Origin of the sequence: Sphingomonas eleionomae (assembly GCF_049889035.1) — a bacterium.
Classification (GTDB): Bacteria; Pseudomonadota; Alphaproteobacteria; order Sphingomonadales; family Sphingomonadaceae; genus Sphingomonas.
Window position 1 is genome coordinate 224,373 of sequence record NZ_JBLTWP010000002.1, and the last position, 114,345, is coordinate 338,717.

At 65.8% G+C, this 114,345-nt stretch carries 102 protein-coding genes (2 of these 102 running past the window's edge); 43 read left to right on the forward strand and 59 right to left on the reverse strand.

Annotation, left to right across the window (positions count from 1 at the left end; genetic code table 11):
• Window positions 1-429, reverse strand: partial view of a HEPN domain-containing protein gene (locus tag ACNI3Q_RS05255; RefSeq protein WP_426274599.1) — the 5' end (the start) only. The gene continues 495 nt to the left of window position 1, outside the view; 429 of the gene's 924 nt are visible here — the first part of the coding sequence; it begins with the start codon at window positions 427-429; its stop codon lies beyond the left edge, outside the window.
• Window positions 430-820: 391 nt separating this feature from the next.
• On the opposite strand from ACNI3Q_RS05255, the gene rfbC reads away from it, so the two are divergent.
• The 5 genes from rfbC to ACNI3Q_RS05280 are packed head-to-tail and all read left to right on the forward strand — an operon-like array spanning window position 821 to window position 5,743.
• Entirely contained in the window at window positions 821-1,390 is a 570-nt protein-coding gene (gene rfbC / locus ACNI3Q_RS05260) for a dTDP-4-dehydrorhamnose 3,5-epimerase (protein WP_426274601.1), read from the forward strand.
• A gap of 11 nt (window positions 1,391-1,401) precedes the next feature.
• A complete protein-coding gene (rfbB, locus tag ACNI3Q_RS05265) occupies window positions 1,402-2,454 on the forward strand; it encodes a dTDP-glucose 4,6-dehydratase (RefSeq protein WP_426274603.1) in 1,053 nt (350 codons plus the stop codon).
• Window positions 2,454-3,341 (forward strand): dTDP-4-dehydrorhamnose reductase, encoded by an 888-nt coding sequence (gene rfbD, locus ACNI3Q_RS05270; protein WP_426274605.1) that lies wholly within the window; start codon window positions 2,454-2,456, stop codon window positions 3,339-3,341. Before rfbB ends, rfbD begins: the two co-directional genes overlap by 1 nt.
• Window positions 3,338-4,225 carry a glucose-1-phosphate thymidylyltransferase RfbA gene (gene rfbA / locus ACNI3Q_RS05275; RefSeq protein ID WP_426274607.1) on the forward strand — a complete coding sequence of 296 codons (888 nt, stop codon included), beginning with the start codon at window positions 3,338-3,340 and terminating at the stop codon, window positions 4,223-4,225. Before rfbD ends, rfbA begins: the two co-directional genes overlap by 4 nt.
• A gap of 57 nt (window positions 4,226-4,282) precedes the next feature.
• Window positions 4,283-5,743, forward strand: coding sequence for a lipopolysaccharide biosynthesis protein (locus ACNI3Q_RS05280; protein WP_426274609.1), 1,461 nt, complete (start codon window positions 4,283-4,285; stop codon window positions 5,741-5,743).
• On the opposite strand, the gene ACNI3Q_RS05285 is transcribed toward ACNI3Q_RS05280, so the two are convergent.
• Window positions 5,712-7,604: a polysaccharide biosynthesis protein gene (locus ACNI3Q_RS05285; RefSeq protein WP_426274611.1), complete on the reverse strand. Its 1,893-nt coding sequence runs from the start codon at window positions 7,602-7,604 to the stop codon at window positions 5,712-5,714. The genes ACNI3Q_RS05280 and ACNI3Q_RS05285 overlap by 32 nt on opposite strands.
• 253 nt (window positions 7,605-7,857) lie before the next feature.
• Between ACNI3Q_RS05285 and ACNI3Q_RS05290 the strand changes: the two genes are divergently transcribed.
• Window positions 7,858-8,439, forward strand: a complete 582-nt coding sequence (locus tag ACNI3Q_RS05290) for a sugar transferase (protein ID WP_426274613.1) — start codon at window positions 7,858-7,860, stop codon at window positions 8,437-8,439.
• 4 nt (window positions 8,440-8,443) lie between these two features.
• Here the strand turns inward: ACNI3Q_RS05290 and ACNI3Q_RS05295 are convergent, their stop codons facing one another.
• Window positions 8,444-9,259 (reverse strand): NAD-dependent epimerase/dehydratase family protein, encoded by an 816-nt coding sequence (locus ACNI3Q_RS05295; protein WP_426274615.1) that lies wholly within the window; start codon window positions 9,257-9,259, stop codon window positions 8,444-8,446.
• A 137-nt stretch (window positions 9,260-9,396) separates the two neighbouring features.
• Between ACNI3Q_RS05295 and ACNI3Q_RS05300 the strand changes: the two genes are divergently transcribed.
• Window positions 9,397-10,260: a glycosyltransferase gene (locus ACNI3Q_RS05300; protein ID WP_426274617.1), complete on the forward strand. Its 864-nt coding sequence runs from the start codon at window positions 9,397-9,399 to the stop codon at window positions 10,258-10,260.
• Here ACNI3Q_RS05300 and ACNI3Q_RS05305 read toward each other — a convergent pair.
• The 13 genes from ACNI3Q_RS05305 to ACNI3Q_RS05365 form a co-directional block, all read right to left on the reverse strand.
• Complete coding sequence (locus tag ACNI3Q_RS05305) at window positions 10,257-10,979, reverse strand: glycosyltransferase (protein ID WP_426274619.1); 723 nt, start codon at window positions 10,977-10,979, stop codon at window positions 10,257-10,259. The genes ACNI3Q_RS05300 and ACNI3Q_RS05305 overlap by 4 nt on opposite strands.
• Entirely contained in the window at window positions 10,976-12,151 is a 1,176-nt protein-coding gene (locus ACNI3Q_RS05310; protein WP_426274621.1) for a hypothetical protein, read from the reverse strand. The genes ACNI3Q_RS05305 and ACNI3Q_RS05310 overlap by 4 nt, the downstream gene beginning before the upstream one ends.
• Window positions 12,148-13,011, reverse strand: a complete 864-nt coding sequence (locus ACNI3Q_RS05315) for a glycosyltransferase family protein (RefSeq protein WP_426274623.1) — start codon at window positions 13,009-13,011, stop codon at window positions 12,148-12,150. The genes ACNI3Q_RS05310 and ACNI3Q_RS05315 overlap by 4 nt, the downstream gene beginning before the upstream one ends.
• Window positions 13,008-14,030 carry a WaaS/CpsH family glycosyltransferase gene (locus ACNI3Q_RS05320; RefSeq protein WP_426274625.1) on the reverse strand — a complete coding sequence of 341 codons (1,023 nt, stop codon included), beginning with the start codon at window positions 14,028-14,030 and terminating at the stop codon, window positions 13,008-13,010. Before ACNI3Q_RS05320 ends, ACNI3Q_RS05315 begins: the two co-directional genes overlap by 4 nt.
• 217 nt (window positions 14,031-14,247) lie before the next feature.
• Window positions 14,248-15,708, reverse strand: a complete 1,461-nt coding sequence (locus ACNI3Q_RS05325) for a glycosyl hydrolase family 28-related protein (protein WP_426274627.1) — start codon at window positions 15,706-15,708, stop codon at window positions 14,248-14,250.
• A 16-nt stretch (window positions 15,709-15,724) separates the two neighbouring features.
• Window positions 15,725-16,048: a hypothetical protein gene (locus ACNI3Q_RS05330; protein ID WP_426274629.1), complete on the reverse strand. Its 324-nt coding sequence runs from the start codon at window positions 16,046-16,048 to the stop codon at window positions 15,725-15,727.
• Window positions 16,045-17,292, reverse strand: a complete 1,248-nt coding sequence (locus ACNI3Q_RS05335; RefSeq protein ID WP_426274631.1) for a tetratricopeptide repeat protein — start codon at window positions 17,290-17,292, stop codon at window positions 16,045-16,047. The genes ACNI3Q_RS05330 and ACNI3Q_RS05335 overlap by 4 nt, the downstream gene beginning before the upstream one ends.
• A gap of 10 nt (window positions 17,293-17,302) precedes the next feature.
• The gene (locus ACNI3Q_RS05340) at window positions 17,303-19,492 is read right to left on the reverse strand and encodes a GumC family protein (protein WP_426274633.1); all 2,190 of its coding nucleotides are present in this window, start codon (window positions 19,490-19,492) and stop codon (window positions 17,303-17,305) included.
• 10 nt (window positions 19,493-19,502) lie between these two features.
• Window positions 19,503-20,177 carry a polysaccharide biosynthesis/export family protein gene (locus ACNI3Q_RS05345; RefSeq protein WP_426274635.1) on the reverse strand — a complete coding sequence of 225 codons (675 nt, stop codon included), beginning with the start codon at window positions 20,175-20,177 and terminating at the stop codon, window positions 19,503-19,505.
• 92 nt (window positions 20,178-20,269) lie between these two features.
• Window positions 20,270-21,421 (reverse strand): O-antigen ligase family protein, encoded by a 1,152-nt coding sequence (locus tag ACNI3Q_RS05350; protein WP_426274637.1) that lies wholly within the window; start codon window positions 21,419-21,421, stop codon window positions 20,270-20,272.
• A 924-nt stretch (window positions 21,422-22,345) separates the two neighbouring features.
• Window positions 22,346-23,935, reverse strand: coding sequence for a sensor histidine kinase (locus ACNI3Q_RS05355; protein WP_426274639.1), 1,590 nt, complete (start codon window positions 23,933-23,935; stop codon window positions 22,346-22,348).
• The gene (locus tag ACNI3Q_RS05360; protein WP_426274641.1) at window positions 23,932-24,636 is read right to left on the reverse strand and encodes a response regulator transcription factor; all 705 of its coding nucleotides are present in this window, start codon (window positions 24,634-24,636) and stop codon (window positions 23,932-23,934) included. The genes ACNI3Q_RS05355 and ACNI3Q_RS05360 overlap by 4 nt, the downstream gene beginning before the upstream one ends.
• An 11-nt stretch (window positions 24,637-24,647) precedes the next feature.
• Window positions 24,648-26,276, reverse strand: a complete 1,629-nt coding sequence (locus ACNI3Q_RS05365; RefSeq protein ID WP_426274643.1) for a DUF4153 domain-containing protein — start codon at window positions 26,274-26,276, stop codon at window positions 24,648-24,650.
• A gap of 250 nt (window positions 26,277-26,526) precedes the next feature.
• On the opposite strand from ACNI3Q_RS05365, the gene ACNI3Q_RS05370 reads away from it, so the two are divergent.
• Complete coding sequence (locus ACNI3Q_RS05370) at window positions 26,527-27,537, forward strand: sugar kinase (protein ID WP_426275621.1); 1,011 nt, start codon at window positions 26,527-26,529, stop codon at window positions 27,535-27,537.
• A gap of 26 nt (window positions 27,538-27,563) precedes the next feature.
• Here the strand turns inward: ACNI3Q_RS05370 and ACNI3Q_RS05375 are convergent, their stop codons facing one another.
• From ACNI3Q_RS05375 to nadB, 4 genes are all read right to left on the reverse strand, one after another.
• Window positions 27,564-29,066 (reverse strand): lipopolysaccharide biosynthesis protein, encoded by a 1,503-nt coding sequence (locus ACNI3Q_RS05375; protein ID WP_426274645.1) that lies wholly within the window; start codon window positions 29,064-29,066, stop codon window positions 27,564-27,566.
• A 10-nt stretch (window positions 29,067-29,076) separates the two neighbouring features.
• Window positions 29,077-31,878 (reverse strand): DNA polymerase I, encoded by a 2,802-nt coding sequence (gene polA, locus ACNI3Q_RS05380; protein WP_426274647.1) that lies wholly within the window; start codon window positions 31,876-31,878, stop codon window positions 29,077-29,079.
• A 47-nt stretch (window positions 31,879-31,925) separates the two neighbouring features.
• Window positions 31,926-33,095 carry a serine hydrolase gene (locus tag ACNI3Q_RS05385; RefSeq protein ID WP_426274649.1) on the reverse strand — a complete coding sequence of 390 codons (1,170 nt, stop codon included), beginning with the start codon at window positions 33,093-33,095 and terminating at the stop codon, window positions 31,926-31,928.
• A 108-nt stretch (window positions 33,096-33,203) separates the two neighbouring features.
• Entirely contained in the window at window positions 33,204-34,793 is a 1,590-nt protein-coding gene (gene nadB / locus ACNI3Q_RS05390; protein WP_426274651.1) for an L-aspartate oxidase, read from the reverse strand.
• Between the two features lie 86 nt (window positions 34,794-34,879).
• Between nadB and ACNI3Q_RS05395 the strand changes: the two genes are divergently transcribed.
• Window positions 34,880-35,776, forward strand: a complete 897-nt coding sequence (locus ACNI3Q_RS05395; protein WP_426274653.1) for a CE1 family esterase — start codon at window positions 34,880-34,882, stop codon at window positions 35,774-35,776.
• Between the two features lie 19 nt (window positions 35,777-35,795).
• Here the strand turns inward: ACNI3Q_RS05395 and ACNI3Q_RS05400 are convergent, their stop codons facing one another.
• Window positions 35,796-36,713 carry an ABC transporter ATP-binding protein gene (locus ACNI3Q_RS05400; protein ID WP_426274655.1) on the reverse strand — a complete coding sequence of 306 codons (918 nt, stop codon included), beginning with the start codon at window positions 36,711-36,713 and terminating at the stop codon, window positions 35,796-35,798.
• Window positions 36,714-36,835: 122 nt separating this feature from the next.
• Between ACNI3Q_RS05400 and ACNI3Q_RS05405 the strand changes: the two genes are divergently transcribed.
• From ACNI3Q_RS05405 to ACNI3Q_RS05430, 6 genes are all read left to right on the forward strand, one after another.
• The gene (locus ACNI3Q_RS05405; protein WP_426274657.1) at window positions 36,836-37,144 is read left to right on the forward strand and encodes a hypothetical protein; all 309 of its coding nucleotides are present in this window, start codon (window positions 36,836-36,838) and stop codon (window positions 37,142-37,144) included.
• A gap of 58 nt (window positions 37,145-37,202) precedes the next feature.
• A complete protein-coding gene (locus ACNI3Q_RS05410; protein WP_426274659.1) occupies window positions 37,203-37,433 on the forward strand; it encodes a zinc-finger domain-containing protein in 231 nt (76 codons plus the stop codon).
• 19 nt (window positions 37,434-37,452) lie between these two features.
• Window positions 37,453-38,883: a metalloprotease TldD gene (gene tldD, locus ACNI3Q_RS05415; RefSeq protein ID WP_426274661.1), complete on the forward strand. Its 1,431-nt coding sequence runs from the start codon at window positions 37,453-37,455 to the stop codon at window positions 38,881-38,883.
• On the forward strand, window positions 38,883-39,086 hold the full coding sequence (locus ACNI3Q_RS05420) for a putative signal transducing protein (RefSeq protein ID WP_426274663.1): 204 nt from the start codon (window positions 38,883-38,885) through the stop codon (window positions 39,084-39,086). The genes tldD and ACNI3Q_RS05420 overlap by 1 nt, the downstream gene beginning before the upstream one ends.
• A gap of 157 nt (window positions 39,087-39,243) precedes the next feature.
• Complete coding sequence (locus tag ACNI3Q_RS05425) at window positions 39,244-39,582, forward strand: P-II family nitrogen regulator (protein WP_260020700.1); 339 nt, start codon at window positions 39,244-39,246, stop codon at window positions 39,580-39,582.
• Window positions 39,583-39,596: 14 nt separating this feature from the next.
• Window positions 39,597-41,000, forward strand: coding sequence for an ammonium transporter (locus ACNI3Q_RS05430; protein WP_426274665.1), 1,404 nt, complete (start codon window positions 39,597-39,599; stop codon window positions 40,998-41,000).
• Between the two features lie 453 nt (window positions 41,001-41,453).
• Here ACNI3Q_RS05430 and ACNI3Q_RS05435 read toward each other — a convergent pair whose 3' ends face one another.
• The 7 genes from ACNI3Q_RS05435 to ACNI3Q_RS05465 form a co-directional block, all read right to left on the reverse strand.
• Window positions 41,454-44,540 (reverse strand): autotransporter outer membrane beta-barrel domain-containing protein, encoded by a 3,087-nt coding sequence (locus tag ACNI3Q_RS05435; RefSeq protein WP_426274667.1) that lies wholly within the window; start codon window positions 44,538-44,540, stop codon window positions 41,454-41,456.
• A 226-nt stretch (window positions 44,541-44,766) separates the two neighbouring features.
• Window positions 44,767-46,362 (reverse strand): GMC family oxidoreductase, encoded by a 1,596-nt coding sequence (locus ACNI3Q_RS05440; protein ID WP_426274669.1) that lies wholly within the window; start codon window positions 46,360-46,362, stop codon window positions 44,767-44,769.
• Window positions 46,296-47,276 (reverse strand): sterol desaturase family protein, encoded by a 981-nt coding sequence (locus tag ACNI3Q_RS05445; protein WP_426274671.1) that lies wholly within the window; start codon window positions 47,274-47,276, stop codon window positions 46,296-46,298. Before ACNI3Q_RS05445 ends, ACNI3Q_RS05440 begins: the two co-directional genes overlap by 67 nt.
• Before the next feature lie 31 nt (window positions 47,277-47,307).
• On the reverse strand, window positions 47,308-47,673 hold the full coding sequence (locus tag ACNI3Q_RS05450) for a hypothetical protein (protein WP_426274673.1): 366 nt from the start codon (window positions 47,671-47,673) through the stop codon (window positions 47,308-47,310).
• The gene (locus ACNI3Q_RS05455) at window positions 47,670-48,104 is read right to left on the reverse strand and encodes a protein tyrosine phosphatase family protein (protein WP_426274675.1); all 435 of its coding nucleotides are present in this window, start codon (window positions 48,102-48,104) and stop codon (window positions 47,670-47,672) included. Before ACNI3Q_RS05455 ends, ACNI3Q_RS05450 begins: the two co-directional genes overlap by 4 nt.
• Window positions 48,105-48,116: 12 nt before the next feature.
• Entirely contained in the window at window positions 48,117-49,895 is a 1,779-nt protein-coding gene (gene recQ / locus ACNI3Q_RS05460; RefSeq protein ID WP_426274677.1) for a DNA helicase RecQ, read from the reverse strand.
• A gap of 61 nt (window positions 49,896-49,956) precedes the next feature.
• Complete coding sequence (locus tag ACNI3Q_RS05465) at window positions 49,957-50,502, reverse strand: hypothetical protein (protein WP_426274679.1); 546 nt, start codon at window positions 50,500-50,502, stop codon at window positions 49,957-49,959.
• A 207-nt stretch (window positions 50,503-50,709) separates the two neighbouring features.
• Here ACNI3Q_RS05465 and crtY point away from each other — a divergent pair, with 207 nt between their 5' ends.
• The 4 genes from crtY to ACNI3Q_RS05485 all read left to right on the forward strand — a co-directional run bounded on the left by crtY (window position 50,710) and on the right by ACNI3Q_RS05485 (window position 54,986).
• On the forward strand, window positions 50,710-51,897 hold the full coding sequence (crtY, locus tag ACNI3Q_RS05470) for a lycopene beta-cyclase CrtY (protein ID WP_426274681.1): 1,188 nt from the start codon (window positions 50,710-50,712) through the stop codon (window positions 51,895-51,897).
• 5 nt (window positions 51,898-51,902) lie between these two features.
• On the forward strand, window positions 51,903-53,381 hold the full coding sequence (locus tag ACNI3Q_RS05475; RefSeq protein WP_426274682.1) for a phytoene desaturase: 1,479 nt from the start codon (window positions 51,903-51,905) through the stop codon (window positions 53,379-53,381).
• Window positions 53,382-53,454: 73 nt separating this feature from the next.
• Window positions 53,455-54,036 (forward strand): LOG family protein, encoded by a 582-nt coding sequence (locus ACNI3Q_RS05480; RefSeq protein WP_426275623.1) that lies wholly within the window; start codon window positions 53,455-53,457, stop codon window positions 54,034-54,036.
• A 2-nt stretch (window positions 54,037-54,038) separates the two neighbouring features.
• On the forward strand, window positions 54,039-54,986 hold the full coding sequence (locus ACNI3Q_RS05485; RefSeq protein ID WP_426275625.1) for a phytoene/squalene synthase family protein: 948 nt from the start codon (window positions 54,039-54,041) through the stop codon (window positions 54,984-54,986).
• A 10-nt stretch (window positions 54,987-54,996) separates the two neighbouring features.
• Here ACNI3Q_RS05485 and ACNI3Q_RS05490 read toward each other — a convergent pair whose 3' ends face one another.
• Window positions 54,997-55,383 (reverse strand): hypothetical protein, encoded by a 387-nt coding sequence (locus tag ACNI3Q_RS05490; RefSeq protein WP_426274684.1) that lies wholly within the window; start codon window positions 55,381-55,383, stop codon window positions 54,997-54,999.
• A gap of 60 nt (window positions 55,384-55,443) precedes the next feature.
• Window positions 55,444-55,680, reverse strand: a complete 237-nt coding sequence (locus tag ACNI3Q_RS05495; RefSeq protein WP_260020712.1) for a hypothetical protein — start codon at window positions 55,678-55,680, stop codon at window positions 55,444-55,446.
• A gap of 97 nt (window positions 55,681-55,777) precedes the next feature.
• On the opposite strand from ACNI3Q_RS05495, the gene ACNI3Q_RS05500 reads away from it, so the two are divergent.
• Window positions 55,778-57,592, forward strand: coding sequence for an ABCB family ABC transporter ATP-binding protein/permease (locus tag ACNI3Q_RS05500; RefSeq protein WP_426274686.1), 1,815 nt, complete (start codon window positions 55,778-55,780; stop codon window positions 57,590-57,592).
• An 18-nt stretch (window positions 57,593-57,610) separates the two neighbouring features.
• On the opposite strand, the gene purH is transcribed toward ACNI3Q_RS05500, so the two are convergent.
• From purH to htpX, 5 genes are all read right to left on the reverse strand, one after another.
• Entirely contained in the window at window positions 57,611-59,200 is a 1,590-nt protein-coding gene (gene purH, locus ACNI3Q_RS05505) for a bifunctional phosphoribosylaminoimidazolecarboxamide formyltransferase/IMP cyclohydrolase (RefSeq protein ID WP_426274688.1), read from the reverse strand.
• 44 nt (window positions 59,201-59,244) lie between these two features.
• On the reverse strand, window positions 59,245-60,978 hold the full coding sequence (locus ACNI3Q_RS05510) for a heparinase II/III family protein (protein ID WP_426274690.1): 1,734 nt from the start codon (window positions 60,976-60,978) through the stop codon (window positions 59,245-59,247).
• Window positions 60,975-61,637, reverse strand: coding sequence for a ribulose-phosphate 3-epimerase (rpe, locus tag ACNI3Q_RS05515; RefSeq protein WP_426274692.1), 663 nt, complete (start codon window positions 61,635-61,637; stop codon window positions 60,975-60,977). Before rpe ends, ACNI3Q_RS05510 begins: the two co-directional genes overlap by 4 nt.
• Before the next feature lie 95 nt (window positions 61,638-61,732).
• Window positions 61,733-63,019: an RsmB/NOP family class I SAM-dependent RNA methyltransferase gene (locus ACNI3Q_RS05520; RefSeq protein WP_426274694.1), complete on the reverse strand. Its 1,287-nt coding sequence runs from the start codon at window positions 63,017-63,019 to the stop codon at window positions 61,733-61,735.
• A gap of 6 nt (window positions 63,020-63,025) precedes the next feature.
• Complete coding sequence (htpX, locus tag ACNI3Q_RS05525) at window positions 63,026-63,925, reverse strand: zinc metalloprotease HtpX (protein WP_426274696.1); 900 nt, start codon at window positions 63,923-63,925, stop codon at window positions 63,026-63,028.
• Window positions 63,926-63,995: 70 nt separating this feature from the next.
• On the opposite strand from htpX, the gene ACNI3Q_RS05530 reads away from it, so the two are divergent.
• Window positions 63,996-64,157 (forward strand): DUF1674 domain-containing protein, encoded by a 162-nt coding sequence (locus ACNI3Q_RS05530; RefSeq protein ID WP_260020719.1) that lies wholly within the window; start codon window positions 63,996-63,998, stop codon window positions 64,155-64,157.
• Between the two features lie 24 nt (window positions 64,158-64,181).
• Here the strand turns inward: ACNI3Q_RS05530 and ACNI3Q_RS05535 are convergent, their stop codons facing one another.
• Both ACNI3Q_RS05535 and ACNI3Q_RS05540 read right to left on the reverse strand, forming a co-directional pair.
• Entirely contained in the window at window positions 64,182-64,877 is a 696-nt protein-coding gene (locus ACNI3Q_RS05535) for a hypothetical protein (protein ID WP_426274698.1), read from the reverse strand.
• Window positions 64,874-66,073 carry a toxic anion resistance protein gene (locus tag ACNI3Q_RS05540; RefSeq protein WP_426274700.1) on the reverse strand — a complete coding sequence of 400 codons (1,200 nt, stop codon included), beginning with the start codon at window positions 66,071-66,073 and terminating at the stop codon, window positions 64,874-64,876. The genes ACNI3Q_RS05535 and ACNI3Q_RS05540 overlap by 4 nt, the downstream gene beginning before the upstream one ends.
• A gap of 164 nt (window positions 66,074-66,237) precedes the next feature.
• Between ACNI3Q_RS05540 and typA the strand changes: the two genes are divergently transcribed.
• Window positions 66,238-68,058, forward strand: coding sequence for a translational GTPase TypA (gene typA, locus ACNI3Q_RS05545; protein ID WP_426274702.1), 1,821 nt, complete (start codon window positions 66,238-66,240; stop codon window positions 68,056-68,058).
• A gap of 163 nt (window positions 68,059-68,221) precedes the next feature.
• Window positions 68,222-69,169 (forward strand): OmpA family protein, encoded by a 948-nt coding sequence (locus ACNI3Q_RS05550; protein WP_426274704.1) that lies wholly within the window; start codon window positions 68,222-68,224, stop codon window positions 69,167-69,169.
• A gap of 138 nt (window positions 69,170-69,307) precedes the next feature.
• Here the strand turns inward: ACNI3Q_RS05550 and ACNI3Q_RS05555 are convergent, their stop codons facing one another.
• From ACNI3Q_RS05555 to ACNI3Q_RS05570, 4 genes are all read right to left on the reverse strand, one after another.
• Window positions 69,308-69,544, reverse strand: a complete 237-nt coding sequence (locus ACNI3Q_RS05555; protein WP_426274706.1) for a helix-turn-helix domain-containing protein — start codon at window positions 69,542-69,544, stop codon at window positions 69,308-69,310.
• Window positions 69,544-70,092 carry a DUF2975 domain-containing protein gene (locus tag ACNI3Q_RS05560; RefSeq protein ID WP_426274707.1) on the reverse strand — a complete coding sequence of 183 codons (549 nt, stop codon included), beginning with the start codon at window positions 70,090-70,092 and terminating at the stop codon, window positions 69,544-69,546. The genes ACNI3Q_RS05555 and ACNI3Q_RS05560 overlap by 1 nt, the downstream gene beginning before the upstream one ends.
• Before the next feature lie 212 nt (window positions 70,093-70,304).
• Entirely contained in the window at window positions 70,305-71,309 is a 1,005-nt protein-coding gene (locus ACNI3Q_RS05565; protein ID WP_426274709.1) for a glycoside hydrolase family 5 protein, read from the reverse strand.
• Window positions 71,310-71,356: 47 nt separating this feature from the next.
• Window positions 71,357-71,755 (reverse strand): EVE domain-containing protein, encoded by a 399-nt coding sequence (locus ACNI3Q_RS05570; protein WP_426274711.1) that lies wholly within the window; start codon window positions 71,753-71,755, stop codon window positions 71,357-71,359.
• A 143-nt stretch (window positions 71,756-71,898) separates the two neighbouring features.
• Between ACNI3Q_RS05570 and ACNI3Q_RS05575 the strand changes: the two genes are divergently transcribed.
• The 3 genes from ACNI3Q_RS05575 (at window position 71,899) to ACNI3Q_RS05585 (ending at window position 74,404) form a co-directional block, all read left to right on the forward strand.
• Window positions 71,899-72,297 carry a hypothetical protein gene (locus ACNI3Q_RS05575; protein WP_426274713.1) on the forward strand — a complete coding sequence of 133 codons (399 nt, stop codon included), beginning with the start codon at window positions 71,899-71,901 and terminating at the stop codon, window positions 72,295-72,297.
• 106 nt (window positions 72,298-72,403) lie between these two features.
• Entirely contained in the window at window positions 72,404-74,050 is a 1,647-nt protein-coding gene (locus tag ACNI3Q_RS05580) for an FAD-dependent oxidoreductase (RefSeq protein WP_426274715.1), read from the forward strand.
• Window positions 74,051-74,110: 60 nt separating this feature from the next.
• Window positions 74,111-74,404, forward strand: coding sequence for a DUF3297 family protein (locus ACNI3Q_RS05585; RefSeq protein ID WP_426274717.1), 294 nt, complete (start codon window positions 74,111-74,113; stop codon window positions 74,402-74,404).
• 83 nt (window positions 74,405-74,487) lie between these two features.
• On the opposite strand, the gene ACNI3Q_RS05590 is transcribed toward ACNI3Q_RS05585, so the two are convergent.
• From ACNI3Q_RS05590 to ACNI3Q_RS05610, 5 genes are all read right to left on the reverse strand, one after another.
• Window positions 74,488-75,288 carry a LytR/AlgR family response regulator transcription factor gene (locus tag ACNI3Q_RS05590; RefSeq protein ID WP_426274719.1) on the reverse strand — a complete coding sequence of 267 codons (801 nt, stop codon included), beginning with the start codon at window positions 75,286-75,288 and terminating at the stop codon, window positions 74,488-74,490.
• Complete coding sequence (locus ACNI3Q_RS05595) at window positions 75,285-76,379, reverse strand: sensor histidine kinase (RefSeq protein ID WP_260020732.1); 1,095 nt, start codon at window positions 76,377-76,379, stop codon at window positions 75,285-75,287. Before ACNI3Q_RS05595 ends, ACNI3Q_RS05590 begins: the two co-directional genes overlap by 4 nt.
• 114 nt (window positions 76,380-76,493) lie before the next feature.
• Window positions 76,494-79,913, reverse strand: a complete 3,420-nt coding sequence (locus tag ACNI3Q_RS05600) for a TonB-dependent receptor (RefSeq protein WP_426274722.1) — start codon at window positions 79,911-79,913, stop codon at window positions 76,494-76,496.
• A 140-nt stretch (window positions 79,914-80,053) separates the two neighbouring features.
• Window positions 80,054-82,186, reverse strand: a complete 2,133-nt coding sequence (gene ligA / locus ACNI3Q_RS05605) for an NAD-dependent DNA ligase LigA (protein WP_426274724.1) — start codon at window positions 82,184-82,186, stop codon at window positions 80,054-80,056.
• Window positions 82,187-82,257: 71 nt separating this feature from the next.
• Complete coding sequence (locus ACNI3Q_RS05610; RefSeq protein WP_426274726.1) at window positions 82,258-84,324, reverse strand: putative bifunctional diguanylate cyclase/phosphodiesterase; 2,067 nt, start codon at window positions 84,322-84,324, stop codon at window positions 82,258-82,260.
• 134 nt (window positions 84,325-84,458) lie between these two features.
• Between ACNI3Q_RS05610 and ACNI3Q_RS05615 the strand changes: the two genes are divergently transcribed.
• Together ACNI3Q_RS05615 and ACNI3Q_RS05620 are read left to right on the forward strand one after the other, a co-directional pair.
• A complete protein-coding gene (locus ACNI3Q_RS05615) occupies window positions 84,459-85,982 on the forward strand; it encodes a fumarate hydratase (protein ID WP_426274728.1) in 1,524 nt (507 codons plus the stop codon).
• Window positions 85,979-87,148 (forward strand): MBL fold metallo-hydrolase, encoded by a 1,170-nt coding sequence (locus ACNI3Q_RS05620; RefSeq protein ID WP_426274730.1) that lies wholly within the window; start codon window positions 85,979-85,981, stop codon window positions 87,146-87,148. Before ACNI3Q_RS05615 ends, ACNI3Q_RS05620 begins: the two co-directional genes overlap by 4 nt.
• Here the strand turns inward: ACNI3Q_RS05620 and ACNI3Q_RS05625 are convergent.
• Window positions 87,145-87,534 carry a VOC family protein gene (locus tag ACNI3Q_RS05625; protein WP_260020740.1) on the reverse strand — a complete coding sequence of 130 codons (390 nt, stop codon included), beginning with the start codon at window positions 87,532-87,534 and terminating at the stop codon, window positions 87,145-87,147. The genes ACNI3Q_RS05620 and ACNI3Q_RS05625 overlap by 4 nt on opposite strands.
• A 56-nt stretch (window positions 87,535-87,590) precedes the next feature.
• Here ACNI3Q_RS05625 and uvrB point away from each other — a divergent pair, with 56 nt between their 5' ends.
• A complete protein-coding gene (gene uvrB / locus ACNI3Q_RS05630; protein ID WP_426274733.1) occupies window positions 87,591-89,789 on the forward strand; it encodes an excinuclease ABC subunit UvrB in 2,199 nt (732 codons plus the stop codon).
• Between the two features lie 73 nt (window positions 89,790-89,862).
• Window positions 89,863-90,387: a hypothetical protein gene (locus tag ACNI3Q_RS05635; RefSeq protein ID WP_426274735.1), complete on the forward strand. Its 525-nt coding sequence runs from the start codon at window positions 89,863-89,865 to the stop codon at window positions 90,385-90,387.
• 21 nt (window positions 90,388-90,408) lie between these two features.
• On the opposite strand, the gene ACNI3Q_RS05640 is transcribed toward ACNI3Q_RS05635, so the two are convergent.
• On the reverse strand, window positions 90,409-90,690 hold the full coding sequence (locus tag ACNI3Q_RS05640; RefSeq protein WP_426274737.1) for a chorismate mutase: 282 nt from the start codon (window positions 90,688-90,690) through the stop codon (window positions 90,409-90,411).
• Between the two features lie 113 nt (window positions 90,691-90,803).
• Here ACNI3Q_RS05640 and ACNI3Q_RS05645 point away from each other — a divergent pair, with 113 nt between their 5' ends.
• Complete coding sequence (locus ACNI3Q_RS05645) at window positions 90,804-91,817, forward strand: polyprenyl synthetase family protein (protein WP_426274739.1); 1,014 nt, start codon at window positions 90,804-90,806, stop codon at window positions 91,815-91,817.
• Window positions 91,818-91,831: 14 nt separating this feature from the next.
• Complete coding sequence (locus ACNI3Q_RS05650; RefSeq protein ID WP_426274741.1) at window positions 91,832-92,692, forward strand: pirin family protein; 861 nt, start codon at window positions 91,832-91,834, stop codon at window positions 92,690-92,692.
• Window positions 92,693-92,699: 7 nt separating this feature from the next.
• Here the strand turns inward: ACNI3Q_RS05650 and ssb are convergent, their stop codons facing one another.
• From ssb to ACNI3Q_RS05675, 5 genes are read right to left on the reverse strand one after another with little or no spacing between them, the layout of a single operon-like run.
• Complete coding sequence (gene ssb, locus ACNI3Q_RS05655; protein WP_426274743.1) at window positions 92,700-93,248, reverse strand: single-stranded DNA-binding protein; 549 nt, start codon at window positions 93,246-93,248, stop codon at window positions 92,700-92,702.
• A gap of 9 nt (window positions 93,249-93,257) precedes the next feature.
• Complete coding sequence (gene feoB / locus ACNI3Q_RS05660) at window positions 93,258-95,105, reverse strand: ferrous iron transporter B (protein WP_426274745.1); 1,848 nt, start codon at window positions 95,103-95,105, stop codon at window positions 93,258-93,260.
• Window positions 95,102-95,350 (reverse strand): FeoA family protein, encoded by a 249-nt coding sequence (locus ACNI3Q_RS05665; protein WP_426275627.1) that lies wholly within the window; start codon window positions 95,348-95,350, stop codon window positions 95,102-95,104. The genes feoB and ACNI3Q_RS05665 overlap by 4 nt, the downstream gene beginning before the upstream one ends.
• A gap of 38 nt (window positions 95,351-95,388) precedes the next feature.
• Window positions 95,389-96,048: a COQ9 family protein gene (locus tag ACNI3Q_RS05670; protein ID WP_426274747.1), complete on the reverse strand. Its 660-nt coding sequence runs from the start codon at window positions 96,046-96,048 to the stop codon at window positions 95,389-95,391.
• A gap of 36 nt (window positions 96,049-96,084) precedes the next feature.
• Window positions 96,085-97,011: a DMT family transporter gene (locus ACNI3Q_RS05675; protein ID WP_426274748.1), complete on the reverse strand. Its 927-nt coding sequence runs from the start codon at window positions 97,009-97,011 to the stop codon at window positions 96,085-96,087.
• Window positions 97,012-97,067: 56 nt separating this feature from the next.
• On the opposite strand from ACNI3Q_RS05675, the gene ACNI3Q_RS05680 reads away from it, so the two are divergent.
• Window positions 97,068-98,180, forward strand: coding sequence for an alkene reductase (locus ACNI3Q_RS05680; protein WP_426274750.1), 1,113 nt, complete (start codon window positions 97,068-97,070; stop codon window positions 98,178-98,180).
• 56 nt (window positions 98,181-98,236) lie between these two features.
• Entirely contained in the window at window positions 98,237-99,598 is a 1,362-nt protein-coding gene (locus tag ACNI3Q_RS05685; protein ID WP_426274752.1) for an MATE family efflux transporter, read from the forward strand.
• Here ACNI3Q_RS05685 and ACNI3Q_RS05690 read toward each other — a convergent pair.
• Window positions 99,582-100,301, reverse strand: a complete 720-nt coding sequence (locus ACNI3Q_RS05690; protein ID WP_426274754.1) for an MJ0042-type zinc finger domain-containing protein — start codon at window positions 100,299-100,301, stop codon at window positions 99,582-99,584. The two genes, ACNI3Q_RS05685 and ACNI3Q_RS05690, sit on opposite strands and share 17 nt — an antisense overlap.
• A 169-nt stretch (window positions 100,302-100,470) precedes the next feature.
• On the opposite strand from ACNI3Q_RS05690, the gene ftsE reads away from it, so the two are divergent.
• The 4 genes from ftsE to ACNI3Q_RS05710 are packed head-to-tail and all read left to right on the forward strand — an operon-like array spanning window position 100,471 to window position 103,327.
• A complete protein-coding gene (gene ftsE, locus ACNI3Q_RS05695; protein WP_260020760.1) occupies window positions 100,471-101,175 on the forward strand; it encodes a cell division ATP-binding protein FtsE in 705 nt (234 codons plus the stop codon).
• Complete coding sequence (locus ACNI3Q_RS05700; protein WP_426274757.1) at window positions 101,172-102,071, forward strand: cell division protein FtsX; 900 nt, start codon at window positions 101,172-101,174, stop codon at window positions 102,069-102,071. Before ftsE ends, ACNI3Q_RS05700 begins: the two co-directional genes overlap by 4 nt.
• Window positions 102,068-102,619: a YdcF family protein gene (locus tag ACNI3Q_RS05705; protein WP_426274759.1), complete on the forward strand. Its 552-nt coding sequence runs from the start codon at window positions 102,068-102,070 to the stop codon at window positions 102,617-102,619. The genes ACNI3Q_RS05700 and ACNI3Q_RS05705 overlap by 4 nt, the downstream gene beginning before the upstream one ends.
• Before the next feature lie 3 nt (window positions 102,620-102,622).
• Window positions 102,623-103,327, forward strand: coding sequence for a lysophospholipid acyltransferase family protein (locus ACNI3Q_RS05710; protein WP_426274760.1), 705 nt, complete (start codon window positions 102,623-102,625; stop codon window positions 103,325-103,327).
• On the opposite strand, the gene ACNI3Q_RS05715 is transcribed toward ACNI3Q_RS05710, so the two are convergent.
• The gene (locus tag ACNI3Q_RS05715; RefSeq protein WP_426274762.1) at window positions 103,324-104,229 is read right to left on the reverse strand and encodes a prephenate/arogenate dehydrogenase family protein; all 906 of its coding nucleotides are present in this window, start codon (window positions 104,227-104,229) and stop codon (window positions 103,324-103,326) included. The two genes, ACNI3Q_RS05710 and ACNI3Q_RS05715, sit on opposite strands and share 4 nt — an antisense overlap.
• Window positions 104,226-105,323, reverse strand: coding sequence for a histidinol-phosphate transaminase (hisC, locus tag ACNI3Q_RS05720; RefSeq protein WP_260020770.1), 1,098 nt, complete (start codon window positions 105,321-105,323; stop codon window positions 104,226-104,228). The genes ACNI3Q_RS05715 and hisC overlap by 4 nt, the downstream gene beginning before the upstream one ends.
• A gap of 89 nt (window positions 105,324-105,412) precedes the next feature.
• Here hisC and metX point away from each other — a divergent pair, with 89 nt between their 5' ends.
• Window positions 105,413-106,531: a homoserine O-acetyltransferase MetX gene (metX, locus tag ACNI3Q_RS05725; protein WP_426274764.1), complete on the forward strand. Its 1,119-nt coding sequence runs from the start codon at window positions 105,413-105,415 to the stop codon at window positions 106,529-106,531.
• On the forward strand, window positions 106,528-107,118 hold the full coding sequence (metW, locus tag ACNI3Q_RS05730; RefSeq protein WP_426274766.1) for a methionine biosynthesis protein MetW: 591 nt from the start codon (window positions 106,528-106,530) through the stop codon (window positions 107,116-107,118). Before metX ends, metW begins: the two co-directional genes overlap by 4 nt.
• Here the strand turns inward: metW and nudC are convergent.
• From nudC to mutY, 3 genes are read right to left on the reverse strand one after another with little or no spacing between them, the layout of a single operon-like run.
• Window positions 107,115-107,987, reverse strand: coding sequence for an NAD(+) diphosphatase (gene nudC, locus ACNI3Q_RS05735; RefSeq protein ID WP_426275629.1), 873 nt, complete (start codon window positions 107,985-107,987; stop codon window positions 107,115-107,117). The genes metW and nudC overlap by 4 nt on opposite strands.
• The gene (locus ACNI3Q_RS05740; RefSeq protein WP_426274768.1) at window positions 107,987-109,297 is read right to left on the reverse strand and encodes a serine hydrolase domain-containing protein; all 1,311 of its coding nucleotides are present in this window, start codon (window positions 109,295-109,297) and stop codon (window positions 107,987-107,989) included. The genes nudC and ACNI3Q_RS05740 overlap by 1 nt, the downstream gene beginning before the upstream one ends.
• Window positions 109,297-110,346, reverse strand: a complete 1,050-nt coding sequence (gene mutY / locus ACNI3Q_RS05745) for an A/G-specific adenine glycosylase (protein WP_426274770.1) — start codon at window positions 110,344-110,346, stop codon at window positions 109,297-109,299. The genes ACNI3Q_RS05740 and mutY overlap by 1 nt, the downstream gene beginning before the upstream one ends.
• A 26-nt stretch (window positions 110,347-110,372) precedes the next feature.
• Between mutY and ACNI3Q_RS05750 the strand changes: the two genes are divergently transcribed.
• The 3 genes in view from ACNI3Q_RS05750 to ACNI3Q_RS05760 are tightly spaced (at most 60 nt apart) and all read left to right on the forward strand, a layout consistent with a single transcriptional unit that may run on beyond the window.
• The gene (locus ACNI3Q_RS05750) at window positions 110,373-110,906 is read left to right on the forward strand and encodes a DUF721 domain-containing protein (protein ID WP_426274772.1); all 534 of its coding nucleotides are present in this window, start codon (window positions 110,373-110,375) and stop codon (window positions 110,904-110,906) included.
• Window positions 110,907-110,966: 60 nt separating this feature from the next.
• On the forward strand, window positions 110,967-111,689 hold the full coding sequence (locus ACNI3Q_RS05755; protein ID WP_426274774.1) for a thioredoxin domain-containing protein: 723 nt from the start codon (window positions 110,967-110,969) through the stop codon (window positions 111,687-111,689).
• 42 nt (window positions 111,690-111,731) lie between these two features.
• On the forward strand, window positions 111,732-114,345 hold the 5' portion of the coding sequence (locus ACNI3Q_RS05760) for a chromosome segregation SMC family protein (RefSeq protein ID WP_426274776.1). Its footprint extends 791 nt past the window's final position; only the first 2,614 of its 3,405 coding nucleotides appear in the window; the start codon lies at window positions 111,732-111,734; its stop codon lies beyond the right edge, outside the window.

Here is a 114,345-nt window from a genome sequence, read left to right on the forward strand (position 1 = left end):
GTAGAGCGCGATGCCGTCGCGGGCGATGTCCATGAAGAAGTAGCGGCCATGGGCAAGGCCGTCATTTACCTCCTGCAGGGTATGGACGATGAAGTTGACCGGGGTGCTCAGCGTCCTGGTGATGCCCAGCTCGCGGTTCAGCCGGTCTTCCAGCTTCAGCCAGTAGCTGACGCGGTCGGTGAGGCGCTTGTCGTTGACGATGACCAGCAGGTCGAAGTCCGACTTGTAGCCCTTGGCGGTATGCGGCTCATCGACCCATCCGCCCCTGGCATAGCTGCCATAGAGGATGACCTTGAGGATGCGCCCCTTCTTTTTCCACTCATGCTTGGCCAGCGCCAGCGCGTCGTCGAACTCCTCGAACAGGATCTGCAGCACCCGCTCCAGCTCGCGCTGCTTGGCCGGGGGGAGATGATCGATATCGCTGCGCATGGTCTCCTCACCCTGTAGGGCTTGATCATGGATGGCAAGTCATTGGCCAGGCTCACCATGGCCAGAGATGCCGCCAGAATGGATCAGGTTCGGGCCTTGTCTCGATGAGCCGCTTGAGCCCCTTCGACCAGCGCGGCCTCCACTCTGCCAACGCTGATCCCGAACATCATCTCCAGCGCCTCGTTGCTGAGCGAAGGGGATTGTCCCTGGGCCCCCGCTGCACATTGTCGAACCGGTCCTGACGGCGATCAAGTTCGGAGTGGAAGGCGATGATCTGCGCATTAATCGACACGCCGTTGGGGCTGCCCGCGTTTCCGCTTCGCGGGGCAGACAAGGGAAAGTTGTACGACGGCAAGTTGCAGGTCGTACCCGATCCGGTTAGGCACCCGCCATGACTGACACTCCGCCCGTTCAGCTTATCCGACCCAAGCGCTTCGGCGATACCCGTGGCTGGTTCACCGAAGTCTATTCGGTGCCCGCCTTCGCCGCGCTGGGTATTCCCTGCATGTTCGTGCAGGACAATCACTCGCTTTCAGTCCCGGCCTTCACCCTGCGCGGTCTGCATTTCCAGACACCGGACCGGGGGCAGGACAAGCTTGTCCGCTGTGTCCGCGGGCGGATTTTCGACGTCGCGGTCGATGTGCGGCGCGGTTCGCCCACCTATGGCCAGTGGGTCGGCGCCGAACTTTCCGCCGAGAATGGGCATCAGCTCTTCATCCCGATTGGTTTCGCGCACGGCTTCCTGACGCTCGAGCCCGATTGCGAAGTCACCTACAAATGCTCCGACACCTATGCCCCGGCGAACGACGGCGGCATCCGGTGGGACAGCGTCGGCATCGACTGGCCGATGCCCGGGGGGACCACCCCCGAACTAAGCCCGAAGGACAAGGTGCAGCCGACGCTTGCCGAGTTCGACAGCCCCTTTGCCTATGACGGCCGCCCGCTGGCGCCGCTCGCCTGAAGGACATACCCATGCGCATTTTCGTCACCGGCGGCGCCGGCTTCATCGGTTCGGCGCTGGTCCGCCACCTGATCGAGAACACCACTCACGAAGTTCTGAACTTCGACAAGCTGACCTATGCGGGCACGCTGTCAACGGTCGAGCGGGTGGCAAATTCGAATCGCTATCGCTTCGTTCAGGGCGACATCTGCGATGCAGAGGCCGTTCGCGCTGCGATCGCCGGGTTCAAGCCCGACGTCGTGACCCATCTGGCGGCGGAGAGCCATGTCGACCGCTCCATCGACGGGCCAGGCGCGTTCATCCAGACCAACGTCGTCGGCACCTATACGATGCTGGCCGAGGCGCGCGCCTATTGGCTGGGCCTCGACCCTGAGGCGAAGGCGGCGTTCCGTTTCCACCACATCTCGACCGACGAGGTGTACGGAACGCTGGGCGACACCGGCCTTTTCACCGAAGAAACCTCCTATGACCCGCGCTCGCCCTATTCGGCGTCGAAGGCGGGGTCGGACCATCTGGTCAGTGCGTGGGGGCACACGTTCGGCCTGCCGGTGCTGATCACCAACTGTTCGAACAATTACGGGCCGTATCACTTCCCCGAAAAGCTGATCCCGCTGATGATCGCAAAGGCGCTGGATGGCGAGCCGCTGCCCATTTACGGCAAGGGCGATCAGGTCCGCGATTGGCTGTATGTCGAGGATCACGTGCGCGCGCTGCAGGCGGTGTTCGAGCGCGGCACGCCGGGCCGCACCTATAATGTCGGTGGGCATAACGAGCGGCAGAATATCGAGGTGGTGAAGACGCTTTGCAGCATCCTCGACGAACTGCGCCCCCGCGCCGACGGCCGCCCCTATGCCGAGCAGATGACAGAGGTCGCCGACCGCCCCGGCCACGACAAGCGCTATGCGATCGATGCGAGCCGCATCGGCGAAGAATTGGGCTGGACGCCGGCGGAGACGTTCGAGACGGGCATCCGCAAGACGGTCGAATGGTATCTCGCCAACGAGGATTGGTGGCGCCCGCTGGTCGCGGCCAAGGCGGCCGAACGCCGCGGCGTTGCCGCCTGATGCGCGACATCCTCGTCACCGGCGCGGGCGGGCAGCTCGGCACCGAGCTTCGCCGCGCGGCGCTGCCCGCGGGCTATGCGATCCATGCGGTCGATGTGGACACGCTCGACCTGACCGACACCGCCGCGATCGTTGCCAAGGTAGCCGAGCGTCCCTGGGCCGCAGTCATCAACGGCGCGGCCTATACCGCGGTCGACAAGGCCGAGAGTGATCAGGTGGCGGCCTGGGCGGTCAATGCGATGGCGCCGGCCGCGTTTGCGCAAGGCTGCGCCGCCGCTGGAATCCCGATCGTGCAGGTTTCGACCGATTATGTCTTTGCCGGGGACAAGGCCGGCGCGTGGCACGTGGACGATCCCGTCGCCCCGCTGGGCGTCTATGGCGCGTCAAAGCTTGGCGGCGAACTGGCGGTGCGGACTTCGGGCGCGCGCCATGCAATCGTGCGGACGGCGTGGGTCGTGTCCGCGCATGGCAATAACTTCGTCAAGACGATGCTGCGCGTGGGCGCCACCCGCGACGAACTGGGCGTCGTCGATGACCAGCGCGGCAGCCCGACCAGCGCCGCCGACCTTGCCGCCGCGCTCCTTACCATCGCGATCCGCCTGATTGAGGACGAGGGCGCACCCACCGGCACCTTCCACTTCAGCAATGCGGGCGCGGTCAGCTGGGCCGGCTTTGCGAGCGAAATCTTCGCGCAGAGCGGCGCGCGCGGCGGCGCGGTCGCCGCGGTCAAGCCGATCGCCACCGCCGATTATCCGACGCCGGCCCGCCGGCCCGCCAATTCGCTGCTCAGCCACGACGCAATCCGCGCCGCATACGGCATCGAGCCGCGACCGTGGCAGGCGGCGCTTGGCGACATCCTCGACGAACTCATCGGAGTACCGCAATGAAGGGCATCATCCTCGCCGGCGGATCGGGCACCCGGCTGCATCCCGCGACGCTCGCGGTCAACAAACAGCTGCTGCCGGTCTATGACAAGCCGATGATCTATTACCCGCTGAGCGTGCTGATGCTGGCTGGGATCCGCGAGATCCTGATCATCTCCAGCCCCGAATATCTCGATAATTATCAGCGGCTGTTTCAGGACGGCTCCGCCTTTGGCCTCGACATCCAATATGCGGAGCAGCCGAGCCCCGACGGGCTGGCACAGGCGTTCACGATCGGCGCGGACTTTATCGGCGACGACCATGTGGCGCTGGTGCTGGGCGACAATATCTTCTTCGGCGCGCACCTCACAGACCTGCTGGCGAGTGCGGTTACGCGGCCCAAGGGCGCGACGGTATTCAGCTACCGCGTCGAGGACCCGGAGCGGTACGGCGTCGTTGAGTTCGGCGAAGGCGGCAAGGCGATCAGCCTAGAGGAAAAGCCCGAGCGGCCGAAATCGAACCATGCGGTCACGGGCCTTTATTTCTACGACAACCGCGTCGTCGAGATGGCCCGAAACCTGAAACCCTCCGCGCGCGGCGAGCTTGAGATCACCGACCTCAACCGCCTGTATCTGGAGGCTGGCGACCTGTTCGTCGAACAGATGGGCCGGGGCTATGCCTGGCTCGACACGGGCACGCACGACAGCCTGCTAGAAGCGGGCGAGTTCGTCCGCACGCTCCAGCACCGCCAGGGCATCCAGATCGCCTGCCTCGAGGAAATCGCCTTCGAAATGGGCTTCATCGACGCCGACAAGGCCCGCGCCGCCGGCGAACGGTTCAAGAAGACCGCCTATGGCCGCGCGATCCTGAAGGCGGTAGATGAGCATCAAGAGCAGGCTCGCGTCTGAACCGCAGGCGCGCCGGACGAGGCGTCCGCGCACCGATCGAACGATAGGGGATTACCTGTGGCGAGTGGCAGGGCGGTCAAGGCCGGCATCTGGAGCACAGTTGACCTTGTTGTTCGGCTCGTGGTTTCGTTCGTCACGTCGATCATTCTTGCCCGTATTCTAACACCGGCAGATTTCGGCATCTTCGCGCTGGTCATGTTCTTCGTGATGGTGTCGCAGGTCCTCGTCGACCGCGGTCTCGCGACCGCGTTGATCCAGGGGCAGGCAGAATCTGCCGACCAGAAGAATGCGCTGTTCTGGACGACGCTCACGATAGCAGCAGTCATGGCAGTTGCCATTGGACTAATGGCACCGTCATTTGCCGCTTATTTTCGCTATCCGGTACTTCAACCACTGCTCTATGTTTGCGCTGGTATCGTCGTCGTCAGCGCACTCGCCTCGGTTCCCACTGCAATCCTCCAGCGTGAACTCCGGTTCGAAGCAATCGCCAAGACCGGTCTTGTCTCCTCCAGCGTCAGCGCCGTAGCGGCGGTCGTCGCCGCCCTTTACGGTGCAGGGGTATGGAGCTTCGCGATCCAGGCGGGTGCCTATTCGGTCATCAACAGCGCCCTGATCTGGATTCGGTGCGACTGGCGCCCGGGCCCGTGGCCGCGCTTCGGGGAGGCAGCACTGATGCTGCGCTTCGGCAGTTTCGTGACGCTCTCGAGCCTGATGGACGTGGTCTACATGAACGCCGCGTCGTTGATTATCGGCCGGCTCCACGGCGCGGCGGATCTCGGCTTCTTCAACCGGGCGCAGAACCTGCAGAACCTGCCGGGCAATATCCTCGCGGCGATCGTCACGCGCGTTGCGCTACCGCTGTTTTCCGCGCAGCAGCACGACCACGACGCGCTGCGCCGCGGGGTGCGGCTGGTGCAGGGCGCGATCATGCTCGTTAACTTGCCACTGATGGTGGCGATGGTGGTAATGCCCGACCTGATCGTCGGGTTTCTCTATGGGGCGAAATGGCTGTCGACGGCCCCGCTTCTAGCGATCATGGCGTTCGGCGGCGTGCTGTTCCCGCTTCAGATCGTCAATATGCAGCTCGTCCTGTCGCAGGGCCGGTCGGGCCTGAGCTTCAAGGTCGAGGCGATCAAGAAATTGATCGGGCTGATCGCGATCTTCGCCGGCAGTGCCTTTGGGCTGACAGGGGTTGCCATCGGCCTCGCTGCTTCGATCTATCTCGGCTATGCGATCAATGCGGGCGTGGCGGGACGCATGATCGGCTATCGCCCGTTGGCTCAGCTTCGTGACCTCGTCGGGGTTCTCGCCGCTTCGCTCGTCATGGGCGTAGCCATAGCCGCGCTTCGATGGATGCTAAGTCCCGGGACCGCTGCTGAATTATTCATCCTGACCGGCTGGGGAATGCTAGTCTATGCCAGCGTCGTCCTGCTGGCGCGGGTGGGCGTGACCGATGAGCTCGTCGCGCTCACGCCTGTATCCCGGTTTATCGACCGAATCCCACGCCTTCGCCGTTGACCATCGCTGCTGCTTTGTGCGGATGCTCGATCTTGGCTGCGGGCGGCACGTCATGCGAGCCTGCCAATGCCGGATCAGTCGTTACGGACCGCTGCTGACGCTCGATAAAGATATGGTCGACCAGGCTCGATGACGGCGCATATTCGGACACCGTCTCCTGGAGGATGCGCCGAACCGCCGCGGCGTCCCGCTGGCGGATGGCCTGTTCCAGCTCGGTAAGCCCCATACGGAGCGTTGCCGCAGGCAGGAAGTTCTCCATCGCCTTGCGGATACGCGGATGCGCTGTCCCCAGTGGGGCATCGCCAATCAACAGCTCCTCGTACAGCTTCTCGCCCGGCCGAAGCCCGATGAACTTGAGCTCGATGTCGCCGAACGGATTTTGTGCGTCGCGGACCGTCAAGCCCGACAGTTCGATCATGTTGCGCGCCAGATCGACGATGCGGACGGGCTCGCCCATGTCGAGCACAAACACCTCCCCGCCGGACGCCATTGCACCGGCTTGGATCACCAGCTGGGCCGCCTCGGGGATGGTCATGAAGAAACGAGTGATCCGTTCGTCGGTGATCGTCACCGGGCCGCCGGCCATGATTTGCTTGCGAAAGACCGGAACGACCGAGCCCGACGAGCCGAGGACGTTTCCGAACCGGACCATCGACAGGCAGGTTTCGGGCTTCTCATCCGCCAGGGCCTGAAGTGACATTTCAGCGAGCCGCTTCGTCGCACCCATGACGTTTGTCGGGCGGACTGCCTTGTCGGTGCTGACGAGGACGAAGTGGCGAACCTTATACTGGATAGCAATTCGTGCGACGTTCAGCGTGCCAAACACATTATTGACCACGCCCTGGATCGGATTGTGCTCGACCAAGGGCACATGCTTGTAGGCAGCAGCGTGATAAACGTGACTAGGTCGCCAGCAGTCGATGATTTCCGAGACGCGCTGTTCGTTCTGGACTGAGCCTAGAAGCGGGATGATCTGGGTTTTCGCACGATCCTTGGCTTGCGCGTCGAGAGACAGCTCCAGCTCGCGATGGATTTCGTAGAGTGCGAATTCGCTGTTATCGAGCAGGAGCAGCGTTGCGGGCTGGGCAGCGATAATCTGTCGACACAGCTCGGAGCCGATCGATCCGCCGGCCCCCGTCACCAGAATAACATGTCCGGCCAAATGCGCGGTGATGACAGCGGTTGCAGGAGCGACAACATCTCGACCGAGAAGGTCGTTAATATCTAGATTGGTGATGCTCCCATCGGGAACGTTACCTAAAGCCAAATCGACAATATCGGGAAGCGTCTGGATGCGCAGTTGCAGAGCACGCAGCATACTGAGAATTTCGTTACGCCGCGCCTGAGATGCCGATGGAACCGCCAGCAGCACTTCGTCCACGTTGTATTTACGCACGGTTTCGAGCACTCGGTCCGGCGAGAACACACGGATGCCACTGACAGTCGCACCGTGCAGTCCCTTGTTGTCGTCGACGAACCCGACGACGCGCATGTCCGGGCGATTCGCAATCGCCGCGGCCAACTGTCGCCCCGACTGGCCGGCGCCGTAGATCAGGACGCGCTGGCGCACCGCCGCGCCCTCGCCGCGGCCCAGCAGCGTGTTCAGAAGGCTACGAGCGCCCCAGCGTGCGAGCACCATGAAAACGAACAGCAGCACGGGCTGGATGATGCCGACCGTTCGCGGTACCCCCGGTAGGCTCCAAGCTGTGAAGATCGCGAAATAGGCAAGCGCGTAGACGAGCGAGGCCACCAAAACCTGATTTGACGTCGAAATCTCCGCGTGCCGGAACACCGGCCGATAAACGCCGAACATCCCAAAGATCGGCAAGGCCAGCGCAAGCGACCCGAGCACTGCCCACATGGGCGGGCCGTGAAGCGGGACCCAAGCGCTGAGTCTAAGAAAGTACGCGACCCAGACCGCCAAAATGCAAAGGCTGGCATCGACCGTGACTATTAGCATCCGCTTGCTCCACCGGGGCATTCGGATCGCTTGTTGAGCTACGCTAACCAATCGCATAGGGAGCGACACTTTCTTCCAACTCTCGAGCTGTGCGCTCTTACGCCGAACACCGTCGCTTGACCAGACGATGCAATTTTTCCTATCGGCCGAACCTATGCAACAGCGTCTACCGGGTATCGCCGAAAAACGTGCCTTTGATCTCGTGCTCGTTCTGATCCTGGCCGTTCCAGCGGTGGTGGCCTGCCTAATTGCAGCGGTAATTATCTGGTTCGACGATCGAGCAAACCCGTTCTTTGTCCAGACCCGACTTGGCCGCGGTGGCAGCCTGTTCCGATTGGTCAAGTTGCGCACGATGCGCGTAGGGACGGGGGACCGACCCTCTCACGAAGCCGGCCGGCAGCATATCACGCGCATCGGCGGGCTGATGCGCCGTACGAAACTGGACGAGCTGCCGCAGCTTTGGAACGTGCTTCGTGGCGAGATGAGCTTCGTCGGTCCGCGCCCCGGCTTGCCCAGCCAGGTTGAGCTGGCCAATTGCCGCCGTCGCTACGGCGTCGATCGGCTACTGCCTGGCATCACCGGTGTCGCGCAGGTTGCGGGGCTCGACATGTCAACTCCCGCGCAACTCGCTGAAAAGGATGCGACCTATATCGGGCCATGGTCGCTTCGCCGCGACCTGGTGTTGCTGCTTCAGACCGGGCTCGGCCGTGGTCGCGGGGATGCCGCGCGCCTCTAGCCCGTTAATCGGGCGAGCGCCATCCGATCGCCGAGTGGACGGCCTCGCGATCGCGCGCCAGTTGGGACGCCTCGACCCGCCCGCCGGCTAACAGGCGATCGATCATCGGTACGGGAAGTAGGCGTGAGCACCCGCTGGCCAGCGAATTCGCCAGCGTGTAGAGACTGTCGACCCGGTTCATGCTTGGGACTAAGATTCGGCCCGTCGCCCGGCTGAACGTACCCTCGTCGAGCGCCGTCAGATGCGCGCACAGATCGGCCAGCGAATCGAGGGACAGGAATCGCCGCGGTGCTAGCGCCAAGCCGAAAGGCAGCGGCCACCCCCTCTCTGCAACCCGCGCGATATGCCTCACCGCACCGCGCGCCCCGGGCCCGTAGAGCGGTGGAAGCCGGAGGACGATAGCCGGCTCGCCAAAGCCGGGCGCGGTCGCCGCCACCTCCATAGCGCGTTTCGATCGGCCGTAGAGGGCACCCGCCGAAGCCGACTCCGCATAAACCGAGCTTGCGGCGACGATCCGTGTAATCCCGCACCGCACCGCCGCGTTGCGGATTGCGGTGATCACCGTGGCCGCAGTGTTGACATCGGCTTCGGTATAGCTTTTGCGATCGGCGCGATCGGCGAAGTGGAAGACGATGTCGCATCCCTTCAGCGCCGGCTCGAGCGCAGCTGCGTCGCTCAAGTCCGGCACGATCCGCAACGCGCCATTGCCCTCACGGCCGCCTCGAGAGATGCCGACCACACGAAAGCCCCTAACGGTCAGAGCGGCCGCGACATGGCTGCCTGCGACGCCAGTAACGCCAGTGATTGCTGCGGTCTTCATCGAGACAGGGCATAGGCGACGGTTCGCTTTACTGCAACGCTGGGCGGCGCTAGCTAGCATGGCCTCGACGCCACGTGTGGCCTTGCTCGCAGATCAGCAACACACACTCCCTCCATCCGCCTCAAGGAAAATCGACGTTGCACGAGTTCGATCGGTTAGTAGGTGAAGTCCGGGCGGCGCTGCCCGACGACATAGACGCCTGCGTGTCGTTCGTCCTGTTCGGCAACGACCGTCAGGAGATCGTCGATGCGATTCGTCAGGCACAAGCGGCTTCCGTGCGTACGCATGTCGTCGTCGTCGACAACAGCGAGCCGCCACTCGACCTGGCCTTCGCCCGAGAGATGGGTGCTACCGTCGTCGCCACGCGGCAGAACGTGGGTTACGGGCGAGGCCACAACGTTGCGCTCGAGGCAAGCCGTGAAAAATGCCGCTATCACATCGTCATGAACACCGACCTGCATGTCGAGGATGACGCGATCGGGCGGATGGTCGCATTCATGGATGCCCATCCCGAGGCGGGGCTGGGAATGCCTCGCGTGCGCTACCCGGACGGATCACTTCAGCGACTATGCCGGCTGCTGCCCGATCCGCGCGACATGGTCGCCCGCCGCCTCCTGCACCGCGTGCGCTGGGGACGCGAGCGCAATCAGCGGTACGAGTTTCACAACTGGAATTACGACACGGTGGCGCAATTCCCGTTCCTGTCGGGTTGCTTCATGATCCTGCGGCGCTCGATCCTCGACTGCGTCGGGCATTTCGACGAGCGGTATTTTCTTTATGCCGAGGATCTCGACCTGTCGCGGCGGGTGCGCCAGGTATCTCAAACGCTCTACAACCCCGATGCAAGCGTCGTACATGAATATCGGAGCCAGAGCCGACCGTCCCTTCGCCGCATCCGCTATGCCGCCGTCAGCCTGTCGCAATATTTCTTCAAATGGGGCTGGTTCATCGATGCTGAGCGTGACCGCATCAATCGGGAGACGATCGAGCAGTTCGACTAGGATCGGGCAAGCCGGACAGGTCGTGTCGTCATCGCGTGTAACAGCCGAACGCGTTCGACCAGACGCTCCCGAGTCGCGCGCCGGCTCGTCGATGCGGTGGCAGAGACGACCGCGGCATGACGGCGATAGAGGATGAATGGGTCACGCACGACGGCAAGCTCGCCTTCGCGAGCCGCCTGGGCCGCAAGCCACATGTCATGCGGTATCTGCGCCGGAAAGGGCAGGCATGCATCGATGAAGTCACGTCGGCATGCCATAGTCGCGCCGATCACCGATGGCCGTGCGATCAGCGACACGAGGTCGAACCGAGCCGCCCGCGCTTCGAAATGACTGTTCTGCAAAGGCTGTAATTGTGAGTCGACTACCTTAGCGTCGCCGCACACGCACCATTTCCGCTCCAGTGCATCGAGCGACCTAGGCACGCGCGCAGGAAGGCACACATCGTCCTGATCCGAGAAGAAGATGTACCGACCGGTCGAGGCGGCGATCGCCCGTGCAAAATTACCTTGGTATCCAAGTCGATAGCCGCCCGATAGCAATCGGATCCGCGGGTCGTCGATGGCCCGGATGCGCTCGAGCGTGGTATCGCTCGATCCGTCGTCGGACACTATGATTTCGTCCGCCGATCCCAGCGCCGCCAGGATACTCGTTAGCTGTTCGGCGATGTATTCCGCCCCGTTGTAGCTGGCGAGGACAAAACTGATGCGGGTGCTGGTCATGCGGTGGGTTCCGGAAGCGCGGTGGCCTCGCGCGCCATCTCGCGCATCCGGCGAAGCGCAAACAGCGCACACAGCAGATAGGTGAGGCCGATAGAATTGTTCACGAATGGGTTGAACGCGGTGACAATGTACAACATGACGATGCCGAAGAAGAACGCGCTCGCAGGCTTTCGCACGTCACTGTCGAAGGGAATCTCGGAAAAATACCGCGCCGCCATCATCAGCGGAAGCAACATGAATGCGAGGCCCATAACGCCAAATCGCCAGATTGCCCACAGGAAGCTATTCTCGATATTCGCGCGGCCGTTGAGCAACGTGCCGGCGCCTTCGCCGAGCAACAGCGTGCTGTAGTCGAATGTCGCCAGGAAGAAGGACAGGTCGCGTGATCGCGTCTCGGCCGAGCTGGCGCGCGAGGGGTCGAACAGCAGGTCGAGGATCGCCTGGCTATAGAGCCCGAGCAGCAGGATCGCAGCCACAGCAACTATCATAATCGCCACCCGGCGACGGCCCGAGACGAAGCTAAGCGCGAGCGTCACCGCGACCGCAAGGTAAAGCCCACGAGTGAGCGACAGGCCAAGAGACAAGGCGAGGACGAACACCATCGACTTCCACCAGCGCGGCGTCAGCACAACAACGAAGACCAAAGCCACGCCGACAAAGAAATGCCCCTTGTAGAAAAAGTTGGTCGGTCCGCGAAAGATGAACTCGCCGGTTTCTTCGGACCAGAGATAGAGCGCGCCGAAATTGACGACACCCATCGACAAGCCGACCATTAGCAGCGAGGTGACGATTGCGACAGTCAAGCCCCCATAGACGATCAGCGACCCCGCGCGATTGATCGTCCGAACGTCCTGGAAAGCGAATGCGAAAAATGGCGCCGACAACCAGAACAGCAGCGGCTGGATCTCTTCGAACACGATGTCCGGGGGCGTCCCGCGACCAGCATCGACGAGAAGCCCGGGCAGCATGCTGGCAAAGAAGGCGAGCACCAGCAACGCCGCTGTCGGCACGCCGTCGCGCGAACGGCCGCTGCTGAGCAGCCCGACCGACGTCGCCAGCAGGCCAGCAACAAACAATAGCATGCGAAGGCTGATGGTTCCCATAGCAAACGTGCGGCCGCCACCGCCCACCACAACTTCGCCAAAGATTAGGAGAAACAGGGTCTCGATCACTGGTGCCGTCCGCGCGGCGGTGCAATCATCGCCTGCAGCACAGCCACGGCGAGATCAAGCCGACCGAGCCGGGCATACCGTACGGCCCGCAGCGCTTGGCGGGCCGGCAGCAGAGTGCGTGCGCGCCCGCCCAAGGTCTGGTAAAAAATCCGCTCTGCTGCAAGAATACTCTTTACACGGGAAAGCGAAAGCGTCCGCGGCGTGCGAATCGACAGATCGTGTGCCAGGTCGACGTCGATCGTGGCAACGCTGCTTCCCTCGCGTGCAAAGGCCAGAAACACCCAATGGTCGACGTAATCGAGCCAGAGGGCGGCGGGGAACCGCACCTTTTCGATGACTGCGCTGCGCACGATTACGCCCGATGAAATCGCCGTCGCCATGCCGCCGTTTTTCCCCGGTCGGTCAGTCGGTACAATCGATCCGGCAGGCGTGATCGTCGCAGGCGAGACGAGGAGACCGTCGTGCCGGATACGCGGGACGAGGACGGCCGCGTCGGCCGCAGCGGCGACAGTACAGCCTGCACTGGCTAGGTAATCGGGGGGAAGCCCGGTATCCTGATCGAGGAGTAGCAGCCACTTGCAATCCGCAGCACCTGCGCGCGCTGCCGCCGCGCGATAAGCGGCGCTCGTGCCGCCATTGGCCGGATCATGGATCAGCGCGGCATTGTCGGGCAGGGTCGCCGGATCGATCCGTGTTTCAGGCGAATTATCGTAGATCAGGCAGTAACGCAGCGCGCAGGAACTGGTCGCTCCCAGCCAGGCACGAAGTACCGGCCATGCCGCCGCTTCCTCGACGTGGCGCCCGTAGAGAACCAATACTGCCATCACGCCGCCAGCGAGCGTGTCCGCATCTCCCTTCATGTCCGGCCGTAGTTGTTGGCAAGGAACCCGGAGGGTTCGGTCACACCGAGAATATCTAGGGCCCATTCTTTCAGGGAATAGCGCGTCGTCATCTCGGGCGGAAGCGCCACGGGCGGCACAGCCAGAAATGCAGGGTCGAGAACCGGCGCCGCATCGTCTATTACGGCGACGTTCTCGGGCCGGTAAAAGTCGTAGGCAGTCACGCCCCGAGCGGTCGTCAGCAGCTTGCAACCGACGCCTACCGCATCCGCCGCGCGCATTGTCAGGCCGGTCTGCATCGGGTGCGGCAGGTCGATTAGGATGCGCGTGGCTGCGACCCGGCTGGCATATCGCTCGAACGGGAGCGTACGCACGTGAACGTCCCTATTGCGCCGCTGTGCCAGCATGCGCAGGCCGGTGGCGAGCCCGGTATATAGATAAAAGAACGCCTGAAGACCAAGGGCATCAGCTTGGGCTCGCAAACTTTCGACCTGTTTCATCCGGTCGTGGTGGAGCCAGCCCACGAAGCACAGGTCGACCGGCGCGGCAGGAGACGCAGCAAGCAGTTCAGGTCGATAGAATGTGGGACGGAACAAAAGGCTAGGCACCGCCGCCGCATCCGCCGGATCAAAGGTGAGCGCTCGATCGAAAAGGTCGAAGCGATCGGCGAGATCGGGGAACCGCGACAGCGAATCCCACAGGTAGATCGTGAATTTCGCCTGCGGCTGTGCCGTGCGCAACCTGGTGACGAACGCTTCGCTGAGCAGCCGCCCATTGATGACGACTACATGATCGATCTGCCCGAAATGCCGCGCGCGCTGAAGGATCCGCTCGTGGTGCCGTGCGTGGTCCGCCGCTGTGACCGGCGCGATGCGGCTCCGTAGCGGGGCGAAACGGTCGCGAGCCTCTGGCGCGCTCTCGATGTCGCTCAGCACCTCCGCGCCGAGTCGGCGAAGTTCGGCGGCGATGACGGTTTCGTAGTCGTAAAAGCCGATGCCGATCACGAGGATGCGAGCGCCGTCGAGCGGACGTTTTGTCATCCGCGACACCCTGCGCAAGGGCGCATCTGCGCCGGCCCTGGCCAATCGATCCTGCTTGTCTTCAACTCGCCGCTCCATCGCATCCAGCCCGTCGCCGACCGCATCGCTCCGGGAGGATAGACAAGCGGCGAGCGGGACTTCGGCGTTAGTCCCTGGCGGCGTCGGCACGCAACCGGGATTTCATCGCTGCGGTGCCGAAGAACGATTTCGCGCCGGGTCACTGTGTCCCGCCACCCCTGGTACCAAGGTCCAGGCCGATATTTCCGTCCAGCTTCAGGCCATCGGCGGCAAAATTCTGAGTCGCCACCACTTCGTTGCAGCGCTGAAGAACGATGGCGCGCGCGACCTTGTTGCGCTGTAGCGCCAAGCGGCGGACGCCAACCGCGCTGATTCCCGTCTCGAACACAGCACTCACGCTGTTTCCATCCAGGATAATGTCCGCCTGTTGATTACCGATCGCGATACCGCACGATCCGCGCGATGCCGCCCGGCCATTCAGATTGTTGTTTGCGATCAGAATGTTAGTCACCTCCGGCTGGTAGCCGAGCGGGACGCAGTCGATCGCCCGTCCCGACGGCCCGATGACGTTGATCCAGTTGTTAGCGAAGGTGAAGCCGCCATCAGCAGTCACCATCTCAAGACCCTTCTGGCCGCAGGCGTCAAGATCGCAGTGCACGACCCCCCCAAACAGTGCACTTCGCCAGACGATGGCCTTGTCGAAGCCGTAGACCATCGTGCGCGCAACCTGAACATCCTCCGCGCGGGCGCCCGAACTGTCGTCGCCGACCTGGATGCCAATCGACAGGCCCCTGCCACGAAGCTGGCCGCCATGAGTCAGTCGGCAGTCGTCGATCAAGATCTTGACGTTCTGGCCGGTGAACTGGAACCCGCGCCAGATTTGATGCATCGTCACTGTACGGAACGTCGCGTGCCACAGGCCGCGGCTGGCGACGCCGGTACCGAAAAAGGCAAGGAACAACCGCTCGAACACCGGTCCCTGGCACCGCTTGCCGCTCGCCAAGTCCACGACAATTGCGCGGAATCCCTCGCACCCGCGCCCATGCAACATGAAATCGGCGAGCCGCCGCGGCCCAATATCGTCAGCGGCACCAACGACGATGCCGTCAGTACGCTCAACCCTCAGAACCGATGCTGGCCCTGCGCCGCACAGGCCAGTACGCGGCGGCAAGCGTAGCGACGAGAGCGTCCGGTAGTTGCCTGGGGGCAGCAAGACTGTGCCGCCGCCGGCACGCTCCATCTCGTCGAGGGCGGCCTGAATCGCGGGCGCATCGTCCGCGGTTCCGTTGCCAAGAGCCCCCGTCTGGAGCACGTCAATGCTCGATTCGGATAGGCGATAGCCGCGACCTGCAGCATCGACGAACGCCGTGCGCGGATTGCGCGCAACCCAGACACGGTCGACCTGCGGATCTCGTCGATAGCTGGCACCACCGCGTCCTGGCTCGCTATAGCCGCCGGTCACGACGAGGTCGCACATGTCGGGCAGTTGCGTGTCGGCCAACTCGGCGAAAAGCGGGATGAAGGAAACGCTTCCTGGGGAACCCGTCGTTCCGGCAAGGCCGAGGCCTTGGCCCTCCGCCCCGCCCGGTGTCATATTAAGGGCGATGCCGCCGGCAATCAGCTTGCCGAACAGGTCGCGACGACTGGAGGGATTGATCACGCCGTCGAATCCTCCGTCATCGTACCGGCGGCCAGCCGAGAAGAGACTGTTCCGAATAGTTGCGATCCAGCCGGTTGCGGAACCGCGTCTCAACCCTGGTTGAGACGCGGTTGTTGATCCGCGCCATGGGCTGAATGCCGGCGCCATTTGCAATGTCGGCGCGTGTCTGGCGCTGGCCTATCTGGCCGGCGTCGGTCACGGGCGCCTGCCGCGCGGCCGTGTCGATCACCGGCGCAGGCGGCGCTTCCGTCTGCGGAGCCAGCTGCGCTGCGAGCGGGGTGGAGGCGAGCAGCATCGCAGCCGCAATCGTCAGTCGTGGCCCGAAGAACGCGCGCGTCATGGCCTGTCGCCTGCAGGGCGAAGCGCCAACCGATCCAGACGTCCCGCCGTCCCGCCGACATTCGACGTCGGACGCAGCACAAGGCGAAGGATCTGTGCCGGACAGTCACCGCCGACCGTCAGGTCTCCGCCGAAGCCGATTGCGCGACCGCTTACATTCGGCACGTCGACCCTGCCGAGCTCGCGGCCGCTGGTGCATACCAATTGCCAATATGGGAGCGCGTCGTCGGACTGCTCCATATCAGAGACCTCGCCTTCAAGGCGATAGCGACCCGGCGGCAAGAACTGGACCTGCTGAAGGATAGGACCGCCGACGACAGGCGGGGCGGCAAACTGTACGCCCCCCCCTCCGATGTCCACGCTGACCCCGGCTTCATTCAGAATAGGCACCCAGTCGAACGGCGCGCGAATGTCTGATCGGATCTCGAACGACGGGTCGCGAGAGATGCGGCGGTCGACGCCTGGCCTTAGCCAGCGATAATAATTCCAAGCGAGGTCATAGGCGCCAGACCCGACCAGGGCGTTGACGACGCTGATCCGAGCCATTTCGGGCACGGGAATGCCGCGCCGCGCAGCGCGTTCGAAGAAGCGGGCGCTGTCGGCAGGGGCGGTACCGGCGGCGCCGACATGGCCAAGAAAGCCTTCACGCCATGGCGGCCGCGTGCGTAGGAGGTCGAGCAAGCCGGTCGCGATCTCGGGCTCGGCGATCGCCTCGGTTAGGATTGGGTACAGAAGTTCAGGCGCCGAGGGCTCGGTACGCAGCGCGATGTCGTAATGACGGAGCGCGCCGGGCACGTCGCCCCGCGATACCGCATCTTCGATCAGCCAGATCCGGGTGCCAAGCTCGCGCCGGGACAGCGCATCCGAATGGACGAACAGGCGCCGCGCCGCGGGGGTATCGCCCGCGATATCCACACCGATTGCAAGCGCGGTCAGCGCCTTAACCGAGAGCGGTTCGGCGGCCAGCGCCCGACCGGCGAGCCGGTCGGCGCGCTGGCGATCGGTGCGCTGGCGGATGGCCTGCTCACTGACAGCAAGTTTCTGCGCCAGGGTACCTGCAACGCGGCCGTCGTTCGGCGACAGTGCGAACGCCCGCTCGGGATCACTCTTGACCAACGCATAAGCAAGCGTCTGCGTCGTCGAGACATAGCCCAGCGCAAGGGCCGCAACCGCCAGCCCGCCGCGCACAGCCCATTCGCGCGAACTACGCGCAGAGGTTGGACGTCGCGCGGGACGCCGGGTCATGACGGTGCGATCAGACCTTGTCGCGACCATAACCATAACCGTATTCATAGCCATAATTGGCTTTGCGCGCCTCGAACTTGGTCAGGACGCCGCCCAGGATGTGCGCGTTGGCCGAGAGTAGACGCTGGAGAGCTGTCTTGACGATGCTCGAACGAATCCCATGAGATTCCACCGCATAGATGACACCCTCCACCCGGCTGGCGATCAGCGGGGCGTCTGCCAGACCCATCACCGGAGGGCTATCGATCACGACATGGTCGTAGCTTTCAAGCAGTCGGGTAATCAGCAGCTGTAGGCGGTGGCCAGTCAAGAGTTCGGCAGCATTAGGCGGGATCGGACCCGCTGACATCGCGGTTAGGCCGAGGTCTTGCATCTCGAACGTCAATTTCGCGATTTCGTCCTGCCCAGCCAAGAAGTTGGACAATCCGCGATCGTGATCGACGCCGCCCAAATGGTGGACCGAAGGCGAGCGCATGTCGCCGTCGACAAGGATGACCTTCTTGTGCGCACGCGCAAGCATTGTCGCTAGCGCAAGCGCAGTGGTCGATTTGCCCTCGGCGGGGCGCGTCGAAGTGACGGCAAGAGATCGCGGCACGCCGTGTTCGGTCGTGAATCCGAGGCTTGCCTGAATCGCCAGATAGGCATCCACCAGATCAGACTTACGATCCAGTAGCGCGTCGCGCGGGGCGACGCCCTCCACCTTCGGCACCGAGCCGAGCAGCGGCAGACCGAGCCGGCGTTCGACTTCGCTTGGGTCAGCGATCGCCTCGTCCATCTGCTCGAACGCGAACGCAAGACCAGCACCGATACCGAGCCCGGCGAGCAGCGCAAGAGCAAGGTTGAGCAACAGACGCGGACTGGACGGTTCCTGCGGCACATCCGCCGGATCGACAATGGCGATATTGTTCACGCCGACGCCGCCCGCGACTCCGATCTCCTTGAAGCGCTGGAGTAGGCCGTCATACAGGGCGCGGTTGGTGTCCACTTCCTGCTGGTAGATATTGTACTGGATACTACGTCTGCGCAGATCGAGGTAACTCGACTTCAGCCCCTCGACCCGCTGGCGAAGCGCCGTTTCGCGCTCAGCGGCCTGTCGGTATTCCGCCTGAACCGATCCCGAAACACGGCTTTCCTCGCGCGCGATCGACCGGTCGAGCTGATCGATCTGCGACTGGAGCGCGCGTGCCGGCGGATAGTCCGGCTCGAACTGCACCATAAGCTTCTGGTAATCGGCGGCCGCCTCCGCGCGGCGTTGGCGAAGCATGTTTATCGCCTGGTTGCGCAGCGCCTCTGCCGATGAGCCAGCGCGGCCCGCCTCGCGGAAGCGGGCTTCGGCCTCGATCCGGTCAGCAGTCGCCTGGCTCAACGCGGTGTTGAGTGAGGCGAGTTCATCGGCGACGATCGATCGCTCGACAGTCTGGTTCTCGCCCGAGCCCTGCGCGGGCAAGTTAATGATCCGCTGCTGCTCGGCATAGGTGACGAGCTGCCGCTGCGATTCGTCGAGGCGTTCCTTGGCCTGTCCAAGCTCGCGCTGGAGCAGGTTGCGCCCGTACGACGTCGCTTGGATCTTGCGCTCCAGATTCGTCTGAATGAAGTTTTCAGCCCAGGCGTTTGCAACTTTCTGCGAGAAGCCGGCATCTGCGGACGTGAAGTTAATCGCGACGAGCCGCGAAAGGCGCGTCGGTTCGACGCCGACGTTCTCCAGCAACACCTCGCCAGCGATGCGCTGGCGTTCACCCCGGCCGGCAGAAGTGTAACGGCCGTTGGCCTGGGCGAAAGCGGGCTCGTCCTGATCGACGTTGAACCGCTCGAAGAACGCCTTGTCATCGACAACACGGAGCTGCGTCGCAACGCGCTCAGCAAGCACGCGCGAGCGGAGCAGACCGTATTGCGTCTCGTAAAACTCCTGGTCAGTGACGCTCGTCTCGCGCTCCATTCCCTCGAAATTGGTGACCTGCTTCGATTCACGCGCGATCTCGATCGTAGCAGTAGCGGTGAACTTCGGCGTCATCAGGAGCGTAATGATGAGGCCAAGCACGACGCATGCGACAACGGCCCCAATGATAACGTAGCGCCAGCGCATCGCCATGCGCAGATATTGGCGGATCACGGGCATCGAATCACCGGGCGTGACGACAGCTGGCAGGTTGGGCGTACCCGCCGGGACGACTGGCCGTAGCGGCGGACTAACGAGATTCATCGGAATGGCCTTACTGCAGCACGGCGATCAGCGGTGCGGCGAGCACCGGCGACAGCGATACGAAGTCACGGAACAGGCGACGCTGTGGCGAATCACCGACAATGATGACGTCATTGGCGTAGACCGGCGGGTCGTCATAGGCACCGCGGCGGATCGCCGAGATGTCATAGAGCCCTGCCATCCGCTTGTCGCCGACGGTGCGCAGGATCACGACCTCTTCCTGCTTGGCGAATTCGGTAAGCCCCTTGGCCGAGGCGACGACGCGCATCAGAGTCATCTGATTGGTAACGGGATAGAGGCCAGGCTCAACCACCGAACCGTCGATCGTCACAACCTGGCTGACCGAACTCTTGATGTTTACCGTTACCTCCGGATCGCGAACATATTTCGCTTTGAGCGCGTTCTCGATCTTTGTTGCCAGCTCCTCGGCCGTCGTGCCGCGTGCATCGATCGTGCCGGCAAGCGGCATTGCAACGCGGCCGCTGGCATCGACCTGCATCTCGCGGTCGAGATCGGGAATCCCGAAAACGGTTACCTCGATGGTGTCAAGCGGACCGATTAGGGCAGGTCGGTCGGCGGCGGTCAGATCGCCGCGGCCCGGCGGTGGCAGCACTTTGCTTCCCTCGACGACAGTCAGGCTACCGCTCGACTGGACCGGCTCGGGCGAGCCGCAACCGGCCGCCATGAGTGCTAAGCATAGGGGAAGAAAAGAAAAGCGCATGCGCGTGGATGTTCCGCCGGAGAAAAGGGAGGCAGGCCGCCCTATAGCTTTACGATTCAGGCGGGTAAAGCCACGTGCGCCGCAGTTGGCCGCGCGCGCGATAGCCAGACGCCGGCAATGACGACGACCGCCATGATCGTCGGGGTGCGCGCCGGATAGTCCGTTAAGCTGGCGACCAGCACCAGAAAGATTATTGCCGAGCCCAGTCGGCCGAGTGCTACCGCTTCGCTGGCAGGGGCGCGCCACGCGCGCACCGTGGCGAACAGCCACCATAGGAACCCTGCCACCAGAAGCGCAACGCCGGCAAGCCCGCCATCAAGCGCGACGCCGAGAAAGTCGTTATGCGCCTGATTGAAATAGGTAAACTTGAGAAGCTCAAACGGTTCGTGGATCCGAAAAACGGGATCGAATCCGCCGAATCCCGAGCCGAAAGGCATGTAATGAGCGATCATCGCGAGCACGGTCGGACGCGCGCGAGTGCGCATGTCCTCGCTGCTTTCAAGCGCGATCAGTCGCGTGATCGCATCGGCCCGGTCAGCGGCGAAGCTCAATGCGACCACCCCGGCGATCACCAGCACCGAGGCGCCGACCAGCGCGGGCAGCACCCAGCGCGGCGCGCCGCGCAGCCGCCGACGCAGCTGTTGCCCGACAAGTGCAAGCGCGAGCGCCAGGGAAAGAGCGCCGAGAAGCATGCCGCTGCGCGATCCGGTTGCCAGGATCGTCAGCACGACAAGGAGCACAAAGCCTGCGCAAAGCGGCCCACGCCACCGAAGCGCATCGCGGTCGGCAAAAGCCCACACCGGCGCGGCCAGACAACCGACCGCCAAGAACAGCGCAAAGTGGTTGCGGTTGGCAAAGATGCTGCTGACAGCACCCGGCGTATCGTTCAGGAACGGGCTGTTGAACCCTGCGCCCGAGAACTGGACCAGCCCCAAGAGCACCGCAGCAAGGATCATCGCCATTAGGATCGTCGGCAGCCAACGGAGCACTCGCTCGTTGGCCTGTGTCAGCACCACAAACATTGTCACCGGCACGATGAGCGAACCAAGTGCATTGCGCGTCGCAGCCGGTGTCATCGTCCAAGGGCGCCATGGCACTGGTTCGCCGGGAATGAGCAGGATGTCGCGGCCGGGCAACGCCTGCCACCATGCAGGGGGCAAAGGAATAAGTTGGATCAGCGGCAGCGCGATGGCGGCAACCAGCAGCAACAGCACCGGCTTCAGTCCGGTCAGCGCTGGCCGCGGGCCAGCCATGATCGCGGCAATCAGGATTGCCCAGCATCCCGCGCGCACCACGACCTGACCCATCACATCCGCGCGAGAGGCTCCGCCCGCAACCCAGAGCAGTGTCAGCAGCCCGATTGTGAAGATAAGTGGCAGATCAGGCCGGAAAGAGGATCGGCGAGCGGAATGCGAGTAAGTCATTGGCGTGTGTTAGTCGATCGACGCCGATTCCAAAACAGCTTGCGGCCGATCGGTGCATCGAGACGAGGTCGACGGAAACTTCTGGACCAAGGGAAGGGGACGAGACGGTGAAAATCAAGCCCGCGAGATAGCTATCAAAAATCGCCGCCCGTGCGATGCGGTCAAATCGCCCATCCGCTGCTGCAACCAGGCCAGTTGCCCGACTCCTGGTCATCCAGGTTCGTGGTTCTCGCTGGTTTGGATCCGGTCGCTTGGCCTTGGCAACGCTCACCCAGGGGCGTGCCATCATTTCGTATTGGTCGCGAAGCTAAAGGTCGGTGAGATATGGAATGGACAGGTCGATGCTTGTCGTACTCAAACCGCGTTTAGCAGGATGGCGAAATGGGGCGACAAAAGTCCATATATTCGGCGAACATTGCGTCACCCTATCTACCGATCGTCCTCAAATTTTGGATATGGTTCCATTTCAGGAATTATATCTCCCAAGACGCGTCCACCCTATACGATAGCAGCAAATGCAATATGCTCCCGCTTCATTATTTATTGATTAGAATTTTTCTATATCGAAATATGTTTGTGACATTTGACTTTCGATTACTGTTAATCGATTGATTTGTAATCAGCAATCTTATTGGTAGCAGCGTTCCTTTCGGAACTATTGTTCTTGCCAACTCAACTGTCACAGCCTGCCACGGCACGCGCCGCCCGCTATGCCTTGGGCAGCATCATTTCGAATCGTGCGCCTTTCCCCGAATGCGCCGACAGCCGGATCGATCCGCCTGCCGCGCGCAGGAGGGAGGCGGCGATGGTCAGGCCCATGCCGGTGCCGCCGCTGGACCGGCGGGTGGTGTAGAAGGGTTCGAAAATCCGGTCCGACTCAGCAGGGCTGATGCCCGGACCGTCATCCTGAACCGACAGACACAGCATATCGCCATCGTCCCGCTGATCGATGTTTACACGGCCCGCGCCTGCCTGGCGGGCATTGTCGATCAGGGTGGTCAGCACCGCCTCGATGCTTTCGGGCGGCACCCGTACCGCCACGGCGCGGGCCATCGGAACGGCTTCCACCAAAAACCCTTCCACGCAATTGGCGTCGGCGATCCGGCGGACGACGGCCATGGGGTCGGGCGTCGGCTGGTTGCCCGACTGGCTCATGTCCGCGCGGGCAAGGTCGAGCAGCCGGGATACGAGTTGCGAAAGGCGGGCGGCATCCGCCTTGATGTTGCCCAGAAAACGCTGCCGTTCCCCGGCGGTCATGCTGTTGCCGTGATCCTCGAACAATTCCACTGCGCCTGAGATCCCGGCCAGCGGCGTCTTGAACTCGTGGCTGACCGCTGCGGCGAAATCGCGCAGATAGCGCGAGCGGCGGTCGATCGCGTCGGCCATGATCCGGAAATTGTCGAACAGGTCGCGGATCTCGACCGCCGCCGTTACCGGTGGTTCCGGCACCACGCCGCGGCCGAGCGCAACCTGCCGCGTGGTTTGCGCCAGCTGGTCGATCGGCCGGGCGATGCCCCGCGACAACAGCACGGTCAGGCCGACCAGCGTGACAAAGATCAGCCCGATGCCGAGCAGGATCTTGCCCCGGTCCTCGTACAGGCCGCGGAACAGCGCGCGTGGCGAGCGGGACAGCAGCAGCGCGCCGACCACCTGCCCGTTGACGCGGATCGGGCGGACATGATGGATGCGCAGCGACGATGCGCGGCTGAGCCATTCAAAGGCGTAACGCTGGCTATAGGCGCCGTTCTTGCGCAGCACGGTGCGCACCTGCCCGGCAAGTGCCGACCGCACTTCCGGCACGGCGGCATAGCTGCCCCCCGCCTGATAGCCGATCAGGATGCGGCCATTGGCATCGACGACCTGGATCGAGGCAAGGGTGGTGCGGCGCGTCCCGTCGAGAATTGGGGCAAGCCGCGCGCCCAGCAGGGCGGCATCGGGGGGCAAGGGCAGCGGCACCGACCGCGCGGCCGGACGCTCCGGCAAAATCGGCGAGGTGCGCAGGTCGATGGTCGAAGCCTCGGGACGGAACGGCGAGCCGGGCACCGGCGGCGCAGGCAGGGCCCCGGGCCACAGGGCCTGTGCCACCGCGCCCAGCGCCGCCCCTTGCGCGATCAACTCTGCCTCTGTCTGCCGGACCAGGGTGTTTTCATAGACGCGCAGGAACAGCGCGCCGACGCCCGGCAGGGCAGCGGTGAACAGCAACGTGCCGAACAGGATGGTGCGCAGCCGAAGCGAAGGCCAATGGCGTTTCAGCCAGCCCTTCAGCCGCTGCTTCACCAATCCGATCAATCCGATCAAGCCGGCCCGCCAAGGCATGGCCCCAGGCAATAGCCAATGCCGGGCCGCGTTTCGACCACGTCCGTCCCGCCCAGCCGGGCGAACTTGGCGCGCAGGTTGCGGATATGGCTGTCGATCGTGCGGTCGGTCACGGCAAAACCCGGGCCGTGGAGCCGGTCGATGATCGCATCGCGGCTGAACACCTTGCCCGGCACCGATGCCAGGGTGCGCAGGATGGTGAATTCGGTCACCGTCAGCTGCACCGGCTGATCGGCCCAGCGGCTCTGCCACCCTTCCAGATCCAGCGACAGGCGGCCATGCGCGGGCATCCGGCCCTGATCCACCGGCACCGGCCTGACGCTGGTCCGGCGCAGGATGGCCATGGCGCGGGCCACCACTTCGCGCGGGGAAAAGGGTTTGACGACATAATCGTCGGCACCAAGCTCGATCCCCAGCACCCGGTCGATCTCGTCATCGCGGGACGACAGGAACAGGATCGGCAAATCGCCCGCAGCGCGCAGCCGCCGACAGGTTTCCAGTCCGTCCAGATGCGGCATGTTGATGTCGAGCACGACCAGATCGACGGGATGCCGGGCGGCCATCTGCAACGCCGCCTCGCCATGTTCGGCCTCCATCGTATCCAGCCCCGCCTTGCCGAACGCAAAGCTGAGCAGTTGCCGGATATGGGGATCATCATCGACGACCAGGATGGTGCGGGGCATGGAACACATGATCACTGCGCCGCCTCCGTCGTCAATGAAGGATTGGCGGGCACCGTGCCGGTCCGGTCATCGGGGGACGGAGCGGATGGCGCGGCGGCGGGCGCATCCGCCGGCTCAACCGTGACGGGAGGCGGATTGGGCGTGCCGTCGCATCCGCGCCCGTTCGGGCCGTCATCGGGCGATGCGCGCAGGCGCAGCCCGCGGGCAAGGGTCATCGCCTTGACCGTTTCGATGCGGCGATGATCGCGCCAGGTCCAGTCGCCCGTGGTCTGGCGGCCCAGCGTCTGGCGCAACAGGCCGCTGCGTACCCAGGCGACGCGATCGAGAAAGACGGGGTCGTGGTTGCGCGCCAGCTCCAGCTCGACCAGCGGGATCAGCGACGCGCTGCCCAGATCATCCAGATAGCACAGGTCAAGTTCGGCGCCCCGCCCGCCCGCTTCGGCCGCATGGCGCACATTCCACGTCGCGGCCATCGCGCCCAGATCGACGAGGCTGCACGTCATCAGCACGGCGGTGGCCACCGCCGCATTGGCATTGACCAGCCAGCGGGCGTCATGGCCGCGCAGCACGCGCCACAGGATCAGCACCAGACCCACCGCAACCAGCGCCATCCAGATCAGGGCCGCGATCCGCAGCCGCGTCAGCGAATAGGCCTCGACATAATCCATCGTCCGCTCGATCGTGGATGCGACGAGGAACAGGTTCTGGCCGGTCCACAGGATGACCAGCCAGCGGACCAGCGGATTGCTTGCCGTCGCCGTGCCCGGACGCAGCGCGACCAGGACGAACAGCCCCGCCAGCAGCGCCGTTGCGATCAGGGGATAGGCCCCGCGATGCGCATATTCGGCCAGCGTCATGCCGTCGGGCAACGGCGCACCGCTCCACAGAAAGGCGATGTCGAGCCCGTTCTGCAGCGCGAACAGCAGGTTGAACGTGACCAGCGCCGTCGTGACCGACCCGGTCGTGAACCCGGGCATTTCAGCTGTCCCCGGCATCCCCTGCTTGGCGGCAGGCAGCGTCCATTTGCGCGGGCGCAGATAACCCCAAACAAAAGTGGCGAGCATCAGCCAGAGGATCGAGCGCGCGATCAGTTCCGCGTCCAGGTCCGGCGGGGTCAGGCGGCCAAGCCAGACCTCGATCACCGGATTGGCCATGGCGAACAGGGCAAGGAACACCGCGCCTCCGATCAGCGGCAGCGGCACCAGCCGCCAGAACGCGGCGCCGGTCAGCGGTCGGCTCCGGCGCCTCAGCCGGATCAGGTCGCGCCATGGCCCGACGATGGCCAGGATGCAGTGCACGACGATCCGGACAATCCAGCGCGATGCACTGTCAAACCCCCGATGCCGCCCGATCAGCACGGCAATCCCCAGCGCCCCGATGAACAGGACAAGGCCCAGCAGGCTTGGCTGATCGGCCAGGATCGCAGCCAGGATCAGCGCGGCCAGCGCCGGGATGATGGCGGCCGCGGATCGGGCAATGCCCGGCCGGAACGACACCGCCGCCAGCGCCAGCGCGCCTGTGAACCAGCCGATGTTCGACCCCAGCCCGCCCCATTGCCAGAACAGCCAGTCGCCCAGCGCCACAAGCAGGATCGCGACCCCGCATCGGACAATGAAACTTCCCTGCCATCGCATCTGCATTCGACCGGCTCCCATGATTGCATGACGGGTCATGGCGGGGCGGGATTGACGGGCGATGGTCGTTCCCGTCCGGTTTCGGCGAAGGCGGCGTGCAGATCCGGTGCAGACCGGATAACCGGTACGCGCCGGGACAGGCGGGTTGCAAATTGCCGGTGTTCGGCCAGACGCCGGGTTGATAGAGGTCGGCCGCCGGCGTGCCGGGTGGATCAATCTCACCCGCACGCAGGACGGCAGAGGGACAGGAGGCATGATGCAGGGCAGGATCATCGGGTTTGGCGAATTGCTGTTGCGGCTGACCCCGCCGGGCAAGCGGCTCATCGTGCAGAGCCAGTCGCTGGACATCGAGGTCGGCGGGGCCGAGGCCAATGTGCTTGCCGGGCTGTCGGCGCTGGGCCACCCGACGGCGATGATCAGCCGGGTGGCGGACAATCCGCTGGGCGATCTTGCCATTGGCACGCTGGCAGCGCGCGGCATCGCCACCGATGCCATCGGCCGGACGGCGGGGCGAATGGGCCTGTATTTCCTGGAACCGGGTCAGGGCGCGCGAGCCAGCGCCATCACCTATGACCGCGCCGGTTCGGCCTTTGCGCTTGCCCAGCCCAGCGATTTTGATTTCGACGCCGCGCTGTCTGGCGCAAAACTGCTGCACCTTTCGGGCATTACGCCGGCGCTGGGCCCGGCGGGCGCGGCTGCCGCGCTGACTGCGGTGCGCAAGGCGCGGGCGGCGGGTGTCGCGGTTAGTTTCGACGGCAATTACCGGGCGCAGCTGTGGCAGGCATGGGACAGCGATCCGCGCAGCGTGCTGACCGAACTGATCGGTCAGGCCGATATCCTGTTCGGCAACCACCGCGACATCTCGCTGATCACCGGGCGCAGCTTTTCCGGCGATGGCGAGGACCGGCGGCGCGAGGCGGCAGAGGCGGCCTTTGCCCTGTGCCCCAACCTCAAGCTGATCGCATCGACCGCACGCCATGTGGTCGATGCCGACACCAACCGGATTGCCGCGCGCATCGACCTGCCCGATGCCGCGCATCAGACCGATGAACAGGCGGTCGGCGGGATCGTCGACCGGATCGGCACCGGCGATGCCTTTGCCGCCGGTTGCCTGCATGCCTGGCTGAACGGCGACGATGCCCGGACGATTTCCGAAACCGGCCTGGCGATGACGGTGCTGAAACACTCGATCCCCGGCGACATGCCGATCATCGCACCGGCGCTGCTGGCCGCATACCGTTCGGGCGAGCGCGACGTGCGGCGGTAAGGACCACCTGCGCGCGGCGGGCGGGGTCAGACCCGCTCGTCGATCGGCAGCGTCGGTTCCTCATTGCGCGGGATGCGGGAAAACAGCGCCCGATCCTCTGGCCCAAAGGCAAAGCGCCACAGGATCACGCCATAGACGATCAGCATCACTGGAATGCCGATCGTCAGCTCCGCCCATTCCGGCAGCTGCGTCATCGCCGATCCGACCAGCGATGTCGCCAGCACGGCCCAGACGAACGCCCAGCGCAGCGGCGATACCGGCGCCTTGAGCAGCTGGGCGAGCAGCCAGCCCTTGACCGCCGAGCCCAGCATCAGCGTGACGGCCAGCGCAACGGCGGGGCCAGCCGCCTGCCACGCCTCCGGCCAGCCCAGCCGGCGCATGATGGCAACCAGGGCAAAGCTGAGCGCGACCTGCACCGACAGGATCAGGATCGACACCATCAGGTTGCGGTGACGCGCGACATAGACAAGGCCGCTTTCGGCGACCGCGCCGGGGCTGGCCAGCACCTCTGCCCATAGGAGGAAGCACAGCGCGCCCGCGCCGACCACGAATTGCGGACCGATCACGCCCATCACCCCTTCGGCCGGGATGGAGCCGATCAGCGCCAGCGCAGCCTGCGCCGCCATGATCCAGAAACCGACCTGCCGGATCTGGGCCGCCACCGCCGCCCGGTCATCCCGTTTCAGCGCCTGCGTCACCACCGGGCCAAGCACGGGATCGAAACTGGTCTTCAGCTTTTGCGGGAGCGAGGCGACCTGTTGCGCCATGTAATAGACGCCCACGACCGCAGGACCGAACAACAGGCCCAGGATGAAGCGGTCGACATTGCGTGTCGCCCATTCGATCGTGTCGGCCCCGGCCAGCGGCATGTTACGTCGGGCCAGCGCGAACATCGGCGTCGGATGCGGCACCCAGCCGCGCGGCAGGCCATAGCTTTTGAGGAACGGCACCAGCGCCGCGACCAGCGTTGCCAACGTCGCCAGCACATAGGACAGGATCAGGCCATCGCGGGAGGAAGCGTAATAAAGGACAAAGGCGGCGATGGAGATCGTCCATGGCTCGACAATCGCCCGCGCGGTCACCGTCGCCTTGACATTGTGGCGATAGGCCAGCGCCGCCAGCGCAATGTCGGTGCCGGCAATGGCAAAGACGACAAAGGGCAACAGGCGTTCAAAGCCGATCACGCGGCTGTTGGGATACATGGCCTGCGGAAAGGCGATGAGCAGCGCACTGGCGATCAGCGACGCGATCAGTGCGACGATCAGCGCATCCCAGACGACATGGGTGTGCGGGCGGCTGGTGGTGCTCAATGCCTGGGCAAGGCCGCGCTTGAGGCCCAGCGTCGCGACCAGCGCCGCAAATTCCACCACCAGTACGGCAACCGCAAACCGGCCGACAATTTCCGGCCCGTAAAACCGGCCCGCGATGAACAGGAAGGGCAGCCGCGCGAGCAGACGCAGGGCAAAGCCCATCACATTGGTCCGCCCGCCCTTGGCCAGCGCGGCGATTTCTTCGTTGGCGGCGCTCATCGCATTGGGCTCAATGCGCCGCGCCCCAGCTGTCGCCGACGCCGATTTCGACGCCCAGCGGCACGGTCAGCGTCACCGCCGGTTCGGCCGCCGTCGCCATGACCCGTTCGATCACCGGCCGGGCGGCATCGACGTCGCCGGCTGGCAGTTCGAACACCAGTTCGTCATGCACCTGCATCAGCATCCGTACGTTCGGCAGCCCCGCCTCGGCCAGCGCCGGTCCCATCCGGATCATCGCGCGTTTGATAATATCGGCGCTCGTCCCCTGAATGGGCGCGTTGATCGCGGCGCGCTCCGAACCGGCGCGTTCATTCTGATTGGGCGATTTCAGGCGCGGGAAATGGGTTTTCCGACCGAACAGCGTCTCCGTGTAGCCCGTTTCCTTGGCCATCATCATCGTGTCGGCGATATAGCGGCTGATCCCCGGAAACCGGTCGAAATAGCGGTCGATCATCGACTGCGCCTCATCCGGCGTCACATCCAGCCGCCCGGCCAGACCCCAGCGGGAAATGCCGTAGAGGATGGCGAAGTTGATCGTCTTGGCCCGGCCGCGCGTGTCGCGATTGACCTCTCCGAACAATTCCATCGCCGTCCGGTTGTGAATATCCTCTCCGGCGGCGAACGCCTCGCGCAGGGCAGGCACATCGGCAATGTGCGCGGCCAGCCGCAATTCGATCTGCGAATAGTCGGCGGCCAGGATGACATTGCCCGGTTCCGCCACGAACGCGTCGCGGATCTGGCGGCCGGTTTCGGTACGGATCGGGATATTCTGCAGGTTGGGGTCCGTGGACGACAGGCGCCCTGTCTGAGCGCCGGTCAGGGAATAGCTGGTGTGCACCCGGCCCGTGCTGGCGTTAACCTGTTGCTGCAACGCATCGGTATAGGTGGATTTCAGCTTGGACAGCTGTCGCCAGTCGAGCACCAGCCGGGCGACCTCTGCCCCCGGCGTGTCCTTCATCGCGGCGATGCGTTCAAGCTCGGTGACGTCGGTGGAATAGGTGCCCGTCTTGCCCTTGCGCCCGCCCTTGAGGCCAAGCCGGTCGAACAGCACCTCGCCCAGCTGTTTCGGGCTGCCGATGGCAAAGGGACCACCGGCTGCCTCATGGATCCGCGCCTCCAGCGCCACCATCTGCTCGCCAAATTCGTGGCTGAGCCGGGACAGGCGGGCGCTATCCACCTTGACCCCCGCCATTTCCATGCCGGCGAGAACCTGGACAAGGCCGCGATCGACACATTCATAGACGCGCGTGCCGCCCTCGAACGCCAGGCGCGGCTTGAAGGCACGCCACAGCCGCAGTGTCACCTCCGCATCCTCGGCAGCATAGGCGGTGGCGCTGGCCAGGTCGATTTCGCCAAAGCTTTTCTGCGCCTTGCCGGTGCCAACGACTTCCTTGAACGCAATGCACTGATGGCCAAGATGGTCCATCGCCAGCTCGTCCATGCCATGACCGGGGCGGCGACCGGCATCCAGCGCAAAGCTCATCACGATGGTGTCGTCATAGGGGCTGACCGTCATGCCGTGCCGGGCCAGCACGATCAGGTCGTATTTCAGATTGTGCCCCACCTTGAGCACGCCGGGATCGGCCAGCAGCGGGCCGAGCCGTTCGACCACCTGGGCCAGCGCAAGCTGATCAGGCCGGTCGGACAACAGGTCATGGCCGCGATGGGCAAGCGGAATGTAGCAGCCATTGCCCGGCGCGGTGGACAGGCTGATCCCGACCAGCTCGGCAGCCATGCAGTCCAGCGCCGAGGTTTCGGTATCGACCGCAACCACGCCGATATGGCGCGCATCCGCAACCCAGCGGTCGAGCGCATCGATCGTCGTCACGGTTTCGTACCGCGACCGGTCGATGGGCGGATCGGACGGGGCGACCGGCATTGCCGGCTGAGGCGCAGCCTGGACGCCGGCGGCGGGGGCTGCACCCGCATCCGCCCCGCCGCCAGCCGCCGGGGCCAGCTTGGCCAGCAGCGATCGAAAGCCGTGATGCTCAAGGAAACTGCGCAGCGGTGCTTCGGGAATGCCGTTCAGTGCCATGTCGTCCAGCGGCTCGGGCAGCGGCACATCCTCGGCCAGGGCGACCAGCTTGCGCGACAGGCGCGCCATGTCGGCATGTTCGATCAGATTGTCGCGCAGCTTGCCCGGCTTCATCGACGGCGCGGCGGCCAGCACGCCCTCCACATCGCCATGTTCCAGGATCAGCTTGGCCGCCGTTTTCGGCCCCACGCCGGGAACGCCGGGCACATTGTCCACGCTGTCGCCCATCAGCGCCAGCACCTCGCCCAGCTTTTCGGGACCGACGCCGAATTTTTCGACCACCGCCTCCGGCCCCATGCGCCGGTCCTTCATGGTGTCGAGCATATCGACGCCGGGATGATCGAGCAGCTGCATCAGATCCTTGTCGGAGCTGACGATCGTCACCTGCCACCCCCGCGCGGTCGCGGCGCGGGCATAGCTGGCGATCAGGTCGTCCGCCTCCCACCCCGCCTCTTCGATGCAAGGCAGGCTGAACGCGCGGGTCGCATCGCGGATCATCGGGAATTGCGGCCGCAAATCCTCTGGCGCGGGGGGACGATGCGCCTTGTACTGATCGTACAATGCGTTGCGGAACGTCGTTTCCGACTTATCCAGGATCACCGCCAGATGGGTGGGTCCATCCGCATCGTTCAGGTCCTTGGCCAGTTTCCACAACATGGTGGTATAGCCATAGACCGCGCCCGCCGGCTCGCCATGCTGGTTCGTCAGCTTGGGCAGCACGTGATAGGCGCGGAAGATGAAGCTCGATCCGTCGACCAGATACAGATGGTTCGCCATGGCGGCGGCTTAGCAGCGGCGGACGGGGATGGCGAGCGGCTGCGACGTCAGCCAAGCGGCGCGGCGTGGCTGGCGACGATGGCCTGCACCACCGCCTGCATCAGCGCCTGTCGTTCGCGGATCGGGCGGCGGGTGTCGCCGATCAGCACGGCAAGGCCATAGCTGCGCCCGTCCGGCGCGATCAGGATGCCGACATCGTTATAGCCGGCCGTCCGGCCCATCAGATCCTGGCCCGTGCCGGTCTTGTGTCCGAACCGCCAGCCGACGGGCACGCCGCCGCGCAGCCGTTCCTTGCCGGTCCGCGATCCTTCCATCAGGCCCATCAGATGCGCCGTCGATCCTTCGGACAGCAATTCGCCCTTGTGCAGGCGCACCAGCGCATGAGCGATCGCACTGGCCGCCGCGCCGTCCATCGGATTGGCGACATAGGCATCGAATGCCTTTTGCCGGGTGACCAGCGGCAGATTGGCCCGCGCCGTATAGAATGCCCGCCCGGCATATTCCTGACGCCAGGCAAGGCCAGCGGTCTGGGATTGCAGCAATCGTTCGCCCGGGCCGAACTTGATCGATCCAAGCCCCTTTTGCGCGACCATCCGGCGCACCGCTTCGGGGCCGCCGACATAATTGAGCAGCCGGTCATTGGCGGTATTGTCGCTGGACATCATGGCCCGGGCGAGCAGGTCGCGCACCGTGGTGCGATAGCCGTCCCCCCTGACCAGCGCCGATACCGGCGAATGGAACAGCGTAATATCCTCTGGCCGGACGGTAATCGGATCGTCCAGCGTCAACCGACCCTGATCGCGCAGGTCCATCAGCGTGATGGCGACCCACAGCTTGCTGACGCTTTGCTGCGGCATGGGCACATCGCCATTGAACGCCGTCGACCAACGCTGATCGGTGCTGACCACGGCAATGCCCAGCTTGCCGCCGAAATCGCGGCCCAGCCGGTCGATCGTCGCCGACAGGGCGGCGGGCGCGACGGGCGGCGGGGGCGGCGCGGGCCGCCGCACGGGCATGGGCGGCGGGGTGTAAACCGGGCGGACGGGCGGCTGCACTGTCCGTTGTGCAGTCGTCCGGGCCTGAGCCTGCGGCACGCCAATGGCGGGTCGCACGGATGCTTGCGGACTGGACGGCGCGACACAGCCGACCAGCAGCAGCGCGAGCGCGCCGATGCTCGACAGCGGATGTTGCCGTGGATCCCGCTCCGTCCCGATCATGCCCCGATGCTCATGGCAGGATTCATGACATCAGCAGGCTGAACAGCCCAACAACAACCACGCCCGGATGCGATGGACTGTTGCAGTGCGGCGATGAACCGAATCCCGTTACGGAACCAGCACGGTGTCCAGCGCCTGTGGCAGCAGGTCGGGATAATCCAGCGTATAGTGGAGGCCCCGGCTTTCCTTGCGATGCAGCGCCGAGCGGACGATCAAATCGGCCGATTGCAACAGGTTGCGCAGCTCGATCAGGTCGGGCGTGACGCGGAAATGGCCGTAATAATCCTCCACCTCCTCGGTCAGCAGCTTGATGCGGTGGGCGGCGCGCTCCAGCCTTTTGGTGGTCCGCACGATGCCGACATAATTCCACATGAACCGGCGGATCTCGGTCCAGTTCTGCTTGATGATCACTTCCTCGTCGCTGTCCGTCACCCGGCTTTCGTCCCAGGGGCGGATGGCGGGCACCGGGCGGAATTCGTCCCAGTTGGCATCGATATGCCTGGCCGCAGCCTCGCCGAACACGAAACATTCGAGCAGGCTGTTGCTGGCCAGCCGGTTCGCGCCGTGCAGGCCGGACTGCGTCACCTCGCCCGCGGCATACAGGCCGGGCAGGTCGGTGCGCCCGTCGCGGTCGATCACCACCCCGCCACAGGTATAATGCTGGGCCGGCACCACCGGGATCGGATTGACCGTCATGTCGATGCCCAGCGTCAGCAGCTTGGCATGAATGGTCGGGAAATGCTCCTTCACGAAATCCGGGCCGCGATGGCTGATGTCCAGATGGACGTAATCCAGGCCCAGCCGCTTGATCTCATGATCGATCGCGCGGGCCACGACGTCGCGGGGCGCAAGTTCCAGCCGGGGATCGAAATCCGGCATGAACCGGTATCCGGTGTCGGGGATCAGCAGATGCCCGCCCTCGCCCCGCACCGCCTCGGTGATCAGGAAATTCTTGACGTCTAGGTTGAACAGGCAGGTCGGGTGGAACTGCATGAATTCCATGTTCGACACGCGCGCGCCCGCCCGCCAGGCCATGGCGATGCCGTCGCCCGTGGCGCCGCGTGGCGCCGTACTGAACTGATAGGTTCTGCCCGCCCCGCCCGTCGCCAGCACAGTCGCCCGCGCGGTGAACAGCTCCACCCGGCCGGTGGCGCGGTTGAGCGCATAGACGCCCCAGACCTGCCCCGCGCCGGAGTAGCGGGTTTCGTGGCGGCTGGTCGCCAGGTCGATGACCACCATGTCGGGCACCAACGTAATGTTGCGGTGCGCGCGCGCCGCGTTCAGCAGCGCCTCCTGCACCGCCCATCCGGTCGCGTCGTTGACATGGACGATGCGCCGGTGGCTGTGGCCCCCTTCGCGCGTCAGGTGAAGCGTGTTGCCGTCCATGTTGAACGGAACGCCCAGCTCCTCCAGCCGCCGGATGGCCGCTGGCGCGCCCTCGACCACGAACTCGACGGTCGCCCGGTCATTCAGGCCGGCGCCCGCGACCATCGTATCCTCGATATGGCTTTCGAAGGTGTCGCCTTCCTCCAGCACCGCCGCGATGCCGCCCTGCGCCCAGGCCGTCGACCCTTCGGCCAGCCCGCCCTTGGCCAGCACGGTGACGCGGAACCGGTCGGCCAGGTTGAGCGCGGCCGTCAGCCCGGCGGCGCCGGAACCGATGACCAGGATGTCTGCGCTATGGGGATCGTTGGACAAGCGGAACTCCCTTTTCCCCGCGCTATGGGCAAGCGCCGGAAAGTTCAACCTTTCGGTTGCAGGCAGAGCGGCCTAGGCTTTGTCCCATGCGGTATCTGTTCGCGTTGCTCATCGCCCTTGGCTGGCTTGTCTCCCCCGCCGCTGCGCAGGATTGCCGCCTGCCCGACCCCGGCACCACCGGCCGCGTGCCCATCGGCCAGACCGGGCGGTCGGCATGGATCCATCGTCCCGCGGACCATGAACGGGGTCGCCTGCCCGTGCTGTTCGCCCTGCATGGCAGCGGCGGATCGGGATCGGCCATCCTGAAGGAATCGGGATTGGCAGATACCAGCGACCGGCACGGATTTCTGCTGATCGCGCCCGATGGCGGCATCGCGGCGGGCGGGGGTTTCGTCTGGAACATTCCCGGCGTGCCGACCGTGACCGGGGCCATGCCCACGGCACAGGATGCCGACGATGTCGCGTTTATCGGCGCCGCGATCAACTGGCTGGCGGCAAGAGGCTGCATCGATCGGCAGCGTGTCTATGCCACCGGCTTTTCGGGCGGTGGCCGGATGACCTCATGGCTCGGCTGCGTGGCGTCGGATCGCATCGCGGCGATCGCCCCGGTGGTCGGCCTTCGTGCGGGCAACCCGCGCAGCGATGGTTCCGGCTTTCCCGATCCGGCAACCTGTGCGCCGGATCGCCCGGTACCCGTCATCGCCTTTGCCGGGGATGCCGATACGGTGAACCCGGTGGCGGGCGGCGGTGCGGGTTATTGGCAATATGGCATGGCGCGGGCGATGGCCCGATGGGCCGACATCAATGGTTGTCGCACGATGCTGGCCGCGCGCGAGGCAGCCCCCGGCATCATCGAACAGGGATATGGCGACTGCCGGGACGGGGCGCGCGTGATCGGCTGGGTCACGCGGGGCGCGGGCCATGTCTGGACGCCGGACAATGACGCGCTGTGGGCGTTCCTGTCCCGCCATCGGCGTCGATAGCGCCGGCCGAGGTTAGCCGTCAGGCCGCCGCCGTCAGGTTCAGGAACACGTCCTCCAGATCCGCCTCGCGCGTACTGACATCGACGATGCCGTATCCGGCCGCCTGCACCGCGCCCAGCACGTCGCCGGCATTCGCCTGATCCTTGCGATAGGTGATGTCGAGGATACGGTCGCCCTTTCGCTCGATCTTCTGGAAACACGGCGCCTGGGGCAGGGTGGCCAGATCGCGGTCCACCGTCACCTCGACCAGCTTTTCCTGAGCCATGCCGACCAGCGCGCGGGTCGGTTCATTGGCGATCAGCCGGCCGTGATTGATGATGGCGATGCGGTCGCACAGCTGCTCCGCTTCTTCCAGATAGTGCGTCGTCAGCACGATGGTGACGCCGCGCTGGTTGAGGCCGCGCACATAATCCCACAATTGCTGGCGCAGCTGAATGTCCACGCCCGCCGTCGGTTCGTCCAGCACCAGCACGGGCGGTGAATGCACCATCGCCTTGGCCACCATCAGCCGCCGCTTCATGCCGCCCGACAAGGTGCGGGAATAGGCATTGGCCTTGTCCTCCAGCCCCATGGCGCGCAACAGCTCCATCGTCCGCCGATCGCCCTTGGCCACGCCGAACAGGCCGGCCTGGATTTCCAGCGTTTCGGCAGGCGTGAAAAAGGGGTCGAAGATAATCTCCTGATTGACAATGCCGATCGACGCCTTGGCATTGCGCGGGTGCCGGTCGATGTCGAAGCCCCAGATTTCGGCCGTGCCGCCAGTCTTGTTCACCAGACCTGCCAGAATGTTGATCAGCGTCGATTTGCCCGCGCCGTTCGGCCCCAGCAAGCCAAAGATCTGGCCCCGCGGGACGTCAAAGGTCACACCGTCAAGCGCGCGCTTGCCGCCCTTGTACGTCTTGGCCAGGCTGTCGATGCGGATCGCGGCGTCGGTCATGTGCCGCGATGTGCGGCGCATGGCGCGCCAGTGCAAGCCCCGCCGTCCCGCCAGCGCTTGCGAACCCGGCAATTTCGGTTCAGCCACGGACCGGACATTCCGTCCCGTGTCGGAGAAAATGAATGATCGCCGGATTTGCGCTCGCTGCCCTGATGGTCGTGTCCGCTCAGGCAGAGGCAGAGGCAGAGCGCGCCGATACGACCTGTGCCGTGGCGCTGATGAAGATGATCGATATCGTGGAACCCGATGCGCAAGGCGGGTTCCAAACCGCCGGGATGTATTTCGTCGGCAAGCTTCATGCCCGCTGCGGGGCCGACACCAAGCAGCGGTTCGAACAAATCGACGCCGAAATGACCGCAGAACAGGCACGGGAGGCCAGCGTCGGCTGCAGCAGGCGCATGGAAGCCGAGGTCAAGGCGCTGTTCGAATGAAGCGGGCCGGTTACGCGGGCGATTGCAGCAGTCCCGGTGCGCTGCTAATCGGCGTATCATGATGACGCCGCCGACCATCACCCGCACCTCGACCGTCCGCGTTTCCTGTGACGGTGCCTATGACGGTATTCCCGCCGCGCTGGGCCATCCGCGCGTGTTCCTGGAAATCGACGAGCATGGCTATGTCGATTGCGGCTATTGCGACCGGCGCTTCATCCTGATCGGCGGACCGGCGGATGGCGTCGATCCGGCCACCCTGCTCGACATCGCGTCTGGCGCCAGCGCCTGAGGGCCCTATATTCGGTGGCATGACGATTGCCGCTGCCGATCCCCGCTCGTTTCTCTATGGCCATGGGCTTGAACCCGACGAGGCACGATCGCTGACCGAGCGCCTGCTGTCCGGGGCCGAGGATGGCGAGCTGTACCTGCAATATCGAAAGACCGAGGCGTTCGGATTCGATGACGGGCGGCTGAAAACGGCAAGCTACAACACCGATGCTGGGTTCGGCCTGCGCGCGGTGTCGGGCGAACAGACCGCGTTTGCCCATGCCAGCGAGATCAGCGCCGCCGCCATTGCGCGCGCGGGCGACACGCTGGCCCTGATCGATCCGGCCACGGGGCCGAAGGCATTGGCCCCGCGCGGCAATAACCGGCACCTCTATACCGATGCCGATCCGATCGACCTTGTCCCCTTCGATGTGAAGGTGAACCTGTGTCAGACGATCGATGCGGCCGCCCGCGCGCGCGACCCGCGCGTGGTGCAGGTGTCAGTATCGCTGACCGGCGCGTGGAGCGTGGTCGAGATCGTCCGGCCCGACGGCTTTGTCGCCACCGATATCCGGCCGCTGACCCGGCTCAACGTCTCGATCGTGGTGGAACAGCATGGCCGGCGCGAATCCGGCAGTTTCGGCATTGGCGGGCGCGAGCTTTACGACCGGCTGATCGCGCCGGAAACGTGGAACCGCGCGATTGACGAGGCGCTGGCCCAAGCACTGGTCAATCTGGAGGCGGTTGATGCGCCCGCGGGCGAGATGACCGTGCTGCTCGGTCCCGGCTGGCCCGGCGTGCTGCTGCACGAGGCGGTCGGCCACGGGCTGGAGGGCGATTTCAACCGCAAGGGCACCAGCGCCTTTTCGGGCCGCATCGGCACCCGCGTCGCCGCACCGGGCGTCACGGTGGTGGACGACGGATCGATCGGCGGGCGGCGCGGGTCACTGTCCATCGATGACGAAGGCACGCCGACGCAGGAAAATATCCTGATCGAGGACGGAATCCTGCGCGGTTATATTCAGGACCGGATGAACGCCCGGCTGATGGGTGTCGCGCCCACCGGCAATGGCCGGCGCGAAAGTTTCGCCCATGCGCCGATGCCGCGCATGACCAACACCTTCATGCGGGGCGGCAACGACGATCCGGCGGAACTGCTGTCGCGGGTCAAGCGCGGCATTTTCGCTAAATCATTCGGTGGCGGACAGGTGGATATCGTGTCCGGCAAATTCGTGTTCAGCTGTACCGAGGCGTACCGGATCGAGGACGGCCGGCTGGGCGCCCCGATCAAGGGGGCGACGCTGATCGGCGACGGACCCAGCTGCCTGACCAAGGTGCGCGGTATCGGCAATGACTTCGCCCTGGACGAAGGGATCGGCATGTGTGGCAAGGGCGGACAAAGCGTGCCCGCCGGCGTCGGTCAGCCGACCCTGCTGGTCGAGGGGCTGACGGTGGGCGGAACCGCCGTCTGATGGCGCTGGCAGAGCTTGGCCGATTTGACCGGGTGGAGGCGCATCTGATCGTCGGCATGCTGGAATCGCACGGCATCGGCGCGGTGGCATTTGACGGGGATTCCAGCATTGCCGATGGCAGCTTCCTGCTGATCCCCGTGCGCGTCATGGTGGACGATGACGATCTGGACGCCGCACGCGCGCTGATGAACGACGCTGCCTGACATTCAGGCTGCCTGATTTTTAGGCACAGCGTCGCTTCTGCACAAATTTTTACCGCTTCGTAACATTTCCTGTCACGAAACTGCCGAAAAACGCTGGAACGCCCCTTTGGCACGGTGATTGCATCAATGCCCCCGGAACAATCGCAAAGGGGGCGCAATGAAACTAGTCATCGCCATCATCAAGCCGTTCAAGCTTGATGAAGTCCGCGAAGCCCTGACCGAACTGGGGGTGACGGGCATGACCGTTACCGAGGTCAAGGGATTCGGTCGGCAAAAGGGCCAGACCGAAATCTATCGCGGCGCCGAATACAGCACGAACATGGTGCCCAAGCTGAAGGTCGAGGTTGCGTGCGCATCCGACCTGGCGGGCCGCGTCGTCGAGGCCGTTCAGGCCGCGGCCAACACCGGCGCCATCGGCGATGGCAAGATCTTCGTTCTCGACCTGGGTCAGGCCGTGCGGATCCGCACCGGCGAGACCGACGAGACCGCGCTGTGAGCAAGGGGGAATCGATGAAGCACATGTTCAAGCTGGCCGCGACGGCCGGCCTGGGGCTGTTCGCAGCCCTGCCCGCCATGGCGGCCCCTGCGCCGTTCACGCCGACGGCGGAAATGGTCAACAAGGGCGATGTCGCCTGGATGCTGATTTCGTCCGCACTGGTTTTGATGATGTCGGTGCCCGCGCTGGCCCTGTTCTATGGCGGTCTGGTGCGCGCCAAGAACATGCTGTCGGTGCTGATGCAGGTGCTGACGATCGTCTGCGTCGCGGCGCTGGTCTGGTTTGCCTGGGGCTATTCCATGGCATTCACCAGCGGCGGCGACCTCAACAAATATGTCGGCGGCTTTTCCAAGATGTTCCTGGCCGGCGTCGATCCGACCACGCTGGCAGCGACGTTTTCCAATGGCGTCTATCTGCCCGAATATGTGTTCGTCATCTTCCAGATGACGTTCGCCTGCATCACGCCCGCGTTGATCGTCGGCGCGTTTGCGGAGCGCGTGAAGTTCACGCCGCTGATCATCTTTACGGTGCTGTGGCTGACGCTCGCCTATTTCCCGATCGCGCACATGGTGTGGTACTGGGCCGGCCCGGACTTCCTGCACGCCGCGCCCGATGACAGCGGCCTTTTGTGGGGCTGGGGCGCGCTGGATTTTGCCGGCGGTACCGTGGTCCACATCAATGCGGGTGTCGCCGGTCTGATCGGCTGCATCGTGATCGGCCCGCGCATCGGCTACAAGAGCGAGCCCATGCCGCCGCATAGCCTGGTGATGACCATGATCGGCGCTTCGCTGCTCTGGATCGGCTGGTTCGGGTTCAACGCGGGCTCTGGTCTGGAAGCCAATGCGTTCGGTGCGCTGGCCTTCATCAACACCTTCACCGCTACCGCCGCTGCCGGCGCGACCTGGGCGATCATCGAACAGATCGTTCACAAGAAGCCGTCGCTGCTGGGCGGGGCGTCGGGTGTCGTCGCCGGTCTGGTGGCGATCACCCCGGCCGCCGGCTTTGCCCATCCGGGCACGGCGATCCTGCTGGGCGCGGTCGCCTCGCTCGTCTGCTTCTTCTTCGTCACCACGGTGAAGAACAAGCTGAATTATGACGACTCGCTGGACGTGTTCGGCATCCACGCCGTGGGCGGCATCATCGGCGCCATCGGCACCGGCATCGTCGCCAACCCGAACTTCGGTGGCCAGGGCTGGATCGATTACACCGCACCGGTCGCCAAGGCAGGCGCGTATGACATGGCAGCGCAGATCATGACCCAGATCTGGGCCGTCGGCACCACCATCGTGTGGACCGGCGTGGTCAGCACCGTGCTGTTCCTGGCGCTCAAATACACCATCGGCCTGCGTCCCACCGCCGAAGTCGAGCATGACGGCCTCGACATCAGCGAGCACGGGGAGCGCGCCTACAACCTGTGATGCAATCGGGCGGGCGCCGCCAGAAGCGCCCGCCCCCAAGAGGTTCCTCCTGCGGACCCCTAAGGGCCGGTGGTTTCGACCACCGGCCCCTTTTTTTGGCCTCCGCCCGATCGATGCGCCGGACAGCGGGGAAGACGTGGTGCAGGCGGATTTGCTTGCGCGGCAGGGCGAGCGGTTGGCTGGCACCGGGGGCAGTCAGATCGTATGCGGGTGACGGATCAGGGCCGGCCGATCGCGCCGCCGCTGCCCGTCAATCCGGCGCGCGAATGGGGTTCAGCCCCCCGGCCCAGCCCGGTGTGTGGATCAGTCGGCTGTCGATGACGGCCGCCGGCAGTCGCCCCGATCAAGCAGGCTGTCAGAGGCTAATCGGCAACAAGACCGAGGAAGCGGCGCTCGCAATCTCCACGCTGTGCACCGGGCCGACGCAGGACGGCCCGGCGGAGCGTCGGCGCGTCACCAGCCGATCTGGACGCCCAGGCGCAGGCCAAGGTTCAGCGCACCGGCCTGATCCTCTGCACTACCTTCGGCCCCGAACTGGAACCCTTCGGACCCGCCGAGCATGCGGCCACGGCCGACCCAGCCGTCAACGCGGCGCTGCGGCTCCAGCGTAAAGGGCTGGCCATCAGTGAAGCGCGCGGTGGTGTTGTCCACCGATCCGCCGACGATCTTGCGATAGCCGCCTTCGACCTCTGCGCGCACGGGCGTGCCGGCATTGTCCAGGCTGCCCAGCTCATAGCCGAGCGTCACCGTACCTTCGACCGCCGCCTCGTCGCTGACGCGCTTGTCGACGATCAGGTTGAACGCGTTGCCGCCGCCTTCTTCGGTAAAGCCGTTTTCGGTCAGGCGGAAATAATCGACCGCCACGCGCGGGCGCACGCGGAACCGGTCGCTCAGCCGCGCCTCATAGGTCGCGCCGGCAATGCCGGAGATCAGGCCGCCGCCATAATCGGCAGTGGCGACCCGGCTGAAATTGACGCTTTCGGAGACGACGTCGAACCGGCGCTGGCTTTGAAACCCGATCAACGAATAGGCGCCGCGTGCAAAGGTGGTCAGGCCGCCCGCCTTGCGACGCCAGTGCACCGCGGCTTCATACTGGCTGGTTTCGACCGAGTTGAAATTGCCGCGCGTTTCGTTGAGGCCCAGATACAGGGCAAGCGAGGCGCCGATGCGGCCGGCATCGCCCAGCGACAATTCGCCGCCGCCCTGCACGCCCCAGCCGTTGACGCGATACGCCTGGGTATCGCCTTCATCCTTGCTGGTGCCCCAGACCATGGTGTTGAAAAACACGCCCGTCCCGCGCGACGCGATGGCATCGGTCGGCACGGTTTCCAGCGAGCGCGCGGCCGTGCGCGTGGCCAGCGTGACGTTCTGGAACACACCGCCGGTATGTTCGGGCAGAAAACTGCCGAACCGTTCGCGCACCGTTTCCGCGTCGGGCGCGGCCAGGAACACGTCGCGGATATCGTCATCCCGATCGATCACCGCGAACACCGCGTCATAGGCGCTGCTGAGCGAGCGATTGAAGCCAAGCTCGCCCGCCGTCTTGCGATCGACGTTCAGCGTGATGGCGGCATTGGCATTGTCGACAACCAGCGTGCCGTCGAACAGGAAGGGCAATCCCGCTGTCCCCAGCGTCAGGTTCTGCCCTCCGGTCAGCGTACCGGCATCCAGGATCGAATAGCTGCCCTGCGCCGTCGAGACGCTGCGCAGATTGACGGCCAGCGTCGCGCCTTGCGCAAAGGATGCGTTGCCCGCGACATTCAGGCGCGAGGCATTGGTGCTGGACTCGTCGATGGTGATGCCCAGCACGCCGGTCGATGCGACCGACAGCGATCCGATGGATGCCGCCGTCCCGCTCCCGAACTCAAGCCGCCCGGCAAGATCCGCGCTCAGTGCGGCGGCATTGGTCAGGCTGCCGATCAGGATAGCGTTGTTGGCGATCACCAGTCGGTCCGCTCCGCCGCCGAAATCGACATTGCCGATGATCGAACCCGCCTGAAGATCGAGCAGGTCGGAACCACTGCCCATCCGGATATTGCCGAGGATCGCGGGCGAGGCATTGGCCGTGCTTGCCTGTTGCCGGATCGTCGCGCCGCTGGTGTTCGCCGCCAGATCGATGGCGGTGCCATTGGTCAGCGTGCCGGTGGTCGCGCCAACGGCGATCCGGCCGGTATTGGTGACCAGTGCCAGCGTGCCGGACTGATCCTGAATGGCGATGGCATTGCCCTTGTCCCCGGCGGCGACGCCGATCGCACCGCTGTTGGCCAGCACCGGCACCACTGCCCCCTGCTGGATCAGGACGCCGCGCGCCGTGCCGGTGCCGCCCACCTGTACGCCCAGCTGGTTCGCAATCGTAACCCGGTCGACCAGCGCGCCAGCGGCAAGCTGCACTGCCGTCGCATCGCGCGTGCCGGTGGCCGACACGGTACCGCCCAGACGAATGCCGCCGGTCAGGTCGACCGTGCCGCCCTGGCCACCGATCCGGATCGCAACCGCATCGACATTGTCATAGACACCGGCGGCCAGGATCGAGCCGCGCACGACGATGCCGTGTCCCTCGGCATCGCCCGCCACCCCGCCGATCACGATATTGTCGGCAGAACCGACCGCCAGCGCCGGGGCAGAACCATAGGAGGCGATTGCCGCCGTCCCTTCCTGAGCATCGGCGATGCCGTCATTGTCGTCATCGGTGCTGTTGGCGTTGCTTTCCACGGGCGGGATATCGAACAGGACCCCGCCAGCGACATTGCCCGCAATGCGGATGGCCGGACCGCCGATCAGCAGGTCGTCGGCATCCAGCGTGGTGACGATCGCGGGGCGATTGATCGACCGGTATCCGGTGGCGTTCACCGTCCCCTGAAACACCAGCGCGCCGCCGACATCGCCGTCGATCGCAACGCCAACGGCATCGCGCCCCTGTGCCGTCACGGCGCCGCGAACGGTAACATTGCCGGACACGTCATCCGTACGGATGCCGATGGTGCGATCGCCCAGCACATTGATCGTGCCGCTGCTGTTCAGCGAACCCGTCATCGGGCCGGCCAGACGGATGCCGCCCGAATCATTGCCCTCGACCGTGATCGTGCCGCTGTTGACGATGGAGCCGACGAACGCGCCCGTCGTGCGGATGCCGAACCGGTTCTGCCCCTGGGCAAAGGCGCCGTCGATATCGCCGTCGGTGTCGGTGTCAGTCGGTGTATAGTCCTCCAGCAGCGTGATCGCGCCGGAATTGGTGATCGTCCCGGTGCCGCCGGTCGTGATCAGGATGCCGTCGGCATTGTTGACGTTGTTGTACCCGATCGTCCCCTGATTGGTGACGTCATTGTCGCTATTCACCGTGACGGCGGCGCCGCTGGTCGTCGGCCGGATGCTGCCCGCGCTGGTGATGGTGATGTCGGCGGGGGCGCCATTGTCGGCCGCAGAGCCCGTCGTCACCGGTGTGGTGATGGCGGTCGTGATCTGGCGCTGGGCCTGAGCCTCGCCAGTGGCAAAGACCACGGCGATTGCGGCCACACTGGCCGAGGCGAGCAACAAACGCATAATTCCCCTCTCACGATACGCACGGCAACAAGGCACAGGCCGCAAGGCACGGTTTGTCCATACGGAAGCGGCACCGGCCCGCTCTTCCACCCGGCCACCCATGAGATACTGCCGCTGGGTAGCCGGGTGCAGGAGCGGGCCGGTGCCGCCTAAGCGCCGGGTCTAGGCACGGATTGCGGCGCGGGCAAGGCGCAATCGACGTTTGCGCGACGGGGCGCGGGGGGCCTTAACGGGCCTGGCGCAGATGGTCCGCGACAAAGGATGCGCACCGCTCGCCGATCATCACGCTGGGCGCATTGGTGTTGCCACCGATCAGCGTCGGCATGATCGACGCATCGGCAATCCACAGCCCGTCCACGCCGCGCACCGCCAGGCCGGGATCGCAGACCGCGTCCGCATCCGATCCCATGCGCGCGGTGCCGACAGGGTGATAGATGGTATCGGCCCGCGCCCGGATCATCGCCGCCAGCGCCGCGCCATCCTCAGGGTCGACCGGATGGCGATCCACGCCGCCCCAGGCGCGGACCTCCGGCGCATCCAGCATCCGGTACATGGTGCGAACCCCGGCGATCAGGCGATCAAGATCGCGCTCGTCGGACAGAAAGGCCGGGTCGATCAGCGGCGGCGCGGCCGGATCGGCCGATTGCAGCCGCACCGTCCCCCGGCTTTCGGGGCGCAGTACACAGGCATGGCAGCTGAACCCATGGCCCGGCACCGCGGTGCGGCCATGATCCTCGACGATCGCGATCAGGAAATGCAGCTGGATATCCGGCGCGGGCAACGCCGGGTCCGTGCGGAAAAACGCCCCCGCCTCGGCATAGGGGGTCGTCATGGGGCCTGTGCGGGCAGCGAACCAACGGGCCATGTCGCGCAGCCCCTTGACCGAACCCGCCAGCGACCGTCCCAGAAACCCGGTGCCGGGGGTGGAAAAACAGGCCGTGTAGTCGAGATGGTCCTGCAGATTGCCGCCAATCCCCGCGCGGTCGATCAGCACGGGGATGCCGTGCCCGGCCAGATGGCCGGCCGGCCCGATGCCGGACAGCATCAGCAGCTGCGGCGTGCCGAATACGCCCCCGGCCAGCACGACGCCGCGTCGCGCACGGACGGTGCGCACCCGGTCGCCCTGCCGGTATCGGACGCCGACGGCACGCCCGTCCTGGAACAGGATGCGCTCGGCCAGCGTCTCCGTCTGCACCGAGACGTTGGCCCGGCCCCGAGCGGGATCGAGATAGGCGCGCGCCGCGCTCCAGCGTTCGCCGCCATGCTGCGTCACCTGATACAGCCCTGCCCCGTCCTGTCGCGCGCCGTTGAAATCGTCGTTCCGCGGGATCTGCATCCGTTCGGCGGCGCGGATAAAGCCTTCGCATGCCGGATGGGCATGGCTCTGGTCGCTGACCCTCAGCGGGCCGTCGGCCCCGTGCCAGGCATCGGCGCCGCGGGCATTGCCCTCTGCCCGGCGGAACCAGGGGAGCACATCGTCCCAGCCCCAGCCGGTACAGCCAAGCGAGGCCCAGTGATCATAATCCCAGGGATGACCCCGGACATAGAGCATGGCGTTGATCGCGCTGGATCCGCCCAGCCCGCGGCCCCGTGGCTGATAACCGCGCCGTCCATTCAGCCCCGGCTGAGGCACGGTTTCGAACCGCCAGTTCACCGTCCGCTTCTGAAACGGCATCATGCCGGGCATCCGCGTGCGCCAGCCATCGGCGCGGCCGCCCGCCTCCAGCAGGCAGACGGTCAGCGCCGGATCCTCGCTCAGGCGGCCTGTGGCGGCACAGCCCCCGGATCCGCCCCCGACGACGACGATATCGGCTTCGTCCATGAACGATCATCCTCTGTTGCATCGGGCCGGCGTTTCGCGGCCAGCCAGCGGGCCCGGATTTGCGCGCTTGTTTCGCGGGTGGCGTCATGCGTCCAGCCGGGTTCGCGCGCAATATAGCGCCAGCGGTCGGCCCAGCCTGGCGCGCGGATCAGGTCGCGGGCAATGGCGCTCCATTCGTGAAACGCCGCCCACAATATGTCGAACCGCCCCAGGTCGTGGACAATGCCATAGCGCGGGCGATCGTCATCGCGTTCGGGCGTGAACGTGCCGAACATCCGGTCCCACACGATGAACACGCCGGCATAGTTGGTGTCCAGATAGCGGGGATTGGTCGCATGATGCACGCGGTGATGCGATGGCGTGTTCATCACCGCTTCGAACCAGCGCGGCATCCGCCCGATCATCTCGGTATGAATCCAGAACTGATAGATCAGGTTCAGCCCGGCGCAGAAGAACACCATGGCAGGGGGAAAGCCAATCAGGAACAGGGGCAGCCGGAACAGGAACGCCAGGCTGAAAAAACCGGTCCAGCTCTGACGCAGCGCGGTCGACAGATTGTAATGCTGGCTGCTGTGATGGATCACATGGCTGGCCCAGAACCAGCGGACGCGGTGGGCGCTGCGGTGAAAGGCATAATAGGCAAGGTCGTCGAGGACGAACGCCGCGACAAACCAGTACCATTGCCAGCCGATGTCAAAGATCCCGAACTGATGCACCCAGACCGCGATGGCGAACACCGTACCCGCCGCCAGGGCGGATGCGACCGTGCTGCCCAGCCCGAGCATCAGCGAGGTTAGCGTATCCCGCGGGCAATATCGCCCCCGGTCCCGCAGCCGGGCGACCAGCATCTCGGCCAGCACCAGCAGGACGAACCCAGGGATCGCCAGCGTGACGGGATCGGGCAACCTCTCCATGACCCCGTCAGCCTAATCGCTCCAGCGAAACTTACAAGTATGTCAGTAAGGCTGGGTCGCGCGGCAGCGACACGACGCCGATCCGGGGGTCGCCAGTGTCCAGGCGGATGGCGTCCGGTTCCCCCGTCATCACCAGCGGCAGCGCAAGCGGCGCGACGATCAGCCCCATCCCATGCTGCCGGATGGCCACCGCCGTCCCCTGCCCCAGCACCAGCGCGGTGCGCCCGGCATCCCCGACGAACGCCTGGTCGCCGGTAAACCCGATCACGCGTTCGGCGGCAATCCGGCACGCCTGATCCCCGGTCAGCGATTGAGCGATGCCAAGGCCGAGCAGCCGGGCAACCCCGGCCAGCGCCAGGATGGCGACCAGCGACCCGGCCAAGACCGCCCAGTTCATCCCTGATGCGACAGCTGATCCAGCAGCGGGCGGATGGCGGACAGGTCATAGCCCGCGCCCGCGCCTGCATCGATGATCGCATCAGCATCGCCGCCGCCGCGCGCCTCGGCCAATGCCCAAAGGTTGCAGCTGCGCGTGCCCGACCGGCAATAGGCGAGCACCGGGCCGTCGGCCGCAGCCAGCGCGCCGGCCATCGCCTCGACCTGTGGCAGGGAAAATCCGGCATGCGTGACCGGAATGGCGGTATAGGCCAGGCCCGCCGCCTCTGCCGCCGCCCGGATGGCGTCCCCGGCGGGCTGGCCGGTTTCCTCATCATCGGGGCGGTTGTTGACGATGGCGACGAATCCCGCCTGTTTCAGCGCGGCGATATCGGCGGCGTCGATCTGCGGCGCCACGCTGATCCGGTCATTGATGCGGCGGATGGTCGGCATGGACAGTCTCCCTTAATCCCGGTGGTCCTTTATGACCTTCAGGAACGCATCGCCATAGGCATCCAGCTTGCGCGCGCCGATGCCCGGGATTTCCGCCATCGCCGCCCGATTGCCCGGCCGGATCAGCGCCAGATCACGCAGCACGGCATCGTGAAAGATGACATAGGGCGGCAGGCCGGTTTCCTGGGCGATCTCGCGGCGAAGGGCGCGCAGCGCCTCGAACAGCGGATTGCCGATGGGGTTCGCGCCGCCGCCAGACCCACCGCCACGCCGCGACCGCCGTTCGGCCTTTGGCGGGACGATCAGGCGCAGGTCCGATTCCCCCTTCAGCAGCGGCCGGGCCGCCGGGCCGAGCATCAGGCCGCCATGTTCGGTCGGGCGCAGCGCGTCGCGGACCAGCAGGGCACGCTGCACCGGTTTCATCAGCGCCGCGTCGGTCGCATCGGCAATGCCCCAGACGGACAGCCGTTCATGCCCGTTCATCAGGCTGCGCTCGGTCGATTTGCCGGTCAGCACGCTTTCGATATAGCCCGCGCCGAAACTCTGGCCGGTGCGATAGACGGCGGACAGATATTTCTGTGCCGCCACCGTTGCGTCGATCGCCTGGGGCGGATCGATGCAGTTGTCGCAGTTTCCACAGGGGCTGGCGAGCGTTTCGCCGAAATGGGCAAGCAGCAGCTGACGCCGGCATCCGGCGGTTTCCACCAGCGCGCCGAGCGCCCCCAGCCGTGCCCGCTCGCCCGCATGGCGGCCCTGATCCATCTCGCCGATCCGCTGGCGCGCACGGGCGAAATCGTCCGCGCCCCAGAACAGATGCGCCGTCGCCGGATCGCCGTCGCGGCCGGCGCGGCCGGTTTCCTGATAATAGCCCTCGATCGATTTGGGCAGCGCGGCATGGGCGACAAAGCGGACATCGGGTTTGTCGATGCCCATGCCGAACGCGACGGTGGCACAGATGACCATGTCCTCGCTGGCGACGAACGCGGCCTGATTGGCGGCGCGCACCGACGGGTCCAGCCCGGCATGATAGGCGCGGGTCGGCCGGCCCGACGCCGCCAGACTGTCCGCAAGCCGTTCGGCAGCGGCGCGGGTGGGCGCATAGACGATGCCGGGGCCGGGATTATCCTCGATCACCCGCAGGATCTGGCGCGTCCCCTGATCGCGCGGGGCGATGCTGTAGCGGATATTGGGCCGGTCGAACCCGGCGACGATCATCCCATCGGCGGGGATGCCCAGCTGTTCCAGGATATCGGCGCGGGTATGCGCATCGGCCGTCGCCGTCAGCGCAAGGCGCGGGACGGACGGAAAGGCATCGAACAGCGGCCGGAGCAGCCGGTAATCCGGGCGGAAATCATGGCCCCATTCGCTGACGCAATGCGCCTCATCGATCGCGAACAGGGCGATGCGGCCCTGCCCCAAAAGATCGCGAAAGGATTGGGACGATGCCCGTTCCGGCGCGGCGTACAGCAGGTCCAGCTCGCCCGCCCGGAACCGCGCAATGGTTTCGGCGCGATTGTCGTCCACGCTGGTCAGGGTCGCAGCGCGGATGCCCACCGCCTCTGCCGCGCGCAACTGATCGTGCATCAGGGCGATCAGTGGCGAAATCACCAGCGCGGTACCGTCCAGCATCACCGATGGCAGCTGATAGGTCAGCGATTTGCCTGCACCCGTCGGCATCACGGCCAGCGTCCGGCGCCCGGACAGCACCCGGTCGATCACATCGCGCTGGACACCGCGAAAGGCGGGATAGCCGAACAGCGATTGCAGGACGGCAATGGGATCGGCGGGCATGGCCTGCCCTTAGGCCGCAGGCACCCCCACGGCAACCGGCACCAGGATCAACCGATCGGGATCAGTTGGTCAGCCCGCGCGCGATCGGCATGTTCCAGCCATTCCATTGGCACAGCCGGCCCATCGCTTCGTTCTTGAGCCGCTCGGCGGCGGGATCGCGGCGGGCATCGGGCATGATCAGCGAAGCGCGCAGCAGCCATTGCGTGCGCAGCGCCGTCACACGTTCCGGCAGGCAGAAGATCGGACCATATCCGGCAACCTGCCCCTGATCGAACAACTGTTCCAGCGTGGACTGAACCTCGACGGCGCTGACGGCCGCTTCCCCGCCCGCATTGATTCGTGCGGCCAGCGTTGCCGCATTGGCACCACCAGGCAGATCGGCCAGCAGGTCAAACAGGTCGAGCGCGATGCGGGCCGAGAGAATATCGTCAAGCGCCGCGGCGACAGGGCGGACCGGCGGCGTCATCGGCCAGGTCGCGGTAACACTGGTGGCGGGATAGAGGTCGGCGATGCTTTCGGTCGGCTGACGACCGAGAAACAGCCGCTTTACCATGGACAGAAAACCCTGTCCGTGCACGGCATCAGCCTTTGCGACCCGCATCCGCATTGCGACCACCTCTCCTGTTTCACATTTATTACCCTATTGTAGATTTTCGACAAATAGAAATTGGTAAATGTGCGTAATCGATAAAACTGTTCTGCGGCTGTCCAGAAAAACGCGGCCATGACGTCATTCTATAGTTTGTGCATTGCAGCACAGCGCGACAGGCTGCGCGCCCTTCCCCTGTGTCGGGCGATCGGCTAGGCCATCGATATGGCGAACATCATCCGGTGCGATCTGGCCGTCGTCGGCGGCGGCCTTGCGGGTTCGCTGATCGCGCTGGCGTTGCATCGCGCGCGGCCCGACCTGGAATTAAGGCTGATCGAGGCCGGGCCACGGCTTGGCGGCAATCACCTCTGGTCGTTCTTTACCGGCGACATCGATGCTGCCGACCGGTGGATGGTCGATCCGCTGATCGTCCATCACTGGCAACAGCACGCGATCCGCTTTCCCGCGCATCGACGCATCATCGGTCAGGGATATCACAGCATCGAATCGGCGCGGCTGGACCGGATCGTGCAGGAACGGTTGCCTGCGCACCGGATCATGACGGGCACACCGGTGGCCGACGTTGGACCGACCCATGTCGAACTGGCCAGTGGCGACCGGATCGAGGCGGGCGGCGTGATCGATTGTCGCGGACCGGGCGATACCGGCCTGCTCGACCTCGGCTGGCAGAAGTTCATCGGCCAGGAACTGGAACTGGCCGCCCCGCACGATCAGCCCGATCCGGTCATCATGGACGCGACGGTGCCGCAGATCGACGGCTATCGCTTTGTCTATTGCCTGCCCTTTTCGCCCACCACGATGTTTGTCGAGGATACCTATTACAGCGACACGCCCGACCTTGACCTGACGCCGCTCAGCCACCGGCCGGGGGCGAATGGCGATCCGCTGATGCCGCGCATCGCCGATTATGCCGCGGCGCAGGGGTGGCAGGTGGAGCGCGTTGCACGGACCGAGGTGGGCGCGCTGCCCGTGGCGATGGACGGCGATTTCGATGGATATTGGCGGTCGGGCGGCATCGGTGTGGCAAAGGGCGGGATGCGGGCCGGGCTGTTCCATCCGCTGACCGGTTATTCCCTGCCCGACAGCGTCCGGCTGGCGGCGCTGCTGGCGCGGACGGGCGACCTGTCGGGCGCTGCGCTGCACGACCTGACCCTGAATTACACCCGGTCCGTGTGGAAAGCGCGCGGTTTTTACCGGATGCTGACCAAGATGCTGTTCCGCGCCGCTGATCCGGGTGACCGGTACCGCGTCATGGAACGCTTCTACCGGCTGAATCCGGTATTGATTGGCCGCTTCTATGCGGGTCAATCGACATTGCTCGACAAAGCCCGAATCTTGACCGGCAAGCCGCCGGTGCCCATTGGCCGGGCTATTGCCGCCATCAGGGAGTGAATGAATTGAAAACCGCAGTGGTGATCGGATCGGGCTTTGGCGGACTGGCGCTGGCGATCCGCCTGCAATCGGCCGGCGTCGACACCACCATCCTGGAGGCGCGGGACAAGCCGGGTGGCCGCGCCTATCACTGGGTGAAGGACGGCTTCACGTTCGACGCCGGGCCGACGGTCATCACCGCGCCCGAAGCGCTGGAGGAGCTGTGGTCGCTGTCGGGCAACCGGATGGCCGACGATGTCGAGCTGGTGCCGGTCAGCCCGTTCTATCGCCTCAACTGGCCGGACGGCACCAATTTCGACTACACCAATGACGACACGGTGCTGCGTGCCGAAATCGCCAAGCTCGATCCGGGCGATATCGCGGGTTATGCCCGGTTCCTGGAATATTCGAAGGGCGTTTACGAGGAAGGCTATGTCAAGCTGGGCGACGTCGCCTTTCTCGACTTTGCATCGATGATCAAGGCCGCGCCCGCGCTGATGAAATATCAGGCGTGGCGCTCGGTCTATTCAATGGTGTCGAGCTTTGTGAAGAACGAGAAGCTGCGCCAGGCGCTGTCGTTCCACACGCTCCTCGTCGGCGGCGATCCGATGAAGACCAGCGCCATCTATGCGCTCATCCACAAGCTGGAACGCGACGGCGGGGTGTGGTTCGCCAAGGGCGGGACCAACCGGCTGGTGGCGGGCATGGTCGCGCAGTTCGAACGGCTGGGCGGCAAGCTGCGCCTGTCCGATCCCGTCGCATCGATCGACACGCTGGGCGACCGGGTGACCGGCGTGACGACCGAAAGCGGCTTTCATGTCGATTGCGACGCGGTGGCGAGCAATGCCGACCTGATGCACAGCTACAAGGACCTGCTGTCCGGATCGCGTTCGGCCCGCCGGACGGCGGGATCGCTGGAAAAGAAGCGGTTTTCGCCCAGCCTGTTCGTGGTGCATTTCGGACTGAAGGGCACCTGGCCCGGCATCCCGCACCACATGATCCTGTTCGGCCCGCGCTATAAGGGCCTGCTGGCCGACATTTACGACCATGGCGTGCTGGCCGAGGATTTCAGCCTGTATCTGCACCATCCGACGGTGACCGATCCCGCAATGGCGCCAGAGGGTCATTCGACCTTTTATGCCCTGTGCCCCGTGCCGCATCAGGGCAAGTTCCCGGCAAACTGGGATGAGGTCGGCCCCATTCTGGAAAAGCGCATCCTGGACGAAGTGGGCCGTCGCCTGATCCCGGACATTCACGAACGGATCGTCACCAAGTTCAGCTATATGCCGAGCGATTTCGTGCAGGACCTGAACGCCCATCTGGGCAGCGCGTTCAGCCTGGAGCCGCTGTTGACGCAGAGCGCATATTTCCGGGCGCACAACCGCGACGATCATATCCCGAACCTGTATTTCGTGGGCGCGGGCACGCATCCGGGCGCGGGCATCCCCGGCGTCGTCGGCAGCGCGAAGGCGACGGCGCGGCTGATGCTGGGCACGGGCGACTGATCCGGCGGGCCGGGACCTGCATTTCCCGGCCCTAGCCAGCCCCGGCAATCCCGCCTATCGGGGCGGCATGACGATGAAGCGACTGGCCGTTTATTGCGGGTCCGCCAGCCCCGCCGACCCCGTGTATCTACAATGCGCCCGCGATGTCGGGCGCGGATTGGCGGAACGCGGCATCGGGCTGGTCTATGGCGGCGGCAAGCTGGGCCTGATGGGTGCGGTGGCCGACAGCGCGCTGGCAGCGGGCGGCGAGGTGATCGGCGTGATCCCCGATGCACTGGTCAATGCCGAGGTGGCGCACAAGCGGCTGACCGAGCTGCACGTCGTGCGCACCATGCACGAACGAAAGGCGCTGTTCACCGACCTGGCCGACGGGTTCGTCACCATTCCGGGCGGCACCGGCACGATGGACGAATTGTGGGAGGCGCTGAGCTGGGCACAGCTTGGCTATCACAGCGATCCCGTCGGCCTGTTGAATGTCGCGGGCTATTATGACGGGCTGATCGAATTCTGGCACAAGATGGGCGATGTCGGGTTCGTCCGGCCGCAGCATCAGGGCCTGTTGATCGTCGATACCGAACTGGACGGCTTGCTGGACCGGATGGCGGCATGGCAGGGTGCGACGCCGATCATCCAGATGCGCCGCGAGGACCTGTGACCCTGTCCCACCCGATGCCCGCCCGCGCTGCGATCGTTGCGACCGCCGGCGAGATCATCGGGCAGGGATCGAAAAGTTTCGCCGCGGCCAGCACGCTGTTCGACCGGCAGACGCGGGAGCGGGCCTGGCTGCTCTATGCCTGGTGCCGGGCGTGCGACGACCAGGCCGACGGGCAGGAACTGGGCCATGGCATGAAGGTGGTGGACGATGCCGCCGACCGGCTGGCGCTGATCACCCGGCGCACTGAACAGGCGCTGGCCGGCGAAGTGGTGGGCGATCCGGCATTCGATGCGCTGCGCATCGTGGCGGGCGAAACGGCGATGCCGCACCGCTTTGCCCGTGACCTGATCGCCGGATTTGCACTGGATGCAGAGGAATGGCGGCCGCGCACCACCGACGACCTGATGCAATATTGCTATCACGTCGCCGGGGTCGTCGGCTGCATGATGGCCGTCATCATGGGCGTGCGGCCCGATGATCACGCGACGCTGGATCGCGCCTGCGACCTGGGCCTGGCGTTTCAGCTGGCCAATATCGCGCGGGATATCGAGGAGGATGACCGTGCGGCGCGCTGTTACCTGCCGGTCGAATGGCTGGTCGAAATGGACATCCCGCCCGGTCAGCACATGAAGCCCCCTTTCCGCTCGCGCCTGACCGTGCTTGCCCGGCGGCTGGCGACGATGGCGGAAAGTTACGAGGCCAGCGCCCGTGGCGGCACGCCGGCGCTGTCCTTTCGCTCCGCCTGGGCGGTGCTGGCAGCGGCCGGCATCTATGGCGACATTGCGCGGCAGGTCGCGGCACGGGGGGATCACGCCTGGGATCACCGGGTGACGACCAGCGGGCTTCAGAAACTGGGCTGGATCGCGCGTTCGGCGGGGCAGGCGGCCCGGCGCCAGGCGCTGTATGCCGGCACGCCGCGCCCGGCCGAGCTGTGGACCCGTCCGCGCTAGGGCCGCGCCCTTAACGGCTCAGGCGCAGGGCGAGCAGCGCGCCGATCAGCGGCGATAGGAACGAGGCGACGATCATCCAGACGGGATGCGGGATCGCCATGATGTTGAGCACATTGCCGATCCACGCACTGCCCAGCACCCACCAGGCGATAGCCCGCCACTGGCCGATGCGGATCCCGACCCAGCCACCGAGCAGGGCGCCGGCGAAATAGGCCAGCACCACGAACAGCTTTGCACCAAGCGGGATTGCGGTGACCGCTGCGGCGACCGCCGCCGGGTCCGTCATGTCGATCGGCACCGCCGGGGGAAACAGCGCATTGCCGATCAGCTCAACAATCGTCGTGCCCACTGCGAACAATATGATGCCGACAATGACCCCCAGGATTCGCCTGACCATCCCCCGTCCCCCCCTTTAACACCGCCATTCTAGCAGGAAGGGGGCACGAACGGGAGTCGATCAGCCCATGACAGGCATTTTGCCGATGGCGCGGCTGGCGTCGCGGATGCTCATCGCCTCGCACCGCACTTCGATGGTCGGATAAGGAATGTCGCCGGACCGGGCGAGCACCGGCTCCAGCTGCGCCTGACACGACGCTGCCGTCTGATACCCCGTCGGGGCAATCCGCTGGCGCTGGCACTGGCTGCCGTCATCGGCGCAGCCCAGGATCGCCATGACGTAGATCAGCTGGTCCATCGTCCCGTCCTCCTGCATCATCAATGCAGCGAAGTGGCAAACGGTTCCGTCGGGCCGTTGCATCCTTGCGGCGGCTGTCCCACATGGGCGCTTGACCATGCCGCCAATCTCCGAACCTTCCAGCGCCGATCGGCCGCTCTGGCCGACCATTCGCCGGTTTCTGCCCTATCTGTGGCCGACCGATGCCCCGGGGCTGAAGCTGCGCATCGTGGGGGCGATGGCGTTCGTCCTGCTGTCCAAGCTGGTGCAGGTCTATGGCGCCCCCTTTGCGCTGAAGGGCGCGGTGGACCGGATGGCGATCGACGACCGGTCGGCGGTCACGCTCGTCGTGCTGCTGGTCATCGGTTATGCAGCCGCGCGGCTTGGCGGCGTGTTCTTCGACAATCTGCGCAACGTCGTTTTCGAGCGCGTGGGACAGGAAGCAACGCGTCGGCTGGCCGCAGCCACCTTTCGGCATCTGCACCGCCTGTCGCTACGCTTTCATCTGGAACGCCGGACCGGCGCGATCACCAAGGTGGTCGAGCGCGGGACGAAGAGCATCGATACCATGCTCTATTTCCTGTTGTTCAACATCGCGCCGACCATCCTGGAACTGGCGCTGGTGCTGCAGATTTTCGGATCGCGCTTCGGCGGCTGGCTGGTCGCGGGCACCCTGGCGATGGTGGTCGGCTATATCGCCTTTACTCGCTGGGTTACCGATTGGCGGGCCAAGCTGCGCGAGCAGATGAACGATCTGGACACCGGGGCGGTCGCCCATGCGGTCGATTCGCTGCTCAATTTCGAAACGGTGAAGTATTTCAACGCCGAACAGCGCGAAGGCGACCGGTACGAACGCGCCATGACCGCCTATGCCAATGCGGCGGTCAGATCGGAAAACTCGCTGGCATGGCTGAATATCGGGCAGGCGCTGATCACCAACGCGATGCTGGCATTCGGCATGGCGCTTGTCGCCTATGGCTGGGCGCGGGGGGAATTCACGTCCGGCGACGTGGTGCTGGTATCGACACTGCTGTCACAGCTGTTCCGGCCGCTCGACATGCTGGGCTGGGTCTATCGCACCATTCGTCAGGGGGTGATCGACATGGCCGCGATGTTCGACCTGATCGATCAGCCGGCAGAGGTCGTGGACGTGCCGGGCGCGATGCCGCTGACCGTGACAGGCGGCCATGTGCGGTTCGAAGGGGTGCGGTTCGGATATGACCCCGAACGCACGATCCTGAAGGGGATCGACCTGGACGTTCCGCCCGGATCGACGCTGGCGGTGGTCGGGCCGTCGGGCGCGGGCAAATCGACGCTGGCGCGCATCCTGTACCGGTTTTACGACCTGACCGGCGGGCGGGTGACGATCGACGGGCAGGACATCGGCCGGGTGACGCAGGAGTCGCTGCGCGCCGCCATCGGCATCGTCCCGCAGGACACGGTGCTGTTCAACGACACCATCGGATACAATATCGGCTATGGCCGCGACGGCGCCAGCCAGGCGGAAATCGAGGCGGCGGCGCGCGGCGCGGCGATCGGCGCGTTCATCGACAGCCTGCCCGATGGCTATGCCACGCGTGTCGGCGAGCGCGGCCTGAAACTGTCGGGCGGCGAGAAGCAGCGGGTCGCGATTGCGCGCACGTTGCTGAAAAACCCGCCGATCCTGATCCTGGACGAGGCGACCAGCGCGCTTGACACGCGAACCGAGCATGAAATCCAGTCGACACTGGAATCGATCGAGCGCGGGCGCACCACGATCATCATCGCGCACCGCCTGTCCACCATTGTCGGCGCGGACCAGATCGTCGTGCTGGACCAGGGCATGGTCGCCGAACGCGGCACCCATGCCGAACTGCTGGCGCAGGGCGGGCTTTACGCCGAAATGTGGGCGCGTCAGGCGCAGGAACAGGAAGCGGCGCTGGCCGAGGCGTGATCCTCACCAATCCGCCGATCAGTGGCGGAAGTGGCGCATTTCGGTGAACAGCATGGCCAGCCCCGCTTCGTCGGCCGCGGCGATCACATCGTCATCACGGATCGACCCGCCCGGCTGGATCACACAGGTCGCGCCCGCTTCGACCGCCGCCATCAGGCCGTCGGCAAAGGGGAAGAACGCATCGCTGGCCACCGCCGAACCGATGGTGCGCGGTTCATCCCACCCGGCCTTTTCCGCCGCGTCCTTTGCCTTCCACGCCGCGATCCGCGCGCTTTCCAGCCGGTTCATCTGGCCGGCGCCTACCCCGGCGGTCGCACCGTCGCGGGCATAGACGATGGCGTTGGACTTCACATGCTTGGCCACCGTCCAGGCGAATTTGGCATCGGCCAGTTCCCGCCCCGTCGGCGCGCGCTTCGTCACCTGACGCAGTTCGACATCGGCCAGCACGCCATTGTCACGCGACTGGACCAGCAGGCCGCCGGCAATCGTCTTGACCATCAGGCCGGGGCGGCGCGGATCGGCCAGATCGCCGACCAGCAACAGGCGCAGATTCTTCTTGGCGGCAAAAATCGCCCGCGCCTCATCGGACGCGCCGGGCGCAACGACGACTTCGGTGAAAATCTCGGTAATCGCGCGCGCCGTCTCTGCATCGAGCGCACGGTTGAGCGCGATGATCCCGCCAAAGGCCGATACGCTGTCGCACTGGAATGCGGCACGATAGGCATCGATCAGCGTGTCCGCGCTGGCGACGCCGCACGGGTTGGCATGCTTGACGATCACCGCAGTGGGCGGGCCGTCGCGAAACTCGGTCAACAGCTCAAGCGCGGCATCGGCGTCGTTATAATTGTTGTAGCTCAGTTCCTTGCCCTGCACCTGTTCGGCCTGGGCAATGCCGGACGCCGCAGGGCCTTTCGGCAGGTAGAGCGCGGCCGATTGATGCGGATTTTCGCCATAGCGCAGCGTTTCGCCCAGCCGGAATGCCAGCGGCAGCGTGGCGGGAAACCGCTCGCCCTGATCGGCAAAGGCGAACCATTGCGCGATCGCGCTGTCATAGGCTGCGGTCGCGGCATAGGCCTTTGCCGCGAGGCGACGGCGGGTGGCGAGCGAGGTTGCCCCAGCATTGTCCGCCAGTTCCCCGATCAGCGCCGGATAGTCGGCCGGATCGGTGACGATGGCGACACTGGCATGGTTCTTGGCGGCCGAACGCACCATGCTTGGCCCGCCAATGTCGATATTCTCGATAATCTCGTCCCGGTCGGCGCCCTTGGCCACGGTCGCGGCAAAGGGGTAGAGGTTGACGACGACGATATCGATCGCGCCGATGCCATGCGCCTGCATCGAGGCGACATGATCGGCATTGTCGCGCACCGCCAACAGGCCGCCATGAACGATCGGGTGCAGCGTCTTGACCCGCCCATCCATCATTTCGGGAAAGCCGGTCAGGTCGCTGATGTCGCGGACGGCAAGGCCCGCATCGCGCAGCGCCTTTGCCGTGCCGCCCGTCGACACCAGTTCGACGCCGTGCCCGGCAAGGGCTGTGGCGAGTTCGACGATGCCTGTCTTGTCGGAAACCGACAACAGGGCGCGGCGCAGCGGGACCATATCCATGCCCGGCGCCTTTTCAGGATCGCGGGGCGAAGGGCAAGGGCAAATCAGCGGCTGCGGTGCAGAACCCAGGTGACAGAGGTGCCGCCGGGCGGCGTTTCGCCGGACAGGACCAGCTGACGCGTGCCGTGCGGGCGGCCGCGCGGGTCGATCCACACGCTGTCCTCGACACTCATCGCCGCACCCCGCGCCCGGAATTGCCAGAGCGCCCCGCCCGGCACGCGCAGGAACGCGCCCTGTCCGTCGGCGGTGGGTGCAACCTCGATCCCCGGCGCCAGATGAAACCGCACGGCAAAGGGCGTGTCCCCCCGCCGCTTGCGCCCGCGCGGCAACAGCATGTCTTCGCCGCGCAGATCGCGTCCCTCGGCCGACAGGATCAGCTGGCGGCGATGGACAAAGCCGAAGCGGCGGACATAGCCGTCATGGCTCGCCTCGATCCGGGACGATCCGTCGCCTTCCTGCCGGGTCAGCTCGATCTCGCCCACCCCGCGGCCAAGCGTGCCATCGGCATGGATGGCGGTGGAATTGCTGTCGGCGATGACCAGCGTGGAGTGGGCGGCCGTGGTCCGCAGCCCCTCACCCAGCATTTCGGCGACCGAATGGTGGCATCCGCGCGCGCCGCCGCAATTGACGATGATCCGGTTCGGCCCGTCCGACAGCTCGAACGCCAGCGTCGATGCGCAGCCCCCCTCCACCACCCGGGCGACGGGCGGCGGCGCAGCATCCAGGATCAGGGCAGCGGTGCCGGCCGTGATGCTGTGATAGCCCCAGTCGCGCGGCTGGCGCAGCGGCCGGGTGCGCACGCCTGTGGCGGCAACGATCTGATCCAGCGCATCGGCATCCATCGGTGCCGATCCCTGCCAGCTGCCAGTGCCGCCATCGCCGTGGCGCAGGCCGATCAACGCGGCGACCATCCGCACCAGCGCCTGTTCAAGCGAGCCCGGCGCATCCAGCCGGCGTGCGGCATAGGTGGCGCGCAGCATGGTCAGCAGCATGATCGCCTCTGCCTGGGCATCGGGCGACCGGGAAACCACGCCGCCATCGGCGAATTGCGATGCGCCAAGCGCGCGTTCCAGCCCTGCCTCTGCCCCCGCCCGGCGTCCGTCGCCGCCGGGGATCATCAACAGCGATGCGACCATGCCTGACCATCCGGCAATGCGCGGCAGGCCGGCCGGTGCCTTGTCCACCACCCGTTCCAGATGCCGCGATCCGCGCGCCAGCGTGTTCAGCACCCTGGACCGGTAAATCAGGTCGCTGCTCGACAGGATCAGCGGCGCGTGCGCGACCCAGAACAGGATGCGGCGACCCCATTGGTCCGCACGCCATGCCGGATCGCCGACGCGTTCGGCATGGGCATCCAGCCATTGGCGCATGATCGATTCGGCGATCGGCGCGGCGGTGACCCGCGGCGCGACGGTCGACAGATCGCGCAGCCAGGCGAAACTGTGCACATATTCGGCAAAGGGACGCGAAAAACCGGGCCGATCCAGCGACAATCCGGCGATGTTCAGCGTTTCGCCGCGATAGCTGAGCATCCCCTGCAGCATCGCATTGCCGCGCGCCGCGTCACCCATGAACGGATCATCGGCCACCGCCAGCAGTTTCAGCGGATAGCGGCCGCGCAGTGCCAGCCGGTGGATCGGCGTGCGCCATGCCAGCCGCTGAAACCGGTCGGTCAGCCGTTCCGCCAGCGAAAGGCCGCGATCGCCGCCAAGGCGGACAAGCCGCTTGCCCTCATCAATCCCGTCTCCGGGCGGCGACGGCGGCGTCTGAATGTTCATTCGCCCCGAAGCGCCCGGATATTGTCGGCATAGGCACCGGGACCGCCGGTAAAGGTGGCGGTGCCCGCCACCAGCGCATCGGCCCCGGCCGCGATGGCGCGCGGCGCGGTCTGCCGGTCGATGCCGCCATCCACCTCCAGGTCGATGGCCCGGCCCGACGCATCGATCATCGCGCGCAGATCGGCAATCTTGTCCAGCTGGCTTTCAATGAACTTCTGCCCGCCAAATCCGGGATTGACGCTCATCACCAGCACCAGATCGATCAGGTCGGTGACATGGGCAATGGCGGACAGCGGCGTTGCGGGATTGAGCACCACGCCCGCCCGCTTGCCCAGGCCACGGATCGTCTGCAGCGTGCGGTGCAGATGCGGGCCGCTTTCCGGATGCACCGAAATGCAGTCCGCACCGGCATCGGCAAAGGCCTGAAGGAACGGATCGACCGGCGCGATCATCAGATGCACGTCGAACGGCTTGGCCGAATGGGGGCGCAACGCGTTGATGACTGCCGGACCGATCGTCAGGTTCGGCACGAAATGGCCGTCCATCACATCGACATGGATCCAGTCCGCGCCGGCCGCGTCGATGGCGCGCACTTCCTCGCCCAGGCGGGAAAAATCGGCGGACAGGATGGAAGGCGCGATGCGGACAGGGCGGGTCATGCGGCTCTTTTTCATTACGGCGACGTCGGGTGGGTCCGCTTTCTTGCGAAGCAACCCCCTATCTCTACCACCGCGAATCAGTGCCGCAAGGCGCGTCAGCCAGTTCGCATCATTCGCGCCATGAAAAATCCGTCCATGCCGCCCGCATCCGCCAGCATCCCCGGCAGCACGCGCAGCCAGCCGCGCGGATGGGCCGGGCCGACGCCTTCGGGCAACTCGCTGGGCAGCACGGGGTCCAGCGCGAAATCGCCCCGCGCGGACAGGAAGCGTTCGATCTGCGACTCGCCCTCCTCCGGCTCCAGCGAACAGGTGGCATAAACGATCAGGCCGCCCGGCCGCACCCAGTCGGCAGCGCGGTCCAGCAGCCGCGCCTGAAGCTCGGCCAGTTCGGCGACGATGCGCGGCCGCACCCGGTACAGGACATCGGGATGACGACGGAAAATGCCGCTGGCGCTGCATGGCGCATCCAGCAGCACGATGTCCGCCGGTACATCGGGCGCCCATTGCTCAAGATCGGCGGTAACCACGCTGGCGCCAAGGCCCGTGCGCGCCAGATTTTCGGAAAGTCGCGCCAGACGACTTTCCGACGAATCCACGGCCGTCACCGTCCATCCGGCAGCCGCCAGCTGCAGCGTCTTGCCGCCCGGCGCTGCACATAAATCAAGCGCCGTGCCGCTGCCCCCGCCGAGCAGCCGGGCGGGCAGCGATGCGGCAATATCCTGCACCCACCATTCGCCCTCCGCAAAGCCGTCCATTGCGGGCACTGATCCGCCCGGCGGCACACGGATATGGCCGGGCAGCAGGCTGTGCCCGCCCAGCGATGCGGCCAGCCGATCGGTCGCGGCGGGATCGGCCAGGCTCAGGTCCGTCGGCGGCTGAGCCGCCAGTGCGCGGGCGGCAGCATGGACGGCGGCGTCGCCCCATGCCTTTCGCCAGCGGCGTGCGACCGCATCCGGCAGGGTCGGCTTGGGCGGCAGCGCCGCCTCCGCCCGCATCAGCGCGCCGAACACGCCATGCACCAGTTTGCGCGGGCCGCCGTCGACCAGCGGCAGCACGGTCGAAATGGCGGCATGAGGGGGCGTGTTCAGCTCCAGCGACTGCGCTAGCGCCATGCGCAGCACGAACCGCGCTTTGGCATCATCGGGCAGTTTTTTCGCGGTCGCCCCGTCGATCAGCGCGTCCAGATCGGGCAGCCAGCGCAGCACCTTGGCGGCAAGGGCATGAGCAAGCGCGCGGTCCTCACGCCGGTCCAGCCCCGCCGCCGCGCTGTCCAATGCAGCCTCCAGCGGCAGGCCGCGCCGAAGCACGGCATCAAGCAGCTTCAGGCTGGCGCGGCGGGCGGCGACACCGGGCGGATCGCTGGCAAGAACGGGGCGGGCCAAGCCGGATCAGCCGCGCCGCAAGGGGTCGAGCGCGCTGGCACGCGGCCCAGTTGCCGGTCGGCTGACCGGACGATCGCCCATTTCCAGCGCCATTTCCTCCAGCGCCGCGATCCGGTTGCCGGTATCGGGATGCGTGGAAAACAGGTTGTCGCCGCGCGACAGGCCGGGGACGATGTACAGCTGCGACGTTGCCGGGATGCGCTGCGCAACGCTGTTGGGGATCATTTCCGCCCCCCGCGCCAGCTTGGCCAGCGCACTGGCCAGCGCACGGGGATTGCCGGAAATCTCCGCCCCGGCCCGGTCCGCGCCATATTCGCGCGTCCGGCTGATCGCCATCTGCACGATCATCGCGGCAAAGGGCGCGACCAGCACCGCCAGCAACCCGGCAATCCCGGCCGACCGGTCATCCCCCGAACGAAAGAACAGCCCGAAATTGGCCAGCATCGAAATGGCCCCGGCAATCGTCGCGACCATCGTCATGATCAGCGTGTCGCGGTTCTTCACATGGCCAAGCTCATGCGCCATTACCGCCGCGACCTCGTCCCGGTCCAGGATGCGGAGCAACCCGGTGGTCGCGGCGACGGCCGCGTTTTCGGGATTGCGGCCGGTGGCAAAGGCGTTGGGTTGAGCCTCCTCCACCACATAGACGCGCGGCATGGGCAGGCCGGCACGCTGCGCCAGGTCGCGGACGATGCCGTAAAATTCCGGCGAACTGGCGGCATCCACCTCGCGCGCATTGTGCATCCGAAGGACGATCTTGTCGGCGTTCCAATAGGTAAACAGGTTCATGCCCACCGCCACCAGCAGCGCGATGATCATGCCGCCCCGGCCGCCCAGCGTCAGGCCCAGCGCCATGAACAGCGCCGTCATCGCCGCCAGCAGCATCGCCGTCTTCATTCCGTTCACTTGAACACACTCCTTCGCCCCCTAATTTGGGAGCGAACCTGCGATTTCGCAATCATCCGGAGCCACTGCCATGGGCCAGCGCCCCGCCCACATCAAGCCGCCCGCCTATCTGTCCAAGTCGCCGCCGGTGCCGCAACCGAAAGCGGTGGAGCCGGATCAGAAGGACCCGGACGGTCAGAGCCCGACGCGCTATGGCGACTGGGAGCTGAAGGGCATCGCCATCGATTTCTGATGCCCGGCCGCGACCGGCCATGGTTCAGCCCTGGCCGTCGCCCTGATAGCGGATCTGCAGATAGCGTTCGCGCGTCGCCAGCTGATTGAGCGCCCCTTCGGCAAGCTGGGCGTTCATCTCCGCAATCTCCTGATCGATCCGGGCAAGGCCATCGACCAGCTGCTGGTCCGGCGTGCGGCCGTGCCGTTCCACCTTGCGCAGCGTCGGCGGCACCTGTTCATAGCCGCGGATCAATTCCGGCAGCTGCTCGCCGATCAGCTTGCGGACCTCGAACCCGGCGGGATCGCCCTCGCCCACCTTGGCCAGCTGCGGACCCAGCGCGTCGAGCTGAACGCCGATCCGGTCCACCAGATTGAGCGCAGGCGCAGGGAGCAGCGGCCGCTGCCGTTCCAGCCACGCCTCTGTCTGCTGCGGTAATGCCTTCAACGGCACTTCGGCCAGCCGTTCGGGCGTCGGCGCAGGGACCAGCGGAAAGATCGCAAAGAACAGCGTTACCGCGATCAGCAGTCCCATCACCAGCAACGCGCCGCCCATGCCGAGCGGGACGAACCAGCCGATTGCCAGCGCGGCCACGATGATCGCGATGTCCGCCACCGCGATCCGGCCAAGGCGGCGCAGGATCTCCGCCTCCCGCCGCTGGCGTCCGCGCGCGCGATACCGGTCGCGCGTGCGATCCAGCACGGCGCTTGCCCGCTCGATCTCGCGGTCGACGTCGGTCACAGCGCCTCCAGCTTGTAAAGGTCCGCCCCGCCCTGTCCGGCATTGGCGGCCTGACCCTCGGCACGGGCGATATAGCCCTTGGACTTTTCCACCTCGTTCGACAGCGTCGTGACCGTGGTCTTCATGCTGTCCAGTGCCTTCAGCTTGAACGTGTCGATGGCGTCCATCGTGTCATAGATGTTCTGGAACGCGCGTTGCAGCGTTTCCAGCGGGATCGTGCTGGACGCTGCCTGTTCATGGATCCGCGCCGTGTTCGATTTCAGCATTTCGCCGGTCGAATCGATCAGGCCCGCCGTGGTGGTGTTCAGCGCCGTGATCTGATCCAGCACCAGTTTCTGGTTGGTCAGCGCCTGGGCCACCGTTACTGCCGTGCGCAGCGCGGACACGGTGGTCGTGCTGGCCCGGTCCACGCCCTTGACCAGTTCGACATTGTTCTTCTTGACCAGGTCCAGCGCCAGATAGCCCTGCACCGTCACCGCCATCTGGGTCAGCAGGTCCTGCGTCCGCTGGCGGACATAGAAGAGCGCGGTTTCGCGAATCGCCCTGGCCTTGGCCGGGTCGGTCGCGTCCAGATCGTTGGCGCGATCCTCCAGCCGGGCGTCCATCGCCTTGCTGATATGGATCATCTGTTCCAGCCGGCCCATCGCCGCCCACAGATTCTGCCGCTCCACATCGATGGCGGCATTGTCCATCAACAGCTCGTCCTTGCCGCTGGCCAGCGACTTCAGGATGCCGTTGATGTGGCTTTGCGAGGATTTGTACTGGTCGAAATAATTGTTGATCTTGTCGCCGAAGATCCGGTCCAGAAAGCCGCGCTTGTTGAAGAACTTGCCATTGGCGCCGGGGTCAAGCCGCTCGACCGTACGGCGCAGTTCGATCAGGTCGGCGCCGATGCCGCTGTCCTTGTCCATCGCCTTGACCGGACGATCGAGGAAGCGGTTGGACTGGCCCGCCGCCTCGCGGATTTCCTTTTGCCCCATCGCGGTGATCGCATCGACGCGCTTGCCGAATTCGGGCGAATTGACGTCCTGCGCCACCAGATCGTCGACGAACTGGTCCACCCGCGCTTCAAGCTCGGTCCGCTTGGCCTCGTCCACGGGCACCAGCCCCGCCGCCTTGGTCGCCGCCACAACCGGCACCGGATCGGGCGGCGTCAGCTGAAGATCGGCGGTTGCAGTCGCGGTTTCGGTGGCCATTCATTCCTCCATGCCAGGTGGCCCAGCATGACCGGGTTCGGCACTTCCTTCAACTGTATGATATAAGCAACACACCTGACCGATCAAGCGGCCTGATGCCTTTGCCCTTTCGCATCTGCGGCAACTCGGCTATGCGCGCGCCAACTTGTTTCCGGGAAAATTGAATGAATCTGCGCAACATCGCCATCATCGCGCACGTCGATCATGGCAAGACGACCCTTGTGGACCAGCTTTTCCGCCAGTCCGGGACCTTTCGTGACAACCAGCGCGTCGAAGAACGCGCGATGGATTCCAACGACCTGGAAAAGGAACGCGGGATCACCATTCTGGCCAAGCCGACCAGCGTGGAATGGAACGGCACGCGCATCAACATCGTCGACACGCCCGGCCACGCCGATTTCGGCGGCGAGGTGGAGCGCATCCTGAGCATGGTCGACGGCGTCATCCTGCTGGTCGATTCCTCCGAAGGCGCGATGCCGCAGACAAAGTTCGTCACCGGCAAGGCGCTGAAACTCGGCCTGCGCCCCATCGTCGTCGTGAACAAGATCGACCGCAGCGACGCGCGCGTTCAGGAAGTGCTGGACGAGGTGTTCGACCTGTTCGTCACGCTGGAGGCGACCGACGAACAGCTGGATTTCCCCGTTCTCTATGCCTCGGGCCGCAACGGCTATGCCAGCGATGATCCCGAAGCACGCGAAGGCACGCTGACCCCGCTGTTCGAAAAGATCGTCGCCCATGTGCCGCCGCCCAGCGTCGATCCGGATGCCGAGTTCAAGTTCCTGGTGACCCTGCTCGACCGCGACAATTTCCTTGGCCGCATCCTGACCGGCCGCGTGGAAAGCGGCACCGTCCGCCTGAACCAGCCGATCCATGCGCTCGACAGCGACGGCAAGGTGATCGAGGCGGGCCGCGCGTCCAAGATCATGGCGTTCCGCGGCCTCGACCGCGTGCCGGTGGAAGAGGCGCAGGCGGGCGACATCATCTCGCTGGCCGGGCTGGCCGTGGCGACTGTGTCCAACACCATCTGCGACACCAGCGTCACCGTGCCGCTGCAGGCACAGCCGATCGATCCGCCCACCCTGTCGATGCGCTTTGCCGTGAACGACAGCCCGTTTGCCGGGCGCGAGGGCAGCAAGGTGACGAGCCGCATGATCCGCGACCGCCTGTTCCGCGAGGCGGAATCGAACGTGGCGGTCAAGGTGACCGAAAGCGCCGACCGCGACAGCTATGAAGTGGCCGGCCGCGGCGAGCTTCAGCTTGGCGTGCTGATCGAAACGATGCGCCGCGAAGGGTTCGAACTGGGCATCAGCCGCCCGCGCGTGCTGTTCCGCGATGGCGAGCATGGCCGCGAAGAGCCGTATGAAACCGTCGTCATCGACGTGGACGAAGAATTTTCGGGCACGGTTGTCGACAAGATGAACCAGCGCAAGGCCGAGATGACCGATATGCGGCCGTCCGGCGGCGGCAAGACGCGCATCACGTTCAGCGCCCCGTCGCGCGGCCTGATCGGCTATCACGGCGAATTCCTGTCCGACACGCGCGGTACCGGCATCATGAACCGGCTGTTCGAGAAGTATGGGCCCCACAAGGGCGCGATCGAGGGCCGCAAGAACGGCGTCCTGATTTCCAACGGTTCGGGCGAGGCACAGGGTTATGCGCTGGCGTCGCTTGAGGATCGCGGCATCCTGTTCGTCGGGCATGGCGAGGCGCTGTACGAAGGCATGATCATCGGCGAGAACGCCAAGACGGATGACCTGGAAGTCAATCCGATGAAGGCGAAGCAGCTGACCAACTTCCGCGCATCGGGGGGCAAGGACGATGCGATCCGCCTGACCCCGCCCAAGAAGATGACGCTGGAACAGGCCATCGCCTATATCGACGATGACGAAATGGTCGAGGTGACGCCCAAGACAATCCGGCTGCGCAAGGCGATTCTCGACCCGCATGAGCGCAAGAAGGCAAGCCGCAAGAAAGACGCTGCCTGACCCTGAACAGGCCCGCGCCGGCCGGATCGATCCCGTTCGGTCCACCGCGCGGGCTGGTCACGTCGCCGCGACAACCAGGCCGGATGATGGCTTGTTCATCTGTGTGAAAGGCTGATTTCAACACGCGATGGTGGTCATTCATCGTGTGTTGAGGAGCAGTCCTATGTCCACTCTTTCCGGAAAAAGCCGAATGTTCATCGCGCTGGCCCTGATGGCCGGCGCGGCGCCCGCCAGCCTGATGGCCCAGGAACAGGTCCCGCAGGAACAGGCCCCGCAGGAACAGGCCATGCCGACCCAGTCGGGTCCCGACATCAATGTCGTCGGCGATGTGCCCGATCCCGCCGGCCTGCCGGAAGGCCCCGAGGTTCAGGGCATCATTTCCGCCCGGAACGCCAATCAGATCCAGGTGACGACCAAGGATGGTCAGCAGAACGTCGTGCTGGTCAGCGAAGGCACGCGCGTCACCGGCAGCGGCGGCTTCCTCGGCCTTGGCCGCAGCAAGCTGGCCGCCGATTCGCTGCTGAACGGCCTGCCCGTCACGATCAAGACCAAGCAGTGGAGCGGTGGTCTGGTCGCCAGCCAGGTCAAGCTGGCGAACAAGGACCTGAAGGTCGCATCCATGATCCGGTCCGGCACCGACCAGCGTTTCGCCGAACAGACCGCCGCGACCGAGGAAGTGCGGACCCGCGTTGCGGACCTGCGCGGACGTGTGGCGAACATCGACCAGTATAATGTGAAGGCGACGACCAATGTGAACTTCGACACCGGCAAGGCCGTGCTGTCGGAGGAAGGCAAGGCCGCACTTTGCAGCGCCGCCCAGCAGGCCGAATCAATGGACAACGCGCTGCTGCTGGTCGTCGGTTACACCGATTCCACGGGCGATGAGGAATTCAACCAGACCCTGAGCGAAAAGCGCGCGGGCCGCGTGGTGAATTACCTGCAGCAGGCCTGCGGGTGGAAGCCGTATCGCATGCTGACCCCGACCGGCATGGCGGAGGCAGATCCGCTGGCCGACAACACGACCGAGGAAGGCAAGGCGCAGAACCGCCGCGTCTCGGTCAACATTCTGGTCAGCAAGGGGCTGGACGGGATGGAATCGGCCAGCCGGTAACGGCACTGCCATAACAGAAAGCGGCCCTGGCGCGATTGACACCAGGGCCGCTTTTTGGTGTCCGCCGCTCAACCGAGTATGGGCACGGTCACCGCCACCAGGCACAGGATCGCGACGATCCGGGGCGGCAGGCTGAATTCAAGCGTCAGTTTCATCGTCCGCCTCCTCATCGCCCGGCACATGGTCCAGCAGGTCGCCGGGGCGGCAATCCAGTTCCCGGCACAGCGCATTCAGGGTCGAAAATCGGATCGCCTTTGCCTTGCCGGTCTTCAGGATGGACAGGTTGGCCAGCGTGATGCCGACCCGCTCCGACAGATCGGACAGGGTCATGCGGCGGGCGTGGAGCAGATCGTCCAGCTTTACGATGATGGGCATCACACCGTCCCCTCGATCTCGGCGCGCATCTGCGTCCCCTGTTCAAAAACGCGGGCCAGGACGAACAGCGCCAGGATGGCCACCAGACTGGTTACCGAAATATCGATGCCGCCCTCTTTGGCCATTGGCAGCAGGGTGCGGGCCATGATGCCCAGAATGACGCTCCCGACCTCCAGCGACAGAAACAGCCAGGCCATGCTGCGCAGCCGTTCGGCGTTGCGGGCGATGAACGGATCCCCTGCCCGTACGGTCAACGCAATCCGGTAGAGCAGGGTAAAGAACGCGATGGTCAGGGCCAGGGTGACGGCCGCCCCCATCAGGATGGCGATTATCTTCCACGCCAGGTTTGCCGGATCGACGATGATGCGGTTTTGCGCAAGGCCATCGGCGATGCCGTGCATGAACTGGCCTTGAAACAGGGCGACCGTCGGGATGGCCAGCAGCACGACGCCAAGCGCGAACCACAGGAAAAGGGTGATGATGCGGGTGACAACGGCGGCGATCGCGATCAGCGCGCCGCCCGCTGCAGTATCCTGAACCTTGGTCATATCGAACCTCGATGTTGTCGTTATTGTTTTTCGATATGCCAATGCGGTAGCAGCGTCAATCGGTTTTATTGCTTTTCGATATAGGTGATACCGTTAAACAATAATCGGCAAAAAAGCGGGCGGGTGGACCCGCGCAGCCGACGACATCACGGGCTGCCCTGCCGCGACTGGTTCGGCCTGAATCCGGAAGGCGCCAGCACAGCGGGGCAGGATCATGCTGCAGCTGAGCTTCGGCGACGCAATTCGTTCCTGACCAGCTGCCCCGCGGTCGTGATGTTGGCATCGGTCCAGCGACCATCGGTTGTCGTTCCCGGCGTAAAGATCGAGCATAATTCCGCCTTGTCGCTGACCGACCAGTTGGCGTGGCTGATCCCGCGCGCTTCCATCCAGTCCCACCACGCCTGCGCCTCTGCCGCGTCGATCGAGCGATCGCCGCTGGCTTCGGTGACGCCATATTCGGTGACGAACAGCGCCGCGCCCCTCGCCAGCGCCCGGTCGGCCGCATCGCGCAGCCATTGCTTATGCGTGGCTGCGTAATAATGCAGCGTATAGGCGATGTTGGGATCGGCAACCGGATCGGCCGCCGCCTCCTCGACAGCCTGGCTCCAGGTGCGGGTGCCCAGCACGACCAGATTTCGCGCATCATGGGCGCGGATGCTGGCCAGCACCTGCCGGTGATAGGGCTTTAGCACATCCGACCAGCCATGGTTCTGCAGCGGCTCGTTATAGGGTTCGTAGATCAGGTTGGGCAACGCGCCCCATCGCTGCGCCACCCGGGCAAAAAAGGCAGCGGCATCGGCCGGGTGCGGTTCATGCGCATGCCAGTCCACGATGACATACAGGCCCAGTGCCACAGCGGCATCGACCACCGTTTCCAGCTTTGCCCATTCCCGGTCGGGATGTTCGCGATAGCCGCCCTGATCCACGGCCACCGCCGCGCGGATCAGGGTGATGCCCCAATCGTCGCGCAGCCGCCGGATCGTCGCCTCGTTCCAGTATTTTGCGATCCACTGGCTCCAGAACAGCGACATGCCGCGCAACGTGACCGGCTTTCCTGACTGATCGGTCAGGCGGCCGTCCCTCACCTCAAGGATGCCGTGCCGCGCAACGGCCGTCGCCGGCTGCGCGGCCAGAGATGGAGCGGCAAGGGACGGGGCGGCCAGCGGCATGGCGGCAGCCAGCCCGATCAGCGTGCGGCGGTCGATCATCGGGGTCATGGCCTCCTCTCCTGTTGGCGCAAGGGGACCGTGACTGTCCGTCCGTGTCAACCGGTCATGGCGAGCACCGCCTGCCATTCGGCATCGCTGACCGGGCTGACCGACAGGCGCGACTGGCGCAGCATGGCCATGCCGGCCAGTGCCGGTTCACCCTTCAGCGCGGCAAGGGGCACCGCAGGGTGCATGGCGCGAACCGGGCGCACCGGAACGGCCATCCACTCGCCATCCTTTGGATCGGGCACCGGATTGCCGGTCACCTCCATGATGCCGACGACCGCCTTTTCCGCGCCGCTATGGTAGAAAAAGGCGGTGTCGCCCGGCCGCATCGCGCGCAGGTGCAGGCGGGCGGCATTGTTGCGCACGCCATCCCACAGCGTGGCCCCATCGCGCTCAAGATCGGTCCAGCCATAGCTGTCCGGTTCGGATTTCATCAGCCAGTGCGCCATGCCTTTGCTGTCTCCTGCGATAAACCGCCGCTGAACGGGGGGTTCCACCTCCATTCAGCGCGATGCTGCCATGAATGATCCCATGCCGAAAGCCGGATGCGCCGTCATCCGGCCGGGGGCGGGGAGAATGAGGAGCATCCGAGATGACGATGTTGAACAAGATCGGGTTGGGCGCAGTGCTGGTCGCCACCACCCTGACCGCAGCAAGCCCGGCAGAGGCGCAGCGCTATCGCTATCGCGACCGGGACCGGGGCGGTGACGTCGCCGCAGCCGCGATCGTCGGCGGCATTGCTGGGATCGTGATCGGTTCGGCGCTGGCCGACCGGGATCGCGGCCGTTACCGCGGTTACGACCGCCGCTGGGACAACCGCGGCTGGGACGATCGCCGCTGGGATTATGATCGCCGCTATTATCGCGACCGCGGCTACTATCCCGCCAATGGCTATTATGCCCAGCGGTACCGCGATCATCGCCGCTGCGACGTGCGTCGGGTCTGGGATCCCTATGAAGGGCGGCGGGTGCGCGTCCGTTATTGCTACTGATCCAGCCGGAAAGGCGGCGCTGCCCATCGGCGCCGCCTTTTTCGTGGGGTACGGGCCATGGATGCGGTGACTCGGCGGCGTAACGAAACCGGGTTACGCTGAACCCATGACGCAAAGCGATTCGGCACCGCTCGCCCCAGACGATCCCTATGCCCGGACGGCACAGACCTTTCCGGTGCTGAGCGAAGCGATGGCCAGACGCATTACCGCCTATGGCCGGTCCGAACCCGCGGAAGAGGGCAGTTTCCTGTTCCGTCGCGGCGACCGAAGCGTCGATTTCTTTCTGGTCGAACAGGGCAGCATCGCGATCCTGGATCATGATGCCACCGATGGCGACCGCGTCGTTCATCATCACCAGCCGCGCCAGTTTACCGGCGAGCTTGACCTGTTCAACGACCGCAAGATCCTGGTCAGCGGGCAGGCGGCGGCCAATACGCGCGTCATTCGCGTCGCCCGGCCCGATTTCCGGCGCATGATCGCCGCAGAGCCGGATATCGGCGAGATCATCATGCGCGCCTTCATCCTGCGCCGGGTGGGCCTGATGCGTCACCGGCAGGGCGGCGTCACGCTGGTGGGGCCGGCCCATGCTGCCGCAACGGCGCGGATCGAAACCTTCCTCACTCGGAACGGCTATCCCCATCAGACGGTGGATACGGAGCGGGAGGCAGACCTGCCCGCCTGTCTTGATGCATTCGGAGTGGATGCCGATGCCCTGCCCGTGGTGCTGGTCGATGGCGGCGTGCTGCGCAATCCCAGCAATGCCGATCTGGCCGATGCCCTGGGTCTGACCGTCGGGCTTGATCCGGATCAGGTGCATGACGTCGCCGTGGTCGGCGCGGGTCCGGCGGGGCTGGCCGCCGCCGTCTATGCCGCGTCAGAGGGGCTCTCGACGCTGATCATCGAGGGGATGGCACCGGGCGGACAGGCGGGCACCAGTTCCAAGATCGAGAATTATCTGGGCTTTCCAACCGGGATTTCGGGCCAGGCGCTGGCCGGCCGAGCGCAGGTTCAGGCACAGAAATTCGGTGCCAGGCTTGCCGTTTCGCGGAGTGTCAGCGGCATCGACTGCGAGGCGCGGCCCTATCGCCTGATGCTGGACGACGGCGCCAGCGTGCAGGCGCGGGCCATCGTGATCGCCACCGGTGCACGCTATCGCAAGCTGGATCACCTGGCCGGATATGACCGGTTCGAGGGCAATGGCATCCATTACGCCGCCACGGCGATGGAGGCGGGCCTGTGCGCGGGCAGCGAGGTGGTCGTCATAGGCGGCGGCAATTCGGCCGGTCAGGCGGCGATGTTCCTGTCCAGCCATGCCGCCCATGTTCACATCCTGGTGCGCGGGCGCGGCCTTGCGGACACCATGTCGGCCTATCTGATCGAGCGGATCGAAGCGTGCGAAACGGTGACCCTGCATCCGCATAGCGAAATTACGGCGCTGGAGGGCGACCGACATCTGGCCGCGGTCCGCTGGACCGAGCGCCATACGGGCGAGGAAACGCACAAGGCGGTCGGCGCGCTGTTCGTGATGATCGGCGCGCAGCCCAATACGGCATGGCTGGAGGGTTGCGTCTCGCTGGACGACAAGGGGTTCGTCCAGACGCAGGGCGACCGTCTGTTCGAAAAATCGCAGCCGGGCATCTTTGCCGTGGGCGATGTCCGCGCGGGGTCGGTCAAGCGCGTCGCATCCGGGGTTGGCGAAGGATCGGTGGTCGTATCCGCCGTTCACGGCTATCTGGCCGATACTGCCGACTGACCTGCTGCACCGGGCCAAAGCCAGCTTGGCATCCGGCCATCGCCCCGCTATGCGGCGGGCATGAGCGACACGCCCCCCGACCATCTGTCCGTCAATCCGAACAGCCCGCATTTCGATGCCGAAACCCTGCGCCGTGGCATCGGCATCCGGTTCAAGGGCGTGGAACGCCGCGACGTCGAGGAATATTCGATTTCCGAAGGCTGGATCCGCGTCCAGCTGGGCAAGAAGGTCGATCGCCACGGCCAGCCGCTGACCATCAAGCTGACCGGTCCGGTCGAGGCATGGTATCAGGATGTCGGCGCGGCTGACGCTGCCGACGAGGGCGGCGACACGGGCGACGCCAGCGCCGACTGACCGAAGGTGCCGGCGGACGCTGGCGCCCATTCACCCATCCCGTCCGGCACGAAGCCCCGGCATTTACCGGGGCTTCGCCGAATTCAGTGGACGAAACGCGCCACCACGTCGCGATAGCTGCGGCTGACCTTTACCTGCGCGCCTGAATCCAGCACCAGGAAGCATTCGCCATTGGTGTGCGGCTTCACCTGCTTGACCAGGTCCAGGTTGACGATGGTGGAGCGGTGCACCCGCTGGAACCGGCGCGGATCCAGCCGCTTTTCCAGGTCCTTCATCGTTTGACGCAGGATCAGCGTGTTGTCGGCGGTCTTGATGCACATGTAATCGCCCGCCGCCTCGACGCTTTCGATGCTGTCCACATCGACGCGGAAAATCTGGCCGCGATCCTTGATGTTGATCAGCCGCTCGTACCGGCTCGATTCCGGCGCATCGGAACCGACGCTCAGCCCCTCGACCGCATCGGGGGCGACTTCGGCCAGCACTTCCTTCAGCTTTTCGACCTCGGCGCTGCCCCGCTTTTCGGTCAGCCGCTGGCGCACGCGTTCCAGCGTGTCGGCCAGACGGCTCTCCTCCACTGGCTTCACCAGATAATCGAATGCCTGCGCCTCGAATGCACGGATGGCATGATCGGAATAGGCGGTGACGAATACGAACAGCGGCGGTTCGACCTCCATCAGGCCCTGCACCACCGAAAACCCGTCAAAGCCGGGCATCTGGATGTCCAGAAACACAAGGTCGGGCTTGTGCGTCTTGATCGCGCGGATCGCTTCGCGGCCATTGCCGCATTTCTCGACGATTTCGACATCCTCATGCGCCTGAAGCCGAAGCTCAAGGCCCTGGATCGCCAGCGGTTCGTCGTCGACCAAAATGGTTCGAATTGTCATGCTGCCTCTCGATCGGGTTCTTCCAGCTGGAAGGGCAATTCAATCAGAACGCTGAATCCCCCACCTGGTTTCGATCGCGTTTCGAAACGATGCTGGTCGCCATAGGCCTGGGCCAACCGCTCGCGCGTGTTGGTCAGTCCTACGCCAGTCGACAGGCTTGGCCGCTTTGGCCGGTCGATCAAGCCGGGACCGGTGTCCGACACGGTGATCTGCACCCGTTCCCCGTTGAGGCGAGCGACGACCGCAATCTCTGCCCCCTCCTCCAGCGGCGTCACTGCATATTTGATCGCGTTTTCGACCAGCGGCTGCAGGATCAGCGAGGGCAGCCGCGCCTGGGCGACGCGAACGTCGATATCGAACTTTGGGCGCAGACGCTCGTCGAACCGCATCTTCTCGATCTCGAGATAGAGCTTCAGCGTCTCCACCTCCTGTTCCAGCGGCACGTGCGCGGTCGGTTCGTTCGCCAGGGTATAGCGCAGGAACGAGGCCAGCCGGCTGAGCATCGCATTGGCCCGCTCGGTCTGTTTCAACAGCACGAGCGTCGAGATGGAATTGAGCGTGTTGAACAGGAAATGCGGGTTGAGCTGATAGCGCAGCATCGCAAGCTGTGCCGAACTGGCCTGGCTTTCCAGATGCTGCATCTGATCGATCTGCGCCTCGACGATCAGATAGAAATTGATGCCGAAATACAGCGCCGACCATCCGGCCAGCACGGTAAAATTGAGGAAGACAAGGCCCAGCACCAGCTGAAGATCGACATTGGGCGCCGCCTGACGGATGAAGACGAAGGTAAAGGCATCGATGACGGCATACAGCCCCGTTGCCCCGACCAGCGTCAGCACGGTCAGCAAAATGCCCGAAAGGCGCGGCAGCCGCCGGTACATGGCATAAAGAACGGACAGCAGCAGCGTCAGGCAATAGCCGACGATCGCATTGATCATCACCGAAAGGACGGTGTCGACGTCAAAGCTGTTCGAAATGCTGGAAACCGTACGCAGCAGCAGATAGCCGGACCAGCCCGCCGCCTGCAGCACCCAGAAGGCGCGGCTCTTGTCTTCGAAAAACGGGCGGGAAAGCACGGGCGGACGCATCGCCGCCAATCTAGGCGCGGATTGCCGCCGGAGCAAATCCGGCCGGCCGGACCCAAAGAAAAACCGCCGCCCCATTGCTGGGACGGCGGCGAAAGGGATGCGATCGGCGATCGATCAGAAGTTGTAGCTGACGCCGACCTTCAGACGCCACACCGACGAGCTGACGTTGATCTGATTGTCGGTGTTGTAGTCGTTGCCGATGAAGTTGGTGATGATGTAGCGACCCTGCGAATCCACGCCGCCCGTCGCCAGATCCTGCAATCCCGAGAAGTTCCGGCGGCGCTGCATGTTCCAGTCGCGATCCAGGAAGTTCAGGAAATTGTCGAACGTCGCGTACAGGCGCAGGCTGTCGTTCTGACCGAACAGACGGCCCGGTCCCGGCAGATCCTGTGAGAAGCCGAGATCAAGGTCGAAATACCAGTCGTTGGTGCAGGTATTGCGCTCGACCGTGCGGCCCACATAGTCCTTCGCGCAGTTCAGATTGGCCGCAAACGCCGCCAGATCAGCCACAGCCGTGGGATTGGACGACGGCGACACGTTCGGATCGTTCACCCCGGTGGGGATGTAGATCAGGGCGTTGTCGTTGCCCGACTGCGGCACATTGAACACGCTTCCGCCGGTAAAGGTCAGGCTGTACGGACGGCCCGAACGCGCCACGAAGGTCGCGCTCAGCGTGGTGTTCAGATCGGAGAAGAACTGTTCGCTGAACGTCGTCTGCAACGAGATGTTGTGACGGCTTTCATAGAAGCCACGCGATGCCGACGGATTCTGGCGGTCGAACGCGGCGGTCAGGTCATAGTTGGACCCGGCCGTCGAGTTGTACAGGTTCCGGCGATCCTGCGAGTCGGTGTACGAATAGCCGAGGCTGATGAAGGTCGAACCACCATCGGTGATCAGGCCGCTGCCGAACGTCTTCGACAGGATGAACGACGCGATATGGCTGCGCCATCCGGCCGAATTGGTCAGCATCAGTTCGTCGAACCGCGTCGTGGTGAAGCACGCCGGGGTCAGACCCGAAAACACCGGGTTCGGATTGGTCGACACCAGGATGGCATCGCAACCGGTCAGGTTGAGATCGACACCGCGATAGATCGGACGCCCATCCACGGTCCGGCCATTCAGGCCCTGCCGCGGATCGACCGCCTGAGCCAGGTCGACGATGGTGAACGGATTGCGGAACTGGCTGTAGATATAATCCAGATTGACGTTCCAGCCGCTGAAGAAGCCTTCGCCACCGAAATCCAGCTGTGACTGAAACCCGATATTGGCGCGCAGAACCGTCGGCGTCTTGATACCCGGATCGATCGACTGGACGTTGCCCAGGCCACGGCTGGCAATGGCGGACGCGCTCTGCTGAAAGCAACTCGGAACGCCCGTGAACTGACCGTTCACGACCACGTCAAGCTGCTGACCGGCGGCAAGGCCGCAAGCCGCATCCTGCGTGGTGCCGGTCGCAAAGCCGCGGCCGTCATTCTGGAACGCATTGCCGAACCACACCAGCGGATCGCCGCCGGAGAACATGCCGACACCGCCGCGGAACGAGCTGCGCGAGAAGATCGCAAAGTCGTTCGGTTCAAAGGTGAAGGCGACGCGCGGCAGCAGGATCGGCTCAAGATTGCTGAACGCAACCGAGTTGGTGCGACCATAGCGATCGAAGAACACCGAGTTGGGACGCGGAGCGCCGCCCGAGAACCAGTCGGTGCGCAGGCCGAGCACGACGCTCAGCTGATCGGTCAGCTGCCAGTCGTCCTGAGCATAAACCGTCCAGATCGTCCGGTCGAACTCGGCGGCAGCATCGTTGACGTTGCCGGTCGAGGTGAAGTTGCCGAACGCACCTTCGGTCAGGCCGGGAATGACGTTCGCCGGCGTAGTGTTCGTCTGGTTGTTGCCCAGGCCCGGCGACAGCAGACCGGCTTCCAGGTCGGCGGCGTTGCGGAAGACCAGCGTACCCGTCGCGTTCTGGACGAACAGGTTGAACAGCTTGGCATAGTTCGCTTCGAAACCGAGCTTCAGCTGGTGGTCGCCGGCGTCATACTTGGCCAGCGCGCGGACCTGATGCAGTTCGGTGCGCAGGTCGTTGGCCGAACGCGAATTGCCCGGGCCCGCCAGCACGGTGCCGTCGGGGCCGGTCGCATTGTCGATGCCGACGATGATGCGCGGAATCGGATTGGCCGACTGCGCTTCGCCGCCGCCAAGCGGGTCCTGACGATCGGTGACCTTCGACAGCGAGTAGCGGAACTCGGTCGACAGGCGGTCATTCCAGTTGGAATAGAGGCGCGCCGAATAATAGTCGGAGATGGTGCCGCTGACCAAGAAGGTGTTGGCGCCCGTCACCTGCGGCGACGTCGTGCCGGTGAAGAAGTCGTCGGGGCGAACCGTGCCTTCTTCCAGGCGCTGATAGGTCGCCTCGAAACGATGATCGTCGTTGATGTACCAGTCGAGACGCCCGAAATAGCGATCGTTGCTGAAATCGCGGCTGGTGACCAGCGGGCCGGTCTCGATACCATAGACGCGGCTCAGGATTTCGGAAATGCGGTTGAACTCGGCGACCGGCACACCGGCAAGCGAGTTGGGATAACCAGCACCGGCCGGGCCGTCATCCTGGCTCTGACCGGCTTCCTGATGCTCATAGGCACCATAGATGAACAGGCGATCGGGGATGATCGGGCCGCCCAGCGCCACGCCCCAGCGCTTTTCCGGCTCGATCGGAGCGACATTGCGGTCGGCGACGCGCTTGCCGCGCAGGTCCGAGTTCGAATATTCGAAAAAGGCGGAACCGGTGATCTTGTTCTGGCCCGAACGGGTAACGACGTTGATGGCGCAACCGGTAAAGCCACCATATTCGACGTCGAACGGCGCAAACTGCACCTGGGTTTCGCGCACGGCATCATAGGGAACCGGGGTCGAGCTGCGCGAGGCAAAGCCCGTGTCGTTCAGGCCATAGATGTCGCCCTGGCTGATGCCGTCGACGGTGAAGGCGTTGCCGCGATCGTTGCCGCCCAGGCACGAGATGCGGTCGACGCCGGACCCGCCATCATCGCGGTCAAGGCTGACGCGCGGGTCGATGCGGATGACATCGCGGATGTCGCGGTTGAAGCTGGGCGCATTGGCCAGCACTTCGGCACCGAACGAGGTGCCCGGACCGACCGCCAGCTGGGTCACGGCGACGCGCGTGCCGGTGACGACGATATCGCCCTCACCCGAGCTCAGGTTGAACGCCAGGCTGGTGTTGCCCTGCAGCGTGGTGATCACGCCTTCGATCGTCTGGCCCTGATACCCCTCGGCATTGGCAGCGACGGTGTAGGGACCGCCGGTCGTCAGATTGTCGGTGCGAAACCCGCCATTGTCGTTGGTGGTCAGCGTCCGAGCCGAACCCGTGCGGGTATCGGTGACCGTGACCGAGGCACCGGTGATCGGCTGGCCCGATTCATCGAGCACGCGTCCTTCGATTCCGGTGGTGATCTGCTGCGCGCTGACCGCGGCAGGCATCATCAGCGCAGCAACAGCCGCGCCCATAAACAGATGGTTTCGCATCGTTTTCCCTTTGAAAGCCCCAAACAGGCGGATGCGGTGCATTTCACCGTCTGTCGCCGCCCATGGGACGGCATTATTGCCGGAATGTTACAATGCGCAAAGGGGGGCGACGCGAAGATTTGCCGCGTTGCAAAATTGCATCACTGCGCCGCGGCAACGATGGCCGACCATGCTGCCTCATCGATCACCCGGATGCCGAGATCGGCGGCTTTCTTGAGCTTGCTGCCCGCACCCGGCCCGGCCACGACCAGGTCCGTTTTGGCCGAAACAGACCCCGCCACCTTTGCCCCCAGCGCCTCTGCCTGCGCCTTGGCCTCGTCGCGCGACAGGGTTTCCAGGCTGCCGGTGAATACCACCGTCTGGCCCGTCACTTCCGATGCCCGCGCCTCGACCACGAAAGGTGGCGGGCTGACCTCGACCAGAAGATCGTCCCAGACGGCGCGATTGTGCGGTTCGTGGAAAAAGTCGGTAAGCGCATGGGCGACAGCCGCGCCGATCTGATCCACCCCGATCCGCTCCGCCAGCGCCTTGTCCAGCCGCACCTGCGCCTTGCGCGCATCCTCGCCCAGCGCGGGATGATGCCCGTCGCGCAGGCGGATCAGCTCATCGGCAAGGTCCCTGACGGCTTCCAGCGTTTCATACCGGCGCAAAAGGTCGCGCGCCGTCACCGCGCCGACATGGCGGATGCCCAGCCCGAACAGCAGCCGGGCGGCGTCGGGCGACCGTTTGGCCTCGATCGCGGCAAGCAGATTGTCGACCGACTTTTCCTGCCACCCCTCGCGCTGCAACAGGGCATCGCGATGCCCGGCCAGGCGATAGATATCGGCCGGTTCCCCGATCCAGCCCAGCCCGACCAGTTCCACGATGGTCTTTTCGCCCAGCCCCTCGATGTCCAGCGCGCCGCGGCTGACGAAATGGCGCAGCCGCTCGATGCGCTGCGCCGGACAGATCAGCCCGCCGGTGCAGCGAATATCGACCTCGCCCTCTTCGGCCACCGCTTCCGATCCGCATTCGGGGCAATGCGCCGGAAACAGCCATGGCGCGCGTGGCTCGTCGCGGGTCAGGTTTTCCACGATCTGCGGGATGACATCGCCTGCGCGCTGCACCACCACCCGGTCGCCGGGGCGCACGCCCAGCCGGCCGATCTCGTCGGCATTGTGCAGCGTCGCATTGGTCACGACCACGCCGCCCACCGTCACCGGCTCCAGCCGCGCCACGGGGGTCAGCTTGCCCGTCCGCCCGACCTGAATGTCGATGGCGTTCAGCGTCGTCTGCGCCCGTTCCGCCGGGAATTTGTGCGCCAGCCCCCATCGCGGCGCGCGGCCGACAAAGCCCAGCCGATCCTGCCAGTCAAGCCGGTCGACCTTGTACACCACACCATCGATGTCGAATGGCAGGTCGGCCCGCTCCCGCTCGATCGCGCGGTACACGGCAAGCGCGGCAGCCAGCGTGTCGGCAACCGCGAAATGGCTGGCGACAGGAAAGCCCCAGCGGCGCAGCGCATCGACCACCGCACCCTGGGTCGTGCCGGGCAGCGCGCTTGCCTCCCCCCAGCCATGCGCAAAGAACCGCAGCGGGCGGCTGGCCGTGACGGCAGCATCCTTTTGCCGCAGCGATCCGGCAGCGGCGTTGCGCGGATTGGCGAATTGCCGGGCGGGCTTGCCGCTGTCCTCCGCCTCCGCCGCCAGCCGGGCATTCAGCGCGGCGAAATCCGCCTTCGCCATGTAAATCTCGCCGCGCACCTCGAACAGGTCCGGCGCATCCTCGGGCAGCGTGCGGGGAATGTCGGCGACGGTGAGGGCATTGGCCGTCACATCCTCGCCCACCTGTCCATCCCCGCGGGTCAGCGCCTGAACCAGCCGCCGCCCTTCGTACCGCAGCGAACAGGACAGGCCGTCGATCTTGGGCTCTGCGGTCAGGGCGACGGGTTCATCGACCGGCAGTTTCAGGAACCGGCGGATGCTGGCCAGGAAATCGGCGACGTCGTCGTCGGAAAATCCGTTGTCCAGGCTCAGCATCGGGCGGGCATGGGCCACCTTGGTCAGGTGCCCTGCCGGCGCGGCGCCCACCTGACGCGACGGCGAATCGGCGCGGACCAGATGCGGGAACTCGGCCTCGATGGCGGCATTGCGCCGGACCAGCGCATCATAGTCCGCATCGCTGATTTCGGGCGCATCGTCGGCATGATACAGCCGGTTGTGCCGGGCGATCGTCTCGGCCAGCCGGGCAAGCGCCTCGGCGGCATCCTTATCGGTGGCGGGCATCCGGTCCATGTACACTGCGCTAGCGGGCCGACCCCCGGCGGATCAAGCCCCGTGGTGGCGCGGCGGCCGCCCGTTCGGCGTCAGGCGGACTTGCGGATGCGCGACGGGCGCAGCGGCGTGTTCAACCGATCCAGGCTGAACGGTTCGTCGAACTGGATTCCCGCCTGTTCGCCCCGCGCCCAGCGCACGGTCGCCCCGGCCCATTCGCCCTCGATCATCTCGATCTGCACCGCGCAGCCCAGCGCGCTTTGCGGAAATTCGATCCCGTCGATCATCGCGCCCGAACTGCTCAGATCGCGGATCCGCACCTCGCCCGCCGCACCGTTCACCCGCAACGTCGCCCAGCGCAGCATCCGCGCGCGCGGTGCACGGGAATGGCGGTGGCCGGTCGCCTTCACCTCGCCCTCGCCCGTCTGCAACTGCTGCAGCACCTGTTCGCAGCGCACCGGCTTGCCATAGACAAAGCCCTGGATGTGGCTGCACCCCAGGTTACGGATCAGCTCCACCTCATCCTGCATTTCCACGCCCTCGGCCGTGGTTTCCATGTGCAGCGTTTCGGCAAGCGTCACGATGGCGCGGATGATGGCCGCATTCCGGCTGCCGGGCTGGGCCGCACCGCGCACAAAGCTCTGGTCGATCTTGATCTTGTCGAACGGCGCATTGCGCAGATAGCCGAGCGAGGAATAGCCGGTGCCGAAATCATCCAGCGCCAGCCGCACGCCCAGCCCCTTCAGGCTGGTGAACATCCGTTCGGTGGCGGCATTTTCGGTCAGGAACACGCCTTCGGTGATTTCCAGTTCCAGCCGGGCGGGCGCGATGCCGGACCGGGCCAGCGCGCTGGTTACCGTGCTGGGCAGCGCGGGATTGGCGAACTGAATGGGCGACACGTTCACGGCCACCCGGACATGGTCGGGCCAGGTCGCCGCCTCGATCGTCGCGGTGCGCAGGACCCAGCTGCCGATTTCCTCGATCAGGCCGCAATCCTCGGCAATCGGGATGAACTCGGCCGGGCTGACCGGGCCGCGCACCGGGTGATCCCATCGGATCAGTGCCTCGTACCCCACGATGCGCGGGTCGCGGGTGGATACCACCGGCTGATAGACCAGGTGGAACTGGTTTTGCGCCAGGGCGGAACGCAGGTCGTCCTCAAGCTGCTTGCGCCCCTGTGCGCCTGCCAGCAGTTCGGGGCGGAAAAACCGGTGCACGCCGCGCCCGTCCGCCTTGGCTGCATACAGCGCAAGATCCGCATTGCGGGTCAGCGTTTCGGCATCCCCGCCATCATCCGGCGCAATCGCAACGCCGATCGAACAGCCGATGCTGATTGATGACCCACCGATAAAATAGGGGTGGCTGAGCGCGGAAATGATCGTGCGCGCAATCTCGCTGATCGTATCCTGATGCCCCTCGCCGGGCAGCACGACCTCGAACTCGTCACCGCCCAGCCGGCCAACCAGCCCCTTGTCGCCCACCGCCCGGGTCAGCCGCTGGCTCACCTGTTTCAACAGGGCATCGCCCGTCTGGTGGCCCAGCGTGTCGTTCACCGCCTTGAACCGGTCGAGATCAAGCAGCAGCAACGTCGTGGCGCGATAACTGGCCCGGCCGTTGATCGATAGCATCTGATCGAGGGACAGGCGCATCCGCTGACGGTTGGCCAGGCCGGTCAGCGCATCGAACATGGCCAGCCGCTGGATTTCCGCCTCTGCCCGCCGCTGTTCGGACAGGTCGCTGCCGCTGCCGCAAAATCCCTGAAAATGCCCCAGATGGTCGAACACCGGCCGGCCCGAAATCGACCACCACCGTTCGACACCATGACGGGCGCCGCGCACCGAATAATTGGTAAACCCGGTGCGCGATGTCAGATGAAAGGCAAGGCTGCGTTCCGAATCGGGTGAGTTCTCGTCCATCCGGAACAGGTCGGTCAGCATCGCGCCGACTGCGGCCTCTTCGCTTTCGCAGACGTCGGCCGAGACCTTTGCGGTCAGATAGGTGATTCTGCCCTGGCGATCCGTCTGCCAGAACCAGCCGCTGCCATGATCCTCGAACGCGCGCACGAGTTGAAGAGCGAGCGCGCCATCCGCCTCCCCATCCTTGCGGGCAGCCGTTGCTGCCGATGTCCTGGACAGAAATGCGCCTAGCACTCGTTTCATCATCCGATCCGTTTCGAAACGCGTAGCGCGAAGTTGTTTGAGAATTCGTTTCCACGACCATGCAACAATTACGGCTTGGAGAAGCGCCGGGCGCTGCATAGATGCGCTTTCGATCCGCCGTGCCGGGAATGCCCATGACTGTGACCATCAAGACCGCCGACCTTATCGACAGCGTGGCCGACGCGCTTCAGTTCATCAGCTATTACCATCCGATGGATTATATCCGGGCGCTGGGCGCGGCCTATCGGGCCGAACAGGCGCCGGCGGCAAAGGATGCGATCGCGCAGATCCTGACCAACAGCCGGATGTGCGCAGAGGGGCATCGGCCGATCTGTCAGGATACCGGCATCGTCAATGTGTTCATCCAATGGGGCATGGACTGCCGGCTGGACGACACATCGCGTTCGTTGCAGGACATTGTCGATGAAGGGGTGCGCCGCGCCTATCTGAACCCGGAAAATAAGCTGCGCGCATCGGTTCTGACCGATCCCGCCTTTACCCGGCGCAACACGCGCGACAACACGCCCTGCGTCCTCCATGTCGAAATGGTGCCGGGCCATCATGTCCATGTCGATGTCGCGGCCAAGGGCGGCGGCAGCGAGAACAAGTCCAAATTCAAGATGATGAACCCCAGCGATTCCATCGTCGACTGGGTGGTGGAAATGCTGCCGCAGATGGGGGCCGGCTGGTGCCCGCCGGGGATGCTGGGCATCGGCATCGGCGGCACGGCGGAACATTGCGTGCTGCTGGCCAAAAAGGCGCTGATGGAACCCATCGACATGAGCGTCCTCAAGGAACGCGGGCCACAGAACGATATCGAGGCGCTGCGCATCGAGATTTTCGACCGGGTGAACGCGCTGGGCATCGGGGCGCAGGGGCTGGGCGGGCTTTCCACCATCCTGGACGTCAAGATCCTGGATGCGCCCTGCCATGCGGCGGGCAAGCCAGTGGCGATGATCCCCAACTGCGCCGCCACCCGCCATGCGCATTTCAGCCTGGACGGTTCCGGCCCCGCCTATCTGGAGGCGCCAAAGCTGGACGAATGGCCCGACGTCAACTGGACCCCGGACAAGGCGGCGATCCGCGTCGACCTCGACACCCTGACGCCGGAAATGGTGCAGGGCTGGAAACAGGGCGACCGGCTGCTGCTCAACGGCAAGATGCTGACCGGGCGCGACGCGGCGCACAAGCGGATCGCCGACATGCTGGCCGCGGGCGAGGCGCTGCCGGTCAGCTTCAAGGGCCGCGTCATCTATTATGTCGGCCCGGTCGATCCGGTTGGCGAAGAAGTGGTCGGCCCCGCCGGCCCCACCACCGCAACCCGCATGGACAAGTTCATGCGCATGATGCTGGATCAGGGTCTGCTGGCCTGCGTCGGCAAGGCAGAGCGCGGTCCGGCCGCGACCGAGGCGATCCGGGACGCCAAATCCGCCTATCTGATGGCGGTCGGCGGCGCGGCCTATCTGGTCGCCCGCGCGATCAAGGGCAGCAAGGTCGTCGGGTTCGAGGACCTTGGCATGGAAGCGATCTACGAGTTCGAGGTCGAGGATTTCCCCGTGACCGTGGCGGTGGATAGCGAGGGCAACAATGTCCACCAGCTCGCCCCGCTGGTCTGGCGCGACAGGATCGCCAAAGAGCGGCTGCTGCAGGGCGCATGATCGCCCTGCTCCGCTGGATTGGTGCCGGACTGCTCTGGCTGGTCATCGCTGCACTGCTCGCGGTGACCATCGTGCCGCGCTTTCTGGACCGCCTCTATTATGACGGGCCGGAAAGCGGCCATTATGATGGCGAGCGGTTTTTCAATCCGGATGGCGAAGATACCGCCGCCCCGCCGGGTGGCGGGGGCCGTGCAGGCTTTTTCACCCGGATGCTGACCGACGACCGGCCGCGCTGGCCGGACCGGGTCGAGGTGCAGCAGGGCAAGCCGCCCGCACGGGTCGAGGGCGAGGCGATGCTCGCCACCTGGATCGGCCATGCCACCGTGCTGGTGCAGACGCAGGGGCTGAACATCCTGACCGATCCGATCTATGCGGACACCGCCGGCCCGTTTGGCGTCGGTCCGGCGCGGGTCGCCGTGCCCGGCGTGGCATTCGACGACCTGCCCCGTATCGACCTGATCGTCGTCAGCCACAATCACTACGACCATATGGACCTCGCCACGCTGAAAAAGCTGTGGGAACGGGACCGGCCGCTGATCGTCACCAGCCTGGGCAATGACAGCGTCATCGGCCAGGCCGGGGTGCCAGCCCGCACCGCCGACTGGGGCGGGCGGGTGACCGTGCGGCCCGGCGTCGACGTGATCGTCAACCGCAACCATCACTGGGGCAGCCGCTGGTTCGCCGATCGCAACCGCGCGCTCTGGTCCAGCTTCGTCGTCACGCTGCCCACCGGCGGCAACCTGTTCTTTGCCGGCGACACCGGGTTCGGCGATGGCAACTGGGCAAACGAGGCCGCGCGCCATGGCCCGGTTCGGTTGGCCATCCTCCCTATCGGCGCCTTCCGTTTTACCCCAGGCCAGATGGGCACGGGCAGCCATATCGGCCCGGTCGATGCCGTCGAGATATTCCGCCGACTGGGCGCCGGACGCGGCATCGGCATCCACTGGGGCACCTATCGCCTGTCCTATGAGGGGTATGACACCCCGCCAAAGCTGCTGGCCGCCGCCATGGCCTGTACCCGCCAGCCAGGACAGTTCGACACCATTGCGCTGGGTGCGGTGACGCCCATTGCGGCGATGAGCGCAACCATGCAGGGCGGACCCGCCATGAGCCGGGATGCGCTGCTGCGCTGTCTCGATACCCCGTCGGTGCGCGCGCTGCGTTAGGCCGGACCGACCCGGAACGCCGCCAGCTTGTTTCCATCGAGGTCGCGGAAATAGGCGGCGTAAAAGGCCTGCGGCCCCTCTGGCCCGCGCAATCCCGGCGGACCTTCGCACGTGCCGCCCAGTTCGATCGCCTTGGCATGAAGCGCGTCCACCTTGGCCCGCTCGTCCGCGGCCAGCGCGATCATCATGCCGTTGCCGACGCTGGCCGGTTCGCCGTCATGCGGGGTCAGGATGCCGAACATCGGCTGTCCCCAGCTGACGCCCCATGCCGAACCGCGCGGGCCGAACTCCATCAGCCGCCCCACGCCGATCGCGCCGAACAGGGCATCGTAGAAGCCCCGCGCACGCTCGACGTCATTGGTGCCGGCAATCGTGTACCCAATCATGAATTTGGCCCTCCCCGGCCTTTGTCAACGCAGCATCCTCCCCCCATATTGGCCCCATGGCAATTCAGATTCGCACGCGGCTGGACGAACCAGAAACCGGGGAAAGCTTCATTCCGTACCGCCCGGCGCGGCCGGAAAAGAGCGAGGGCGGGCGGCCGTTCCGAATCGTGTCGGAATATACCCCGTCGGGCGATCAGCCCCAGGCGATCGAGGAACTGGTGGCGCAGGCCCGCGCGGGCGAAAAGGATCAGGTGCTGCTGGGCGTCACCGGTTCCGGCAAGACGTTCACCATGGCCAAGGTGATTGAGGCGATGCAGCGCCCCGCGCTGATCCTTGCCCCCAACAAGATCCTGGCTGCGCAGCTGTACGGCGAATTCAAGAGCTTCTTTCCCGAAAACGCGGTCGAATATTTCGTCAGCTATTACGATTACTACCAGCCCGAAGCCTATGTGCCGCGCAGCGACACCTATATCGAAAAGGAATCGAGCATTAACGAGGCGATCGACCGGATGCGCCATTCGGCCACCCGGTCGTTGCTGGAACGGGACGATGTGATCATCGTCGCCTCCGTCTCCTGCCTGTACGGGATCGGCTCGGTTGAAACCTATTCGGCGATGATCTTCGACCTCAAGAAAGGCCAGTCGGTCGATCAGCGGGAGATTATCCGAAAGCTCGTCGCGCTTCAGTACAAGCGCAACGACGCGGCCTTTACCCGCGGCGCATTCCGCGTGCGCGGCGACAACCTCGAAATCTTTCCCTCTCATTATGAAGACACCGCCTGGCGCGTCAGCTTCTTCGGCGACGAGATCGAGGAGATTACCGAGTTCGATCCGCTGACCGGGGCCAAGGTCGCCAGCCTGAATAGCATCCGCGTCTACGCCAATTCGCACTATGTGACGCCCGGCCCGACGCTGAAACAGGCGATGGAAGCGATAAAGTTCGAGCTGGCCGAGCGGCTGAAGGAGCTACAGATCGAGGGCAAGCTTCTGGAGGCGCAGCGGCTGGAACAGCGGACCAATTTCGACCTGGAAATGATTGCCGCCACCGGCTCTTGCGCGGGGATCGAGAATTACAGCCGGTTCCTGACCGGCCGCCTGCCCGGCGAACCGCCGCCGACCCTGTTCGAATATCTGCCCGAAAACGCGCTGCTGTTCGTCGATGAAAGCCACCAGACGGTGCCGCAGATCGGCGCGATGGCGCGCGGCGACCATCGGCGAAAGATCACGCTGGCTGAATATGGGTTCCGCCTGCCCAGCTGCATCGACAATCGCCCGCTGCGCTTCAACGAATGGGATGCGATGCGGCCACAGACGGTCAGCGTTTCGGCCACCCCCGGCGGGTGGGAAATGGAACAGACCGGCGGCGTGTTCGTCGAACAGGTCATCCGCCCCACCGGCCTGATCGATCCGCCCGTCGAGATCAAGCCGGTCGAGGAACAGGTCCAGGACCTGATCGTCGAGGCAAAGGCGACCGCGGCCAAGGGCTATCGCACCCTCGTCACCACGCTGACCAAGCGGATGGCCGAGGATCTGACCGAATATATGCACGAGGCGGGGATCAAGGTCCGTTACATGCACTCGGACGTCGAGACGCTGGAGCGTATCGAGCTGATCCGCGACCTGCGGCTGGGCGTGTACGACGTGCTGGTCGGCATCAACCTGCTACGCGAGGGGCTGGATATTCCCGAATGCGGGCTGGTCGCCATTCTGGACGCGGACAAGGAAGGGTTCCTGCGTTCGGAAACCTCGCTCATCCAGACGATCGGCCGCGCCGCCCGAAACGTCGAGGGCCGCGTGATCCTCTATGCCGACCGGATGACGGGCAGCATGGAACGCGCGATCAACGAGACGAACCGGCGGCGGGAGAAACAGGTCGCCTACAACACGCTGCACGGCATCACGCCGACCACGATCAAGCGCAATATCGGCGACATCATCGCCCATGTCGCCAGCAAGGATCAGGTGACGGTCGATACCGGGATCGAAGACCGGCCCCACATGGTCGGCCACAATCTGCGCGCCTATATCCAAGACCTGGAAAAGAAGATGCGCGAGGCAGCGGCCAATCTGGAGTTCGAGGAGGCCGGCCGAATCCGCGACGAAATCCGGTCGCTGGAGGCGGAGGAGCTGGGCCTGCCGGAGGGCGAGCGCAAGGCGCCCGTCATGGGACGGTCGAACGAAGGGAAACCCGGCACGCGCAAGACGCGCTACGGAAAGACGCAGCGCAAATTCGGGGGTGGACGCGCCGGACGCTGACCCGTTCCGCTTTCCCCTCATGTCGCGGTGATCGGCGGTTGAGGCTGCGGCGTGCATCGCCCATAAGCGGGCCATGGTCCGTTTCTCCCGTACGCCGCTGATCCTGCTCGGCCTGTCTGTCGCCGCCTGCGTGCCGCGGGTCGATCCGCCGGCTCCGCCACCCGCCCCGCGCCCGGCGCCCAGCCCCGCGCCTGCACCCGCCCCGGCACCCACACCCAGCAGCTCTGCCGACTGGCGCGACTGGCCGGTCACGCCGGGGGATTGGCAGTGGCGGCCGGGTATCGCGACCTATGGCAGCGCCGGCGCCCCGCCGCTGGTCAGCGCGGGATGCCAATCGCGTCAGCTGACCCTTGGCTTCCGCCTGCCGCCGGGAACGGCGTCGGCAGAGGTGCAGACCAGTTCGATGACGGCGCCCGTCGTCCTGTCGCCATTGCCGGGTCAGCCGGGGATGGTCGGGTTCGTCCGGCCGGCCAATGAACGCCTGTTCGACGCGATCGGCTTCAGCCGGGGGCGGTTCGTCGTGACCGGCGGCGGCCAGACGCTGGTCATTCCCGCCTGGCCGGAGTTTCTGCGCGTGGTCGAGGATTGCCGCCGCTAGGGTCGGCGGAAACGCGGGGGTTCAGCGTTCCTGAAACCGCTCATGATGGCGGATCACCTCGTCAATGACGAAGCGCAGGAACTTTTCCGAAAATTCGGGGTCCAGCCCGGCCTGATCGGCAAGCTGGCGCAGCCGTTCGATCTGCCGTTCCTCTCGGCCCGGATCGGCGGGGGGCAATCCGGCCTGCGCCTTGTGCAGCCCGACCGCCTGAGTGATCTTGAACCGTTCGGCCAGCATATGGATCAGCGCGGCATCGATATTGTCGATACTCTGGCGATAGCGTGCGAGCGTAGCATCCGTCATTGTGCGTCCCTGGCCCGGTCCCCGTTTCGTCAACGCTGCTTTCGCGGTGACGTTACGCAAAGGCAAGGGCAAAGCCTTGCCTTTGGCGCGTCGAGCCGCCACATCCCCTGCTGATGACCGCGACGATCCACCGCCTGCGCACCGGGGCCGAGCCCTCGCTCAATCCCATGATCGCGCTTGTCGCGGCCGACATGAACGCCGTGAACCAGGTGATCCTGGACCGGATGCAGTCGGAAATCCCGCTGATCCCCGAACTGGCCGGGCATCTGATTGCCGGCGGGGGCAAGCGGATGCGGCCGATGCTGACCCTGGCCAGCGCCCGGCTGCTCGATTACGGCGGCAACCGCCATCACAAGCTGGCCGCCGCGGTCGAATTTATCCACACCGCCACCCTGTTGCACGACGATGTGGTCGACGGGTCGGACCTGCGTCGGGGCAAACGCACCGCCAACATCATCTGGGGCAATCCGGCCAGCGTGCTGGTGGGCGATTTCCTGTTCTCCCGCTCGTTCGAACTGATGGTCGAGGACGGTAGCCTCAAGGTGCTCAAGATCCTGAGCCACGCCAGCGCCGTGATCGCCGAGGGTGAGGTGAACCAGCTGACGGCGACGCGGCAGGTGGAGCTGGGCGAGGACCGCTATCTCGACATCATCGGCGCAAAGACCGCCGCGTTGTTCGCCGCCGCGTGCCGCATCGCCGCCGTCGTGGCCGAACGGCCAGAGGGCGAGGAAGCCGCGCTCGACGCCTATGGCCGCAATCTGGGCATCGCGTTCCAGCTGGTGGACGACGCCATCGATTACACGTCCGACGCCGGCACGATGGGCAAGGATGCGGGCGACGATTTCCGGGAGGGCAAGATGACCCTGCCCGTCATCCTCGCCTATGCGCGCGGTAACGAGGAAGCCCGCCGCTTCTGGCGCGACGCCATTGCCGGCCGCCGCGCATCGGACGCCGATTTTGCCGAGGCAGTGGGCCTGGTTCAGGCAAGTCGCAGCGTGGACGACACCCTGGCCCGCGCCCGCCATTACGGCCAGCGCGCCATCGACGCGCTGGGCGCGTTCGCCAATGGCAAGGCCAAGGACGCGATGGTCGAAGCGGTCGAGTTCGCCGTCGCCCGCGCATACTGACATCCGGCTGGTCGATGGCCGATATCGCGCTGCTGTTCGTCCACCCAGCCCATCGGGACGATATCGGCGATCTGGTCACGCGGCGGCCGGTGCCGGCAATCGGGCTGGACCGGATCGGCGCGTTCCTGTTCCTGAACCATCACGGCCCGCAAACCTATCCGCCGGGCAATCACGGCCTGCCCTTCGGCCCGCATCCCCATCGCGGATTTGAAACGGTCACCTTCGTATTGGAAGGGTCGTTGGCGCATACTGATTCGGCGGGGCACGAAAGCATCATCGATGCAGGCGGCATCCAGTGGATGACGGCGGGCCGCGGCATCGTCCATGCGGAAGTCAGCCCGGCGGCGTTCAAGCGCGACGGCGGACCCATGGAAATTCTGCAGCTATGGGTGAACCTGCCCGCGCGGCTCAAGATGACGGAGCCCCGCTATATCGGGGTCAGCGCAGCCGCCATCCCGGTGATCTCCCGTGACGGCGCACGGCTGCATCTGGTGTCCGGCACCTTCGATGATGCAAGCGGGCCGGTCGAATCGCTGACCGGCGTGTTCGCCAGTTTCGGCACGCTCGATCCGGGCGCTTCGCTGAGCCTCGACGGCGTTACCGGCCGCGACCTGTTCGTCTATGCGGTGCGCGGCGCGCTGGACATTGGCGGACGGGCGCTGCCGGAACATCATCTGGGCCGGTTCGGGCCGGGCGACCGGCTGACCCTGGCCTCCCCGTTGGGCGCTACGTTCGTGCTGTGCCATGCCGATCCGATCGGCGAGCCAGTGGTCGCGCACGGCCCGTTCGTGATGAACAGCGTGGAGGAAATCCACGCCGCTTATCGCGATTATCAGGCGGGCCGGTTCGGCATTGCGGAGATTTCGACGCTATAGGCGCCGATCAGAACGGAACGTCGTCGTCCAGATCGTCGGGGAAGCCGCCGCCGCCACCCGAGCCGCCGCCAAAGTCATTGAAGCCGCGACCGCCGCCGCCATTGCCGCCGCGCGAAGACTGGCCGGCAAATTCGTTGCCGCCGCCCTGATCCCAGTCGCCGCCGCCGCGCGATCCGCCACCGCCCATGCCGCCACCGCCGCCGGGCGCGCCATCCAGCATCGTCAGATTGCCGTTCAGCCCCTGCAGCACGACTTCGGTCGAATACCGGTCCTGCCCGTTCTGATCCTGCCATTTGCGGGTGGTCAGCGCGCCTTCGATGTAAACCTTGCTGCCCTTTTTCAGATAGCGTTCGGCAACGCCGGCCAGGCCGTCATTGAAGATCTTGACCGTATGCCACTCGGTCTTTTCCTTGCGCTCGCCGGTCTGGCGGTCCTTCCAGTTTTCGGACGTGGCGATGCGCAGTTCAACGACCTTGCCGCCATTGGAAAAGCTGCGCACTTCCGGGTCCTTGCCCAGATTGCCGACCAGAATGACCTTGTTGACGCTGCCTGCCATGATCTGTCCCTAAAGCCCCAGGGCGACCGCGCCCCAATAAACGATGCCGGCCGAGGCATAGGCCAGCAGGAACAGATAGCCAACCATGAACAGGGGCCATTTCCAACCATTCGTCTCCCGCCGCGCAACCGCGATGGTCGAGATGCATTGCGGCGCGAACACGAACCAGGCGAGAAAGGCGAGCGCGGTGGGCAGGCTCCACCGGGTGCGCAGATTGTCGCGGATCGTCGTCTGCCCGTCGGCGCTTTCCGAATCCTCGACGGCATAGACGGTGCCGATCGCCGCCACGGCAACCTCGCGCGCCGCCATGGCAGGCAACAGGGCAAGCGCGATGTCGCGGTTGAATCCGATCGGGGCGACGACCACCTCGATCGCCGCGCCGATCCGCCCGGCATAGCTGTATTCCACCTGCGCCTGACCCTCCGGCGCCTTGGGATAGGCGAGCAGCGCCCATAGCAGAACGGTGGTGACCAGGATGATCGTCCCCGCGCGCTTCAGGAACGCGCTCGCCCGCTGCCACAGGCCGAGCAGCAGATCGCGCGCATTGGGCCATTGATAGCGCGGCAGCTCCATCATGAATCCCGACGACGCGCCCTTGGTCACCGTCCGGCGCAGCAACAGGGACGCCGCCAGCGCGCCCAGAATGCCGGCAATGTACAGGATGAACAGCACCAGCCCCTGCAGCCCCACACCCGGCAGCACGGCGCGCGCGGGAATGAACGCGCCGATGATGATCGTATAGACGGGCAGCCGCGCGGAACACGTCATCAGCGGAGCGATCAGGATGGTCGACAGCCGCTCCTTTTCGTCCGCAATCGTCCGCGTCGCCATGATGCCGGGAATGGCACAGGCAAAGGACGAGAGCAGCGGGATGAACGCGCGACCGGACAGGCCGACCCCGGCCAGCAGCCGGTCCATCATGAACGCCGCTCGCGTCATGTATCCCGATGCCTCCAGCACCAGGATAAAGCCGAACAGGATCAGGATCTGGGGCAGGAACACGATCACAGCACCCACGCCGGCAATGATGCCATCGACGATCAGGTCGTGCAGGATGCCCGGCGGCAGCGTTTCGCCCACCACCCCGCCCAGCGCGGCGATGCCGTCCTCGATCCAGCCGATCGGCGCTTCGGACCACGCGAAGACCGCCTGGAACATGACGAACAACAGGCCCAGCAGCAGGATCAGGCCGAATACGGGATGCAGCGCCACGGCATCGATCCGGTGCGTCCAGCGCCGCGTCGCCGTTTCGCTCAGCGTCGCGGCACGGGCGATGGCGCGGGCGCGCCGCTGCACATCGGAAAACTCCGGAACGTCCGCCACCGGGGCGACGACCGCCCTGGTCCGCAATGCTTCGCTCAGCTGATCGCGCAGGTCGTCCAGCCCGCGCCGGCGCACCGCCACGGTCGGCACCACCGGCACGCCAAGTTCGGCGGACAGGCGCGCGGGGTCCAGTGTCAGGCCGTCGCGCTCGGCCAGATCGACCATGTTCAGCGCCACGACGACGGGCAGGCCCAGCGCGATCAGCTGCAGCGCGAACCGCAGATGATTGTCCAGATTGCCGGCATCGACCACGACCAGAATGGCATCCGGCCGCCGCTCGCCGACGAAACGGCCCATCACCACGTCACGGGTCACCGCCTCGTCGGGACTTGCAGGGTTGAGGCTATAGGTGCCGGGCAGATCGACCAGCTCGGCCGGACGGCCATCGGCCAGCGCGATGCGGCCCGAATGCCGCTCCACCGTCACGCCCGGATAATTGCCGACCTTTTGCCGCGCACCGGTCAGGGCGTTGAACAACGCGGTCTTGCCGGCATTGGGATTGCCGACAACCGCGATCATGGGGATCGTGCTCATGCCGCCGGCTCGACCGTGACCGCCAGGGCGACATGGCGGCGCAGCGCCACCGTCATCCGCCCGATCCGGCAGGCTAGCGGCCCGCCCAGGATGCCGCCCCGGCGCACCATCTCGACCTCCACCCCCTCATCCATGCCCAGCTCGCGCAGGCGGCGCGCCTCCGGCTCGGACAGGCGTTGCCAATCGATGGCGATCACCATGGCGCGGTCGCGCGCGCGAAGCTGGGCAAGCGAATGAGATGACATCACCTGCCCGCCTTAGCGTTGCTGCGACTGATTATCAATTAGATTGCGGGATAGCGCAGGCGGCCGATGAACCGGGTCAGGCTGGGGCGTTCGCCGCCTGCGCCGCGCCATTTGGCCTTCATCTTTTCAAACTGCATCACATTGTCGATGCGACGGGCCAGGAATGCCCGCGTGTTGGCGAAATCGTCGCTGTCGTCATCCAGAAACGCCATGATCGTGCTGGAATAAACAAGGCTGAGCGTCACCCGCTTGGTATAATGGTTGAAATCGGTCGCGGTGTCGCCCGCCATCCGCCACATCAGGTCGGCCGATCGCCAGCCCAGCTTTACGGCGCGCGGCGTGTTTTGCGGCATCGCCAGAATGGCCAGCGCCCGGCGCAGCGCCTCCCGGTCCGGGGCCAGGATTTCCAGCCGCGTTTCGAGCAGGCGGGTGATGCGATCCCGGATTTTCAGGTTGGACAGTTGCTCGGCGGGCAGCCGTGCCTCCATTTCCCGGTCCACCTGCGCGAACCAGGCATCGATCATGTCGACCGCGCCGCCGGGAAAGGCGAGGCGCGCGACATCGCGGTCGACGCCCAGCGCGTCGGCGGCGGCATCGACCGCAGCCGGTTTCCAGCCATCGAACGCCGCCTGCGCGGGCAATTCCGCTGCCAGCGCCTCACGCAGTTCATCCAGGGTCGCGTCGGACAGATCGGCCATGCTCAGTCTCCTGACGTCTTATCTAGATCGGCGGCGCTACTTCGCAAGCGCCGGACCGCGTCGGACCAGCACGAGCGCCGCTGCGACCAGCAGCGCACCGATCAGGTCGAGCACGCCCAGCCGCTCGCCGAACAACAGCCATCCGGTCACCCCGCCCACCACCGGCTGGGTCAACAGGGCGATGCCGACGACCAGCGGCGAGACGTGATGCAGCGCATAGATGATCAGGCTCTGCCCCAGAATCTGGCTGCACAGCGCCAAAGCGATCAGCGGCGTCCAGTCCCCCGGCCAGATCCGCTCGCCCAGCAGGATGGCAAAGATCAGCAGCGGCGCGGCGCTCATCAGGCTGGACAGCGCCAGGGCAGGCACCGCGTCCAGCCGCTCGCGTACCCGCGCCATCAGGATGAAATAGACGGTGTAGAGCAGCCCGGCGAGCAGGCAGAGCAGATCGCCCAGGATATTGTCGGCGCTGAGCTGAGCCGACCGGCCAAGCAGCAGCGCGGCCCCCACCATCGCCATCGCCAACGCCGCCGCCTGCGCCCGGCTGGGCCAGGCGCGCAGGACGATGAACCCGTAAATTGGAAAGAACAGCGTCGTCGAATTGCCGAACAACGTAGCATTGGCCATGAAGGTTTTCAGGATGCCAAGGTGCCAGGCCGCCAGATCGGCGGCAAAGGCGATGCCGGACACCATCAAGATCGACCACAGCCGCGGCACTTCGCCCAGCCAGCCGCGCCCGCGCCAGGCGGCAATGGCAAACAGTACCGGCACGGCCAGGCTGATGCGCCAGAACGCCGATGCCACCGGCCCGGTATCGGCCAGCCGCACGAACAGCGGCCCGAAGGCGAGCAGAATGTTCGACGCGATCAGGGCGAGCAGCGGCCCCGCACCCGTCGAGGCAGCAGGTGCAGCAACTTCTTCTTGGGGCGCTGAAACGCTTTCGGCAGGCGGCTGGGGGTGCATCGATCCGCTTCACCCCTATCTTTGCCGCAACGCAATGACTTTTTCGGGAGTTTTTCATGCCCAGCCTGTTTGATCCGATCCAGCTTGGCGCCGTCGCCGCGCCCAACCGCGTCCTGATGGCGCCGCTGACCCGCGGCCGCGCGACCGAGGCGCACGTGCCCACCCCGATCATGGGCGACTATTATGCGCAGCGTGCCACCGCCGGCCTGCTGATTTCCGAAGCGACCGGGATCAGCCGCGAAGGACTGGGCTGGGCCTATGCCCCCGGTCTTTGGACCGATGAGCAGGTTGAGGGGTGGAAGCCCGTGATCGAACAGGTCAAGCGTGCCGGCGGCCGCATCTTTGCCCAGCTGTGGCATATGGGGCGTCTGGTCCACCCCGATTTCCTGGGCGGCGCAGCGCCGCTGTCGGCATCCGCGACCACGGCGCCGGGCGCGGTGCGCACCTATGAAAGCCTGAAGGAAAGCGAGACGGCAAAGCGCCCCTATGGCGAGGCGCGGGCCGCGACGCTGGACGATATCGCCCGGGTGCTCGACGATTATGAACGCGCCGCGCGCAACGCCCGCGCCGCCGGGTTCGACGGGGTTCAGCTGCACGCCGCCAATGGCTATCTGATCGACCAGTTCATGCGCGACAGCAGCAACCATCGCGACGACGCCTATGGCGGCAGCCCGGAAAACCGCACCCGCCTGTTGCGAGAGGCGGTCGAGCGGCTGATTGGCGCAGTGGGCGCGGATCGCGTCGCCGTCCGCTTCAGCCCGAATGGCGAAACGCAGGGCGTGATCGACAGCAACCCGGAGGCGGTGTTCGTGCCCGCCGCGCAATGGCTGAATGATCAGGGCATCGCGTTCCTTGAACTGCGCGAAGTTGGTCCGGACGGCACGTTCGGCCAGACCGATCAGCCAAAGATTTCGCCCGCCATCCGCCGCGTGTTCACCCGTCCGCTGATCCTGAACCAGGATTATCGCGCGCATAATGCCGCACCCGAAGTGGAAAGCGGCCATGCCGACGGCATCGCCTTTGGCCGGCCGTTCATTTCGAACCCGGACCTTGTCGAACGGCTGAAGACCGGGGCGGACCTTGCCCCCGACGTCATGGCGACATGGTATTCGCGCGGAACAGAAGGCTATACCGATTATCCGACCCTGGCCGAGGCGGAAGCCGCCTGATCGCCGTGCGACCCTGATTTCCCTTCTGACGGGCGGCGCGCTACACGCCGCCCGTCATGTCATTCCCCGCCGCCCAGCCTGCCCGAACCGAGGCACGCCGCCTTTTCGCGCTGGCCTGGCCCGTGGTGCTGACCAGCCTCAACTGGACGATCCTGCACGTCACCGACATCATCGTCGTCGGCCTGACCGGGACGCAGGAGGCAGCGGCGCTGGGGGCGAGCCGCGCGGTGACGTTCATCAGCATCGTCATGGCGGTCGGCTGGCTGTCGGGCATCCTGGTCCATGCGGCACAGGCCGATGGTGCGGGCGACCGGGCGGCCACCGGGCGGACGCTGCGCCACGGGCTGGTCGCGGCGCTCGGCCTGGCCGCGATCGTCACTGCCCTTCTGGCGCTGTTCGCGGCGCCCATCCTGACCGTGATCGGCGTCGATCCCCACATCCTGCCCGCCGCTGCCCGGGTGGTTCAGGTGATGGCCCTGGCCGCGCCGTTTCAGCTGGTGATCCTGGCCTGCAGCTTCTTTTTCGAAGGGATCAGCCGGCCGCGCATCGCGATGGTCATCAATCTGGCGATCCTGCCACTGAACGCGCTGCTCGCCTGGGCGCTGTCGGGGGGACATCTGGGCCTGCCCATGCTGGGTGCGGTCGGCGCGGCGGCGGCAACGGCCACCGCATCGGCAGTGGGCGCTGGCGCGATGCTGATCGCGGCGTGGCGAATGCCGGATTCTGCCGAGCGCGGACTGGCGGGCAGCCGCTGGACGATCCAGTGGCGCGACGTCGCCGCCCTGCTGCGCTTTGGCTTCGTGCCCGCGCTTGCCTCTGCGCTTGAACTGGCCGGGTTTTCGATCCTGATCGCCCTGTCCACGCGGCTGGGGGATCAGGTGGCGCACGGGTTCCAGATCGTGTTTTCCGCCCACAACGTCACCTTTTCCTTTGCCATCGGGCTTGGCTCTGCCGCCGGCGTCCGGGTGGGCAATGCGGTGGGCGAGGGAACGGCGGCGGCGGCGATTCCCCGCACGCTGATCGCGGTCGGGCTGGCCGCGGCGGTCACCGCCCTGCTTGCCCTGCCGATGATCCTGGCACCGGGCAGCGTGGCGGCCCTGTTTCCGGCAGAAGCGGAAACCCGGACGGTCGCGGCGGCCATGCTGATGCTCTGGGCGCCGTTCATCCTGTTCGACGGGATTCAGGTGGTGCTGGTCTATGCCCTGCGCTCGCTGGGCGATCAGGTGGCGGCCGGGATCAACTCGATCCTTGCCTATTTCGTCATCACCGGCGGCCTTGGCTGGGCGTTTTACGCGGCCGGATGGGGCGGCACCGGCCTTGCGCTGGCATCGGGGCTGGGCATGGTCGCGGCCGCCGCGCTCAACGGTGCGCGGTTCTGGGTCGTGGCGCGCAGGCTGGCCGTCAGATCGGGCCGGTAAAGCTCAATTCCACGCGCTTGCCATTGGCGGGCAGGTTCAGCTTGACGGTGTTGAACCGCACTTCGCCGTTCGGCTCGATGCTCCGCTGTGGCGGGGCGATCGTCCAGCTATAGACCAGCCGACCCTGCCCATCGCGCAGGTCCGCCCGGATATCGGGAACGCGCTGAACACTGCCCGTCGGGTTGGTGACGCGGCCTGAAACGGCGAACAGTTCGCTGCCGCCCGACAGCGCGCGCCGGTCGACCGGATCGCTGACCAGGCCCAGCGGCGTTTCGGCCGACACGAAATCCAGCCCCATCTGACGCGCAATGCCCGGCGTATCGACGAACAGGATGCCGATTGTGGCCAGCAGCATCAGCGCACCCGCGCCCACCGCCATGGCGGTCCAGCGTTTGGCCGGATTGCGGCGGGGACGAAATGGTGCGCGATGGGCAAAGGCATCGATCCCCGGCCCCGCCGCACGGGATGGTGCAGCGACTGCCGCTGCGGCAGCTGCCACCGCCGTCGCCGCCGGCATCACCGGTTGTGCCGCCGGAGCCGCGATTGCGGGCTGCGGCGCGGCGGCGGGTGCTGGCTGCGTCATGGTCGGCGGCTGAAACCAGCTATGCCGGCATTTCGCGCACCGGACCGTGCGACCTTCGGCACCGATGGCGGCATCGGGAACGAGATAGCGGGTCTGGCATTCGGTGCATTCAATGATCATGGACAGGCCCGGAAACAGTCAGACACCGACACTGCGGCGAATGCGCGAATCTAGGCGTTGTCCGATGGTGAAGGCAAGCGAAAGACGCCCGGCTTGAGCCATTCCGGCAACCGTGCGATGGCGTGTCGCATTGTGGCACGAAAACGGGGAGCGGCGGGACAGCGCGCGAATGGCCAAGATCGTTCAGTTCGAGCAGGTCGGCCTTCGTTACGGCACGGGCGCGGAAACGCTCAGCGACATCAGTTTCGCCCTGTCGGAAGGCGCGTTCACCTTTGTCACTGGTGCGTCCGGCGCGGGCAAGACGTCGCTGCTGCGCCTGCTGTACCTGGCACAGCGGCCGACGCGCGGCGCCATCCGCCTCTTCGGAGAGGATGTCAGCGCGCTGCGCCGCGACCGGCTGCCCGGATTCCGGCGGCGCATCGGCGTGGTGTTCCAGGATTTCCGGCTGGTCCCGCACCTGTCCGCCTATGACAATATCGCCCTGCCGCTGCGCGTTGCCGGGATGCGCGAGACGGAGATCGAGGCGCCGGTACGCGAAATGCTGGCCTGGGTCGGGCTGGCCCAGCTTGACCGGGCGACGCCGGAAACCCTGTCGGGCGGCGAACAGCAGCGCGTGGCCATCGCCCGCGCGGTGATTTCGCGCCCCGAAATCCTGATCGCGGACGAACCGACGGGCAATGTCGATCCCGACATGGCGGAACGGCTGCTCTATCTGTTCGAAAGCCTGAACCAGATGGGGACCACCGTGGTCGTGGCGACGCACGACTTTCACCTGATCGGCCGGATCCCGCGGGCCGAAATGCTTCGCATCGACAAGGGGCGGCTGGTCGATCCGTCCGGCCTGTTGCGCCATCCGCCGGGGCGCGGCCTGTGAAGCGGCTCGACCTGTGGCTCCCCTCGCCCGCCGACCGACGCCTGCTGGACGAACGGCACCGCACCCGCGCGATGCTGTGGACCATGGCGATCATGCTGTTCCTGACCACGCTGGCGGCCGCCGCCGGCCTGATGCTCGCACGCGCGGGCCAGTCACTCGACCGGCAGCTGGCCGGCCGGCTGACGGTGCAGCTGATCGATGGGGATGCGGCGGCACGGGACCGGGCGGCGGCCGGCCTTGCCCGACAGCTGCGCAGCGTGCCCCAGGTCGCCGGCGTGCGGCCAGTCGAGCGCGCGGCGATGGCGCAGCTGCTTCAGCCATGGCTGGGCGATGCCGGGCTGGACCCCGATCTGCCATTGCCCGCGATGATCGATGTGGACGTGGCGGGCGGCGATGCAGCGGCGATGGCCGCGGTCGAACAGGCGGTGCGCAGGCTATCGCCCGGGGCGCAGGTGGAACGCCACGCCCGCTGGCTCGCGCCGGTGCGGTCGATGTTCCGGCTGCTCGGCTGGCTGGCGCTGGGCATCGTCGTGCTGATGGTGCTGGCAACCACGCTGGTCGTGGTGCTGGCCGTCCGGTCGGGGCTGGACACCCACCGGCTGACGATCGACGTGCTGCACCTGCTGGGGGCGATGGACAAGCAGGTCGCCCGGTTGTTCGAGGCGCGGATCGCGCTCGACACGCTGATCGGCGGGCTGATCGGTTCGGGCGCGGCGGCACTGGTGCTGATCGTCGTCCAGTGGCAGGCAGCGGCGATGGATTCCGCGATGATCGAGGGCGGGCTGCTGGGCCCGCGCGATGCGCTGGCGCTGATCGCGCTGCCCGTTGCCTTTGGCCTTGCCGCCCTGATCGCCGCGCGGATCGCGGTGATGCGCGCGCTGGAGCAGGTGCCATGATGCTCCTTCGCTGGGCCGCACGCCTGATCGCGCTGGCGTTCATCCTGTGGATCGGCGGCCTTGCATGGTTCCTCGTCTCGTTCGGACAGCCGGCAACGGACGAGCGGACCGACGCGATCGTCGTGGTCACAGGCGCCGCCGGACGGATCGACCGTGGCCTGGCGCTGATGCGCGCGGGCGAGGCGAAGCGGATGCTGATTTCGGGCGTCGACCCCGATGTCCGCCCGGTCGAACTGGCCGTTCAATATGGCGCGCCGACCACGCTGTTCCGCTGCTGCGTCGATCTGGGGCATGAGGCGGTGGATACCCGGTCCAATGCCGATGAAACCCGCGCCTGGGTCATGTCGCGCCGCTATCGGTCGGTCCGGCTGGTGACGTCCGACTGGCACATGGCCCGCGCCAGCCTGGAACTGCGCAATTCGCTTGGCCCCGATATCCGCGTGGTCGAGGATCCGGTGGCAACCAATGCACCGTTCCGGGCGCTGCTGCGCGAATATCACAAATATGTGGTGCGGCGGCTGGCGCTGTTGCTGGGCATTGGCGGCTGACCCATGATGATCTGGTTGCGCCACCGCCTGTTCCAGCTGGTGTTCGTCGCCCTGTCCGTGCCGGTCGTGCTCGCCGCACCGGTCAGCCTGATCTGGGGGGAACGCGGCCTGATCGTCTATGCCGGGCGCTGGGCGGCGATGGCGTTGGCGATCGCGCGGATCTGTGCCGGCGTCCGCATCCGGATCGAAGGGACGCGGCCCGATGGGCCGGTGCTCTATGCCATCAAGCACCAGTCGATGCTGGAAACGCTGGTCATGGCCGCGCATTTCGGTGGCCCGGCGATCATCCTGAAACGCGAACTGGCCGAAATCCCCGTCTGGGGATGGCTGGCCGTCCGCTATGGCTGCATCGTTGCCGATCGCGACGCATCGGCGCGGGCGCTGCGCCACATCATGAAGGAAGGGCGCGCCGCCGCCGCGCGCGGCCGGTCCATCGCGATTTTCCCGGAAGGGACGCGGGTGCAGCCCGGCGATCAACCGCCGCTGAAATCGGGTTTCGCCGGTTTGTACAAGCTGCTCGACCTGCCCGTCGTGCCGATCGCGGTGGACAGCGGATATGCCTGGCCTCGCACAGGCCCGCTCCGCCCAGGCACCGTGACGATGCGGATCGGCGATACCATTCCGGCCGTCCGTTCCCGCGACGCGATCGAGGTTGAGGTGCACCGGGCGATCAACGTGCTCGACCGCCCCGGAACCCTGTCCCGCTAATCGTGGACCCGCCCGAAATCGGGCCGGGCATCGTCCTGACCCTGTTCCACGATGCCGCGCCGGATATCGCGGGTGCGGCTGAACAGTTCGAACAGCTCATCGCCCTTGCCCCAGCGAATGGCGCGTTGCAGGGCCGACAGGTCCTCTGAAAAACGCTGGAGCATTTCCAGCACCGCCTCGCGATTGGCCAGGAACACGTCGCGCCACATGGTGGGGTCGCTGGCGGCGATACGGGTAAAGTCGCGGAACCCGCCGGCGGAATATTTGATCACCTCGCTGCGGGTCACCGCCTCCATGTCCGACGCCGTGCCAACGATGGTATAGGCGATCAGGTGCGGCAGGTGGCTGGTGATCGCCAGCACCCGGTCATGATGTTCGGCATCCATCGTCTCGACATCGGCGCCGATACCGCGCCAGAACGCCGCCAGCCGCTCGACCGCCGCCGGATCGGTGCCCTTCGCCGGGGTCAGAATGCACCACCGCCCCCGGAACAGGGTGGCAAATCCGGCCTCCGGGCCGCTTTGTTCGGTCCCCGCCACCGGGTGCGCAGGAATGACGATGGCGCCCGGCAATGCGTCGCCCAGCGCGGCCGCGACGCTCGCCTTGCACGATCCCACATCGCTGACGATCGCGTCGGGCGACAGGCCGGGGGCCAGCGCCCGCGCTGCATCGCCCATCGCGCCGACCGGCACGCACAGCACGATCAGGTCCGCGCCAGCCACCGCTTCGGCCGGATCGTCGATCACATCGCACAGGCCGATTGCCCGTGCCCGTTCGCGCACGCCCGCATCCCTGTCATGCCCGGTCACCCGCACGTCCGGCAGCATCGCGGCCGTCGCCCGCGCGATGGACGCGCCGATCAGGCCCAGCCCGATGATGGCGACCGAACGGACCGCGCTCATCCCGCCGTCACGATCTCGCGCAGCGCAGCGGCCACGCCGCGCGTCTCATCCTCGGTCCCGATCGAGATGCGCAGGCCATGGGGCAGCCCCTGTCCGGGCAGCCAGCGGACGATATAGCCCCGCTCCATCAGCGCGTGATAGGCGACCTCTGCCGTCACCGCGCCCTCGAACAGCACCAGGATGAAGTTGCACCAGCTTGGCACCAGGCGAAGGCCGTGATTGCCCATCGCAGCAATCTCCCCCTCCAGCCAGCTGCGCCACCGGGCATTGTGATCGCGGCTGTGCGCGACGAAATCCTGATCCTTCAGCGCGGCGATGGCGGCCATCTGGCCTGCCGTGGTCACGTTGAACGGTGCGCGGATGCGGTGCATCGCGCCGATCGCCTCGGCCGAACCATAGCCCCAGCCGATGCGTTCCGCGGCCAGGCCGTAAATCTTGGAAAAGGTCCGCGTGACGATGACATTGGGCAGCGTCCGGGCCATTTCCAGGCCCAGATCGTCCTCCTCCGCCGACAGATATTCGGCATAGGCCTGATCGATCACCAGCATGACGTCACCGGGCAGGCCTGCGTGCAGCCGGGCGATTTCCTCGCGCGGGGCAAAGGTGCCGGTCGGGTTGTTGGGATTGGCGATATAGACGATGCGGGTGCGCGGGCTGACACAGGCGAGGATCGCGTCCACATCGGTCGCATAATCCTTGTCCGGTGCGATGACGGGCGTTGCGCCCACGCGCCGGGCGGCGATTTCATAAACCGAAAAGCCGTAGCGGACGAAAATCACCTCGTCCCCCGGACCGGCATAGGCCCCGGCGACGAGGTGCAGCACCTCGTCCGACCCGGTGCCATAGATGACGCGGGCGGGATCCAGGCCATGCGCCTCGGCAATCGCCTCGCGCAACCCGGCGGCGCTGGCGTCGGGATAGCGGGCTAGGCTGGTCCGCCCCGCCTCGAACGCCACCTCCGCATGGGGCGAGCAGCCCAGCGGATTTTCGTTGGACGAAAGTTTGGCGGCAACGGTGCCGCTGTCGGTCTTGGACTTGCCCGGCACATAGGGGGCGATGTCCATGATCCACGGTTTGGGCATGGGAGCGTTCATGGCCGGGGGCCATGGCGCAGCTTGGCCGGGATGGCAAGGCACGCCGTCCTGCTTGCGCCGCGCACTAGCTGGCCCTACTTCCGCGACCGATGTCAGACGATGCACGGCCCGGCTCCAGCCCAACGGCGATCCTGCCCGGACCGCTCGTGCTCGATTCGGGTGCGCAGCTGTCACCCGTCGAAATCGCGTATCAGACCTATGGCACGCTGAACGCCGATCGTTCCAACGCCATTCTGATCTGCCATGCGCTGACCGGCGATCATCACGTTGCATCGACCCACCCTGTTACCGGCAAGCCCGGTTGGTGGACGCGGATGATCGGGCCGGGCAAGCCGATCGACCCCGCGCATCATTTCGTCATCTGCACCAATGTGCTGGGCAGCTGCATGGGCTCGTCCGGTCCGGCGACGATCAATCCGGCCACGGGCCGCCCCTGGGGCATGGGGTTTCCGGTCATCACCATCCGCGACATGGTGCGGGCACAGGCGATGCTGCTGGATCATCTGGGCATCGGCACGCTGAAGGCCGTGGTCGGCGGGTCGATGGGCGGGATGCAGGCGTTGAGCTGGGCCGCGACGTTCCCCGACCGGGTGCGCTCGGCCGTCATCATCGCATCGACCGCGCGCCATTCGGCCCAGAACATCGCGTTTCACGAGGTGGGGCGTCAGGCGATCATGGCCGATCCCAACTGGCGCGGCGGCGAATATTACGGCGAGGGCCAGCCGCCCGCCGCCGGCCTGGCCGTGGCGCGGATGGCGGCGCACATCACCTATCTTTCCGAAGCGGGGCTGACGGCAAAGTTCGGCCGCAAGCTGCAGGCGCGGGAAAGCAAGACCTTCGGCTTCGACGCGGATTTTCAGGTGGAAAGCTATCTCAGGCATCAGGGCCTGGCCTTTACCGACCGGTTCGATGCCAACAGCTATCTCTACATCACCCGCGCGCTCGATTATTTCGACCTGGCCGAAGAGCATGGCGGCCTGCTGGCCAATGCGTTCAAGGGGACGCGGACCCGGTTCTGCGTGGTCAGTTTCGATACCGACTGGCTCTATCCCACCGCCGAATCCCGCGCGATCGTCCATGCCCTGCACGCCGCCGGGGCAGAGGCCAGCTTTGTCGAACTGTCCAGCCCGTTCGGCCATGACGCATTCCTGCTGGATGCGCCGGAAATGAATCAGGTGGTGGCCGGTTTCCTGGGGAATGGCCGATGACGGCGCTGCGCCCCGACCTTGCCGTCATTGCCGACAATGTGGCGCCGGGTGCCCGCGTGCTGGATGTCGGATGCGGCGATGGACAGTTGATGGCGGCCATGCGCGATGCGCGCGGGGTGAGCGCACGCGGGCTTGAACTGGATGCCGCCAATGTCGCCGCCGCGATCGGCCGCGGCCTTTCGGTGGTGCAGGGCGATGCCGATACCGACCTTGCCGGCTATCCCGACCAGAGTTTCGATTACGCGATCCTCAGCCAGACGTTGCAGACGACGCGCCGGCCCGACCGGGTGCTGGACGAACTGCTCCGCATCGGTGCGCGCGCCTTTGTCAGCTTTCCCAATTTCGCGCATTGGCGGATGCGCCTGTTCCTGCTTCGCCATGGCCGGATGCCGGTGACGCGGGCGCTGCCCGCGCAATGGTATGATACGCCCAACATCCATCACCTGTCCGTCGACGATTTCCGCGCCTTTCTGGACGAGCGGCAGATCGCGGTCGAGGGTGCCTGGTATCTGACCGACGGTCAGCTGCGTTCGCCCTGGGCGGCGAACTGGACGGCGCAGCACGCGGTGTTCCTGCTGCGGCGTTAGGCCCCGGCCAGCCAGGCGGTCATCAGCGTGTGCGCGATGGCATAGGGCGGCGCGGGAATGAACGCGGCATCCGCCGCTCCCGCCAGCGCGGCGGAAACCTCGTCCCGCGTGAACCAGCGCGCCTGTTCCAGCTCGTTGGCGTCGATCGTGATTGCCTCGTCCAGCGCCTTGCCAATGCACGCGATCATCAGCGATGACGGGAATGGCCAGGGTTGGCTGGCGATATAGCGGACCGGGCCGATGCTGATACCCGCTTCCTCCATCGTCTCGCGCCGCACCGCTTCCTCGATCGTCTCGCCCACCTCGACAAATCCGGCCAGCGCAGACCACCGGCCCGGCGGCCAGCTGGGCTGGCGGCCAAGCAGCACCCGGTCGCCGCGTTCGGCCAGCATGATGACGACGGGATCGGTGCGCGGATAATGTTCCGCCCCGCAACCGGAACAGGCGCGCATCCATCCCGCCCGCGCCATGTCGGTCGCCTGCCCGCAATTGGCGCAGAACCCGTGCCGCCGGTGCCAGTCGGTCAGGCTGCGGGCGACGGCATAGACCGCCGCCTCCTCATGCCGCATTTCGCCCAGCAACGCCGTCAGCGTCGGCGACCGGCCGAACGCTGCCGGATCGTCGGCACGCACGGCCGCAAAATGCGCGATGCCGTCATTGATCCCCAGCAGCAGCGGCCGCGCATCCGCCGCCAGCGCGGCAATCCCGTCCCAGACCAGCCGCCCCGCGCCGTCCAGTTCCGGCTCCAGCGCCGTCAGCCGCAACAGGCGCGATGCGGGATCGGCCAGCATCGCGGCCACCCGGTCCGGCTGCTGGCGCAGGGCATCGGCGCGGTCCAGCCAGCCGCCGCTAAATCCGGGCTGCGGAATCACCTGGCGGCAATGTCGGCGTAAACGGCCTTGGTCGCTTCATCGCGCAGCGGCCATTTGTCGCTGGGGAAATAATTGACCATGATCGTCCCGCGCACCCCGTTTTTCGGATCGACCCAGGCGACGGTGCCCGCCGCCCCGCCCCAGCCATAGGTGCCCGCGCCCGCACCGCCCGCCTTGTCAGCCAGATAGACGCTGCCGCCTGCGCCATACCCCATGGTCGCCGCCGCGCGGTCGCCCCCGGTATTGGCCGCTGCCCGTTCGTAATCGACGCCCGGCGGCAACAGGTTGGACATCGCCAGTTCCGCCGTCTCGCGCTTCATCACGCGGGCACCGTCCAGCTCGCCCTTGTTCTGCAGCATATGCAGGAACCGGTCATAATCGCGCGCCGACATGACCAGGCCCGCGCCGCCATAGGGAAATTCCGGCGCGCGGGTCCACAGCGATCCGATGCCCGGATCGACCGGAATCCGGTTTTCACCCACAAAGGTATAGTTGGTGGCCAGCCGCGTCGCCGCGCTTTCCGGGACGGTCCAATAGCTTGACGTCATCTTCAGCGGATCGAACAGTCGCGTCTGGACGAACCGGTCGAACGGCATCCCGCTCGCCTTTTCGATCACCGCGCCCAGCACATCCAGGCTGATGGAATAGCTCCACACCGTGCCCGGTTCGGCGATCAGCGGCGCGCTGGCGACGCGGCGGGCGAATTCCTGAAGGCTGTCGGGCCGGGCGGCCGCCATCTGCGCTTCCATCTGCACATTGACCGCCGCAGGCAGCAGGCCCAGCCGGTTATATTCATTCAGCAACGGGCCGGTGGTGACGATCGAATAACCAAGCCCGGCGGTGTGGGTCAGCAGGTGGCGTACGGTGATCGGCGTCTTTGTCGGCCGGCTGTCCAGGCTTTTGGCCGGATCGGTCAGCACCTTCATCTGCGCGAATTCGGGCAGCACCTCGGCAATCGGCTGATCCAGGCGCAGCTTGCCTTCCTCGATCAGGATCATCGCCGCCATCGCCGTCACCGGCTTGGTCATGGAATAGACGCGCCACAGGCTGTCGGGCGTTGCCACCGGCGCATTGGGATCGTCGGCAAGCTTGCCCGCGCTGATGAACGTCGTCGGCGCATCGCCGACACCGATCGCCATGGCGATGCCCGGCGTCTTGTTTTCCGCGACATACCGGCGCGCCAGGGCGTCCAGACCGGACAGGTCAACCGATGCCCGGGCGGGTGCGACGGGAGGCGCGGCCGGTTCCGACATCACCGGGGCACAGGCAATGCTGCTCAGCGCCAGCATCAGGATCAACCGCTTCATCATCCGTTCCTTCGCAATCCGGCGACCTTGGCGAACAGCGTCGGCAGCCCTGCCCGGTCCAGCTGATCCACCGGCCACCAATGGCCATTGCTGTGGATGTGCATCGGCAATGTGACGGTCGCAAGGCGGCAATGCAGTTCGAAATGCGTAAACACATGGCGCACCGTGCCATCGGCCCAGCGCCAGTCCCCCGGCACCGGCGCATCGGCAAGGTCCGGCGGCGCATCCGCCCATGGCCCGGTGGGCAACGCCAGCATCCCGCCCAGCAACCCGCGATCCGGCCGCCGCTCCAGCAGGACGTGGCCATCGCGTTCCACCCAGAACATGGTCGCATGGCGAACCGGCTTTGCCTTGCGCGGCGCCTTGACCGGATACTCCGTCGGATTGCCGGCCATGGCCGCGCGGCAGCCATCGCGGAGCGGACAGATCAGGCATTGGGGATTGCGCGGCGTACAGACGGTCGCGCCCAGGTCCATCATCGCCTGCGCGAAATCGCCCGGGCGGTCGTCCGGCGTGATCGTATCGGTCTGCGCACGGATCAGCGGCCTTGCCCCCGGCAGCGGCTGGCGGATGGCGAACAGCCGCGCGACCACCCGCTCGACATTGCCGTCCACCACCACCGCGCGCCGGCCGAACGCGATGGCGGCAATGGCAGCGGCGGTATAGGCACCGATTCCGGGCAGGATCAGCAGCGCAGCCTCCGTCTCGGGCAACCGCCCGCCATGCTCCTGCGCCACCGCGCGGGCACAGGCGATCAGGTTGCGCGCGCGGGAATAATAGCCCAGCCCCGCCCATGCCGCCATGACGTCACCCTCGTCCGCCGCAGCCAGTGCGGCAAAGCCGGGCCAGCGCGTGGTGAAGGCGTGAAAATAGGGGATGACCGTGGCGACCTGCGTCTGTTGCAGCATCACCTCGGACAGCCAGACGCGATAGGGGTCCATGGCCGGCGCGCCCGGCGGCGCACGCCAGGGCAGGGTGCGCGCGCTGCGATCGTACCAGCCCAGCAGGGCGGGCGCGATGGCTATGGGGTCTGACGGACTGGCGGGCACGGCCGCCCTATGGCATGAAAGTGGCCATGGCCAAATCCCGACAACCTGCACCGACTCATGATCTGCCGCGCCAGCGCGTCGGCGGCACGCGGTCGGTCGCCGATCTGCTGCCCGATGTCGGCCGGGCGGCATTTCGCCGGTTCGGTTTCGTGCAAAGCGCGATCGTCACGCGCTGGCCCGAAATCGTCGGCGAACGCTATGCCCGCGTGTCGCAGCCCGAATCGCTCCGCTTTCCGCACGGACAGCGGGACAATGGCGTGCTGACGCTGCAGGTATCGCCTGCCTATGGCACGATGATGCAGCACATCTCGCCAGAGATCATGGACCGGGTGAACCGGTTCTTCGGCTATGCCGCCGTCGCCCGGATCGTGTTCCGGCAGGCCGCGCCGCCCCGCCGCGCACCCACCCCGCCCCGCCCGGCGCCGCCACCCAATCCGGTGCAGGTGGGGGAGAATGTCCGCGCCGTTGCCGATCCCGAATTGCTCCGGGTGCTGGAGGCGCTGGCCGCCGGGATCGAGGATAGCCCGCCCCTGCCGCTGCCGATTGCCAAGATCAGTTGATCCCGCGCGCGGAACCGGCCAGAACGCCCGAAATATCTTGTCAGGAGACCGTCGTTGACGATGCGTAAGCTCATCCTCGCCCTGCCTCTGGTTCTGGTCGCCTGTGGCGGCGGTGCAGAGGGCAATGTCGTTGCCGAAGGCCCGGTGGAGGCAGCGCCCCCGCCCGCGGGCCAGAACTGGACGACGACGGTCGCCCGCACGCCGGAGGGCGGCGTTCGCCTGGGCAACCCCAATGCGCCGCTCAAGCTGGTGGAATATGGATCGCGCACCTGCCCGACCTGCGCCCGCTTTGCGATCGAGGGGATGGAACCGCTCAAGGCCAACTATATCTCGACCGGCAAGGTCAGCTTTGAATTCCGGGAATTTCCGGTGCACGGCGTCGTCGATCTGGCGCCGATCCTGCTGGGCAACTGCGTGCCCGACACCGCGTTCTTCCCGGTGCTCGATCAGATGATGGCCAACCAGTCGGCCTTCATCGCCAAGCAGTCGTCGATTTCCGAACAGCGCGCCCAGGCGTTGCAGAACGATCCCAATGCGCTTGCCGCCTATATCGGCGAAACGATGGGCTATCTGGATTTCATCAAGCAGCGCGGCGTGCCGGAGGCAAAGGCCAAGGCGTGTCTGGCCGACAAGGCGGCGATCGAGCGGCTGACCAAGCAGACCCAGGCCGCGACGACCGAGTTCAAGGTGAACGGCACGCCGGCCTTCCTGCTGAACGGCCGTTCCATCGACGCTTCGGCATGGAGCCAGGTCGAAGCCGCGCTAAAGGCCGCCGGCGCCTGATGACCGGCGGCGCAGCCTGAAGCGGGAGGGCCGCAACCACCCGTGCAGATCAAGCGGCTGCGCCTTACCGGCTTCAAGAGCTTCGTCGATCCCGCCGATCTCAGGATCGAACCGGGGCTGACCGGGATCGTCGGCCCCAACGGGTGCGGCAAATCCAACCTGCTTGAGGCGCTGCGCTGGACCATGGGGGAAAACAGCCCCCGGTCCATGCGCGGTTCGGGGATGGAGGATGTGATCTTCGCGGGCACGGCATCGCGCCCTGCCCGCGAATTTGCCGAAGTCTCGCTGGTCGCCGATCTGGACGGCGGCGAGGAGATGGAGGTGGTGCGCCGCATCGAACGCGGTGCCGGATCCGCCTATCGGATCAATGGCCGCGACGTCCGGGCAAAGGATGTCGCGCTGCTCTTTGCCGATTCGGCGACGGGCGCGCATTCCCCCGCACTGGTCAGCCAGAACCGCATCGGTGCGATCATCGCCGCAAAACCGGCCGAACGTCGCCAGATGCTGGAGGAAGCGGCCGGCATCGCCGGGCTGCATGTGCGGCGCAGGGACGCCGAACAGAAACTGCGCGCGACCGAGGCGAACCTGACCCGGCTTGGCGAACTGATCGCCGATCAGGAGGGGCGGATCGCACAGCTGCGTCGTCAGGCGCGACAGGCGGAGAAATATCGCACCCTCTCCGATCAGATCCGCGTGGCAGAGGCGCGGATGATCTATGCCCGGTGGCGCGATGCCGCCGCCGCTGCCGATACGGCGCGGGCCGAGGCAAAGGCCGCCGAGTCGCTGGTCGCCGATCGGATGGCCGCGCTGGATGCCGCCGCCGCCCACGCCCGCGCCGCCACCGATGCACTGGCAACGACCCGCGCCAATGCCCTTGCCGCGCACGACCGGGCGGCGGAAACCCGCCACCGGCTGGAAACGCTCCGCTCCGAACAGGGCAGCGCCGCACGGCGGCTTGCCGAAATCCGGGCCGCGGAAGAACGGCTGGCCGCTGACCGCGCGCGGGAAGGCGCGCTGGCCAGCGATGCGGCAGAGGCGATTGCCCGGCTGACCGGCGAGGTCAAGGCGCTGGAGCAACAGGTGCGCGAGGCTTCGGCCCGGCTGCCCGCGATGGACAGCACCCTGGCCGAGGCAGAGCGGACCGCCCGCGATGCCGAAGTCGCGCTGGCCCAAATCCTGGCGGCACAGGCCAGCGAGGCTGCGGATATCCGGGTTGCCCGCGCCGCGCTGGCCGCCGCCGGACAGCGGCTAGAACGGGCCGAGCGCGATGTCGCCCGCGCCACTGCAGAGCTTTCCGCACTGGGCGATGCCGCCCCGCTTGAGGCCGAACGGACCAGCGCAGCGCAGCGGCGCGAAGCGGCGGCGAACCGCATCGATGCGGCCCGGACTCAGCTGGCCAATGCAGAGGCGGAGGAACGCGCCGTCCATGCCGCGCGGGAACAGGCACAGGGCGTGCGCGCCCATGCCCATGCCGACCTGTCGATGCTGGACGGAGAAGCGGCGGCGCTGCGCAAGGCGACGGCGGCGGCTGCGAACGACCGGCTGCTCGACCGGCTGACCGTTGCGGACGGGTTCGAACGCGCGCTGGCAGCGGCGATGGGCGATGATCTTGAGGCAGGGCTGGATCCTGCGGCAGACCGGCACTGGGCGGGGGCCAACCCCCTGCCCGGCGATCCGTCCCCGCCCGCCGGGGCGACCCCGCTTGCCCGGCATGTCGATGCGCCCGCTGCGCTTGCCCGGCGGCTGGCACAGGTGCTGGTGGTGGACGAGGATGCGGGTCAGCCGCTGGCCGTGGGTCAGCGGCTGGTCACGCTGGCCGGGGCCGTGCGGCGCTGGGATGGCTATGTCACGCGCGGCGGCGGCGCTGCGGCGGCAGAACGGCTGATCCGGGTCAACCGGCTGCGCGCGATCGAGGCGCAGCGGCCGGCGGCAGAGGCGGCGCTGACCGCTGCCGATGCCGCGCTGGCGGCGATCGATCAACGGCTTGGCGCGTGTCGCACGGCCATCGCATTGGCGCGGCGCGACATGGAATCGGGGGAAATCGAACTGCGCGACGCCACCCGGACAGAAGACCGGCTGAGCGCGCAGATCGAGCGGCTGGCGGCCCAGCGCGCCGACCTTGCCGCCCGGCAACAACGGGTGGCGGCCGAGCATGGCGATGCCCTTGCCGAGCGTGATCGCGCTGCCGCTGCGCTGGACGCCCTGCCCGATGGCAGCGCCACGGTCGCTCAGGTGGCGCTGCTGTCGGGTGAGGCCGAGGCACGCCGCGCCGACGTGGCCCTGCGGCGCGCAGAACGCGCCACGCTGGATCAGGCGATGGCCAGCGACCGGCAGCGGATTGCCGCCGCCAGTGCCGAGCGACAGGGCTGGAACGCCCGTGCAGGCGAAGCGGCGCGCCGCATCACCGATATGGATGCGCGTGCGGCGGCGCTGGCCGACGAACGGACCGCGATTGCGGACCGGCCCGATGCCCTGACGGCAGAGATCGACGCGCTTGCCGACGCCTATCTGGGGATCGAATCGGCCGCCGTTCACGCCCGTCAGCATGAACGCGACGCCGAACAGGCGCTGGCCGCCATGGAACAGGCCAGCCGGATCGCTGCCGAGGCGCTGGCCGAGGCGCGCGAGGCCCGTGCTGGTGCCGCCGCCCGTGCCG

Bases quoted from the DNA above. Each gene is read 5' to 3' on its own strand.
- rfbC (WP_426274601.1), top strand. From the start codon at position 821: ATGACTGACACTCCGCCCGTTCAGCTTATCCGACCCAAGCGCTTCGGC.
- rfbB (WP_426274603.1), top strand. From the start codon at position 1,402: ATGCGCATTTTCGTCACCGGCGGCGCCGGCTTCATCGGTTCGGCGCTG.
- rfbD (WP_426274605.1), top strand. From the start codon at position 2,454: ATGCGCGACATCCTCGTCACCGGCGCGGGCGGGCAGCTCGGCACCGAG.
- rfbA (WP_426274607.1), top strand. From the start codon at position 3,338: ATGAAGGGCATCATCCTCGCCGGCGGATCGGGCACCCGGCTGCATCCC.
- ACNI3Q_RS05285 (WP_426274611.1), bottom strand. From the start codon at position 7,604: ATGTGGGCAGTGCTCGGGTCGCTTGCGCTGGCCTTGCCGATCTTTGGG.
- ACNI3Q_RS05290 (WP_426274613.1), top strand. From the start codon at position 7,858: ATGCAACAGCGTCTACCGGGTATCGCCGAAAAACGTGCCTTTGATCTC.
- ACNI3Q_RS05295 (WP_426274615.1), bottom strand. From the start codon at position 9,259: ATGAAGACCGCAGCAATCACTGGCGTTACTGGCGTCGCAGGCAGCCAT.
- ACNI3Q_RS05305 (WP_426274619.1), bottom strand. From the start codon at position 10,979: ATGACCAGCACCCGCATCAGTTTTGTCCTCGCCAGCTACAACGGGGCG.
- ACNI3Q_RS05315 (WP_426274623.1), bottom strand. From the start codon at position 13,011: ATGAAGGGAGATGCGGACACGCTCGCTGGCGGCGTGATGGCAGTATTG.
- ACNI3Q_RS05320 (WP_426274625.1), bottom strand. From the start codon at position 14,030: ATGACAAAACGTCCGCTCGACGGCGCTCGCATCCTCGTGATCGGCATC.
- ACNI3Q_RS05330 (WP_426274629.1), bottom strand. From the start codon at position 16,048: ATGACGCGCGCGTTCTTCGGGCCACGACTGACGATTGCGGCTGCGATG.
- ACNI3Q_RS05335 (WP_426274631.1), bottom strand. From the start codon at position 17,292: ATGACCCGGCGTCCCGCGCGACGTCCAACCTCTGCGCGTAGTTCGCGC.
- ACNI3Q_RS05340 (WP_426274633.1), bottom strand. From the start codon at position 19,492: ATGAATCTCGTTAGTCCGCCGCTACGGCCAGTCGTCCCGGCGGGTACG.
- ACNI3Q_RS05345 (WP_426274635.1), bottom strand. From the start codon at position 20,177: ATGGCGGCCGGTTGCGGCTCGCCCGAGCCGGTCCAGTCGAGCGGTAGC.
- ACNI3Q_RS05360 (WP_426274641.1), bottom strand. From the start codon at position 24,636: ATGCCCCGCACCATCCTGGTCGTCGATGATGATCCCCATATCCGGCAA.
- ACNI3Q_RS05365 (WP_426274643.1), bottom strand. From the start codon at position 26,276: ATGCAGATGCGATGGCAGGGAAGTTTCATTGTCCGATGCGGGGTCGCG.
- ACNI3Q_RS05370 (WP_426275621.1), top strand. From the start codon at position 26,527: ATGCAGGGCAGGATCATCGGGTTTGGCGAATTGCTGTTGCGGCTGACC.
- ACNI3Q_RS05375 (WP_426274645.1), bottom strand. From the start codon at position 29,066: ATGAGCGCCGCCAACGAAGAAATCGCCGCGCTGGCCAAGGGCGGGCGG.
- polA (WP_426274647.1), bottom strand. From the start codon at position 31,878: ATGGCGAACCATCTGTATCTGGTCGACGGATCGAGCTTCATCTTCCGC.
- ACNI3Q_RS05385 (WP_426274649.1), bottom strand. From the start codon at position 33,095: ATGATCGGGACGGAGCGGGATCCACGGCAACATCCGCTGTCGAGCATC.
- ACNI3Q_RS05395 (WP_426274653.1), top strand. From the start codon at position 34,880: ATGCGGTATCTGTTCGCGTTGCTCATCGCCCTTGGCTGGCTTGTCTCC.
- ACNI3Q_RS05400 (WP_426274655.1), bottom strand. From the start codon at position 36,713: ATGACCGACGCCGCGATCCGCATCGACAGCCTGGCCAAGACGTACAAG.
- ACNI3Q_RS05405 (WP_426274657.1), top strand. From the start codon at position 36,836: ATGATCGCCGGATTTGCGCTCGCTGCCCTGATGGTCGTGTCCGCTCAG.
- ACNI3Q_RS05410 (WP_426274659.1), top strand. From the start codon at position 37,203: ATGATGACGCCGCCGACCATCACCCGCACCTCGACCGTCCGCGTTTCC.
- tldD (WP_426274661.1), top strand. From the start codon at position 37,453: ATGACGATTGCCGCTGCCGATCCCCGCTCGTTTCTCTATGGCCATGGG.
- ACNI3Q_RS05420 (WP_426274663.1), top strand. From the start codon at position 38,883: ATGGCGCTGGCAGAGCTTGGCCGATTTGACCGGGTGGAGGCGCATCTG.
- ACNI3Q_RS05425 (WP_260020700.1), top strand. From the start codon at position 39,244: ATGAAACTAGTCATCGCCATCATCAAGCCGTTCAAGCTTGATGAAGTC.
- ACNI3Q_RS05430 (WP_426274665.1), top strand. From the start codon at position 39,597: ATGAAGCACATGTTCAAGCTGGCCGCGACGGCCGGCCTGGGGCTGTTC.
- ACNI3Q_RS05435 (WP_426274667.1), bottom strand. From the start codon at position 44,540: ATGCGTTTGTTGCTCGCCTCGGCCAGTGTGGCCGCAATCGCCGTGGTC.
- ACNI3Q_RS05440 (WP_426274669.1), bottom strand. From the start codon at position 46,362: ATGGACGAAGCCGATATCGTCGTCGTCGGGGGCGGATCCGGGGGCTGT.
- ACNI3Q_RS05445 (WP_426274671.1), bottom strand. From the start codon at position 47,276: ATGGAGAGGTTGCCCGATCCCGTCACGCTGGCGATCCCTGGGTTCGTC.
- ACNI3Q_RS05450 (WP_426274673.1), bottom strand. From the start codon at position 47,673: ATGAACTGGGCGGTCTTGGCCGGGTCGCTGGTCGCCATCCTGGCGCTG.
- ACNI3Q_RS05455 (WP_426274675.1), bottom strand. From the start codon at position 48,104: ATGCCGACCATCCGCCGCATCAATGACCGGATCAGCGTGGCGCCGCAG.
- recQ (WP_426274677.1), bottom strand. From the start codon at position 49,895: ATGCCCGCCGATCCCATTGCCGTCCTGCAATCGCTGTTCGGCTATCCC.
- ACNI3Q_RS05465 (WP_426274679.1), bottom strand. From the start codon at position 50,502: ATGCGGATGCGGGTCGCAAAGGCTGATGCCGTGCACGGACAGGGTTTT.
- crtY (WP_426274681.1), top strand. From the start codon at position 50,710: ATGGCGAACATCATCCGGTGCGATCTGGCCGTCGTCGGCGGCGGCCTT.
- ACNI3Q_RS05480 (WP_426275623.1), top strand. From the start codon at position 53,455: ATGAAGCGACTGGCCGTTTATTGCGGGTCCGCCAGCCCCGCCGACCCC.
- ACNI3Q_RS05490 (WP_426274684.1), bottom strand. From the start codon at position 55,383: ATGGTCAGGCGAATCCTGGGGGTCATTGTCGGCATCATATTGTTCGCA.
- ACNI3Q_RS05495 (WP_260020712.1), bottom strand. From the start codon at position 55,680: ATGGACCAGCTGATCTACGTCATGGCGATCCTGGGCTGCGCCGATGAC.
- ACNI3Q_RS05500 (WP_426274686.1), top strand. From the start codon at position 55,778: ATGCCGCCAATCTCCGAACCTTCCAGCGCCGATCGGCCGCTCTGGCCG.
- purH (WP_426274688.1), bottom strand. From the start codon at position 59,200: ATGGATATGGTCCCGCTGCGCCGCGCCCTGTTGTCGGTTTCCGACAAG.
- ACNI3Q_RS05510 (WP_426274690.1), bottom strand. From the start codon at position 60,978: ATGAACATTCAGACGCCGCCGTCGCCGCCCGGAGACGGGATTGATGAG.
- rpe (WP_426274692.1), bottom strand. From the start codon at position 61,637: ATGACCCGCCCTGTCCGCATCGCGCCTTCCATCCTGTCCGCCGATTTT.
- ACNI3Q_RS05530 (WP_260020719.1), top strand. From the start codon at position 63,996: ATGGGCCAGCGCCCCGCCCACATCAAGCCGCCCGCCTATCTGTCCAAG.
- ACNI3Q_RS05540 (WP_426274700.1), bottom strand. From the start codon at position 66,073: ATGGCCACCGAAACCGCGACTGCAACCGCCGATCTTCAGCTGACGCCG.
- typA (WP_426274702.1), top strand. From the start codon at position 66,238: ATGAATCTGCGCAACATCGCCATCATCGCGCACGTCGATCATGGCAAG.
- ACNI3Q_RS05550 (WP_426274704.1), top strand. From the start codon at position 68,222: ATGTCCACTCTTTCCGGAAAAAGCCGAATGTTCATCGCGCTGGCCCTG.
- ACNI3Q_RS05555 (WP_426274706.1), bottom strand. From the start codon at position 69,544: ATGCCCATCATCGTAAAGCTGGACGATCTGCTCCACGCCCGCCGCATG.
- ACNI3Q_RS05560 (WP_426274707.1), bottom strand. From the start codon at position 70,092: ATGACCAAGGTTCAGGATACTGCAGCGGGCGGCGCGCTGATCGCGATC.
- ACNI3Q_RS05565 (WP_426274709.1), bottom strand. From the start codon at position 71,309: ATGACCCCGATGATCGACCGCCGCACGCTGATCGGGCTGGCTGCCGCC.
- ACNI3Q_RS05570 (WP_426274711.1), bottom strand. From the start codon at position 71,755: ATGGCGCACTGGCTGATGAAATCCGAACCGGACAGCTATGGCTGGACC.
- ACNI3Q_RS05575 (WP_426274713.1), top strand. From the start codon at position 71,899: ATGACGATGTTGAACAAGATCGGGTTGGGCGCAGTGCTGGTCGCCACC.
- ACNI3Q_RS05580 (WP_426274715.1), top strand. From the start codon at position 72,404: ATGACGCAAAGCGATTCGGCACCGCTCGCCCCAGACGATCCCTATGCC.
- ACNI3Q_RS05585 (WP_426274717.1), top strand. From the start codon at position 74,111: ATGAGCGACACGCCCCCCGACCATCTGTCCGTCAATCCGAACAGCCCG.
- ACNI3Q_RS05590 (WP_426274719.1), bottom strand. From the start codon at position 75,288: ATGACAATTCGAACCATTTTGGTCGACGACGAACCGCTGGCGATCCAG.
- ACNI3Q_RS05595 (WP_260020732.1), bottom strand. From the start codon at position 76,379: ATGCGTCCGCCCGTGCTTTCCCGCCCGTTTTTCGAAGACAAGAGCCGC.
- ACNI3Q_RS05600 (WP_426274722.1), bottom strand. From the start codon at position 79,913: ATGCGAAACCATCTGTTTATGGGCGCGGCTGTTGCTGCGCTGATGATG.
- ligA (WP_426274724.1), bottom strand. From the start codon at position 82,186: ATGGACCGGATGCCCGCCACCGATAAGGATGCCGCCGAGGCGCTTGCC.
- ACNI3Q_RS05610 (WP_426274726.1), bottom strand. From the start codon at position 84,324: ATGAAACGAGTGCTAGGCGCATTTCTGTCCAGGACATCGGCAGCAACG.
- ACNI3Q_RS05615 (WP_426274728.1), top strand. From the start codon at position 84,459: ATGACTGTGACCATCAAGACCGCCGACCTTATCGACAGCGTGGCCGAC.
- ACNI3Q_RS05620 (WP_426274730.1), top strand. From the start codon at position 85,979: ATGATCGCCCTGCTCCGCTGGATTGGTGCCGGACTGCTCTGGCTGGTC.
- ACNI3Q_RS05625 (WP_260020740.1), bottom strand. From the start codon at position 87,534: ATGATTGGGTACACGATTGCCGGCACCAATGACGTCGAGCGTGCGCGG.
- uvrB (WP_426274733.1), top strand. From the start codon at position 87,591: ATGGCAATTCAGATTCGCACGCGGCTGGACGAACCAGAAACCGGGGAA.
- ACNI3Q_RS05635 (WP_426274735.1), top strand. From the start codon at position 89,863: ATGGTCCGTTTCTCCCGTACGCCGCTGATCCTGCTCGGCCTGTCTGTC.
- ACNI3Q_RS05640 (WP_426274737.1), bottom strand. From the start codon at position 90,690: ATGACGGATGCTACGCTCGCACGCTATCGCCAGAGTATCGACAATATC.
- ACNI3Q_RS05645 (WP_426274739.1), top strand. From the start codon at position 90,804: ATGACCGCGACGATCCACCGCCTGCGCACCGGGGCCGAGCCCTCGCTC.
- ACNI3Q_RS05650 (WP_426274741.1), top strand. From the start codon at position 91,832: ATGGCCGATATCGCGCTGCTGTTCGTCCACCCAGCCCATCGGGACGAT.
- ssb (WP_426274743.1), bottom strand. From the start codon at position 93,248: ATGGCAGGCAGCGTCAACAAGGTCATTCTGGTCGGCAATCTGGGCAAG.
- feoB (WP_426274745.1), bottom strand. From the start codon at position 95,105: ATGAGCACGATCCCCATGATCGCGGTTGTCGGCAATCCCAATGCCGGC.
- ACNI3Q_RS05665 (WP_426275627.1), bottom strand. From the start codon at position 95,350: ATGTCATCTCATTCGCTTGCCCAGCTTCGCGCGCGCGACCGCGCCATG.
- ACNI3Q_RS05670 (WP_426274747.1), bottom strand. From the start codon at position 96,048: ATGGCCGATCTGTCCGACGCGACCCTGGATGAACTGCGTGAGGCGCTG.
- ACNI3Q_RS05675 (WP_426274748.1), bottom strand. From the start codon at position 97,011: ATGCACCCCCAGCCGCCTGCCGAAAGCGTTTCAGCGCCCCAAGAAGAA.
- ACNI3Q_RS05680 (WP_426274750.1), top strand. From the start codon at position 97,068: ATGCCCAGCCTGTTTGATCCGATCCAGCTTGGCGCCGTCGCCGCGCCC.
- ACNI3Q_RS05685 (WP_426274752.1), top strand. From the start codon at position 98,237: ATGTCATTCCCCGCCGCCCAGCCTGCCCGAACCGAGGCACGCCGCCTT.
- ACNI3Q_RS05690 (WP_426274754.1), bottom strand. From the start codon at position 100,301: ATGATCATTGAATGCACCGAATGCCAGACCCGCTATCTCGTTCCCGAT.
- ftsE (WP_260020760.1), top strand. From the start codon at position 100,471: ATGGCCAAGATCGTTCAGTTCGAGCAGGTCGGCCTTCGTTACGGCACG.
- ACNI3Q_RS05705 (WP_426274759.1), top strand. From the start codon at position 102,068: ATGATGCTCCTTCGCTGGGCCGCACGCCTGATCGCGCTGGCGTTCATC.
- ACNI3Q_RS05710 (WP_426274760.1), top strand. From the start codon at position 102,623: ATGATGATCTGGTTGCGCCACCGCCTGTTCCAGCTGGTGTTCGTCGCC.
- ACNI3Q_RS05715 (WP_426274762.1), bottom strand. From the start codon at position 104,229: ATGAGCGCGGTCCGTTCGGTCGCCATCATCGGGCTGGGCCTGATCGGC.
- hisC (WP_260020770.1), bottom strand. From the start codon at position 105,323: ATGAACGCTCCCATGCCCAAACCGTGGATCATGGACATCGCCCCCTAT.
- metX (WP_426274764.1), top strand. From the start codon at position 105,413: ATGTCAGACGATGCACGGCCCGGCTCCAGCCCAACGGCGATCCTGCCC.
- metW (WP_426274766.1), top strand. From the start codon at position 106,528: ATGACGGCGCTGCGCCCCGACCTTGCCGTCATTGCCGACAATGTGGCG.
- ACNI3Q_RS05740 (WP_426274768.1), bottom strand. From the start codon at position 109,297: ATGAAGCGGTTGATCCTGATGCTGGCGCTGAGCAGCATTGCCTGTGCC.
- ACNI3Q_RS05750 (WP_426274772.1), top strand. From the start codon at position 110,373: ATGGCCAAATCCCGACAACCTGCACCGACTCATGATCTGCCGCGCCAG.
- ACNI3Q_RS05755 (WP_426274774.1), top strand. From the start codon at position 110,967: ATGCGTAAGCTCATCCTCGCCCTGCCTCTGGTTCTGGTCGCCTGTGGC.